General features: G+C 68.0%; 111 protein-coding genes, 2 pseudogenes and 1 riboswitch (1 of these 114 only partly in view). Of the genes and pseudogenes, 73 read left to right on the top strand and 40 right to left on the bottom strand.

Going from position 1 to position 112063, the window contains the following annotated elements:
- Window positions 1-80: 80 nt before the first annotated feature.
- Both FGL98_RS01365 and FGL98_RS01360 read right to left on the bottom strand, forming a co-directional pair.
- Window positions 81-3314: an RHS repeat-associated core domain-containing protein gene (locus FGL98_RS01365; RefSeq protein ID WP_146314844.1), complete on the bottom strand. Its 3234-nt coding sequence runs from the start codon at window positions 3312-3314 to the stop codon at window positions 81-83.
- 589 nt (window positions 3315-3903) lie between these two features.
- Window positions 3904-4218 carry a DUF4235 domain-containing protein gene (locus FGL98_RS01360; protein WP_146314843.1) on the bottom strand — a complete coding sequence of 105 codons (315 nt, stop codon included), beginning with the start codon at window positions 4216-4218 and terminating at the stop codon, window positions 3904-3906.
- An 86-nt stretch (window positions 4219-4304) separates the two neighbouring features.
- A riboswitch (TPP riboswitch) is annotated at window positions 4305-4410 on the top strand.
- A 20-nt stretch (window positions 4411-4430) separates the two neighbouring features.
- Between FGL98_RS01360 and FGL98_RS01355 the strand changes: the two genes are divergently transcribed.
- The 6 genes and pseudogenes from FGL98_RS01355 to FGL98_RS26110 all read left to right on the top strand — a co-directional run.
- Window positions 4431-5513, top strand: a complete 1083-nt coding sequence (locus tag FGL98_RS01355) for a thiamine ABC transporter substrate-binding protein (protein ID WP_146314842.1) — start codon at window positions 4431-4433, stop codon at window positions 5511-5513.
- A 4-nt stretch (window positions 5514-5517) separates the two neighbouring features.
- The gene (locus tag FGL98_RS01350) at window positions 5518-7167 is read left to right on the top strand and encodes an ABC transporter permease (protein WP_146314841.1); all 1650 of its coding nucleotides are present in this window, start codon (window positions 5518-5520) and stop codon (window positions 7165-7167) included.
- A complete protein-coding gene (locus FGL98_RS01345; RefSeq protein ID WP_146314840.1) occupies window positions 7168-8178 on the top strand; it encodes an ABC transporter ATP-binding protein in 1011 nt (336 codons plus the stop codon). It begins immediately after the preceding gene.
- A gap of 138 nt (window positions 8179-8316) precedes the next feature.
- On the top strand, window positions 8317-9084 hold the full coding sequence (locus tag FGL98_RS01340; RefSeq protein ID WP_146314839.1) for a DUF5819 family protein: 768 nt from the start codon (window positions 8317-8319) through the stop codon (window positions 9082-9084).
- Window positions 9085-9155: 71 nt separating this feature from the next.
- Entirely contained in the window at window positions 9156-10082 is a 927-nt protein-coding gene (locus tag FGL98_RS01335; RefSeq protein ID WP_186525903.1) for an HTTM domain-containing protein, read from the top strand.
- A gap of 56 nt (window positions 10083-10138) precedes the next feature.
- A pseudogene (locus FGL98_RS26110) lies at window positions 10139-11071 on the top strand (phosphatase PAP2 family protein); the annotation flags it as partial.
- A 33-nt stretch (window positions 11072-11104) separates the two neighbouring features.
- Here FGL98_RS26110 and FGL98_RS01325 read toward each other — a convergent pair.
- Window positions 11105-11911, bottom strand: coding sequence for a thioesterase family protein (locus FGL98_RS01325; RefSeq protein ID WP_246136306.1), 807 nt, complete (start codon window positions 11909-11911; stop codon window positions 11105-11107).
- 111 nt (window positions 11912-12022) lie between these two features.
- Between FGL98_RS01325 and FGL98_RS25170 the strand changes: the two genes are divergently transcribed.
- A complete protein-coding gene (locus FGL98_RS25170) occupies window positions 12023-12379 on the top strand; it encodes a helix-turn-helix domain-containing protein (RefSeq protein ID WP_246136305.1) in 357 nt (118 codons plus the stop codon).
- Between the two features lie 24 nt (window positions 12380-12403).
- Here the strand turns inward: FGL98_RS25170 and FGL98_RS01315 are convergent, their stop codons facing one another.
- The gene (locus FGL98_RS01315) at window positions 12404-12985 is read right to left on the bottom strand and encodes a TetR family transcriptional regulator (RefSeq protein WP_146314834.1); all 582 of its coding nucleotides are present in this window, start codon (window positions 12983-12985) and stop codon (window positions 12404-12406) included.
- Window positions 12986-13095: 110 nt separating this feature from the next.
- Here FGL98_RS01315 and FGL98_RS01310 point away from each other — a divergent pair, with 110 nt between their 5' ends.
- From FGL98_RS01310 to FGL98_RS01300, 3 genes are all read left to right on the top strand, one after another.
- A complete protein-coding gene (locus FGL98_RS01310; protein WP_146314833.1) occupies window positions 13096-13686 on the top strand; it encodes a biotin transporter BioY in 591 nt (196 codons plus the stop codon).
- A 140-nt stretch (window positions 13687-13826) separates the two neighbouring features.
- Complete coding sequence (locus FGL98_RS01305; protein ID WP_146314832.1) at window positions 13827-14669, top strand: hypothetical protein; 843 nt, start codon at window positions 13827-13829, stop codon at window positions 14667-14669.
- Window positions 14670-14760: 91 nt separating this feature from the next.
- Window positions 14761-17010, top strand: a complete 2250-nt coding sequence (locus FGL98_RS01300; protein ID WP_146314831.1) for a heavy metal translocating P-type ATPase — start codon at window positions 14761-14763, stop codon at window positions 17008-17010.
- Window positions 17011-17022: 12 nt separating this feature from the next.
- Here the strand turns inward: FGL98_RS01300 and FGL98_RS01295 are convergent, their stop codons facing one another.
- Entirely contained in the window at window positions 17023-17373 is a 351-nt protein-coding gene (locus FGL98_RS01295) for a hypothetical protein (protein WP_146314830.1), read from the bottom strand.
- A 53-nt stretch (window positions 17374-17426) separates the two neighbouring features.
- A complete protein-coding gene (locus FGL98_RS01290; protein ID WP_146314829.1) occupies window positions 17427-18938 on the bottom strand; it encodes a fatty acyl-CoA synthetase in 1512 nt (503 codons plus the stop codon).
- Window positions 18939-19918: 980 nt separating this feature from the next.
- Here FGL98_RS01290 and FGL98_RS26995 point away from each other — a divergent pair.
- A complete protein-coding gene (locus FGL98_RS26995) occupies window positions 19919-20551 on the top strand; it encodes an ABC transporter ATP-binding protein (RefSeq protein ID WP_425460969.1) in 633 nt (210 codons plus the stop codon).
- Here the strand turns inward: FGL98_RS26995 and FGL98_RS01275 are convergent.
- A complete protein-coding gene (locus FGL98_RS01275) occupies window positions 20448-20720 on the bottom strand; it encodes a hypothetical protein (protein WP_222431952.1) in 273 nt (90 codons plus the stop codon). The two genes, FGL98_RS26995 and FGL98_RS01275, sit on opposite strands and share 104 nt — an antisense overlap.
- On the opposite strand from FGL98_RS01275, the gene FGL98_RS26655 reads away from it, so the two are divergent.
- On the top strand, window positions 20686-21690 hold the full coding sequence (locus FGL98_RS26655; protein WP_222431947.1) for an efflux RND transporter periplasmic adaptor subunit: 1005 nt from the start codon (window positions 20686-20688) through the stop codon (window positions 21688-21690). The genes FGL98_RS01275 and FGL98_RS26655 overlap by 35 nt on opposite strands.
- Window positions 21691-21708: 18 nt before the next feature.
- Here FGL98_RS26655 and FGL98_RS01265 read toward each other — a convergent pair whose 3' ends face one another.
- Window positions 21709-22479, bottom strand: a complete 771-nt coding sequence (locus FGL98_RS01265) for an SCO family protein (RefSeq protein ID WP_186525900.1) — start codon at window positions 22477-22479, stop codon at window positions 21709-21711.
- An 85-nt stretch (window positions 22480-22564) separates the two neighbouring features.
- Here FGL98_RS01265 and FGL98_RS01260 point away from each other — a divergent pair, with 85 nt between their 5' ends.
- From FGL98_RS01260 to FGL98_RS01245, 4 genes are read left to right on the top strand one after another with little or no spacing between them, the layout of a single operon-like run.
- Entirely contained in the window at window positions 22565-23863 is a 1299-nt protein-coding gene (locus FGL98_RS01260; protein ID WP_342779931.1) for an MFS transporter, read from the top strand.
- An 18-nt stretch (window positions 23864-23881) separates the two neighbouring features.
- On the top strand, window positions 23882-25327 hold the full coding sequence (locus tag FGL98_RS01255) for a phytoene desaturase family protein (RefSeq protein WP_146314824.1): 1446 nt from the start codon (window positions 23882-23884) through the stop codon (window positions 25325-25327).
- Window positions 25324-26151, top strand: coding sequence for an SDR family oxidoreductase (locus FGL98_RS01250; RefSeq protein WP_281289138.1), 828 nt, complete (start codon window positions 25324-25326; stop codon window positions 26149-26151). Before FGL98_RS01255 ends, FGL98_RS01250 begins: the two co-directional genes overlap by 4 nt.
- Window positions 26152-26167: 16 nt before the next feature.
- Window positions 26168-26785, top strand: coding sequence for a HutD/Ves family protein (locus FGL98_RS01245; RefSeq protein WP_186525899.1), 618 nt, complete (start codon window positions 26168-26170; stop codon window positions 26783-26785).
- Here the strand turns inward: FGL98_RS01245 and FGL98_RS01240 are convergent.
- Window positions 26760-29003: an FUSC family protein gene (locus FGL98_RS01240; protein ID WP_146314822.1), complete on the bottom strand. Its 2244-nt coding sequence runs from the start codon at window positions 29001-29003 to the stop codon at window positions 26760-26762. The two genes, FGL98_RS01245 and FGL98_RS01240, sit on opposite strands and share 26 nt — an antisense overlap.
- Before the next feature lie 48 nt (window positions 29004-29051).
- Between FGL98_RS01240 and FGL98_RS01235 the strand changes: the two genes are divergently transcribed.
- The 5 genes from FGL98_RS01235 to FGL98_RS01215 all read left to right on the top strand — a co-directional run bounded on the left by FGL98_RS01235 (window position 29052) and on the right by FGL98_RS01215 (window position 34063).
- Complete coding sequence (locus tag FGL98_RS01235; protein WP_146314821.1) at window positions 29052-29594, top strand: MarR family winged helix-turn-helix transcriptional regulator; 543 nt, start codon at window positions 29052-29054, stop codon at window positions 29592-29594.
- On the top strand, window positions 29591-30157 hold the full coding sequence (locus FGL98_RS01230) for a cysteine hydrolase family protein (RefSeq protein WP_146314820.1): 567 nt from the start codon (window positions 29591-29593) through the stop codon (window positions 30155-30157). Before FGL98_RS01235 ends, FGL98_RS01230 begins: the two co-directional genes overlap by 4 nt.
- A 143-nt stretch (window positions 30158-30300) precedes the next feature.
- On the top strand, window positions 30301-31338 hold the full coding sequence (locus FGL98_RS01225) for an NAD-dependent epimerase/dehydratase family protein (protein WP_146314819.1): 1038 nt from the start codon (window positions 30301-30303) through the stop codon (window positions 31336-31338).
- A 74-nt stretch (window positions 31339-31412) separates the two neighbouring features.
- Window positions 31413-32699 (top strand): NAD(P)/FAD-dependent oxidoreductase, encoded by a 1287-nt coding sequence (locus FGL98_RS01220; protein ID WP_146314818.1) that lies wholly within the window; start codon window positions 31413-31415, stop codon window positions 32697-32699.
- A gap of 80 nt (window positions 32700-32779) precedes the next feature.
- Window positions 32780-34063, top strand: coding sequence for a cytochrome P450 (locus tag FGL98_RS01215; RefSeq protein ID WP_246136304.1), 1284 nt, complete (start codon window positions 32780-32782; stop codon window positions 34061-34063).
- Here FGL98_RS01215 and FGL98_RS01210 read toward each other — a convergent pair.
- From FGL98_RS01210 to FGL98_RS26645, 5 genes are all read right to left on the bottom strand, one after another.
- Window positions 34050-34676: a methylated-DNA--[protein]-cysteine S-methyltransferase gene (locus tag FGL98_RS01210; RefSeq protein WP_146314817.1), complete on the bottom strand. Its 627-nt coding sequence runs from the start codon at window positions 34674-34676 to the stop codon at window positions 34050-34052. The genes FGL98_RS01215 and FGL98_RS01210 overlap by 14 nt on opposite strands.
- Window positions 34673-35173, bottom strand: coding sequence for an RNA polymerase sigma factor (locus FGL98_RS01205; protein WP_146314816.1), 501 nt, complete (start codon window positions 35171-35173; stop codon window positions 34673-34675). The genes FGL98_RS01210 and FGL98_RS01205 overlap by 4 nt, the downstream gene beginning before the upstream one ends.
- A 17-nt stretch (window positions 35174-35190) precedes the next feature.
- Window positions 35191-35739 (bottom strand): methylated-DNA--[protein]-cysteine S-methyltransferase, encoded by a 549-nt coding sequence (locus FGL98_RS01200; RefSeq protein WP_146314815.1) that lies wholly within the window; start codon window positions 35737-35739, stop codon window positions 35191-35193.
- Between the two features lie 182 nt (window positions 35740-35921).
- On the bottom strand, window positions 35922-36239 hold the full coding sequence (locus FGL98_RS26650) for an SDR family oxidoreductase (RefSeq protein WP_222431946.1): 318 nt from the start codon (window positions 36237-36239) through the stop codon (window positions 35922-35924).
- Complete coding sequence (locus FGL98_RS26645) at window positions 36155-36667, bottom strand: SDR family NAD(P)-dependent oxidoreductase (RefSeq protein ID WP_222431945.1); 513 nt, start codon at window positions 36665-36667, stop codon at window positions 36155-36157. The genes FGL98_RS26650 and FGL98_RS26645 overlap by 85 nt, the downstream gene beginning before the upstream one ends.
- A gap of 123 nt (window positions 36668-36790) precedes the next feature.
- Between FGL98_RS26645 and FGL98_RS01190 the strand changes: the two genes are divergently transcribed.
- Window positions 36791-37312, top strand: coding sequence for a gamma carbonic anhydrase family protein (locus tag FGL98_RS01190; RefSeq protein WP_146314814.1), 522 nt, complete (start codon window positions 36791-36793; stop codon window positions 37310-37312).
- A 64-nt stretch (window positions 37313-37376) separates the two neighbouring features.
- Here FGL98_RS01190 and FGL98_RS01185 read toward each other — a convergent pair whose 3' ends face one another.
- The 3 genes from FGL98_RS01185 to FGL98_RS01175 all read right to left on the bottom strand — a co-directional run bounded on the left by FGL98_RS01185 (window position 37377) and on the right by FGL98_RS01175 (window position 39130).
- Window positions 37377-38003 carry a DinB family protein gene (locus FGL98_RS01185; RefSeq protein WP_146314813.1) on the bottom strand — a complete coding sequence of 209 codons (627 nt, stop codon included), beginning with the start codon at window positions 38001-38003 and terminating at the stop codon, window positions 37377-37379.
- A 44-nt stretch (window positions 38004-38047) separates the two neighbouring features.
- On the bottom strand, window positions 38048-38623 hold the full coding sequence (locus FGL98_RS01180) for a DinB family protein (RefSeq protein ID WP_146314812.1): 576 nt from the start codon (window positions 38621-38623) through the stop codon (window positions 38048-38050).
- A 114-nt stretch (window positions 38624-38737) separates the two neighbouring features.
- Window positions 38738-39130: a DUF2237 family protein gene (locus tag FGL98_RS01175; protein ID WP_146314811.1), complete on the bottom strand. Its 393-nt coding sequence runs from the start codon at window positions 39128-39130 to the stop codon at window positions 38738-38740.
- A gap of 372 nt (window positions 39131-39502) precedes the next feature.
- Between FGL98_RS01175 and FGL98_RS26640 the strand changes: the two genes are divergently transcribed.
- The 4 genes from FGL98_RS26640 to FGL98_RS01150 all read left to right on the top strand — a co-directional run bounded on the left by FGL98_RS26640 (window position 39503) and on the right by FGL98_RS01150 (window position 42428).
- Window positions 39503-39796, top strand: coding sequence for an acyl-CoA thioesterase/BAAT N-terminal domain-containing protein (locus FGL98_RS26640; RefSeq protein WP_146314810.1), 294 nt, complete (start codon window positions 39503-39505; stop codon window positions 39794-39796).
- On the top strand, window positions 39793-40248 hold the full coding sequence (locus FGL98_RS01160; protein WP_246136303.1) for an acyl-CoA thioester hydrolase/BAAT C-terminal domain-containing protein: 456 nt from the start codon (window positions 39793-39795) through the stop codon (window positions 40246-40248). The genes FGL98_RS26640 and FGL98_RS01160 overlap by 4 nt, the downstream gene beginning before the upstream one ends.
- A 65-nt stretch (window positions 40249-40313) precedes the next feature.
- Entirely contained in the window at window positions 40314-41852 is a 1539-nt protein-coding gene (locus FGL98_RS01155; protein ID WP_246136302.1) for an MFS transporter, read from the top strand.
- Between the two features lie 27 nt (window positions 41853-41879).
- Window positions 41880-42428, top strand: a complete 549-nt coding sequence (locus tag FGL98_RS01150) for a DUF488 domain-containing protein (RefSeq protein WP_146314808.1) — start codon at window positions 41880-41882, stop codon at window positions 42426-42428.
- Window positions 42429-42493: 65 nt separating this feature from the next.
- On the opposite strand, the gene FGL98_RS01145 is transcribed toward FGL98_RS01150, so the two are convergent.
- Both FGL98_RS01145 and FGL98_RS01140 read right to left on the bottom strand, forming a co-directional pair.
- Window positions 42494-43315, bottom strand: a complete 822-nt coding sequence (locus tag FGL98_RS01145) for an ABC transporter permease (protein ID WP_146314807.1) — start codon at window positions 43313-43315, stop codon at window positions 42494-42496.
- Window positions 43312-44307 (bottom strand): ATP-binding cassette domain-containing protein, encoded by a 996-nt coding sequence (locus FGL98_RS01140; RefSeq protein ID WP_146314806.1) that lies wholly within the window; start codon window positions 44305-44307, stop codon window positions 43312-43314. Before FGL98_RS01140 ends, FGL98_RS01145 begins: the two co-directional genes overlap by 4 nt.
- Window positions 44308-44433: 126 nt before the next feature.
- Between FGL98_RS01140 and FGL98_RS01135 the strand changes: the two genes are divergently transcribed.
- The 11 genes from FGL98_RS01135 to FGL98_RS01085 all read left to right on the top strand — a co-directional run bounded on the left by FGL98_RS01135 (window position 44434) and on the right by FGL98_RS01085 (window position 55058).
- On the top strand, window positions 44434-45117 hold the full coding sequence (locus tag FGL98_RS01135; RefSeq protein WP_146314805.1) for a class I SAM-dependent DNA methyltransferase: 684 nt from the start codon (window positions 44434-44436) through the stop codon (window positions 45115-45117).
- 7 nt (window positions 45118-45124) lie between these two features.
- Window positions 45125-45700, top strand: a complete 576-nt coding sequence (locus FGL98_RS01130) for a GNAT family N-acetyltransferase (RefSeq protein ID WP_146314804.1) — start codon at window positions 45125-45127, stop codon at window positions 45698-45700.
- Between the two features lie 278 nt (window positions 45701-45978).
- On the top strand, window positions 45979-46911 hold the full coding sequence (locus tag FGL98_RS01125) for a transporter substrate-binding domain-containing protein (protein ID WP_146314803.1): 933 nt from the start codon (window positions 45979-45981) through the stop codon (window positions 46909-46911).
- A 27-nt stretch (window positions 46912-46938) separates the two neighbouring features.
- Window positions 46939-47673 carry an amino acid ABC transporter permease gene (locus FGL98_RS01120; RefSeq protein ID WP_246136301.1) on the top strand — a complete coding sequence of 245 codons (735 nt, stop codon included), beginning with the start codon at window positions 46939-46941 and terminating at the stop codon, window positions 47671-47673.
- A complete protein-coding gene (locus FGL98_RS01115; RefSeq protein ID WP_146314802.1) occupies window positions 47673-48359 on the top strand; it encodes an amino acid ABC transporter permease in 687 nt (228 codons plus the stop codon). The genes FGL98_RS01120 and FGL98_RS01115 overlap by 1 nt, the downstream gene beginning before the upstream one ends.
- 1 nt (window position 48360) lies before the next feature.
- Window positions 48361-49188 carry an ectoine/hydroxyectoine ABC transporter ATP-binding protein EhuA gene (gene ehuA, locus FGL98_RS01110; RefSeq protein WP_146314877.1) on the top strand — a complete coding sequence of 276 codons (828 nt, stop codon included), beginning with the start codon at window positions 48361-48363 and terminating at the stop codon, window positions 49186-49188.
- Window positions 49189-49290: 102 nt separating this feature from the next.
- Window positions 49291-50751: an outer membrane protein assembly factor BamB family protein gene (locus tag FGL98_RS01105; protein WP_222431944.1), complete on the top strand. Its 1461-nt coding sequence runs from the start codon at window positions 49291-49293 to the stop codon at window positions 50749-50751.
- A 203-nt stretch (window positions 50752-50954) separates the two neighbouring features.
- A complete protein-coding gene (dnaK, locus tag FGL98_RS01100; protein ID WP_146314800.1) occupies window positions 50955-52856 on the top strand; it encodes a molecular chaperone DnaK in 1902 nt (633 codons plus the stop codon).
- Window positions 52853-53521: a nucleotide exchange factor GrpE gene (locus tag FGL98_RS01095; RefSeq protein ID WP_222431943.1), complete on the top strand. Its 669-nt coding sequence runs from the start codon at window positions 52853-52855 to the stop codon at window positions 53519-53521. Before dnaK ends, FGL98_RS01095 begins: the two co-directional genes overlap by 4 nt.
- A 36-nt stretch (window positions 53522-53557) precedes the next feature.
- Window positions 53558-54568, top strand: a complete 1011-nt coding sequence (locus FGL98_RS01090) for a DnaJ C-terminal domain-containing protein (RefSeq protein WP_146314799.1) — start codon at window positions 53558-53560, stop codon at window positions 54566-54568.
- 49 nt (window positions 54569-54617) lie between these two features.
- Window positions 54618-55058: a heat shock protein transcriptional repressor HspR gene (locus FGL98_RS01085; protein ID WP_146314798.1), complete on the top strand. Its 441-nt coding sequence runs from the start codon at window positions 54618-54620 to the stop codon at window positions 55056-55058.
- A gap of 14 nt (window positions 55059-55072) precedes the next feature.
- Here the strand turns inward: FGL98_RS01085 and FGL98_RS01080 are convergent, their stop codons facing one another.
- A complete protein-coding gene (locus FGL98_RS01080; RefSeq protein ID WP_146314797.1) occupies window positions 55073-55540 on the bottom strand; it encodes an SRPBCC family protein in 468 nt (155 codons plus the stop codon).
- Window positions 55541-55629: 89 nt separating this feature from the next.
- Between FGL98_RS01080 and FGL98_RS01075 the strand changes: the two genes are divergently transcribed.
- The gene (locus FGL98_RS01075) at window positions 55630-55902 is read left to right on the top strand and encodes a hypothetical protein (RefSeq protein WP_146314796.1); all 273 of its coding nucleotides are present in this window, start codon (window positions 55630-55632) and stop codon (window positions 55900-55902) included.
- 29 nt (window positions 55903-55931) lie between these two features.
- On the opposite strand, the gene FGL98_RS01070 is transcribed toward FGL98_RS01075, so the two are convergent.
- The gene (locus FGL98_RS01070; RefSeq protein ID WP_222431942.1) at window positions 55932-56360 is read right to left on the bottom strand and encodes a nitroreductase family deazaflavin-dependent oxidoreductase; all 429 of its coding nucleotides are present in this window, start codon (window positions 56358-56360) and stop codon (window positions 55932-55934) included.
- A gap of 184 nt (window positions 56361-56544) precedes the next feature.
- Here FGL98_RS01070 and clpB point away from each other — a divergent pair, with 184 nt between their 5' ends.
- The gene (gene clpB / locus FGL98_RS01065) at window positions 56545-59112 is read left to right on the top strand and encodes an ATP-dependent chaperone ClpB (RefSeq protein ID WP_146314795.1); all 2568 of its coding nucleotides are present in this window, start codon (window positions 56545-56547) and stop codon (window positions 59110-59112) included.
- Between the two features lie 87 nt (window positions 59113-59199).
- Here the strand turns inward: clpB and FGL98_RS01060 are convergent, their stop codons facing one another.
- Window positions 59200-60111 carry an alpha/beta fold hydrolase gene (locus FGL98_RS01060; protein WP_146314794.1) on the bottom strand — a complete coding sequence of 304 codons (912 nt, stop codon included), beginning with the start codon at window positions 60109-60111 and terminating at the stop codon, window positions 59200-59202.
- 96 nt (window positions 60112-60207) lie between these two features.
- On the opposite strand from FGL98_RS01060, the gene FGL98_RS01055 reads away from it, so the two are divergent.
- From FGL98_RS01055 to FGL98_RS01045, 3 genes are all read left to right on the top strand, one after another.
- Window positions 60208-60867 carry a YdeI/OmpD-associated family protein gene (locus FGL98_RS01055; protein ID WP_146314793.1) on the top strand — a complete coding sequence of 220 codons (660 nt, stop codon included), beginning with the start codon at window positions 60208-60210 and terminating at the stop codon, window positions 60865-60867.
- A gap of 90 nt (window positions 60868-60957) precedes the next feature.
- Window positions 60958-61692, top strand: coding sequence for an LppX_LprAFG lipoprotein (locus tag FGL98_RS01050; RefSeq protein WP_146314792.1), 735 nt, complete (start codon window positions 60958-60960; stop codon window positions 61690-61692).
- A 22-nt stretch (window positions 61693-61714) separates the two neighbouring features.
- A complete protein-coding gene (locus FGL98_RS01045) occupies window positions 61715-63403 on the top strand; it encodes an MFS transporter (RefSeq protein ID WP_186525898.1) in 1689 nt (562 codons plus the stop codon).
- On the opposite strand, the gene FGL98_RS01040 is transcribed toward FGL98_RS01045, so the two are convergent.
- The 3 genes from FGL98_RS01040 to FGL98_RS01030 form a co-directional block, all read right to left on the bottom strand.
- Entirely contained in the window at window positions 63379-64860 is a 1482-nt protein-coding gene (locus tag FGL98_RS01040) for a flavin-containing monooxygenase (RefSeq protein WP_146314791.1), read from the bottom strand. The two genes, FGL98_RS01045 and FGL98_RS01040, sit on opposite strands and share 25 nt — an antisense overlap.
- Window positions 64861-64929: 69 nt before the next feature.
- Entirely contained in the window at window positions 64930-65436 is a 507-nt protein-coding gene (locus FGL98_RS26090) for a superinfection immunity protein (protein WP_246136300.1), read from the bottom strand.
- A 77-nt stretch (window positions 65437-65513) separates the two neighbouring features.
- Entirely contained in the window at window positions 65514-66302 is a 789-nt protein-coding gene (locus FGL98_RS01030; protein WP_146314790.1) for an exodeoxyribonuclease III, read from the bottom strand.
- 58 nt (window positions 66303-66360) lie between these two features.
- Here FGL98_RS01030 and FGL98_RS01025 point away from each other — a divergent pair, with 58 nt between their 5' ends.
- Together FGL98_RS01025 and pyrE are read left to right on the top strand one after the other, a co-directional pair.
- Window positions 66361-67131 (top strand): SDR family NAD(P)-dependent oxidoreductase, encoded by a 771-nt coding sequence (locus FGL98_RS01025; protein ID WP_146314789.1) that lies wholly within the window; start codon window positions 66361-66363, stop codon window positions 67129-67131.
- Window positions 67128-67691: an orotate phosphoribosyltransferase gene (gene pyrE / locus FGL98_RS01020; protein WP_425460967.1), complete on the top strand. Its 564-nt coding sequence runs from the start codon at window positions 67128-67130 to the stop codon at window positions 67689-67691. Before FGL98_RS01025 ends, pyrE begins: the two co-directional genes overlap by 4 nt.
- Window positions 67692-67735: 44 nt before the next feature.
- On the opposite strand, the gene FGL98_RS01015 is transcribed toward pyrE, so the two are convergent.
- From FGL98_RS01015 to FGL98_RS01005, 3 genes are all read right to left on the bottom strand, one after another.
- Complete coding sequence (locus tag FGL98_RS01015) at window positions 67736-68125, bottom strand: peptidoglycan-binding domain-containing protein (protein WP_246136299.1); 390 nt, start codon at window positions 68123-68125, stop codon at window positions 67736-67738.
- A 332-nt stretch (window positions 68126-68457) separates the two neighbouring features.
- Entirely contained in the window at window positions 68458-68841 is a 384-nt protein-coding gene (locus tag FGL98_RS01010) for a peptidoglycan-binding domain-containing protein (RefSeq protein WP_146314786.1), read from the bottom strand.
- A 96-nt stretch (window positions 68842-68937) separates the two neighbouring features.
- On the bottom strand, window positions 68938-69732 hold the full coding sequence (locus tag FGL98_RS01005) for a helix-turn-helix transcriptional regulator (protein ID WP_146314785.1): 795 nt from the start codon (window positions 69730-69732) through the stop codon (window positions 68938-68940).
- 156 nt (window positions 69733-69888) lie between these two features.
- Between FGL98_RS01005 and nirB the strand changes: the two genes are divergently transcribed.
- From nirB to FGL98_RS00990, 3 genes are read left to right on the top strand one after another with little or no spacing between them, the layout of a single operon-like run.
- On the top strand, window positions 69889-72504 hold the full coding sequence (gene nirB, locus FGL98_RS01000; protein ID WP_146314784.1) for a nitrite reductase large subunit NirB: 2616 nt from the start codon (window positions 69889-69891) through the stop codon (window positions 72502-72504).
- Window positions 72501-72905, top strand: a complete 405-nt coding sequence (nirD, locus tag FGL98_RS00995) for a nitrite reductase small subunit NirD (protein ID WP_146314783.1) — start codon at window positions 72501-72503, stop codon at window positions 72903-72905. The genes nirB and nirD overlap by 4 nt, the downstream gene beginning before the upstream one ends.
- On the top strand, window positions 72889-74403 hold the full coding sequence (locus FGL98_RS00990; RefSeq protein ID WP_186525897.1) for a uroporphyrinogen-III synthase: 1515 nt from the start codon (window positions 72889-72891) through the stop codon (window positions 74401-74403). The genes nirD and FGL98_RS00990 overlap by 17 nt, the downstream gene beginning before the upstream one ends.
- Here the strand turns inward: FGL98_RS00990 and FGL98_RS00985 are convergent.
- On the bottom strand, window positions 74391-75323 hold the full coding sequence (locus FGL98_RS00985) for an LLM class F420-dependent oxidoreductase (protein ID WP_146314781.1): 933 nt from the start codon (window positions 75321-75323) through the stop codon (window positions 74391-74393). The two genes, FGL98_RS00990 and FGL98_RS00985, sit on opposite strands and share 13 nt — an antisense overlap.
- Window positions 75324-75352: 29 nt before the next feature.
- Here FGL98_RS00985 and macS point away from each other — a divergent pair, with 29 nt between their 5' ends.
- From macS to FGL98_RS00955, 6 genes are all read left to right on the top strand, one after another.
- A complete protein-coding gene (gene macS / locus FGL98_RS00980; protein ID WP_222431941.1) occupies window positions 75353-76501 on the top strand; it encodes a MacS family sensor histidine kinase in 1149 nt (382 codons plus the stop codon).
- Complete coding sequence (locus FGL98_RS00975; protein WP_146314780.1) at window positions 76498-77208, top strand: aminoglycoside adenylyltransferase domain-containing protein; 711 nt, start codon at window positions 76498-76500, stop codon at window positions 77206-77208. Before macS ends, FGL98_RS00975 begins: the two co-directional genes overlap by 4 nt.
- 68 nt (window positions 77209-77276) lie before the next feature.
- Window positions 77277-77933, top strand: coding sequence for a response regulator (locus tag FGL98_RS00970; protein WP_146314779.1), 657 nt, complete (start codon window positions 77277-77279; stop codon window positions 77931-77933).
- Between the two features lie 122 nt (window positions 77934-78055).
- On the top strand, window positions 78056-79744 hold the full coding sequence (locus FGL98_RS00965) for a DUF2339 domain-containing protein (RefSeq protein WP_146314778.1): 1689 nt from the start codon (window positions 78056-78058) through the stop codon (window positions 79742-79744).
- A gap of 213 nt (window positions 79745-79957) precedes the next feature.
- Complete coding sequence (locus tag FGL98_RS00960) at window positions 79958-80686, top strand: hypothetical protein (RefSeq protein WP_146314777.1); 729 nt, start codon at window positions 79958-79960, stop codon at window positions 80684-80686.
- Window positions 80687-80776: 90 nt separating this feature from the next.
- On the top strand, window positions 80777-81322 hold the full coding sequence (locus FGL98_RS00955; protein WP_146314776.1) for a signal peptidase I: 546 nt from the start codon (window positions 80777-80779) through the stop codon (window positions 81320-81322).
- 35 nt (window positions 81323-81357) lie between these two features.
- Here the strand turns inward: FGL98_RS00955 and FGL98_RS00950 are convergent, their stop codons facing one another.
- Window positions 81358-81987, bottom strand: coding sequence for a DedA family protein (locus FGL98_RS00950; RefSeq protein ID WP_146314871.1), 630 nt, complete (start codon window positions 81985-81987; stop codon window positions 81358-81360).
- A 69-nt stretch (window positions 81988-82056) separates the two neighbouring features.
- Window positions 82057-82665, bottom strand: a complete 609-nt coding sequence (locus tag FGL98_RS00945; RefSeq protein ID WP_146314775.1) for a mycothiol transferase — start codon at window positions 82663-82665, stop codon at window positions 82057-82059.
- A gap of 83 nt (window positions 82666-82748) precedes the next feature.
- Between FGL98_RS00945 and FGL98_RS00940 the strand changes: the two genes are divergently transcribed.
- Window positions 82749-83705, top strand: coding sequence for a helix-turn-helix transcriptional regulator (locus tag FGL98_RS00940; RefSeq protein WP_146314774.1), 957 nt, complete (start codon window positions 82749-82751; stop codon window positions 83703-83705).
- On the opposite strand, the gene FGL98_RS00935 is transcribed toward FGL98_RS00940, so the two are convergent.
- Window positions 83694-84155 carry a hypothetical protein gene (locus FGL98_RS00935; protein WP_146314773.1) on the bottom strand — a complete coding sequence of 154 codons (462 nt, stop codon included), beginning with the start codon at window positions 84153-84155 and terminating at the stop codon, window positions 83694-83696. The genes FGL98_RS00940 and FGL98_RS00935 overlap by 12 nt on opposite strands.
- A gap of 282 nt (window positions 84156-84437) precedes the next feature.
- Here FGL98_RS00935 and FGL98_RS00930 point away from each other — a divergent pair, with 282 nt between their 5' ends.
- From FGL98_RS00930 to FGL98_RS00880, 11 genes and pseudogenes are all read left to right on the top strand, one after another.
- Entirely contained in the window at window positions 84438-85058 is a 621-nt protein-coding gene (locus tag FGL98_RS00930) for a TrmH family RNA methyltransferase (protein ID WP_146314870.1), read from the top strand.
- A gap of 120 nt (window positions 85059-85178) precedes the next feature.
- On the top strand, window positions 85179-85538 hold the full coding sequence (locus tag FGL98_RS00925; RefSeq protein ID WP_146314772.1) for a YciI family protein: 360 nt from the start codon (window positions 85179-85181) through the stop codon (window positions 85536-85538).
- A gap of 5 nt (window positions 85539-85543) precedes the next feature.
- Window positions 85544-85906, top strand: coding sequence for a YciI family protein (locus FGL98_RS00920; protein WP_146314771.1), 363 nt, complete (start codon window positions 85544-85546; stop codon window positions 85904-85906).
- Window positions 85903-86148 (top strand): annotated as a pseudogene (locus FGL98_RS26985) (YciI family protein); the annotation flags it as partial. The gene FGL98_RS00920 and the pseudogene FGL98_RS26985, both read left to right, overlap by 4 nt.
- Before the next feature lie 148 nt (window positions 86149-86296).
- A complete protein-coding gene (locus FGL98_RS00910) occupies window positions 86297-87565 on the top strand; it encodes an RNA polymerase sigma factor (RefSeq protein WP_146314770.1) in 1269 nt (422 codons plus the stop codon).
- A complete protein-coding gene (locus tag FGL98_RS00905) occupies window positions 87552-87929 on the top strand; it encodes a VOC family protein (RefSeq protein ID WP_146314769.1) in 378 nt (125 codons plus the stop codon). The genes FGL98_RS00910 and FGL98_RS00905 overlap by 14 nt, the downstream gene beginning before the upstream one ends.
- Window positions 87930-88023: 94 nt before the next feature.
- Window positions 88024-89046 carry a class II fructose-bisphosphate aldolase gene (gene fbaA / locus FGL98_RS00900; protein WP_146314768.1) on the top strand — a complete coding sequence of 341 codons (1023 nt, stop codon included), beginning with the start codon at window positions 88024-88026 and terminating at the stop codon, window positions 89044-89046.
- On the top strand, window positions 89046-89456 hold the full coding sequence (locus FGL98_RS00895; RefSeq protein ID WP_146314767.1) for a DUF3151 domain-containing protein: 411 nt from the start codon (window positions 89046-89048) through the stop codon (window positions 89454-89456). The genes fbaA and FGL98_RS00895 overlap by 1 nt, the downstream gene beginning before the upstream one ends.
- Window positions 89457-89493: 37 nt before the next feature.
- Window positions 89494-90453, top strand: a complete 960-nt coding sequence (locus tag FGL98_RS00890; RefSeq protein WP_146314766.1) for a helix-turn-helix domain-containing protein — start codon at window positions 89494-89496, stop codon at window positions 90451-90453.
- A gap of 127 nt (window positions 90454-90580) precedes the next feature.
- Window positions 90581-91888, top strand: coding sequence for an adenylosuccinate synthase (locus FGL98_RS00885; RefSeq protein WP_146314765.1), 1308 nt, complete (start codon window positions 90581-90583; stop codon window positions 91886-91888).
- 46 nt (window positions 91889-91934) lie between these two features.
- Window positions 91935-92231, top strand: a complete 297-nt coding sequence (locus FGL98_RS00880) for a hypothetical protein (RefSeq protein WP_146314764.1) — start codon at window positions 91935-91937, stop codon at window positions 92229-92231.
- Between the two features lie 19 nt (window positions 92232-92250).
- Here FGL98_RS00880 and FGL98_RS00875 read toward each other — a convergent pair whose 3' ends face one another.
- Together FGL98_RS00875 and FGL98_RS00870 are read right to left on the bottom strand one after the other, a co-directional pair.
- Window positions 92251-94737 carry a CHAT domain-containing protein gene (locus FGL98_RS00875; protein WP_146314763.1) on the bottom strand — a complete coding sequence of 829 codons (2487 nt, stop codon included), beginning with the start codon at window positions 94735-94737 and terminating at the stop codon, window positions 92251-92253.
- Between the two features lie 7 nt (window positions 94738-94744).
- Entirely contained in the window at window positions 94745-96346 is a 1602-nt protein-coding gene (locus tag FGL98_RS00870) for a S8 family peptidase (protein WP_146314762.1), read from the bottom strand.
- A 403-nt stretch (window positions 96347-96749) separates the two neighbouring features.
- Here FGL98_RS00870 and FGL98_RS00865 point away from each other — a divergent pair, with 403 nt between their 5' ends.
- Complete coding sequence (locus FGL98_RS00865) at window positions 96750-97412, top strand: Type 1 glutamine amidotransferase-like domain-containing protein (protein ID WP_146314761.1); 663 nt, start codon at window positions 96750-96752, stop codon at window positions 97410-97412.
- A 50-nt stretch (window positions 97413-97462) separates the two neighbouring features.
- Entirely contained in the window at window positions 97463-99211 is a 1749-nt protein-coding gene (gene lysS / locus FGL98_RS00860; protein ID WP_146314760.1) for a lysine--tRNA ligase, read from the top strand.
- 26 nt (window positions 99212-99237) lie between these two features.
- Here the strand turns inward: lysS and FGL98_RS00855 are convergent, their stop codons facing one another.
- Window positions 99238-100026 carry a helix-turn-helix domain-containing protein gene (locus FGL98_RS00855; RefSeq protein ID WP_146314759.1) on the bottom strand — a complete coding sequence of 263 codons (789 nt, stop codon included), beginning with the start codon at window positions 100024-100026 and terminating at the stop codon, window positions 99238-99240.
- 17 nt (window positions 100027-100043) lie between these two features.
- Window positions 100044-100463, bottom strand: coding sequence for a VOC family protein (locus FGL98_RS00850; protein ID WP_146314758.1), 420 nt, complete (start codon window positions 100461-100463; stop codon window positions 100044-100046).
- 177 nt (window positions 100464-100640) lie between these two features.
- Between FGL98_RS00850 and FGL98_RS00845 the strand changes: the two genes are divergently transcribed.
- A complete protein-coding gene (locus FGL98_RS00845) occupies window positions 100641-102572 on the top strand; it encodes an acyltransferase family protein (RefSeq protein WP_186525896.1) in 1932 nt (643 codons plus the stop codon).
- Between the two features lie 44 nt (window positions 102573-102616).
- Here FGL98_RS00845 and FGL98_RS00840 read toward each other — a convergent pair whose 3' ends face one another.
- From FGL98_RS00840 to FGL98_RS00830, 3 genes are all read right to left on the bottom strand, one after another.
- Window positions 102617-102958 carry a chorismate mutase gene (locus FGL98_RS00840; RefSeq protein ID WP_146314756.1) on the bottom strand — a complete coding sequence of 114 codons (342 nt, stop codon included), beginning with the start codon at window positions 102956-102958 and terminating at the stop codon, window positions 102617-102619.
- Complete coding sequence (locus tag FGL98_RS00835; RefSeq protein ID WP_246136298.1) at window positions 102955-105189, bottom strand: HelD family protein; 2235 nt, start codon at window positions 105187-105189, stop codon at window positions 102955-102957. The genes FGL98_RS00840 and FGL98_RS00835 overlap by 4 nt, the downstream gene beginning before the upstream one ends.
- Before the next feature lie 169 nt (window positions 105190-105358).
- Entirely contained in the window at window positions 105359-106357 is a 999-nt protein-coding gene (locus tag FGL98_RS00830) for a helix-turn-helix transcriptional regulator (protein ID WP_186525895.1), read from the bottom strand.
- 364 nt (window positions 106358-106721) lie between these two features.
- On the opposite strand from FGL98_RS00830, the gene purD reads away from it, so the two are divergent.
- A complete protein-coding gene (gene purD / locus FGL98_RS00825) occupies window positions 106722-107990 on the top strand; it encodes a phosphoribosylamine--glycine ligase (protein ID WP_146314754.1) in 1269 nt (422 codons plus the stop codon).
- A 54-nt stretch (window positions 107991-108044) separates the two neighbouring features.
- Here the strand turns inward: purD and FGL98_RS00820 are convergent, their stop codons facing one another.
- On the bottom strand, window positions 108045-108962 hold the full coding sequence (locus FGL98_RS00820; RefSeq protein WP_146314753.1) for a PDDEXK family nuclease: 918 nt from the start codon (window positions 108960-108962) through the stop codon (window positions 108045-108047).
- 214 nt (window positions 108963-109176) lie between these two features.
- Here FGL98_RS00820 and FGL98_RS00815 point away from each other — a divergent pair, with 214 nt between their 5' ends.
- The 4 genes from FGL98_RS00815 to purL all read left to right on the top strand — a co-directional run.
- Window positions 109177-110064 (top strand): phosphoribosylaminoimidazolesuccinocarboxamide synthase, encoded by an 888-nt coding sequence (locus tag FGL98_RS00815; protein ID WP_146314752.1) that lies wholly within the window; start codon window positions 109177-109179, stop codon window positions 110062-110064.
- Between the two features lie 187 nt (window positions 110065-110251).
- On the top strand, window positions 110252-110512 hold the full coding sequence (gene purS, locus FGL98_RS00810; protein ID WP_146314751.1) for a phosphoribosylformylglycinamidine synthase subunit PurS: 261 nt from the start codon (window positions 110252-110254) through the stop codon (window positions 110510-110512).
- A complete protein-coding gene (gene purQ, locus FGL98_RS00805; protein ID WP_146314750.1) occupies window positions 110509-111180 on the top strand; it encodes a phosphoribosylformylglycinamidine synthase subunit PurQ in 672 nt (223 codons plus the stop codon). The genes purS and purQ overlap by 4 nt, the downstream gene beginning before the upstream one ends.
- A gap of 19 nt (window positions 111181-111199) precedes the next feature.
- On the top strand, window positions 111200-112063 hold the start of the coding sequence (gene purL, locus FGL98_RS00800) for a phosphoribosylformylglycinamidine synthase subunit PurL (RefSeq protein ID WP_246136297.1). Its footprint extends 1419 nt past the window's final position; 864 of the gene's 2283 nt are visible here — the first part of the coding sequence; the start codon lies at window positions 111200-111202; its stop codon lies off the right edge, out of view.

The following is a 112063-nucleotide window of genomic DNA, read 5'->3' as shown; positions in this document are numbered from 1 at the left end:
CCAGACTTTATTCTGAAAGACTTTCCTCCAGTATTCGTTGGTCATAGAACTGGACACTTATCTTTCACAGTGGGCCTTACTTAGCTACTCGCGCCGTACCCGATTAGGCCCACCCCGAACGCGTTTGCCGAATTAACAACTGGCTGTAAGGCGCCCAACTCGACAGGGACCGCCTCTGGTGCGACCGCGAGGCTGATGCCGATAGCAGCTGTTTCGATTACATCAGCACCGATGACCACGGCTGCTCCGCCCAAAACGGCCCCCCAGTTGAAGAGCCCGGTGGAGTCGAGGATGTTGAGGGGGTTGTCGGCGGCGTATTCGTAGCGGTTGGCGTTGGCGGGGTCGAGGGGGGCGTTGAGGGTGTCTTGTTGGGTCCAGGTGCCGGTGAGGGGGTTGTACCAGCGTTGCCCGAATTTCAGTTCGCCGGTGGAGCGGTCTTGGAGGCCCAGCCCGAAGAGGTAGGGGTTTTCGGTGCTGGCACCGTTGGCGCCGCCGCCGTCGGTGCGGGTGGCCCCGCCGTAGGGGTCGTACCGGATGGCCAGGGAGGTGGTGTGGAAGCTGGTCGATAGCAGGACCGGGTTGCTCATCGGGTCGAGCATGTACAGGCAGGTCACACTGGAGTTGGTTTGCAGCATGATCGGCAGCCCGGACGGGTCGTGGAACACGTACCCGGTACCGGTCCCGACCTTGACGGTGTCGATCTGCGGGACCCCGGTCGCGCTGGGACGGCCGTAGGCGTAGGTGTAGGTGGAGGCGCCGGGGACGGTCTGGGACAGCAGTTCGTTCTGGTTGGTCCCGGCGTAGGCATACGTGCTGGTGCCCTTGCTGGTGGTGGTGGAGGTTTTCTGCCCGGCGGCGTTGAACGCCGCCGTCCGGGTCGGGTTGCTGGTCTGGTCCCCGGCCCCGTCGTACCCGTAGCCGCTGCTGGTGATCTGGTTGCCGGCGTTGAACGTCAGGGCCTGACTGGACGGGGACGACCCGGTCACCGTGGAACTGGTCCGGTTGCCGGCCTGGTCGTACCCGTAGGTGTAGGTGCGCGGGTCGGTCCCGCCGGTGATCGTGTCGCCGGTCAGCCGGCCACTGGTGTCGTAGTGGTAGCTGCTGGTCTCCCCGGATACCGCGTTGCTGACCCATTGGATGTTGCTGCGGTCATTGGCCGGGGCCGTGGAGCAGGACGGGGCGGTCGAGTTCGCGGCGTAGCAGACCGTCTCGTTCAGTACCGTGGTCGGGCTGGCCGCGGGACCGTTCTGCCCGGTCACCCCGGTGATCCGCCCGGTCGCGTCGTAGGTGTAGTGCTCGTGCGCCGACCAGGCGGTGTGGCTGGTGTTGGACTGCAACCACACATCGGTCCGGCGCCCGTTCGCGTCGTTGGCGAACACCGTGGTCAGGGTCGTGCCGCTTTGCGGGTAGGTCATCGAGGTCAGCTGGTGCGCGGCGTCGTACCCGTAGGTCACGGTCCCGGCCCCATCGGTAGCGGTCGCCTGCGCGCCGGCCAGGTCGTAGGTGTAGCTGCTGGTCAGCCTGTTGGCACTGTTCGTCGTGGACAGCAGGTTGCCCAGGTCGTCATACGTGTAGGTGGTGGTCCCGGACCCGTCGACCCGTTTGGTGATTCGCCCGCTGGCGTCGTAGGTGTAGGCCACGTCCGGCGTGCCGTCCGAGTAATGCACCCGGGTGATCCGGTCCAGGTCGTCATAGGTGTAGCTGATCGTGTCCCCGGCCCCGTCGGTCGCGGTGGACAGCCGGCCGAACCCGTCCCAGGTGTAGGCGCGGTTGCCCAGGCTGGTCCCCGCCGGTGGGGTGATCGAGGTCAGGTCCCCAGTGCCGTCATACCCGTAGGAGGTGACGACCCCGGCGGGTGCGCCCGGGGACGCGGATGTGGCGGGGGTGCCGTTGGAGTGGTAGGTGACCGTCGCGCTCGGCCCGGTCGCGCCCTGCTGGGTGCCCAACTGGTTGCCGTTGCCGTCATAGGTGTAGGCCAGGGCGTTGCCGGAGTCGTCGGTACTCGAGGACGGCAAGTACGCACACCCGGGGCCGTTGCCCTGCCCGCAGGCGGAGTACTGCACGCTATCGGTGGCGCCCTGCGGGGAGGCGATCTGGTTCAGTGACTCCCCGGCGTTGGTGTACCCCAGGCTGGTCGTCCCGCCCGCGGCCGGGGTCACCGACAGCACGTTGTCGACCGCGTTATACGTGGCCGCCCGGTGGTGACCGTCCGGGTCAGTCGCCGAGGACACCCGGTCATCGGCGGTCAGGGTGTAGCTGGTGTGCGGCACCGAGGCCACCGGCTGGGACTGGTTGGTGGTCGGGTCGGCGACCAGGGTCTGCGTCGTCGACTGGTAGTACAACCGGGTGGTCGAGGTGCCCGCCCCGTCCGGGTTGGCCTGCGCCACGGAGTTGATGCGCCCGATCGAGTCCAGGCCCAGCGTGGTGGCCTTGCCCTGCGGACTGGTCACGGACAGCACCTGTCCGGTATCGGTGCCCGGGCCGCTGGCGAAATGGGTCACCCCGCCCATCGTGTCGGTCACCGACGCCAGGTGCCCCTTGGCGGAGTACCCGAGACTCACCTGCCGGGACAAGGACCCGTTCGTCTCCGTCAACGTGGTGATGCGTGACCCGGACTCGGTGACCGCCACCGTGGCCCCGGTCCCGCCCCACCGAGACGTGGTGATCGAGGCCGGGTACCCCCCAGCCGTGTACGCGTAGGTCGTGGCGTTGCCGTCCCGGTCCGCGTCACTGGTCAGCCGGCCCGAGGCGTTGAAGCTCAGCGTCTCCTGCGACGCGTGATCGATCAGGGTGTAGCCCGCCGAGGCGGACCCGGTCAGGTCGGCCTGGAACTGTGGTGGGGCGGTGAACCCGCCGGCCCCGTTCGAGGTGAACACTCCGGCCAGCCCGCCCGGCCCATAGAAGGTGACGCTGCCGTCCGGGTTGGTGACGACTCGCTCGTCGAATCCGGTGATGCCCCACCCGGATCCGGTGCCACCGGTCACCGCGGACGGCACGCTACTGCCCTGCGTGGAGGAGTTGTACCACAGCGTGATCGCCGGATTTGAGCGTATCCCGGGCAGGGTCAGCAGCTGGTCGGTGATCAGCATGTTCTTGCTGCCCACATCCACACTCAGCCCGGTCGTGCCCGAGATCGGGAACGACAATCGGGTCGCGTGCTTGCGCGCCCCGGCCACCGGGGCCGGGTTCGATGTGGCCGCGGCCGCGGGCGGGGAGCCGATCCCGACCGCGGCAACCATCGCCGCAACCGTCGCCACCGCCAGGCAGGCCAGGCGGCCGTGCCGCCGGCTCACCACACTCACCGATCCAGACATACGTGCCCTCCCCAGTCCCAACCCTTCACCACGCACCAAACGGTGCGCGGCGCCACCGTAAACGCTCGCGACGAGCGTCTCGGTAACCGCCGGGGCACCCGCGTCGATCGTCACGGGAACAGATGCCTGAGCCAACCACGCCCCACCCGATTTGACAAGAGCACCACCCGCAAGATAATCACGACGGTGCCCCGGGGGATGCGCCGGAAGAGTTCGCGCGATGGCCTCAAACTTCTGCCAGGTAACCCTGCTGCAAGGGCGCTACGTCGAAGGCCAGCGCTCGTACCGGGAGCAGCATCGGCAGATCCGGGTGTCCCGCAGGACGAACCACAAACGGTGAAGCCGCATGTCGAGGGGCGCCCTCGCCCCGGTATTGCGTTGTCCGTTCCGTAGGGGCCGTCCGCCTGGGCGTCCCGGGACACGGGCGTCATACGGATCGCCTTGCGCCGAAGTTCTAGACATTGCGAAACAGGCTTGGCGGCGCAGGATTCATCCAATGGTCGCCACTTGTCGCGGTGGCCAAGCTTGGCTGCACTTCGACAGGACACGACCGACCACTCCTGTGGCGCGATCGGCCGTATCCGGACTGTCAGCTGATGCGCTTCTTGGCCTCGGCCTGGTCCTCCTGGTCGGCTTGCGCCTTGGCGATCTGCGGTGGCACGTGACCGGTGGTCTTGGTGTAGAAGTCGGCCGACTTCTGCTCGATGAAGGTCTTGATCCCGGCGGACACGGCGCCGGAGAAGATCGCAAAGATCGTCAGCTCGGTCGGTGAGGCGTAGGGGTCGAACTTGTTCTTCGGTGGTGCACCGGTTGCGGTCTTCCAGGTCTTGGTGGTGACCTTCGCGGACGTCTTGCGCGCCGCGATACCGCTCGCCAGGTTGATGACCTTCCAACCGACCGCCATTGCATCTCCTCACATCGGGGTCCATTCGTCCTGGACCTGCATACCACGGTGCCGAGCCTGCCACGTCCGGCGTGTAACGTCATCTTTTGAGACGACAGGGGAGCGCACCAGGCGCTGAGAGTGCGGGGCCACCCGCAGACCCTCGAACCTGATCCGGTTAGTACCGGTGGAGGAAGTCGAGCCCCTCTTCGACACGAGGAGGATGTCTCACGATGCGAGCAACTCACCTGATTGCGCTCGGCGCGGTCGCCGCCGTGTCGCTGACGGGCTGCTCACTGAGCAGCACGACCAGCACCAACGACCCCACATCCACCGGGACGGGCAGTGCCACGGCGCCCACGAACAAAACCGTCACCCTGGTGACTCACGACTCCTGGGTGGCACCCAAGTCGCTACTGGCGAAGTTCACCGCACAGACCGGGTATGTCGTGAAGGTGTCGTCGTCGGGCGACGCCGGCCAGGTCGCCAACCAGCTGGTGCTGACCAAGGGCAGCCCCGTCGGAGATGTCACCTTCGGCATCGACAACACCTTCGCCACCCGGGTCACCGATGCCGGGGTGCTCGATGACTACAGCCCGGCGCTGCCCGATGGCGCCTCCGCCTACGCGCTGAAGGGGGCGGCGGCCAAGCAGCTCACCCCGATCGACTTCAGCGACGTGTGCGTCAACGTCGACAACGCCTGGTTCAACAAGCACAAGCTGCAACCGCCCACCAGCCTGGACGACCTGACGAAACCGGCCTACAAGAACCTGTTCGTCACCCCGGGTGCGGCCACCTCATCCCCGGGTATGGCGTTCCTGCTGAGCACGATCAGCAAGTACGGCACCTCCGGGTGGCAGGGCTACTGGAAGAAGCTGATGGCCAACGGCACCAAGGTGACCAGTGGCTGGAGCGACGCCTGGAACGTCGACTACACCGCCGGTGGCGGGAAGGGGGACCGGCCGATCATCCTGTCCTACAACAGCGACCCGACGACTACGGTCAAAGGTGACAAGTCGAGCACGAGTGCGCTGCTCAACACCTGCTTCCAGAGCGTCGAGTATGCCGGCGTCATCAAGGGCGCCAAGAACCCGGCCGGCGCCAAGGCCTTCGTCAGGTTCATGCTCGGCAGCGCCTTCCAGAAGGCGCTGCCGCCCAACATGTATGTGTTCCCGGTCGACAAGCGCGTGCCGCTGCCGGCCGACTGGAAGACCTTCGCGAAGATCCCGGCCAAACCCTGGAGCGTGCCGCCGGCCGAGATCTCCAAGAACCGGGCGACCTGGCTGCAGCAGTGGCAGGACGTGACTGCCGGTTAGTCGTATGCCGTCCCGCTGGCCGCGTCGTGCGGCTCTGACCGCCCTGGCGCTGATCCCGCTGGTGTTTCTGGCCGTCTTCTTCGTGCTGCCGGTCGGTGGCATGGTCCTGCGCGGCCTGCACCCGGACGGCTCCTGGGCGCTCGGGGACACCTGGTCGGTGCTCAGCCGCCCGCCCGAGCGGCAGGCACTGTGGTTCACCCTCTGGATCGCGGTGCTCGGGACCGCACTGACCACCGCGCTCGGGGTCCCGGTGGCCTACGTGCTCTATCGGCTGCGGCTGCCCGGGCGCAGGGTCCTGCGCGGCATCGTGGTGACCCCGTTCGTGCTGCCGACCGTGGTGGTCGGCGTGGCGTTTCGCACTCTGCTGGTGCAGTCGGGCCCGCTGGGGTTCTTGAACATTGACGCGTCATGGGTGGCCATCTTGCTGGCGCTGGTCTTCTTCAACCTGGCCGTCGTGGTGCGCACCGTCGGCGCCGTATGGGAGGGCCTGGACCCTCGCGCGGAGGAGTCGGCCGCAGCGCTCGGCGCCTCGCCGTGGCAGGTCTTTCGCACGGTCACGCTGCCGGCGCTGCGGCCCTCGATCATCTCCGCGGCCAGCGTCGTCTTCCTCTTCTGTGCCACGGCCTTCGGTGTCGTGCTGATCCTCGGCGGCACCCGGTACAGCACGATCGAGACGCAGATCTATCTGCTGACCACCAACCTGCTCGACCTGCGCTCGGCGGCGGTGCTGTCGATCGTGCAGCTGCTGGCGGTCGTCGTGCTGCTCTGGGGAGCCGAGATCGCGCGCAGCCGCAAGCAGCGCACCACCGTGACCGCCGGGCGCGGGGGACTGCGCGCGGTGCGCTTCTCGGATGCCATCCCGCTGGCCCTGACCGGGCTCGTGGTGCTCTTCGTCGTGGCTCCGCTGGCGACGCTGGTGGTCCGCTCGCTGCAGATCGACGGGGTGTGGACCCTCGACAACTATCGGCACCTTGCCTCCGACGGAGCGGACAATGCGCTGCTGGTGCCGGTGTGGCAGGCGCTGGACAACTCCTGGCGGATCGCGATCGACGCGACGGCGATGGCTGTCGTGCTGGGGGTGATCGTCTCGGTGCTGGTGACCCGCCGCGGCTCCACCCGGCATACCCGCGGCCTGCTCACCGCCTTGGACGGGGCGTTCATGCTGCCGCTGGGGATCTCCGCGGTCACGGTCGGGTTCGGCTTCCTCATCACCCTCAACCACCCGCCGCTGGACCTGCGCTCCTCGCCCATCCTGATCCCCATTGCGCAGGCGCTGGTCGCGCTGCCGCTGGTGGTGCGCACGCTCGCGCCGGCGCTGCGATCCACCGACGAGCGGCAGCGACAGGCCGCCGCCGCGCTCGGCGCCTCACCGCTGCGCGCCATGGTCACCGTCGATCTGCCGGTGGTGTGGCGGCCGCTGCTGGCCGCCACCGGGTTCGCGCTGGCGGTCTCGCTGGGGGAGTTCGGCGCGACCAGCTTCCTCGCGCAGCCCGATCACCCCACCCTGCCGGTGGTCATCTACGCGCTCATCGGCCACCCTGGAGCGGTGAACTTCGGTATGGCGCTCGCCGGCTCGGTCGTGCTCGCCGGCATGACCGCCCTGGTCATGGGCCTGGTCGAACGCCTGCACGTCACCTCCATGGGCGCGTTCTAGATGGACGGACTGGTCGTGGCGGGTGTCGGCGTCAGCTTCGACGGGGACCCTGCGGTGCAGGACGTGACCCTGGAGCTGCCGGCCGGGCAGGTCCTGGCCGTCCTCGGGCCGTCGGGCTGCGGCAAGTCGACCTTGCTGCGGGTCATCGCCGGCCTGCAGGTGCCCGACCGCGGCACGGTGAGCTTCGACGGGGCCGACGTGACCGGTATACCGACGCACAAGCGCGGGTTCGCGCTGATGTTCCAGGACGGGCAGCTCTTCGCCCACCTGGACGTGGCGGCCAACGTCGCCTACCCGTTGCGGCGGAAACGTGTCGCCCGCGCAAAGATTGCGCCTCGGGTGACCGAGCTGCTGAACCTGGTCGGTCTGCCGGGGATGGAGGAGCGCGGGCCGGCCAGCCTGTCCGGTGGTCAGCAGCAGCGGGTGGCGCTGGCCCGCGCACTGGCCGCTGAGCCACGGCTGCTGCTGCTCGACGAACCGTTGTCGGCGCTCGACCGGGCGCTGCGAGATCGCCTGGCCACGGACCTGCGCGAGATCCTGGTTTGCACCGGCACCACCGCGCTGCTGGTCACCCACGACCATGACGAGGCACTGACCGCCGCGGACCGGATCGCGGTGATGCGGGACGGCAGGATCGTGCAGCAGGGGCCGGCCGCCGACGTGTGGCAGCACCCGGTGGACGAGCGAGCGGCGCAGTTCCTCGGATTCAGCACGATCCTCGACGGCTCCGGTGCCGACCGGCTGCGCCCGCTGCTGGGCGCCGGCGCGGGTCGACGCATCGCGCTGCGGCCCGGGGCGCTGCGGGTGGATCCACGAGGCGAACTGATCGGGACGGTGCGCTCCGCGGCCACGGTGGCGGACGGCATACGGCTGCGGTGCGAGGTCGAGGCGATCGGCGAGGTCCAGGCGTATGCCGAGACCGGCACCACCCTGGCGCCCGGCGACCGAGTGCAGCTGCGACTGGTCCCCGCAGCGACCGCGGCGCTTCCGGAGGGTCCCGCCGGCAGGTAGCGCCGCAGGCACCCGCAGTGCTCCTCGGCGCATCCGACCAAGACCGACGCGCCGAGTCCTTCTTCGTCCGATTGCCCGGCCGCCATCACCACGGCACCGTGGTGGCGGACGGAAGCGGCAGGCGACGAGGGGGCGCGGATGACGAGTACGACGGTGTCGCAGGGGGAACGCCCGTCGCGGCAGCGGCTGGTAGCGCAACTCGTGATGCTTCTGGTGGCTCTTCACCTGGGCGCGACGGTCGTCTACCTCGCCCGCCCGGCGTCGCTCCCGGCGCCGGTTCGGGCCGGTATCGACCGCTACATGGAGCCGGTCTTCAAGCAGGCGTGGGGTGTCTTCGCGCCCGATCCGGTCAGCTACAGCACCTGGCTGAGGGTGCGGGCCGAGACCGCCGGAGGGGTGACCTCGTGGTTCGACGTGTCGGCCTGCGACATCCACTCCGCCGTGCTGCATCATCTGGTGCCGGATCGTCGCTACCTGACGACGTTCCAGCTGGTCAAGCACTACCGCGGCACCCTGGGACAGCTGCCGAGCTCCGCCCGCGCGATCGCGGCCGACGACGCGGACGGCACCAGCTGGCATGGTATGCAGCGCCACCTGGTCGCCGCCGGTGCGTCTCATACGGGCGCGGCGGACTTCGTCGAGAGCGACCGATCCATGATGGGACTGGTGTCGCAGATCGCCGCCGGGCGGTGGGGGGACAGCCGGCGGGTGCAGATCATGATCGAGGACACCCACTTCGTGCCTTACCCGGCGAGGCGCAGCAACCAGGCCAGCGAGCGGGTGAACCGCTGGACCTCGGGCTGGATGCCGACTCAGTCCTTCCCGCACGCCGGCCGGGAGGTCGTCGGCGGTGTCTACGGGCAGTCGTCCGGCTGCACCAATGAGTCCACCGGCGGTCCACGATGAGCGGGCCAGGGCGTTGCCTGCTTCGCGTCCCTCGGCCGGCGTGCCGGGTAACCGACTGGTTCGCGCTCGATATGCACGCTCAGTACGGGCTGGCCGCGTCGCGCATCATCTACGGCCTCTTCGTGGTTCTCACGGTCGCCGTCAACGCGCCCGATCGGCAGTTCTTGTGGGGCACCGGCTCGGCCTGGGCGCAGCCCTACCGCGCGCACAGCATCTGGGGCTCACCGGTGTTCGGCTACTTCAACGGCGCCGATCCGTCGGGTGTCTTCACCGCGAAGTACCTGGTGCTCGGCATTCTCGGTGTCTGCATGATGATGGGTCTAGCCAGCCGGGTGAGCACGATCGCGGTCTTCTTCATGTTCACCTCATTGATCGCCGCCGGGCCGACGAGCACCGACACGGAGGACGTCGTCGCGCGAATCGTGCTGCTGTGGCTCTGCTTTGCCGACACGTCCCAGCGGCTGTCGCTCGACCGGTGGATTGCTCGCCGGCGGGGGCTCCTGGCCGCCGGCAACGATATGCGAGCGCTTCGCCCCGGGCTCCTGCCGGACAGCGTCCGAGTGCCGATCCACAATGCCGCACTCGTGCTCATCGGCGCCCAGATCATCATCATCTATCTGGTTGCGGGTCTGGCCAAGCTCCGGGGGAGCCTGTGGCGCGATGGCACCGCCATCTACTACCCGCTGCACGCCGGCTACCTGTCGCCCTGGCCGAGCCTGTCGCACTTCGTGGCGAACCAGCCGCTCGCGGTCCACGCGATGTCCTGGGGATCCGTGGTCCTGCAGATCGTTTTTGGCCTGCTGCTGCTTCGGCACCGCACCCGCGTGGTTGCCGTCGTTGCGATGGTGTCACTGCACGCCGGCATCGCACTCTTCCTGGGACTGGGTTTGTTTTCGCTCGCCATGGTCGGTGCCGACTTCGCCTTCATCCAGGATCGCACCGTGGCACGCCTGGCCAGCCGGCTCTACCCTCGGGCGCACCTCGTCGAACACTCGTAGCCGCGCCGGCTCGAGCCATCCTTGACTCCCCAGCACTGCGTCTAGGGTGTTCACTTATGGCGGCGAGTGGGCGAGAGAGCATCGCCGCCCGGGTGGACTGGAAGATCGTTCGGCGGGTGGCCATTGCCTGCTACCTGGTGGTGCTGATCGGCTACGTCGTCGCCGTCGGTGTCCCACTGGACCGCGTCGGCCTGACTCTCTGGATCCTCGTCGGCCTGAGCACGCTCGTGGTTGGCAAGGGCTGGCGAGCCTGGTGGCGCCTGATGCTCGACTGGTTGCCCTTCCAAGGGATCCTGCTCGCCTACGACTACGGCTACGGAATGGCCTCCCACTTCCACGGTAGCCACCTGTCGGGGTACCCGGAGCAGGGCGCCACCAACGGTCTGGGCCTGCCGCTGCACGTGACCTTCCCTGTCGAGTTCGACAAGTTCCTCTTCGGCGGCCACCTGCCGAACCAGTGGATCCAGGAGCACTTCCACGCCACCACGACGGTCCCGTGGATCAGCGTGATCGTCACCCTCTGCTACTGCAGCCACTTCGTGGTGACCCCGCTGGCCGCGACGTACTGGTGGATCGTGGCCCGGGACAAGTTCCGCATCTGGGTCAAGCTGGTCGTCGCGATGGCGATCGCGGGCTTGGCCACCTACTTCCTCTACCCGATGTCGCCGCCGTGGCTCGCGTCCATGCAGGGCTCCATCCCCGGCGCCGACGTGGCGCGGCTGTCCGGGCAGGGCTGGCAGCGGATGGGCTTCCACATCGCGAACCAGGTGCTCGGCGACGGCCAGGCACGCTCGAACCCGGTGGCGGCGATGCCGTCGCTGCACATGGCATACGCCGTGCTCATCGTCGGATTCGTCTGGTGCTGGACGAGGCGCTGGTGGCTGCGGATCGTGCTGGTGATCTATCCGCTGGTGATGGCGTTCAGCCTCGTATATGCCGGTGAGCACTACGTGACCGACGAGATCTTCGGTGTCCTGTATGCCGTGATCATCCTGGGGGTGTGGCAGGGGCTGCGGCGCCGATCAGCCCGTCGGGAGGTCGCGGACGGTGAGGCACTGCTCGGACCGGCCGACGGGGCCGTGGATATCACCCAGAGTGGTGGACGTCAGCCCGATCCCGCTCTCACCAAACGTGACGCAGGTGTCCAGCCCGACCCACTGGGCGTCCGGATTGCGGAACAGGTGGACTGACAGCTCGACGTTCGGATACATCATCTCGTGCGGCCGCACTCGGGTCGCGATGCCGTTCGCCGTGTCGATGAGCATGGCGTAGGAGGCCAGAGGGTCGACGTCGACGCCCTCCACGAGCGTTTTGGTGGACTGCACCCACACGCTGCGACGTCCCGCCCGCCCGCCGGGGACCGCCTTCATACGCAACGAGGCGAGGAAGGCGCCCGGCCACTCCTGCGTCGGGTTGTATGCCGTGCACTCATCGGGTGGGGGCATGCTCGGCAGCTCGACGGCCGCCACCGCCGAGGTGTCCTGACGCGACAGCCGCCAGGCGCGGGCACGGACGATCACCCGCTCGCCGATCGTCAGGGTCGCCTCGAGCAGCTCGATGGTGCGACCCGGTCGAATGGTGGTCACGCTGATGTGCGTGTCCTGCGCGGGGATCAGCCCGAGGATCTCGAAGTTGATGCGGGCCAGCTGCATGTCGGCGCGCGGTTCGTGGCGCATCAGCTCGTGGGCGATGAGTCCGCCGACCGGAGACATGTGCTGCTCGTGGTCGTTCCAGGCGCCCTGCACGTGCAGGGTCGGCAGATAGCGACCGTTGCCCAGCGGGCGGTAGTAGCTGTTGCTGTCAGGATCCAGAATGGTCGGCGTGGTCACCGGATGAGGGTACGGGCCCGCAAGACAGTCCTGCCGGGCGCATTGCGGCGTCGCCCGAGATATCCTGTGTCCCGGGTCATATGCCCGGGCCACCTTTATCGATGGGACCGCATGATTACGAATCTGGCTCCGCTGCGCAGCTTCCTTGCCGTCGTGCGCCACGGCGGTATGTCGCGCGCCGCGCGTCGGCTCAGCTACTCGCGCTCGACGGTCTCGCTGCATGTCCGCCAGCTGGAGAAGCAGCTGCAGGTGCGACTGATCAACCGGTCGAACACCGATGAGCTGCTTACCCGGGAGGGCGCCGCGCTGGTGCCCGAGGTGGAGCGGTCGCAAGAAGCCATCGGCAACCTGGAGGACAAGGCAGCCGAGCTCGCCGCCGAGAACGCCGCCGCCGAGGCGCGGGAGTCCGAGGATGCCGCTTCGGATGACCGGGATCAAGACGACACCGACCCGGAGGTCGTCGCCTGACCAACGGCAGCCCCGGCGGGCGGGTCAGCCGTCCGCTGCGGCCGGTCCGATGCCTCGCACTACCAGACGCACACCACGCAGGAAGTCCTCCGTCCCGAACGGGGTCCGGTCGTGCGGCATACTCTGCGGGTCGAGCGCGCCGAGGTCCGCAGCCTGGCGGTGCTGCTGCTCGTTGGTGGTGTAGCCCAGCACGTAGTGCAGCAGCACGGAGGCAGCGGTCTGCGCTTCCTGCGTCGAGAGCCCGGCCCGGTCCAGCTCGCCCTCGAACCTGCGAATGGCCTCGCCCGCTCCCAGTCGAAAGGCGAACGCCGTCGCCACCAGGTCGGCGCCGTCCTTGTGCTCCAAGAGCTCGGCGCGCAGGTTGCCGCACAGCTCCTCGAGGCGGCTGGGCCAGCCCGTCGAGGTGGGGGCGGCGACGGCGTCGATGATCTGGTCGGCGAGCGCAGCCAGCAGCTCCTGCTTGTTGCGGAAGTGCCAGTAGAGCGCGCTCTGCTGCACGTCCAGCTCGGCGGCGATACGGCGCATCACCAGGGCGGGCAGTCCGCCGCGATCCAGCAGCTCGATCGCGACACGCAGGATGTCCGCGCGCAGGATTCGTCCAGCCATGTCCCCGTCTTCGTGGTTGACGACGTGTGCAGCCTAACCTATCCTGAACGACGTTCAATGAACGCCGTTCAGGAGTGTCCTGCGGCGACCTGCAGGTAGGAGAGACCACCATGAGCACCGCAACTCTGCCGGCTTCGCCGGTGCTGGGCGACCTTCTCCCTGGCACCCGCGTGCGCGATGCCGCGCTCGTGCTGTCCGGGACGGCATTCCTCGCGGTGGCCGCCCAGCTTGCGATTCCGCTGTGGTTCACACCGGTGCCGCTGTCCCTGGCCACCTTCGCCGTCCTGTTGAACGGCGCCGCTCTCGGGCCGGCCCGCGGCGGCCTCAGCGTGCTGCTCTATGCGGTGCTGGGCCTCGTCGGAGTCCCGGTGTTTGCCGACCACGCGACCGGCTGGGCCTTCGCCTCGTTCGGGTACGTGCTCGGCTACCTGCCGGCGGCGCTCACGGTCGGGATGCTCGCTCGGCGTCGGGCCGACCGGTCGTTGGGCGCCACGATCGGCATGGGCTGCGTCGGGGCCGTCATCGTGTATGCCGTGGGCGTGCCGTGGCTGATGGGCTTCGCGCACGTCGACCTGCTGACCGGTCTCAAGCTCGGCGCGTTCCCCTTCCTGGCAGGCGACGCGATCAAGGCGGTTGTGGTCGCGCTGCTGCTGCCGGCCACCTGGAAGGTCATCGACAAGGCCGGCTCCCGTACCTCCTGACTCACCCCACGCCGGTCGAGTTGGAGGGCGCGGGACTCGATCAACCGGACTCACGTCGTTCGCCGGCTCTCGGCCGGCGGGTTGGCGGCTCTCGACTGGCGAGTGCCGGAGTTTCGGTTGCCATGTGCTGGACTGGGCGCATGCTGCGGGCCGACATCACGACCATCCCTGCCACCGCCACCCGACCCAACGAGGATGCCGCCGGGTGTCGGGGCGACGCGATCGTGCTGATGGACGGCGCCGGGATGCCCGCGGCCACGCGGGCAGGTTGCAGTCACTCGGTCGACTGGTTCTCCCACCTCGCGGTGGACCGCTACCTGGGCCACCTGCAAGATCCTGCGGCGACCATGCCGGACGCACTGGCGCAAACCATCGCGGACGTTGCCGGTATGCACTCGGGCACCTGCGACCTCGACGCGGGCTCACCGAGTGCGACCGTCGTCGCGGTCCGGCGCGTAGGCGGTGAGCTGCAGCATCTCGTGCTCGCCGACTCCTCGCTCGGCCTGGTCGGGCCAGACGGTGCGCGGGTGATCACCGACGACCGGCTGGCGAAGGTCCGTCACCCTCTCGGTGCCCAGCTGCGCGACGTGCGTAGCCGACTGGATCCCCGGCAAGACCAGGACGACCCAGACATGCTCGAGGCATGGCGGGCCTATGACCTGGCCATCCGGAACCCTCCGCGCCCGGACGCAGACGGGTTCTGGTGTGCCGGCCACCGACCGGAAGCGGCGGATCATGCACTGACCGGCAGCACCCCCGTCGACGAGGTGGCTGGTGTCGTCCTCGCGTCCGACGGCGCGATGCGCCTGGCCGAGATCTTCGACGAGCTGACACCGGAGGCGCTCGTCACGGCCTACCTGCGCGAGAGTGCAGACCACTGGCTGGCGCGCACCCGGCAGGTCGAGACCGTGCATCGCGAGGAGTCGGTGCGATGCTGGCGCAAGCCGTGTGACGACGCCACGGTCGCCGTCTGGGCGCGCTGAGACCACCTATCGGGAGGCCGTCGGCTCGCAGCTCACTCGTCGGACGGCGCCGGCTTGGAATATACCCATAGGGGGTATCGTTGTGAGCGTCATGACGACCCAGTCAGCACCACAGGCACCCGCCGAGCTCGATCTTGCGATCAGCGGGATGACATGCGCATCCTGCGCGGCGCGGATCGAGAAGAAGCTGGGTCGGCTCGATGGAGTCGAGGCCAGCGTCAACTTCGCGACCGAGCACGCCAGGGTCCGGTATGCCGAGCCGGTGACGATCGATCAGTTGCTGCAAACCGTGGAGGCGGCGGGATACCACGCCAGCCTGCCCGCGCCGCCCGCCAACGGTGCCGTAGACGAGGCGCCTGCGGCGCCCGACGAGGCGGCCCGGCTGCGCACCCGACTGACCGTGACGTGGGCGCTCGCGCTGCCGGTGATCGTGCTGTCGATGGTGCCGGCCATCCAGTTCGACAACTGGCAGTGGCTGGCGCTCGTGCTGGCCTCGCCCGCGGTCGTCTGGGGCGGCCTGCCCTTCCACCGGGCCGCCTGGAGCAACCTGCGACACGGGGCATCGACGATGGACACGCTGGTCTCGATAGGGACGCTCGCGGCCTACGCGTGGTCGCTATGGGCACTCTTCTTCGGCAGCGCGGGCGATCCCGGCATGCGCAGCCACTTCTCCTTGACCGTCGGCGCGGTCGACGGGGCGTCCGTCATCTACCTGGAGGCGGCAGCCGGCGTCACCGCGTTCCTGCTGACCGGGCGCTACCTCGAGGCGCGGTCCAAGCGATCGGCCGGCGCGGCCCTGCGTGCGCTGCTCGAGCTGGGCGCGAAGGACGTCGCGGTGCTGCGCAGTGGCGTCGAGGAGCGGATCCCGGTCGACGACCTGAGGGTCGGTGACCGGTTCCTGGTGCGCCCCGGCGAGAAGATCGCAACCGATGGTGTGGTCGAGGACGGTTCGTCGGCGCTCGACACGTCCATGATGACCGGCGAGCCGGTGCCCCGCGAGGTGCAACCGGGCGGCGAGGTGATCGGCGGCACCGTGAACACCGGCGGGCGACTGGTCGTGCGCGCCACTCGCGTGGGCGCAGACACCGCGCTGGCTCAGATCGGTCGGCTGGTGTCGGATGCCCAGTCCGGGAAGGCCTCCGTGCAGCGGCTCGCCGACCGGGTGGCGGCAGTATTCGTGCCGGTGGTGCTCGGGCTGGCCGCGGTGACGTTCATCGGTTGGCTGATGCTCGACGGATCGGTGCTGCGAGCGTTCACCGCTGCGGTGGCCGTGCTGGTCATCGCCTGCCCGTGTGCGCTCGGGCTCGCCACCCCCACCGCGCTGCTGGTCGGCAGTGGTCGCGGTGCGCAGCTCGGCATCCTCATCAAGGGGCCCGAGGTGCTGGAGCAGACCCGCACCGTCGACACGGTCGTGCTCGACAAGACCGGCACGGTCACCACCGGCCGAATGAGCGTGCAGCACGTGGTCGCGGCCGAGGGGGCGGACGCCGACGAGGTGCTGGCCGTGGCCGGCGCCGTCGAAGATGCCTCGACCCATCCGATCGCCCGCGCGATCGCCGCCCGTGCCGCCGCGCAGGCCGGCCTGTCGACTGTCGAGTCCTTCGCGAGCGTGGACGGATTCGGTGTCACTGGTGTGGTCGACGGTCGCGCAGCCGTCGCCGGGCGTCCGAGGCTGCTCGAGCAGTGGTCGATCAAGCTGCCGGATGACCTGCAGCAGCAGTTCGACCGTATGCAGGTCACCGGGCAGACCGTCGTCGCCGTCGGGTGGGACGGCGTGGCCCGTGGCCTCGTCGCGGTCGCGGACACCGTCAAGCCCAGCTCCCGCGCGGCCGTCGACCGGCTCCGGGCGCTCGGGCTCACTCCGGTGCTGCTGACCGGTGACCACGAGCGCGCGGCACGCGCGGTGGCCGACCAGGTCGGCATCGACGAGGTGATCGCGGGTGTCCTGCCCGCGGGCAAGGCGCAGGTCGTGCAGCGGCTGCAGGCCGAGGGCAAGGTCGTCGCGATGGTCGGCGACGGTGTCAACGACGCCGCCGCTCTCGCCCAGGCCGACCTGGGCATTGCGATGGGCACCGGCACGGATGTGGCGATCGAGGCCGGCGACCTCACGCTCATGCGCGACGACCTGCGCGGAGTGGTCGACGCGATCCGCCTGTCCCGTCGCACGCTCGGGGTGATCAAGGGCAACCTGGCCTGGGCGTTCGCCTACAACGTTGCCGGCATCCCGCTGGCAATGGCCGGCCTGCTGGACCCGATGTTCGCTGGTTTCGCGATGGCGGCGTCCTCGGTGCTGGTGGTCACGAACTCGCTGCGACTGCGGCAGTTCTCCACGAGCAGATAGCCCGCCGAAAGGTCAGCTGCGGCGATCGGCGGCGGCGCTGCGCCGACCGATGATCGTGAGCACCACGCCGACCGCGAGCGCAAGGGTCCAGCAGATCGCCAGCACCGCGAGCGCGACCCAGGCGGGGTGCATGATCGCGGCACTCGGCGCCACGATCAGCGCAACGATGCCGAGCACAACCAGCGCAGGAACCCCGATGAAGGCAACCACGATGCAGGTGGCGGCGATGGCCGACCCCACGGACAGCACGGCGCTGTCGGCCTGCTGCGTGCGCAGCGCAGCCGGCCGGATGCTGATCAGGCCCATCGAGTCCACCGCCTTCCTCGCTCCGATGTAGTGCGCGAAATGCGCACCAACCACCATCGTCGCCGCTCATTCTGACAGGTCGATGTGGATTCTTGGGAAACACTGGGTGGTCAGCTTCGCAGCTCACGTTTGAGGATCTTGCCGGAGGCATTGCGCGGCAGTTCGTTGACGAAGATGACCCTCTTGGGCACCTTGTAGGAAGCGATCTGGCCCCGGGTGTGCTCAATCAGCTCCTGGGCGCTGACCTGGCCTTTGGGCACGACGTACGCCGTGATGGCCTCGATCCACTTGTCGTCCGCCAGCCCGACGACGGCGACCTCCGCGACCTGGGGGTGGGTGTAGAGCGCGTCCTCGACGTCCCGCGACGCCACGAGGACGCCGCCGGTGTTGATGACGTCCTTGATGCGATCGACCACGAAGATGTAGCCCTGCTCGTCCATCCGCACCAGGTCCCCGGAGTGGAACCAGCCACCGTTGAAGGCGGCCTGGGTCTCCTGCGGCTTGTCCCAGTAACCCTCGCACAGCTGCGGCGAGCGGTAGACGATCTCGCCGAGCTCCCCGGTCGACACGTCGTTGCCCTCCCCGTCGACGACCCGTGCCTCGACAAAGAGGGCCGGGCGGCCGGCGCTGTCGGGGCGGTCCGCATGCTCCGCCGGCTTCAGCACGGTGGCCAGTGGTGAGATCTCGGACTGTCCGAAGAGGTTGTAGAAGCCGAGCTCGGGCGCCATCTCCTGCAGCCGCTTGAGCACCGGTACCGGCATGATCGAGGCGCCGTAGTAGGCCTTCCGCAGGCCGCCCAGCCCCTGCTCGAAGTCCGGATGGTTCGCAAGCGCAACCCATAGGGTGGGTGCGGCGAAGAACGCCCGGTGACCGTCCTCGCGGAGGCGGCGCAGGATGTCGCCCGGCTCCGGCGTCTCCACAATGGTGTTTTCGGCGCCGACCATGAGCGCCGGCACGAGCAGCACGTGCATCTGTGCCGAGTGATAGAGAGGCATCACGTGTAGGGGCGCGTCCGCACCGGTCAGCTCGAGGGCCTGTAGACAGCTGACGTACTCGTGAATCAGCGCGCGGTGAGTGATGATCGCGCCCTTGGGTAGCGAGGTGGTCCCAGAGGTATACAGCAGCTGGACGACATCGCCGTCCCCCGGGTCGACCTTGACGTGCGGCGTCTCCGCGTCTGCGGCGTGGGCGATCTCGGCGATGGAGCCGATCTCGTCCCGCAGCGCGATGGCGGTCCCAGGGTGTCGGTCCAGCGCTTCCAGCTGCGGGCGCAGGGCCGGATCCACCAGCACAGCCGTCGAGCCGGACTGCTCGATCAGGTAGTTCAGCTCACGGGCCACCAGGTTGTAGTTGATGGGCACATGGACGAACCCGGCTCGAGAGCAGGCCAGGAAGGCGATCAGGTAGGCGTCGGAGTTCCTGCCGTAGGCGGCGATGCGGGCGCCGGCATCCAGTCCGAGGGTCCGCAGGTGCGCGGCGACGGCATCCACGGCATGGTCCAGTTCGGCATACGTCCAGGTCCGGTCCTGGAATCGGACCGCGACCCGGTCCCGGAAGGACTGCGCGGCGCGGCGGGCGATGTCATCGACGGTGCTGCTGCGCACGGCGGCTGAGGTGGACATGGTGACCTCCTGGAGTGGGGTGGCTCTAGTACTGCTTATCACCGGGGGGCCGCGTGTGAGGCGGCATCGCGGCAACCGGTGGCCGATCAGCGGGTGAATGCCCGCCTCAGGTGGCTTTCAGGTGGTCCATAACCTCGCCACAGGTTGCCGAAAGACCCATGCCAGGTCGCACTCCTAGGTTCTAGAAGTCGTCACCGTTTCGAGGTGACCTGGTCCAGAAGGCGAGAGCAACCAGGATGGCTGGGACTCGAAATCGGCACGGTCGACGATCTGCCGCCGCAGGTGCAACGGTGGTGCTCGTCGCTGCCGCAGGCGGGGCGTGGGGTGGCACGAGCACCGTGACCCGGCGCAGACGACGGCAGCGGCTACGTCGACGAACCAACCGGTGACGCTCGGGACCGTGTCCCAGACCTGAGCACGACGGGGACGTTCGTTCCCGCGCATGAGGCGGATCTGACCTTCGCGAGCGGCGGCACCATCAGTTCGTTGTCGGTGGGTGTCGGGGACAAGGTGAGCGCGGGACAGGACGTCGCGGCGCTCGACCCGACCTCGTTGCAGGCAAGTGTCACGGCTGCTCAGGACACCCTGACCTCGGCGGAGGACAGCGAGACCTCGGCAGCGGGCACGAGCCAGGCATCCGCTGCTGAGAAGCCGGACCCAGATCAATTCTGGTGTCCAGGCCGGCGAGACTGTCGCTGTTGCCAGCCGAAACCCCATCGGCTCCAGAACGAGTAGCAGCTCCGGGAGTGGCCGCAGCAGCTCGGGCCTGTCGGGATTCGGCGGCTCCGGATTCGGTGGGTCCGGCTTCTCCGGCTCAAGGGGCAGCGGCGAATGAGCCTCATACACCTGGCGATTGACGCCGACCGCCAGCCGTTGCTGGTGTTACATGACGTGACCAAGACCTCCACCTCGGCGAGGTGGAGGTCGCCGCACTGCGCGGTATCAACCTGATCGTCCCGGAGGGAGAGTTCCTTGCGATCATGAGGCCCTCGGGTTCGGGCAAGTCGACCTTGATGCACATTCTGGGCTGCCTGGATTTCCCAACCGAAGGCTCGTATGAGCTCGGCGGGGTGGACGTCTCGGGCATGGACGAGGCCGCCCTCGCGAACGTTCGCAACGCAAAGATCGGTTTTTGTCTTCCAACAGTTCAACCTGCTGGCCTCGCTCAGTGCATGGCGCAATGTCGAGCTGCCCCTGATCTCTGCCGGCATCCCCCGGGGGAACGCCGGCAGATGGCCGAAGCGGCCCTGGAACGAGTCGGTCTGGGCGACCGACTGGAGCATCGACCGCTGGAGATGTCCGGCGGGCAGCAGCAGCGAGTCTCCGTCGCCCGCGCGCTCGTGACCGATCCGGACCTCATCCTTGCGGATGAACCCACCGGCAACCTCGACTCGGTCGCGACCCAGGAAGTGCTCAATCTGTTCCGTGACCTTCATGAACAGGGGCGAACGGTACTCATCATCCCCCACGAGCCCGAGGTGGCCGCCGAGGCGGCACGTGTTGTGCACATCAAGGACGGCGAACTCCGAGCCCAACCACGACGACGAGCACCAGCACCCCGGCACCGACCACCAGCGCGCCCACCAGCACCAGCACGCCTCCGCCGACGGTGAGTCCGACGAGCAGCAGAACGCCTCCGCCCACGACGACCTCGCCGCCGACGCCCACCACGAGCCCGACGACCCCGCCAGTCAACTCCGCGGAACTGGCCGCGCGCATCGCCGCCGTGCAGACCGCATCGAGTGCCTTGACGACCGCATCGGCCACCTTGTCGAGCCTCACTTCGCTGGTCGCCTCGGTTTCATCGGGCTCCGGGCACTCGTCATCCGGCGGCGGCCCCGGGGGATCTTCAACCCAGGGCGGATCTCAGCCCACGAAGAGCACCCAGGGTGGGTCCTCCGCCGCACACGGCACGACGGGTTCGCAGAGTGCTGCGGCGCCCACCAGCGACTCCACCACCACCCCCAACGGAACGTCCAGCGGCAAGGGGGCCTCTGCTGGCGGGTCGGCGGCCACCTCTGCGGAGTCCGGCCAGGGTGGCGGGGGGTCAGGAGGTTCAAGTGCGGCTTCCATAGCGCAGGCGCAGCTGGCTGTCACGCAGGCCGAGCAGGCTTCTGCGGGAGCAACTCTGACGACTCCGATCGATGGTGTGGTCGCGGCCGTGGGAATGACGGCCGGACAGGACGCGACCAGCTCCTCATCCATCACCATCGTCGGGCAGGGCGATGCACAGATCACTCTGCAGGCGTCGCTGACGCAGCTGCCATCGCTGTCCGTCGGTCAGACTGCGCAGGTGTCGGCTCCCGGCGCGCTCGGCACCATCGCGGCCTCGGTGACGCAGATCGGCATCCTGCCGTCGTCAACCAGTAGCCCGACCTATCCAGTCACGGTCGTGGTGCCGGATGCACCGCCGCCGCTCGCATCCGGCACATCGGTGCAGGTTGCGGTGGACACCAAGACGGCCACGAACGCGGTTACGGTGCCGGTCTCCGCTTTGGCCATGCTCGGAAACGGTCGGGCATCGGTGCAGGTCGCCAACGGCACGTCGGTGACGACCACGATTGTCGGAGTCGGCGCGATCGGGGACGGACGTGCCCAGGTGACCAACGGGCTCAAGGCCGGCCAGTCCGTCGTGCTGGCGGACCTGACCTCGGTCTTCCCGTCCAACGAGAGCGGTTCGACAAGCAGCCTCACCGGCCGTGGCTTCTCCGGTGGTGGAGGTGGAGGTGGACGATTCGGCGGCTCACGCTGAGCGAGGCGGCGTAGTGGCTCAGACCTGGTTCACCCAGCGGAGAACCTCGCGGGCCTGAGACTCGGTCCAGGCGGTCGTCGCGGGCTTGAGTACGTTCTTGTGGCCACTGGCGCTCATGAAGGTGTACACCGTCTTGGGAATCTCGCTCTCCTTCGTCACGGGAGGTCCCTCCAGGATGAATCGTTCATGACCGTGCTGGTCGAGGAAGAACACCTCGTCGGAGTGGCTGATGTCGTAGGTGAGTGGTTTGCCCGTGCGCCAGTTCTTCGGCGCGGTGCCGCTGTCCGTGGTCTTCTGACGCCACACCCCGAAGAACATCCACAGCGTGTTGACGTTGCTGGTGCTGCCGGTGAGCATCAGCCAGTTGGACGGGGCGGGGGAGTAGAGCTTGCGGTACGCGGCGATCTGTGGAGTGGTGTCGCGCGTCGGGTCCACGGTGATGGACAGGTAGACCACGTTCTTCATGCCGGCCTTGTCCTCGTCGCGGGCCGTCTGCACGACGGTCGCGGTGTCCAAGGGGCAGGTCTCCTGACACAGCGTCATCGTGTCGGAGATGACGATGGTCTTGCCCGCATAGTCACTCAGGTGCACGGTCTTGCCGGTGGAGTCGGTGAACGGCAGGTCCAGGATCGCCTTGGGCAGAGCCTGGTCGGTGCTGGTGCCGATGCTCGCGCCGGGGGTCGAGACGGCATGGGAGGCTCCGCCGCCGCAGCCGGCCAGAACGACCAGACAGCCTGCCGCCGCCGCGACGCTGGTGACAGTGCGTAGTCGACGGGCTGTGCGGTTCACAACTGCACGGTAGGCGAACAACCTGGGTGCGCTCGCATGGCCGTGCCCGAGGTGCCTTAGATTTGCTGCGACTAAAGGAGCTCTCGTGATCTCCCCCAAGCGCGGCGTGCACGATGGTTCCTCCGGCGTCCGCGCCATGTTCGCGGACACCACGCCACTGCGAGTGCCGGCATTTCGCCGCCTCTGGACGGCAAACATCATCACCGTCATCGGCGCACAGCTGACGGTGGTGGCCGTCCCGGCCCAGATCTACGCCATCACGCGCAGCTCGGCATACGTCGGCCTGACCGGTGCCTTCGGGCTGGTGCCGCTCATCTTCTTCGGGCTGTATGGAGGCGCGCTCGCCGATGTGATGGACCGTCGCCGCCTGATGATGATCAGCACCGTCGCGCTGATCGCGACCAGCGCGACGTTCTTCGCGCAGGCGTTGCTCGGCCTCGAGAACGTGTGGTTGCTGCTCACGATCTTTGCCGTGCAGCAGGCGTTCTTTGCGATCAACCAGCCGACGCGCAGTGCGATCCTGCCGCGCATCATTCCCATGAGGCAACTGCCGGCGGCCAACTCGCTGAACATGACCGTGTTGCAGTTCGGTGCGATTGCCGGTCCGATGGTCGGGGGTGCGCTGATCCCGGTGCTTGGCTTCGCAGCGCTCTATCTGGTCGACACGATCTCTCTCTTCGCGACCCTGTGGGCAGTGATCTCGCTGCCGGGCCTGCCACCCGAGGGGCCAGTGCACAAGGCGGGGTTCCGCTCTGTAATGGATGGATTCGCCTATCTACGGCACCACAAGGTGCTGCTGATGTCATTCCTGGTCGACATCATCGCAATGGTCTTCGGGATGCCACGTGCCCTCTTCCCCCAGATCGCCCACCAGAGCTTCGGCGGCCCGGTGGATGGTGGCCTGGCGTTCGCGCTGCTGTTCGCGGGGATACCGGCGGGCGCCGTGGTGGGAGGGGTCTTCTCCGGCTGGGTTTCCCGCACCAGCCGCCAGGGATATGCCGTGATCTGCGCAATCGTGGTCTGGGGACTGGCGATGGCCGGTTTCGGCGTCGCGGTCGGCATGGCGCACGGCTCGATGGGGGTGATGCTGGTCTTCGCGCTGCTGGCGCTGGTGATCGGCGGTGCTGCAGACATGGCATCGGCGGCGTTCCGGTCCACGATGCTGCAGGAGGCGGCCGGCGACGAGGTGCGTGGCCGGCTGCAGGGCGTGTTCACCGTCGTGGTTTCCGGCGGCCCGCGGCTTGCGGATGTGCTGCATGGCACAGTGGGCGGCCTGGTGGGCACCTCGGTCGCGGCTACCGGTGGTGGAGTTCTGGTCGTGGTACTGGTGATAGGTGCGGCGATCACGGCGCCGGCCTTCATCCGGTATCGCGTGCAGCGGTAACCGGCCTAAGGTAGTCCGATGCCTTCTGCAGTGATCGTCGGCTCCGGCCCCAACGGGCTTTCCGCCGCGGTGCACCTGGCGCGCCACGGCGTGGCAGTGCAGGTCCTGGAGGCCGCCGGTCGGATCGGTGGAGGGACGTGTTCCGGCGAGCTGACCGTGCCGGGACTGGTCCACGACTACTGCTCGGCGTTCCATCCGATGGGTGCCGGATCGCCCTACCTGTCGACCCTGGACCTTGCCGCCCGCGGGCTGCAATGGCGCTGGCCACAGATCGACTGCGCCCATCCGCTCGACGACGGTGCTGCCGGGGCGCTGCACCGTTCGCTCGAGGACACCGCCGAGGGGCTCGGCAGGGACCGCGACCGGTGGATGCGGATGTTCGCCAGTCTCAGGGACGGCTTCGACGACCTTTCGGCGGATCTCCTGGGGCCGGTGCTCCGGGTGCCGGACCACCCCATCAGACTCGCGCAGTTCGGCCCCCGAGCGCTGCTGCCGGCAACCGTCTCCGCGCGCTGGTGGCGCACCGACAAGGCGCGCGCCCTGTTTGGCGGAGTTGCGGCACATCACTATGGCCGGCTGGATCGTCCGCTGTCGTCGGCGGTGGGTCTCATGATCATCGCGGCCGGTCACCGGTATGGCTGGCCGGTCGCCGAGGGCGGTTCGCGGGCCATCGCGGACGCGCTCGCGGCCATGCTGCGAGACCACGGGGGATCGATAGAGACCGGGGTCCGGGTCCGCCGGGCGAGCGACATCCCGCCGGCGGACGTCGTGCTGCTCGATGTGGAGCCTGCTGCCGCACTCGACATCTACGGCGACCGGTTGCCGTGGCGCATTCGGCAGTCCTTCCGGCGGTTTCGCCATGGCCCGGCAGCCTTCAAGGTGGACCTCGCCGTGGACGGGCCGATTCCATGGTCGAGCTCCGACTGCGCCCGCGCCGGGACCGTCCACCTCGGTGGTTCATTCGAGGAGATCGCCCGCGCCGAGCAGGAGGTGGCGTGCGGGCGTATGCCGGAGCGTCCCTTCGTGCTGCTGGGCCAGCAGTATCTCGCGGACCCGACCCGTTCACGAGATGGCATCAACCCGGTATACGCCTATGCGCATGTGCCACCCGGCTTCACCGGTGATGCGACCGAGGCGGTCATGGCACAGATCGAGCGGTTTGCACCGGGCTTCCGAGGCCGGGTGGTGCGGAGTGTGTCGACGGGCACGGCGGGGCTGGCCGAGCACGACGCGAACCTGGTGGGCGGCGACATCGTCGGCGGTGCGACCAACCGGCTGCAGGTGGTCTTCCGCCCGCGAATGTCCACCGACCCCTACAGCCTCGGCATTCCCGGAGTGTTCTTGTGCTCCGCATCCACACCGCCGGGTGCCGGTGCGCACGGCATGTGCGGGTACCACGCGGCGCAGTCGGCGTTGCGCCATCTAGGCTCGGCGGTACGACCGGATGAAGGGATGCACCCGTGAGTAAGAGCTTCGAAGGCCGCACCGTGGTGATGTCGGGAGGCAGCCGGGGCATCGGCCTGGCCATCGCGCTCGCCGTCGCCCACCGCGGCGGAAACATCGTGCTCCTGGCGAAGACGGACCAGCCGCATCCGCGGCTGCCGGGCACGATCCACACGGCAGCACAGGAGATCGAGGACGCAGGCGGGCAGGCGGCGGCGATCGTCGGCGACGTGCGCAACGACGCGGACATCGAGCGAGCGGTCCAGACCGCCGTCGACACCTTCGGCGGCGTCGACATAGTCGTCAACAACGCGAGCGTGCTCGACCTCTCGTCCACCGCTGACGTCGCGATGAAGAAGTTCGATCTGATGCAGGCGGTCAACACCCGTGGCACCTTTGCCTTGACCAAGGCGTGTCTGCCCCATCTGATCAAGTCCGACAACGGGCACATCCTTACGCTGTCTCCGCCGCTCAACCTGTCGCCGAACTGGCTCGGTGCGCACCCCGCCTACCTGATGGCGAAGTATGGGATGACCCTGGCAACGCTCGGGTTCGCCGCCGAGTATGCCGAGGTTCCCGTCTCGGCCAACTGCCTCTGGCCACAGAGCACGATCGCCACCGCGGCCGTTGCCAACCTGCTCGGTGGCGACGAGACCGTCTCGCACTCGCGATCTCCGCAGATCGTCGCGGACTGCGCGATCGAGATCCTTTCGACGCCCGCCGGCTCGCTCACGGGGCAGACCTTGATCGATGTGGACGTTCTGCGAGCCGCCGGACACACCGACCTGTCCGGCTACGGCGGGACCGATCCGATCAGTCTCGACATCTTCGTCGACGAGGCCTGAGCGAGGTCCACCAGCCGTGCGCGATCCGGTGAAGTCTGCCCCACACCAGCCCAGTCGGCACACGGTGCTGCGCTGGGCCGACGCCCAGGCGGCTCCGTGGAAGAACGGTGGCGGTCTGACCAGCACGCTGCTGACCGGGCCGGCGGGCTCCCCGTCAGATGCCTTCGACTGGCGCATCAGCATCGCCGGCATCCGCCGGTCAGGTGACTTCTCCGCGTTCGACGGTGTCGAACGGGTCTTCACGTTGGTCGAAGGGGACCCGGTGGCTCTCACCATCGACGGGACCGAGCAGGCCGTGCCACTGCTTGCGCCGTTGACGTTCAGTGGTGCGTCTGACGTCTCATGCGCACTGATGTCCGGACCGGCGCGGGCGCTGAATGTCATGACACGCGAGGGGCGTTGTCGTGCCGAGGTTTCCGTGCTGCTCATCGACGGGCGCAGGCAGCTCACCTGCACGCGCGGGCGCGAGAACCTGCTGCTGCCGCTGCCCAGCGAGGTCGGGGTGACCACGTCCGGTGGGTGCACGCAGTCGCTCGGTAGATTCGATCTCCTGCGGGTCCACGGCGACTGGGCATTGCTCGAACCGCGTGGCGCGCAGAGCATGCTGCTTATCGAGATTGCGCCGATCGGCTGAGGTCGGGCTCGTCGTTCTCGTCGCGGGTCGACACGTCGGTGTTGTCGAAGGGCCCGATCATCTGGCGCAGTGCCGCGTGGAGTCGAACCAGGTCTTGCCGCACTGCCCGTAAATGACCCGCGTTCGCGCGTGCGGCTCCGATCTCACGATCGGCGGCCTCGAGGTCGAGGTGTCCCGGGCCGGGTGGAGGCGCCGCGCCGAGCGGACTGGAAATGGCGGCGAGGGCTGCCGTCGTGCGCGCCAGAGCCGTGACCGCGGCGGCGAGGTGCTCATCCGTGCCGGCCTCTGCCCGCACGGATCGGGTGAGCGCCTGCGCGCGACGGACGGTGTCGGCATACAGCGTCAGGTTATGGCGAGCCCATCGCGGGCTGTTGGCTGCCAGCAGTGGCCGGGTCAGTGGCGCCCCGACCTGCAGCAGGGCACGCAGCCGGGTGTCGAGGTCGCGCAGCGGCCCGTCGAGGTCGGGCGGGTCGGTGGGCTCATTCGGTTGCAGGTGTCCGCGGATCGCGAGCAGGAAGTCGCGCAGGCTCAGCAGGAGGTTGCGGCGCACGGACTCGACGGCATCTCGGGTGCTGACCGGAGTGACCACCAGCCCGACCACGATGCCGATCAGGCCGCCGAGTGCCGTCTCCTTCAGGCGCAGGAAGAGCAGGTCATCGGAGAACTCGTGCAGCACGCTGTAGAGCTGAGCGACCATGATCGTGACGAAGAAGATCATGTAGGCATAGGAGATGCGCACCAGGTAGAAACCGCACGACATGCTCACGACAATGACGGCAAGGGTCCAGACCGTGTGGCCCGTTGTGAGGTGGGCCAGCAGGATGCCCGCAAACAGGCCGACCAGTGTGCCGATGACGCGGTTGGTTGCCTTCAGCGCTGTCTCGGACCTGGTGCCTGTTCCGGCGAAGGCAACGAGTGCCGCGATGACCGCCCAGTAGTAGCGGTGCGGGTCGAGCATCCGGCCGAAGACGATGGCCAGTGCCCCTGCCACGGCGACCTGCACCGCCTGCCGCGTCGTGAAGTCCAGTCGGGACAGGGGGTTCCAGCGTCGACCACGGGCGTCCACGTCGCGTACGACAGCGGGGGACCCGGGTAGGTAGCCGAAGGCAAGGGCAACGGCCGGCGTGAACTGGTCGTCGTCCAGGCCGGTCACGCCCGGTGGCTCACCGATATCTGGTTCGAGCTCGACGTAGTCGAGGACTCCGACGGCCAGATGGCGTGCGGATCGGCGTTCGTCCGCGGTGCCGAGCCGATCGGACTCGGCCAGACCGCGCAGGTGCGCGGCGGCGGTGGCCGCATCCGCGTTGTGCCCGAGGGTCAGGGCCCATAGCGCCTGCACTGCGGCCCGTCGAAGCTCACGGTCGGCACCGACGAGATCCTGAGACGCAGTGGTGAGCTGCCCGAGGCACAGCTGCAGGTCGACCAGGCGGCGGCGGACCGCGCTCGCACTCCAGCCTTGTGGAAGCGCGTCCGAATCGGCCGACCAACCGTCGATCATCAAGGCGGCTTCCGCGAGTCGGCCGCGTTGCGCGCCAACCTTGCGGCGGCGTCGCGCGACCTCGGTGGCGTCGTCGGGGTCTGCCATCACCAGGTATGCCGATGCGCGAGCAAGCCGTCGCGCCCGGGCGTTGAAGCTGCTGCGCACGCGTCGCAGAGTCCGTTTCGGGTTGGTGCGTGTCACGGTGACCGACAGCAGCAGCACCCACGCGGTTCCGAGCACGATCGCCAGCATCAGGTGGGGGACCGTGCTCACCGTCGCGTGCAGGAACGAGGAGAAGAAATACCCCATCCACAGCATGAAGCCGTAGAAGAAGAAGTCCATGCCGAAGCGCCGGACGTAGACCGCCACGAACATCACGGCCACGAAGGTCATCAGCATCACGTCGATATGTGTTCCAACGGCTACGCCCAGACCGATACCCAGGCCCATTGCGACCGGAAAGAAAGCGGCGGTGCGCACCTTGGACCATCCGCCCGTGCCACCCAGGGCGTTGGAACCGATCATCGCGACCATGGCGCCAAGCAGCATGGCCACGACCGTCGACATCTGGTTTGCGTGTGTGAGCAGGCACAGCGCGAGCTCAACCGCCAGCGCGCCGGCCATGGCGAGCGCGGCAAAGAGGGCCTGCCGCAGACGGGTCAGTCCGGGGTCGGAACCGACGACCGCATCCCAGGTGTGCCGCATCCAGCCGCGCGCCCGGGACTGTAATATCTGCATTATGCCGATAATAACAGGTATGATACCGATGATTGGAGGCACGACTGTATGACGGGTGAGACAGCACCGGTCGCCGCGCGCGATGAGGCCGACCCGGTGGCCGTGATCGAGGTGCAGGCTGCGGTCCTGACACGCAACTTCGAGCTGCTGCGGCGCCGGTCCGGCTTCGACTCCCAGCTGGACCGGGCCGGTTACCTGCTGCTCCTCGCGCTCGACTCGCTCGGGCCGTCCGACATCGGCACGCTGGCGGCGGCTCTCGGCCTTGACCCGTCGACGGTGGGGCGGCAGGTTGCGGCCGCAGAGGGCAAGGGCCTGGTCACCCGGAACCCGGACCCGCAGGACCGGCGGCGCTCGGTGGTGACGGCATCCCCGGACGGACTGGCGCGGATGGCGGAGCTGAGCGTGGCACGTCAACGGCGCACCACGAAGATGCTCGCGGGTTGGTCGGTCGAAGATCTGGCTCAGCTCGCGCGCATGTTCACCCGCTACAACGAGGAAGTTGCCCACCACTACTTCACCGGTATCGACCAGGTCGGGTGTGCCGCACCGCACGACCAGCCGAAACATTCCACTGCAGAGGACGACTCATGACGGGCTCCACCGGCACCGCACTGCTCGTGATGGACGTTCAGCTCGGCATCACCCAGCGGTTTGCCGAGGGCACCGACTACCTGCCTCGGCTCGCCGGCACCATAGACGTGGCCCGGGCGCACGGCATACCGGTCGTCTATGTGGTGATCGGCTTCCGCGAGGGGCACCCTGACGTCAGCCGAAGCAACAAGTCCTTCGCCGTGATGGCCGGCTCCGGCAGGTTCATCCCCGGCGATCCGGGAGCGCAGGTGCACCCCGATGTGGCTCCACACGACGGTGACGTCATCGTGACCAAGCGCAGGGTCAGTGCGTTCGCCGGCAGCGACCTCGACCTGGTGCTGCGGTCCATGGAGATTCGCCACCTTGTCCTAGCGGGGATCGCCACCAGCGGCGTTGTCCTTTCCACGCTGCGGCAGGCGGCCGACCTCGACTTCGGGCTGACGGTCATCTCCGATGGCTGCCTCGACCTCGATGACGAGGTGCACCGCGTCCTGACGCAGAAGGTGTTTCCCCGTCAGGCGCAGGTCGTGACCGGTCGGGAGTGGCGCGACCAGCTGGCCTGACGCAGCTCGCCCACCGGGGCGGCAGGGTGCCTCACGCAAGCGATGGCACGCAGCGTCACGCAGGCGGACGGGGCGTCGCGGATCGGGTTCTGCTGTGAGCAGAGAGTCTGGCGAGGCAAACGCAATGATGATCGAATCAGGTTGTGAAGCTTCTGATTCTGGGTGGGACCGCCTTCTTGGGTCATGCCGTCGCGACCGAGGCAGTGAGCCGCGGGCACGACGTCACCTGCGTGGCGAGAGGTGAGTCCGGCCAGGTGCCGGCTGGCGCTGGACTGGTCGTGGCCGATCGTGACCGCGACGATGCACTGGCGAATGTGGCCGAGCAGCACTGGGATGCGGCGGTCGACGTTGCCCGCCAGCCTGGTCACGTCCGTCGAGCCGGGCGAGATCTGTCGCGCGCGGCGGAGCACCTGGTCTTCGTCTCGACGGGCAATGTGTATGCCGACACGAAAACCCCTGGGCTCGACGAGTCGGCTGCGCTGCTGGATCCGCTCGCTGACGACTCCTACACCGACATGCAGGCGTACGGACCGGGCAAGGTCGCCTGCGAACAGGCGGTGCTCGAGGCGTTCGGCCCGAAGCGGTGCACGATTGCGCGCGCGGGTCTCATCGGCGGGCCGGGGGACACGTCAGGCCGGTCCGGCTACTGGCCGTGGCGGTTCGCCCATCCGAGCACGCCCGGTGGGCAGATCCTCATCCCGGCCGCGAGCGAGATACCCGCGCAGGTCATCGACGTGCGTGATCTGGCGAGGTGGCTGGTGGACTGTGCAGAGCAGCGGCTCGACGGAGCGTTCAACGCGGCGGGTGAGCGCACCACGCTGACGCAGGTGCTCGAGGTGGCCCGCCGGGTAGCGGGATTCGCCGCAGAGGTGGTGGCCGCAGAGAACGACTGGCTGTTGTCCGAGGGCGTTAGCGAGTGGGCCGGTCCGAAGTCGTTGCCCCTGTGGCTGACCGATCCGGACTGGCGGGGCTTCTGCGATCGGAACATCTCGGCGGCGCAGGCGGGCGGTCTGAGGCTCCGCCCGATCGAGGACACGATGCGGGGCGCGCTGGCCTACGAGGAGAGTCGTGCCAAGAGCCACCCACGGGCGGCGGGCCTCAGCGACGCGGACGAGCGGAACCTGCTCGAGGCCTACGCCGCCAACGTGATCCGCGCCACACAGCAACGGCGCGATGATTGACGGAATCGCAGGACGCAACTCACTAAGTGGACCAGGCCGGTGCCCGCGAGGGGGTGGCAACCTAGGCTGAGGACATGTCCACGACGACTCACGGCACAGGTCAGCGCCCGCACGTAGTAGTCATCGGCGGTGGTTTCGGGGGACTGGCGGCAGTGCACGCCCTGCGACACGCCGATGTCGACATCACTCTCGTAGACCAGCACCCCTACAACACCTTCCAGCCGCTCCTCTACCAGGTGGCGACCGCGACGCTGAACCCCGGCGACGTCACCTGGTTCCTGCGGTCGGTGCGGAGCCGACAGCGCAACGTGTGGTTTGTGCAGGGTGCGGTGAAGTCGATGGATCACCACACCAGGATGGTCTCACTCGACAACGACACCGACCTGACCTACGACTACCTGGTCCTCGCGAACGGTGTTACGGCCAACTTCTTCGGCATCCAGGGAGCCGCCGAGAACGCCATGCCGCTCTACACCCGCACCCATGCGCTCAAGCTGCGCGACACCATCTTCGCCAGCCTCGAGGATGCCGCGCTCAACCACCCCGGTCAGGACGTCCGCGTGGTCATCGTCGGTGGTGGTGCGACCGGTGTGGAGACAGCCGGCGCACTCGCCGAGATGCGCAACAAGGACCTGCCGGTGCTGTATCCCGAGTTGGACCCGAAGCATGTGCACGTCACGCTCGTCGAGATGGCCGACCACCCGTTGGCGGCATTCTCGAAGGGCAGCCAGGATTATGCGCGGGAGGCACTGGGGCGCCGCGGCGTCGACCTCAAGCTGGACACGAAGGTGCGGGAGGTGCGCCGTGACGGTGTTGTCGTCGGCGACGACGCGGAGTTCCTCCCTGCCGGTGTGGTCATCTGGGCCAGCGGCATCACCGTCGACGACTCCGTGTCGCAGTGGGGCCTGCCGCAGGGCAAGGGCGGGCGCATCAAGGTCGACGACCAGCTGCGGGTCGAGGGTATGCAGCGTGTCTATGCGGTCGGTGACGTCGCCATCGGCGAGGGTGATCTGGCTCTCCCTCAGCTGGCTCAGCCGGCGTTGCAGGGGGGCAAGCACGCCGGCAAGGCCATTGCCGCCGACCTCGAGGGTGCGTCGATCAAGCCCTTCACCTACCTCGACAAGGGGATCCTCGCAACGATCGGGCGCAGCTCCGCGGTGGCCGAGGTCGCGCACTTCCCGCGGCTCCAGGGTTTTCCGGCGTGGGTCATCTGGAACGCCGTGCACATCACGACGCTGCTGGGCAACCGCAACCGGGCTGCCGCTATGGTCAACCTCGGTGCGAAGTACCTTGCATGGGGTCGGTCCCACAACGCCATCGTGGGAGACACGCCGAAGGCCATCGCCCAGCGCGTCAAGTGAGTGCAGCCGGACGATATTGTGTAGGGATACTCGACTCTCCGGCGAGAAGACCGCGCGCGCCCAGGCTCACGAATTAGGATTTGTCAATCGAACGTCTACGCAGCCATCTCGCGCGCCGTGCACTCATCAGAGCACAGCGTAATAACTTCGACCTCGCTTCCCTGCCGACCTCCATCTTTCCGAAGGCAAGCCTGTTTCCGTTGCAGCGGAACGGGCTGGACCCGGTGCCGATGCTCGACGCGCGGCGGGTCGCAGCGCCGATCAGCCGCGTCAAGCTGCCGTTCAAGTTCCGCGTCTGGCTCGTCATGGGGCATGAGGAGGCACGCGCCGTCCTGGCCGACGCGACCGGGTACAGCACCGACATACGCCACCTCATGGGGACCAGTGGCCCCGCAACCGCGGGCGACATCGGCGGCCTGGGGTTCACCGACCCACCGGACCACACCCGGCTCCGGCACCTGCTCACGCCGGAGTTCACCCGCCGCAGGCTTGCCCGCCTGCAGCCACGGATCACCGAGATCGTCGATGATCGGCTCGGGATGGTGCAGGCGCTCGGCCCGCGCGTCGATCTGACCGAGCACTTCTGTCACACCGTGCCGTTCATGGTCATCTGCGAGCTGCTCGGGGTGTCCTACGACAGCGGCGACTTCCAGGCGCTGGGCAAGGCTCGCTTCGACGTGACCAAGGGCGGGCCAGGATCACTCGGCGCCGTCTCGCGATCTCGGGACCGCCTGTTGGAGGAGGTCCGCCGGCAGCGCGTCGAGCCTGGGGACGGTCTCATCGGCCAGATCATTCGCGAGCACGGCGACGAGATCTCCGACCATGAGCTCAGCGGGCTGGCCGACGGGGTGCTCACCGGCGGCTTCGAGACCACCGCGTCCATGCTTGCGCTCGGGATGGTGCTGCTGCTGCGCAGCGACGAGCACCTGCGACTGCTGCGGGACGAACCGGCCGCGGTCGACGGAGTCGTGGAGGAGATGCTCCGCTACCTCACGGTGGTGCAGATGGCCTTTCCCCGGTTCGCCAAGGAGGACCACGACCTCTTCGGGATGCACATTCGCGAGGGAGACGTGCTGCTGGTCTCGCTCAGCGCGGCCAACCGCGACTCGCGGCTCGGTGCGGGCATGGACACCTTCGACCCGCATCGTGCTCCGACCCCGCATCTCGCATTCGGGCACGGATTTCACCGGTGTGTCGGTGCCGAGCTGGCTCGCATGGAGCTGCGGACCGCCCTGCCGGCGATGGCGCGGCGCTTCCCGCAGATGCGGCTCGCGGTCCCTGAAGACGAGCTGAACTTCCATCGTCTCGCCCTGGTCTATGGGCTGGACGAGCTTCCGGTGATGCTCGGACCTACCTCCCGGTAGTCGTCCGTTCCATCGCGAGCAGAACGCTTTTCGCTTCGGCCCCGCCCGCGTAGCGGCCCACCGAGCCGCTCGCGGGCAGCACCCGGTGACACGGCACCACCAGTGGCAACGGGTTCGTCGCGCAGGCGGACCCCACGGCGCGCACTGCCTTGGGATTGCCGACCTCCGCCGCAACCCGTGTGTACGAGTACGTCTGCCCATAGCCGATCGTCGGCAGAAACCGCTGCACCGTCTGCCGGAACCCGTGCGACAGCGCGAAGTCCAGCGGCAGGTCAAAGGTCCGGCGACCGCCTGCCAGGTACTCCTCGATCTCCCGCGCGGCGTCATCGAGCCGACCGGGTGCCTCCAGGATCCGTGGACTGACGGCGGCGGCGAGTGCCTCGAGGGCCGCCTCATGGCCCTGCACCGCGTAGGCGATGCGCACCAGGCCCGTGGGGGTGGCGGCCAGCAGTAGCGAGCCGACGGCCGTGTCGAGCGTGCGGTAGGCCACGTCGAGCATGCCGTCGCGCTCCGCGCCGCTCTCCAGCCTCCGATGCAGGGCGGCCATCGACTCGGCTGAGGGTGACGTGCGGTCCTGCAGCTCGTGCACCACCTGGTCTTCGGTGGGTCTCATGACCCGTCTCCTCTCGCGAATCCGGCTGTGTGCTGTGCGCGCAGCCGGTTGACTCCATCCGCCGCGGCCCGTCGAGCCGCGGCAGCGCTGCCACCGATGATGTCGGCGACCTGCGCGTAGGGCAGCCCGGCCAGGTAGTGATAGGCGACGGACTGCCGCTGCTTGGTGGGCAGTGCGCGCACCTCGCGCCACAGGTCGGTGTCCACGCTGCCCGGCAAGGCGGTCTGTTCGGCCCGCTCCGGCACCTCGGCGACCGGCACGGGGTGTCGGCGATGCGCCCGGACCACGTCGATCGCCTTGCGGTGCGCGATCGTGACCAGCCAGGCCTCGACATTCGCGTCCGCCGGCAGGTCCGGCCAGGCGCGCAGTGCCGCCAGAAAGGTCTCCGACCATGCGTCCTCGGCGTCGGCGTGCGATCCCAGAACGGCACGGCATACGCGCAGCACCGTCGGACCGTGGTCGGTGACGACGGTCTCGAAGGGAGCTTTGGGGGGCATCGAGTGGTCAGCAGGTCCTAGAAGAGCCTGGCGGCTCGCGCCTCGTCGGGCTCCTCGAGGCCGAGCAGGAAGCGCTTGCGGTCCAGCCCGCCCGCGTACCCGGTGAGACTGCCGTCGCTGCCCACGACGCGGTGGCAGGGGATGACCACCGACAACGGGTTGTGGCCGACGCACTGGCCGACTCGCTGGGCGAGCGCCTTGTTGCCCAGCCGCTCGGCGAGCGCGCCGTAGGTGGTCGTCGCGCCGTAGGGGATCTCCATCAGCAGCTTCCACACCTGGTGCTGGAAGGCATCGCCGTGTGGGTCGATCGGCAGGTCGAATGCTGTGCGCCCACCGGTGAGGTACTCGTCCAATTGGCGACCCGCTCGGTCCAGCAGTGGGTCGCTGGACGCGTCCACTCGTGGGCCGAAGTCGTCGGTCGACGGGTTCGTCCAGTGCTGGGGGAAGTAGATACCGATCAGGGAGTCGTGGTCAGCGACGACGGTGAGCTCGCCGAGGGCGCCGTCGATGACGCAGTGTCGGGCGGTCGTGCGGCTGGTCGGTGCGGTGCGGTGTGGCGCGGTCACGGGTGGTCCTTTCCGGTGATGTCAGGTTCTCATGCAGTAGACGCGCGGCAGACCCAAAACGTGAGGTCCGACCAACAGGCTCCTCCCCGAGAGGTCACGAATTGCACCCGAGAAGTCATAAATTGCACCCGAGAGGTCACGAATTGCACCCCAGGGTCCACCCTTGCGCAGATCCAATGACCTCAGCGCCCGCCACCGATGTCGAGACTGGTTCCGGTGATGTAGGAGGCTTCGGCGGACGCGAGCCACGCAATGGCGTCGGCAACCTCCTCAGGAGTGCCGGGCCGTCCGAGCGGTGGTGTGCTGCCGAGGCGTTCGAGCCGGCCGGGCGCATGAATGTCGGTGTGGATCAGGCCCGGTCGGACGCCGACGACGCGGATCCCCTCGGTGGCCACTTCTGCAGCCAGCCCCACCGTCAGTGCGTCGATAGCGGCCTTGCTCGCGGCGTAGTCGACGTACTCGCCCGCGCCCCCCGAGCACCGCTGCCCGTGACGACACATTGACGATGACGCCTCCCGCGCCGCCATGGGCGGTTGATGCGGCGCACCGCCTCAGCCGCAGCAAGGAACACGCCCCGCACGTTGATCGTGAGCACCCGGTCCAGCCGTGCCGCGTCATACTCGTCCACTCGTGCTGCCGGGGACACCACCCCGGCGTTGTTGACGAGCGCCGAAACCGCGCCGAGCTGCGACTGTGCTTCGTCGAACATGGTCACGATGTCGGCCGGGCGCGCCACATCCGCTCGTATGCTGATCGCTCGCCGCCCCAGCGCGCGGCAGGCGGCCGCGACCTGTTCGGCCGAATCGAGCTGGTCGCGAAAGGTGATTGCCACATCCCATCCGCAGCGTGCGAGGGCGATTGCGGATGCGGCGCCGATGCCGCGACTGCCACCGGTCACCAGCGCCGTGCCTACACAGTCGTCTGACACAGCGCATCACCTTTTCGGTCCGACAGATGTCTGGTTCCTAGTCTGCCAGTGGCGCCAAGCCACGAGACGACGGTCATCCCGTTAGGCTCGACACGGCATACCGTCCCGATGAAGGAGCGTCCGATGATCTTGCAGCTGGGGCAGCGAGTGCCCGATGTCGCATCCACCGCGTGGGTTGCGGACAGCGCGACCGTGGTCGGCAGCGTGCGCCTTGGTGAGCAGGTGGGCGTCTTCTACGGCGCGGTGTTGCGGGCGGACATGGAGACCATCACGATCGGCGACCGGTCCAACCTGCAGGATGGCGTTGCGCTGCACACGGATCCCGGGTTCTCACTGACTCTCGGCAAAGGCGTGTCAGTGGGACACAACGCGGTGTTGCACGGCTGTACCGTCGAAGACAACGTGCTGGTGGGCATGGGCGCAACCGTGCTCAATGGCGCACACATTGGCGCCGGCAGCCTGATCGCGGCGAATGCGCTTGTGCCAGAGGGAGCCCAGATCCCACCGGGCTCGCTGGTGGCGGGAGTGCCGGGGAAGGTGCGGCGTGAGCTGTCCGCCGAGGAGCGGGCAGGGATCACCCTCAATGCGGACGTCTACGTCGATCTCACGCAGCAGCACGCTCGCGACGCTCGCCCTGTCGAGTAACCACCACGCTGAAGTGCAGTGGATTCGTTGGTAATTGCCAACGGATCCACTGCACTTCGGGCGGTCAGCGCACCGACGAGTCCCAGCGCCAGTCGATGCCGCGGGTCTCGGCCGTGCGGCCCGTTGCAGCGAGCAGGTCGTGCCACGGATCATCAGACCGGCTGGCGTCGGAGAAGATCCGGTCTAGCACCCGAGCTGCGATGCCGAGGTCGAGGCGGTAGGCGATCCGGTGCGCCAGTAGGACGTCGAACGCGTGCAGAGCGGCCTCCGCGATGCCCATGGCGGCCAGCCCGGTGGCGTCCGGGTCGCCGTAGGGATGCCATCCGATCCGATCCGCCGGTGCGGTCGCCACGACCGCCACGAGCAGGCCGCCGACGGCATCCAGGCACTCGCAGATCGCACGAGTCCCGCCGCCCTCTTCCGGCCAGAAGAGAAACGTCGGCCCGTCCGGTCGCGGCAGCTTGGGCTCCTCGAGCGGGGTGTATGCCGTGCCGTGTCCACGCTCGCCCGAGAGCTGCATGGCATACCCGCCCAGGTCGTCGAGGACGTGCGAGATGGTCTCGCGGCACGACCAGTCCAGCCGGGCGGCCGGGATGGACCACCCGTCGTCGGGGATCTGGGAGATGTGATCGATGACGTCCTGCACGGTGTTGCGGACATCGAGGGCGTGGAGCGGAAGTTCGACGGACATGTGGGCGACGCTAGCAACGAGCGGACGAATCAAGCGAGCGAGTTTCAGCCCATCGACTTCTGGCCGTCGATGGTTTCGCGGATGATGTCGGCATGGCCGGCGTGCTGGGCGGTCTCGCCGATCAGGTGCAGCAGGACATCACGGGCTGACCTGGTTGCACCGGGCTCGTTCCAGGGTGCCGGTGGGAGGTCGTGCCGCACGTCGAGCGAGTCCAGCCCGGCAACAACGGCTTCGGTGCGCCGGGCAGCCTCCGCATAGCGATGCACGACGTGGGCCAGGGTCTCGTCCTCGTGCATCACGAACTGGTCCATCCGCTCGAGCACGAAGTCTGGCACGGTGCTGGGATCGGCGACGTCGATGCTGGCGAAGTCCACCGAGGTCCAGTCGGCATCGCCGAAGGCCGCGGTGCCATCAGTGATGAATCGGGCCCAGGTATCTTCTGCGGACGCCACGTGCTTGATGATCCCGCCGATGCACAGCTCGCTGGCGGTTGGCTTGCTTCGGGCCTGCTCCTCGGTTAAATCACGGCTGGTCAGGATGAGGAACTGGCGCCGATCGGCCAGGGTCGCGAGCAGCGAGACCTTTTCCGACGTCATAGCAGGCTTTGTGGTGGTGGTCATGGGAAGTCCTTTCTCGGTGGTGCCCTCAGTCGACCACCAGAAGAGGACACAGACTGTCCTGAATCAACGGTCGGTGCCACCTTGGACCGGAGAAGGGCAGGGCGTATTCAGCGCTTACAGCAGAAGTGAGCCGGGGTCGTCGGGGACGTCGACGGCGTGTTTCCGCAGTGCCTCCAGCGGGACGATCGTGAGCACCGCCTCATGAGTAGAGGCCAGCACGACGGGTGCCGCCACGCCGTCGCGGTAGGCGCGCGCCCAGTTCGTGGCGGTCACGCACCACCGGTCACCCGGTGTCAGACCGGGGAAGCCGTAGGCCGGCATGGGCGTGGACAAGTCGTTGCCGATACCGCGCTGGTGCGCGAGGAACTCGGCGGTCACGACCGCGCAGATCGTATGGCTGCCGCGGTCCTCTGGGCCGGTGTTGCAACAGCCGTCGCGGTAGAAGCCGGTGAGTGGATCCGTGCCGCATAGCTGAAGCTCGCCACCAAGGACGTTGCGTTCTGTCACCACACCAGGATGCACCCTCACTTAGGAAAGTGGCTGGTCGTTGACCAACGTCGGCGGCGCCACCCGCCGACAGATGAGCGCTATCGTTGCGCCTCGTGGGAGGTCTCAACAGGGTGCTTGGAGGGGCGGTTGCCGTCTTCATCGCGGTAGCGGGTGTGGCCGGTTGCTCGGACTCCTCGACGGATGTGCGTGCCACGATGCGTGTTTCGCCGGCGGTAGCGGTGGCCGATGTGCCCGTGTCGACGACCATCACGGGGCTTTCCGCGGGGTCGAAGGTCACGGTGACGTCGAGTGCCACCGACACAGGGGGCGTGCACTGGAAGGGCTCGGCCACGTTCCGGGCGCCCTCGGACGGGATGGTCTCTCTGGGGGATGAAGTCCACGAGCGGCAGTTATACGGGGGCCAATCCGATGGGACTCTTCGAGTTCATGAAGCCGGCCAAGGGGTCCGATGCGGAGTTCTTCAGTTCGATCTCCAAGATGAAGCCGTTCACCGTCACCCTCGCGGCGACCGTCGATGGGCACACGGTGGCGACCGCGGTCGCCCGTCGCCTGCCGATGGCGAAGGGCGTGACGCGAAAGTCGCTGCGGCCGGGCAAGGACGGGGTGTATGCGGACCTGTTCCTGCCGCCGCGCAGCACGACCCGGACTATCCGCAACTGGTGAATGGTGTCATCGCCGGGGTGCCGAGCTCGGTCGTCAACCTGAGCTTCCCGCCCAGCGGTGCTTCAGCGTGGACCTGGCACGGCAAGCCCCTGGCCCACGCGTCGAGCGGTGAGTGGGGCGACCCCGATCCGCCTACTGCTCAGAGTGCAGTGATTCCGGTGGAGAAGATCCACGGCCCGCTGCTCCTGGTCTGCGGGAAGATGGATGCCGTCTGGCCCTCGTGCGCCTACACCACGGCGATCCAGGCTCGGCAGCAGGCTCATCACTTTCGGTATCCGGTGACCGCGCTCAAGCTGCCGAACGCCGGGCACTACGCCGGAAGTATGGAGGCCTACTACAGCGCCACCGCGTCCTTCTACAGCAACGCAGCGGGCGGAACTCTCACCGGCAACAAGCAGGGCGAGGTCAAAGCACACGACGCGCTGTTGAAGTTCCTCCAGGCCCAGCGCTGAGAGCCAGGGTGCACCGCACGCAACCCGACAAGGCAGAGCAGCGCGGCGTGTGGTGAAGTTTGCTGGTGAACGATCCCGCGCCGAGCCGTGCGGGCACCCGTGAGTGGCTAGGGCTTGCCCTCCTCTGCCTGGCAGTGCTGCTGATTGCCGTCGACTCGACGGTGCTGGACATCGCGCTGCCGTTCATCAGCGAGAGCCTGCGTCCCTCGGGCACGCAACTGCTGTGGATCGTCGACGTCTACTCCTTCGTCATCTCCGGCCTGCTCGTCACGATGGGAAGCGTTGGCGACCGGATCGGCCGGAGGCGACTGCTGATGATGGGCGCCGCCGGATTCGGCCTGGCATCGGTACTCGCCGCGTTCTCCACCGACCCGCTGGTGCTGATCGGCGCGCGCATCCTGCAGGGCGTCACCGGTGCCACCCTGATGCCCTCGACGCTGGGCCTGATCCGGTCGAACTTCCAGGACGCGCGGCAGCGGGGAACGGCCATCGGCGTATGGGGCGCCATGTGGGGAGGTGGGTCCGCGGCCGGACCCGTCCTCGGCGGCTGGCTGCTGGAGCACTTCTGGTGGGGATCGGTGTTCTTGATCAACGTCCCCATCATGATCGTGCTGGTCGCCTTGGCGCCGAAGGTGATCCGCGAGTCCCGTGACCCCAACCCGGCACGATTCGACCTGATCAGCGCCGGCCTGTCGATGGCCGCCGTCATACCCGTGGTCTTCGCGATCAAGGAGGCGGCCGTCCATGGGATCTCCTGGCCGCTGGTGGTTGTCGCGGTCGTCGGGGTGCTGGCCGGTTGGGCGTTTGTGCGGCGGCAGAACTCATCGCCCGACCCCCTGCTCGATCTACAGCTCTTCCATAGGCCGGTCTTCGCGACGGCGATCGCGACCAACCTGCTGTCCGTGCTGGCCCTCGCCGGCGTGCTGTTCTTCGGTGCGCAGTATCTCCAGCTCGTGCTCGGATTCTCTCCGCTGCCGGCCGGCCTGCTGATGCTGCCCGGCACGCTGGCAAGCATGATCGGATCGCTCCTGTCGGCGCCGCTCGCTCGCCGATGGGGCCCAAGGCTCGCGCTCGCGGTGCCGCTGACGGTCGCCGGGGTCGGGGCGGCGATGCTGATCGCCGTCGGCACGGGGGGCGGGGCGGTGGTCTACCTCGTCGGCTTCATGCTGATGGGGCTCGGCACGGGAACGGCACTCACCGTGACCTCCAGCGTGGTGGTCGAGGCGGTGAACCCGGCGCGGGCCGCATCGGCGTCGGCGCTCTCCGAGACGGCCATGGAGTTCGGTGCCGCCACGGGAGTCGCGCTGCTCGGCAGCGCCGGCATGGCGGTCTACCGCCATGGGCTGGAGACAAGCGGACTGAGCGGAGCGCAGGCACAGACCGCGCAGGCCAGCATCGGCGGTGCCGCGGAGGTTGCTCGAGTGCTGGGCGCTCGCGCGGATCAGCTGCTGGGGTCGGCACATCAGGCGTTCGTAGACGGTCTTCACCTGGCGGCAGCGCTGACCGCGATCCTGCTACTCGTCACGACCGTCCTTGTGTGGGCCACACTCCACCCTCGCCGTCTCCACTCCGACGAGACGCCGGCCGGCCCCCGGAAGACGTGACGGACGCCCGTCGCAGAGACTGGACGGATGGGTGACATCTGGACCATCGGGCACTGGACCTGCTCGCAGGAGAGCTTCATCGGGCTGCTGGATGCCGAGCACCTTGAGGTGCTCGTCGACGTTCGGGCGCATCCCGGGTCCCGTCGCAGCCCGCAGTTCGGGCGTGACGTGATGCCCGAATGGCTGGACCGGGCGGGGATCAGGTATGTCCACCTGCCAGATCTGGGTGGTCGGCGCCGCAAGCAGGACGTCGAAGCGCACCTCAACGGTGGATGGCGGAATGCGAGCTTCAAGAACTACGCCGACTACACGTTGACGCCGGCGTACGAGGCAGGGATCGGCAAGCTGGCGGAGCTCGCGACCGATCATCGCGCTGTCGTGATGTGCGCTGAGCCGGTGCCGTGGCGATGCCACCGGCTGCTGATCTCCAACACGCTCACCGCTCGCGGGTGGACCGTGCGGCACATCGTCGGCGCTGCCGAGGTCCGTATCCATCGGTTGGGTCAGTGGGGTGCGATGCCTACCAGCGGCGCGGCTGGGCAGCTGATCTATCCGGCCCAGCGCTGTCGTGGCTGAAGCTGTGCACCACGAAGTGAGCCTACTGACGACGATCGTGGCTCCTCGCCCGGTGAGGTCGCCGGTCAGCGGCTGGTGGAGCGCTTGTACTGCGCGTTGGCGAGCGGGATGAAGATCGCGAGGATCACGGCGGACCAGAGCAAGGTGTAGAGCTCGGGATTCTGCAGCGCCCACGAAGGTGTCTGCAGGCCTCCGCCGGCCGGGATGTTGCCGAAGAGCTCCCGGGCGGCCTGCGTGACCGTCGAGATGGGATTCCACTCGGCGACGAAACGCAACGGCCCGGGCAGACTCGTCAGTGGCACAAAGGTGTTCGCGATGAACGTCATCGGGAAGATCACAACGAACGAGGCATTGTTGACCACCTCTGGGCTGGGCACGATCAGTCCGATCCAGGCCATGATCCAGCTGATGGCGTAGGCGAAGACCAGCAGCAGCAGGTAGCCGAGCACGGCGTGCAGGAACCCTTCGCGGATCCGCCAGCCCACGATGAGTCCGGTCACCGACATCACGACCAGCACGATGACGTTGTTCATCACATCGGACAGGGTCCGACCCGCCAGCACCGCCGAGGGCGACATCGGCAGCGTGCGGAAGCGGTCGACGATGCCCTTCTGGACATCTTCGGCGATCCCGGCCCCGGTGATGGTGGAGCCGAATACGACGGTCTGGGCGAAGATTCCGGCGATGAGGAACTCCCGGTAGGCGCTGGCGTTGCCGCCCGGCGTCACGGATCCCCCAATGGCGCCGCCGAATACGAACGCAAAGAGCAGCACGAACATGATCGGTGAGAGCGTGGTGAAGACCAGCAGGTCCGGGACCCGCTTGACCTTGATCAGGTTGCGCCTGGCGACGACGAGGCTGTCGGCAAGGGGGGTGAACAGGCTCATGGTGCGCTCTCCTGCTTCGCGGCGGCGTGGCCGGTGGTCGGCGCGTCCTTGTCCTCGGCCGCGTGGCCGGTGAGGGTGAGGAATACATCATCGAGGGTCGGTCGTCGCAGGCCGACGTCGTCGACGGCGATCGACTCCGCATCGAGCCGACGCAACGCGTCGGCGAGCTGCGACGCTCCACCGTCGACAGGCACCAGTAGGCCGCGACGATCGTCTTCGCGCACCACGGCCCCCACCGCCAATGGCGTCAGCAGCTCCTCCGCACGACGGAGCTGGGTGCCGTCGCTGACGGTGATCTCCAGACGCTCACCGCCCACCTGGCTCTTGAGCTGGTCGGCGGTGCCTTCGGCGATGAGCCTGCCATGGTCGATGACCACGATGTTGTCGGCGAGCCGATCCGCCTCTTCGAGATACTGCGTGGTGAGCAGGAGCGAGGTGCCGTCGGCGACCAGATCGCGAATTACCTGCCACATGCCGGTGCGGCTGCGCGGGTCGAGCCCGGTGGTGGGCTCATCGAGGAAGAGCACCGGCGGATGGGCCACCAGCGCACCGGCAAGGTCGAGGCGGCGTCGCATGCCACCGGAGTAGGTCTTGGCCATCCGGTTTGCCGCGTCGGCGAGGTCGAACTGCTCCAACAGGTCTCGTGCTCGCTGCCGTGCCTGCTTCGCGCCCAGGTGGTAGAGGCGACCCACCATGTCGAGATTCTCGTAACCGGTGAGGTATTCGTCGACGGCGGCATACTGTCCGGACACGCCAATTGTCCTGCGCACCGCTCGCGGGGAGGCGATCACGTCGACCCCTGCCACGCTCGCGGTCCCCGAGTCGGGGCGGATCAAGGTGGTGAGGATCTTGACGGCTGTGGTCTTGCCGGCCCCGTTCGGGCCGAGCACCGCAAGCACCGTGCCTTCGGGCACGCGCAGGTCTAGCCCGTCGAGGGCGCGCACCTCGCCATACGTCTTGACCAGTCCTTCGGCCACCACCGCGTCTGCCATGAGTGGAAGTCTTTCAGAGTCCACCGACGGGCGTGGTGCGCCGGAGCCAAGGCCCCGGATCTCGGACCCGCGATCACCACCGGGTGCGGCCTCGCCAAGCAGACGGACAGGAACGACACTTGAGGCATGAGCCTTGACGAGACGACGACTCCAGCAACACGCCCGGCGGAGAGCCGAGTGCGGGCGTCGTATGACGCAGTGGCCACGGAGTACGGCGCAGCCCTCGAGCACGAGCTCGACGGAAAGCCGCTCGACCGCGCACTGCTGGCCGCGCTGGTCGAGATGAGCGGTGACGGCACGATCGCCGACCTGGGCTGCGGTCCTGGTCACGTGACCCGCCACCTGGCGGGTTTGCGCACCGACGTCGTGGGCATTGACATCTCGCCGCGGATGATTGAGATCGCACGGGAGGCAGCGCCCGGGGTGCGGTTCGAGGTCGCGTCGATGATCGACCTACCCGTCGAGGACGGCGCGTGGTCCGGTGCGGCGCTGCTCTACTCGATCATTCATCTGCGCGAGACGCAGCGGATGCAGGCGTTCAGCGAGCTGCGACGGGCACTGGCACCCGGGGGCGTCGCGTTGATCTCGTTTCACATTCGCAGCGAGGAGCACCCACCGGGAGACTTCGCGCACCTCGACCAGTGGTTCGAGCAGGACGTCGACCTCGACCGCTACTTCCTGGATCCGGAGCAGGTGATCGCCGAGGTGAGCACCGCTGGTTTCGACCTGGTCTCGGTGACCACCCGGCTGCCGAACAGCTCCGAGAGGCCGACCGAGCGCGCATACCTGCTTGTGCGCAAGCCGGCGTGATCCGATCATGACGGAGAACGTCGTGGGTGCGAATGAGACTGTCGGCGCGGACATTTTGTGGCCTTTGTCTGCCGGACGGTTGGTCATCCGGCCCGCCACCATGGCGGATGCTGATGCATTCTTCGAGTACCAACGGCGCGCAGAGGGCCAGGCGTACGTCTCGCGCATCGTGAACACGATTCAGCAGGGCCGCGACCTGCTCGCCGACCGGATCTCGAATCCCGATGGGCTGATGTGTGCGCTGGTGGTCGACGGTCGGGTCGTCGGGGACATCGGTGGACGTCGCTACCGGCCGGACTCGCTCGGCCCTGAGCCCGTTGTGTGGGACTTCCGACTGGGTTACTCGGTGCACCCGGGTTGGTGGCGTCGTGGCATCGCGAGTGCCGCGGTCGGCCTGCTCACGCCAGAACTTCACCAACGAGCGAAAATTCGCCGGGTGGTCGCCAAGGTGTTCGCCCGCAACGAGGCGTCGATCCGGGTCCTGCTCAATAACGGGTTCGAGCTGGAGGGGACCGAGCGGGCGGTGGTCCTCGGCAGGGATGGCGGCTGGTTGGACGACTGCACGCTGGCCCACCTGCCGTAGGGACCGCGGACAGGGTGTCTCAAAAGCGCACCCCAACATCTCAAACTGATAACGAAGATCCCGCGCCTCGCGCGCTCGTAGGATTGTTAACAAAGTAGTCATTTTTGTGTTTTCGCAGGTCAGCGCGTTGCCGGAAGGGGATTTATTGGTCACGAGGGCTTCCATTCGGCCAATTTCTCGCTATTGAAGAAGTGGGTGGTGCCGCATAGCCTCCAAAGGTCCGGTTCCTGGTGGGCTTGCGTTCGGCGTGGCTCCCCGTCTGTCGAAAGGGCTCAATCATGACGCTGCGTTCACGCCGTGCAACAACCCTCGCTGCTGTGCTGACAGTTGGTGCGCTCTCGCTCGCCGGGTGCGGGTCGAGTTCGACGGGCAGTTCGGGCAGCTCGGGGGGCGCCAGTGGTGGTGGAGGTGGGGGCACCCTGGCCAAGCTGCAGAAGGCCGGCACGATCACGGTGGGGATCAACGGTGAGAACCCCTACAGCTACATGGACAAGAGTGGCAAGCTGACCGGTGCCACCATCGCGCTCGACCGGGCGGTCTACAAGCAGCTCGGCATCAAGACGGTCACGGGCAAGCAGGTCGACTGGAACTCCCTGATCCCTGGGCTCACAGCGGGCCAGTTCGACGAGGTCAGCGCCGGCATGTCGGCCCTGCCGAAGCGGTGTGCGCAGGCTGCTTTCAGCTATCCGGAGATCGTCTACAAGACGGCGCTGCTGGTGCCCAAGGGCAACCCGAAGCACTTGCACACGATGGCGGACATCAAAAAGTCCGGGGCCAACCTGGTGACCGAAACCGGCGCGATCGAGCAGGGCTATGCCCAGGACATGGGCATCCAGACGCAGACAGTCGGCACGCCGGAGGCCGGTCTGCAGGCCGTCGAAAGTGGCCGCGCCGACGTCTTTGCGCTGACTGCCATCTCGCTGCGCACACTGGTCAAGACACAGAATGCGGGCAGCAAGGTCGAGGTGACACCAGCGTTCACCGCCGTTGTCAAGGGCAAGGAGCAGATCGGTGCGGGAGCCGCCGTATTCCGCAAGGGCGACACCAAACTGCTCAACGCCTACAACAAGGAGCTGAAGAAGATCATCGACAACCCGAAGGAGTTCCTCAAGATCGTCGGCAAGTTCGGGTTCACCGAGGCGGAGCGTCCGCAGGGAAAGACCGCGGACACGGCGTACCTTTGCTCCGGCAAGCTTCCGGACGCGAAGTAGTGTCCCGCGCAGCCGAGCACGCCCATCGTGGCTGAGCTTTTCACGGTGCCCGCGGGCGTGATCAGCACCGTGCAGGCCAACTGGCAGCAGCTGCTGGGCGGTCTGAAGATCACGGTCGAGTTGTCGGTGTTCGGCGGCGCGCTGGCCTTCGTCATCGCCGTCGTGCTCGGCTTGGCCGCGATGACGCGATTCGCGGTGCTGCGGATGATCTCCCGCATCATCGTCGAGTTCTTCCGGGGAACGTCGCTCGTCGTCCAGCTGTTCTTCCTGGTCTTTGTCACGCCGGTGGTGTTCGGCTGGGGGTCCCACCCGCTGGTCTTCGCGTTCGTCGCGCTCGGCCTCAACTACGGTGCCTACGGCTCTGAAGTCGTCCGTGGCGCGCTCACCGCCGTTCCCAAGGAGCAGTGGGAGTGCACCACGGCGCTGTCCATGCCGTGGGTCACCAAGATTCGCCGGATCATCTGGCCGCAAGCGTGGGCGCTGATGCTGCCAGGGCTGAACAGCCTGATGGTCATGCTGGTCAAGGGCACGGCCATCGCGCTCTTCATCGGGTTGCTCGACCTGACCTCCGTCAGCGACAACCTGCAGAAGCAGGGCGCGGAACGCTTTACGGTCTACGGGATCTCCTTCGTACTCTATTACCTCCTGGCGATGGCCTTCTCGGCGTTCCTGCGACGGATTGAGGTGCGCGCGCAGCGCCGCCTGGGCCTCAAGCCCACCAAGACGGATACGAATCGAGCGACGGCGGGAGCGTTGGCCTGATGCACTGGGATTGGAGTATCGCCCGGGATGCCCTCCCGGTCATGCTCAAGGCATTCTTCGAGGTGACCCTGGTCGTCACCGTGGTCGCCTCGATCCTGTCGGCGCTGCTCGGGCTCATCTGGGCCATTGGGCTGCGTGAGATGCCCGGCGCGCTCAGCAAGGTGCTCGCGTTCGTACTCAGTCTGCTGCGGAACACGCCAATCCCACTGCAGTTGCTGATCGCCGCCTATGCCATCGTCCAGCCGACGGGCTGGCTGTCGCACACGAGCAGCCTCGCTCAGTACCAGCATCGACTGATCATCATCGGCATCGTGGTGTTCGCACTTCAGTACTCCACCTACATGGCCGAGTCCTACCGTGGTGGCATCGAGTCGATTCGTAGTGGTCAGTGGGAGGCGGCCACGGCGCTCTCGCTGCCGCGCAGGCGCACCTGGCAGGCGGTCATCGTCCCGCAGGCGATGCGTGCGGCCTTGCCATCGCTGGGCAACTGGGCGATCGCGATGTTCAAGGACACCCCGTACCTGATTGCGATCTCCGTGCCGGAGATGGTGTCTCAGGCCCAGGACATCGGTGGCAACAACTTCAGCTACATCGAGGTAATGACCATTGCCGGCCTGATCTTCCTGGTGGCGAGCTATCCCACCGCCATCCTCATGCGCACATTGGAGAAGAAGCTTGTCTACTGACATGAGCGGCGCCATGTCGTCACCGGACCTGTCCAAGTTTGCTGCAACGTCCGGCACGAGTGGCACGCCACGGATCGTCTTCGAGGACGTGGAGAAGCGATTCGGGAAGAACGTCGTCCTCAACGGACTGGGCTTCGAGGTCGCCAAGGGAGAGCGGGTGACCCTCATCGGGCCGAGCGGCTCGGGCAAGACCACGATCCTGCGCCTCCTGATGACCCTGGAAGAGCTGAGCGGAGGTTACATCTATGTCGACGGGGAACCGCTGACGCACAAGAAGGCAGACAATGGCAAACGGACCGCGCTGCGCCCGAAGGAGGTCGCGCTGATCCGCCGTCGGATCGGGATGGTCTTCCAGCAGTTCAACCTCTTTCCGAACATGTCGGTCATCGAGAACATCATCGAAGCGCCGGTTCACGTCCTCGGGCAGTCCAAGGAGGAGGCTCGAAGCAAGGCACAGAGCCTGCTCGATCAGGTGGGTCTCGGCGACAGGGGTGACGAGCACCCGACTCGACTCTCGGGTGGGCAGCAGCAGCGGGTAGCTATCGCCCGTGCTCTGGCGATGGAGCCGGAGATCCTGCTGCTGGACGAGGTCACCTCGGCGCTGGATCCCGAGCTGGTTGGCGATGTGCTCGGTGTCCTGCGCGACGTAGCGAACACTACCGACATCACGATGCTGCTGGTGACACACGAGATGCAGTTCGCGCGGGATGTGTCTCACCGCGTGATGATGTTCGATGAAGGTCACATCATCGAGGAGTCCGCTCCCGATGCGATGTTCTCCAACCCGCAGCACGAGCGGACCAAGAAGTTCCTGCAGGCGATTCTGTAGATCTCGCTTCCAGGCGCGGAGATCAACCTGCGCAAAGATGGACCCATGAGTATGCCGTGCGCTCTGCTGTGGCCTCGCCCGCCCAGAGCAGCGCGGCGCTCGATGACCAGGCGCGGTGCGCTCGCGGCTCTGACGGTCTGCTGCGGAGGGCTCCTCGCCGGGTGCGGCCCGTCGGGCAGCGCATCCTCCGGAGCAGACAGCAGTCCGCCCAGCGTGTCTGCGGCGCATTCGCCCAGCGCACGACCGGCTCCGGCATCGACTACACCGGGCACAGCGGGCGGCCAGACGGGCAGCGAGGCCGACTGGCCCGCATACCACCGCGACCGGGCCCGCACCGGCGCCGTCGCCGACGGGCCGGCGCTCGATCCGCCGAGGCGGGCATGGACCACGAGTCTGGGAGCCGCCGTCCGCGGGCAGCCGGTGGTCGCGGGCGGCCGCATCATCGCCGCGACTGAGCGCAACCGAGTCGTCGCGCTCGACCCGGCCACCGGCCGCGTGCTGTGGTCGCGGGCCCTCGGCGCGCCGCTCACTGACGTCGCGCAGGTGGTCGGCTGCGGCAACATCGATCCGCTGGGCATCACCAGCACGCCGGTCATCGACACCGTCCACGGGATCGTCTATGTGGTCGCGGAGATCGGCAGCGGCGGCACGGTCCACCATCAGCTGGTGGGGTTTGACGTGCGCACCGGTCGGCAGCGCTCCAGCACCCGCGTAGACCCGCCGCTGCCCGCCGGCGAGTCGTCGACGACCCTGCTCCAGCGCGCTGGCCTCGCGTTCAGCGGCGGGCGGGTCTACGTGGCCTACACCGGCAACTTCGGTGACTGCGGTCGCTACCACGGGTGGGTGGTCGGGGTTGATCCCACCGGCGCCCGCCCGCAGGTGTCGTTCGAAGTCGCACCGGACGGAGAGGGCGGCGCGATCTGGCAGTCCGGCGGCGCACCGGCGGTCGACGCCGCCGGTAACCTCTACGTGAGTACGGGCAACGCGAATCCCGATCCACCGCAAGGTGGCCCGGATCCCAAGAAATACACCGAGAGCGTGGTGCGGCTCAGTCCCGACCTGCGCGTGCTGGCATCCTTCAAGGACCGGGTCGCCGGCGGTGACGAGGACCTGAGTGCGGGAAATCCGGTGCTGCTGCCCGGCGGTGAGGTGTTTGCCGTGGGCAAGACCGACGTGGGCTACCTGCTGCGGTCGAGCGATCTGCACCAGATCGCGCGGATCCCGAATGTCTGCGGTAGCGACCCCGACGGTGGGCCCGCTTTCGACCGGGCTACCGGGAGCCTCTTCGTGCCGTGCCGCGGTGGCGGTATCCAGGTGATCGACGTGACCCATCGCAGGCTGGGCCCGCTGTTGCAGGGGGCGGACAGCGCCCCGATCGTGGTCGGGCAGCGGCTCTGGGCCCTCGACCACAGCACGGCCGAGCTGGTCGGGTATGCCGTGAAGACCGGTGCCGTGCAAGCGCGTGTCGGGGTGGGCGTCTCCACACCGATCTTCACCTCACCCAGCGTGGGCGCCGGCCTGCTGCTCGTCGCGACGACCGATGGCGTGGTGGCGTTCCACTGACCCGCCGGGTGACAACCGATGGCGGTTGACCCGCACGGTGCGCCGGGTCACTCCGCTATAGTTGAGTGAGATTGACGCAACTTTGCGGAGTCTCGATTTGACAATGGAAGCCGAGAAGAGTTGAGTCAGCCGTAGTCAACCCGCTGGGTAGCGAGACGATCCGCTGATGGCCCGGCATTCGCAGACATAAGGAGAAGCACCACATGGCACGTGCGGTAGGCATCGACCTGGGCACCACGAACTCTGCCGTTGCCGTCCTGGAGGGCAACGACCCCACGATCATCGCCAACGCCGAGGGCGGTCGCACGACCCCCTCCGTGGTGGCGTTCGCAAAGAACAACGACGTCCTCGTCGGTGAGATTGCCAAGCGTCAGGCGGTCACCAACGTGGACCGCACGATTCGCTCGGTCAAGCGTCACATCGGCACCGACTGGCACACGGAGGAGATCGACGGCAAGAAGTACACCCCTCAGGAGATCTCGGCCCGCATCCTGCAGAAGCTGAAGCGCGACGCCGAGTCCTACCTCGGCGAGAACGTGACCGACGCGGTCATCACCGTCCCAGCCTACTTCGACGACGCCGAGCGTCAGGCCACCAAGGAGGCCGGCGAGATCGCGGGACTCAACGTGCTGCGCATCATCAACGAGCCGACCGCGGCGGCCCTGGCCTACGGCCTCGACAAGGGCAAGGAGGACGAGCTCATCCTCGTCTTCGACCTGGGCGGTGGCACGTTCGACGTGTCCCTGCTCGAGGTCGGCAAGGACCCCGAGGACGGCTTCTCCACCATTCAGGTGCGCGCCACCAGCGGCGACAACAAGCTCGGTGGCGACGACTGGGACAACCGGATCGTCGAGCACCTGCTGACGGTGGTCAAGAACACCACGGGCGTCGACCTGGCCAAGGACAAGATCGCGATGCAGCGACTGCGCGACGCCGCGGAGCAGGCCAAGAAGGAGCTGTCCAGCTCGACCTCCACCAACGTGTCGCTGCAGTACCTCTCGATGGGCGAGAACGGCCCGATCCACCTCGATGAGAGCATCACTCGCGCCCAGTTCGAGCAGATGAGCAAGGACCTCCTCGAGCGCACCAAGGCGCCGTTCCACCAGGTGATCAAGGATGCCGGCATCTCGGTCGGCGACATCGACCACGTGGTCCTGGTCGGCGGATCGACCCGTATGCCGTGTGTCGCGGAGGTCGTCAAGGAGCTGACCGGCGGCAAGGAGCCCAACAAGAGCGTCAACCCCGACGAGGTCGTCGCGGTGGGTGCCGCTCTGCAGGCCGGCGTGTTGAAGGGCGAGCGCAAGGACGTGCTGCTGATCGACGTGACCCCGCTGTCGCTGGGCATCGAGACCAAGGGTGGCCTGTTCACCAAGCTGATCGAGCGCAACACCGCGATCCCGACCAAGCGTTCCGAGGTCTTCAGCACCGCCGAGGACAACCAGCCGTCGGTGGAGATCCAGGTCTTCCAGGGTGAGCGCGAGATCGCCAAGGCCAACAAGCCGCTCGGCAACTTCGAGCTCAATGGCATCGCGCCCGCGCCGCGTGGTGTGCCGCAGGTCGAGGTCACCTTCGATATCGACGCCAATGGCATCGTGCACGTGTCTGCAAAGGACCGCGGCACCAACAAGGAGCAGTCGATGACGATCTCCGGTGGTTCCGCGTTGCCGAAGGACGATATCGAGCGCATGGTCAAGGAGGCCGAGGAGCACGCGGCCGAGGACAAGAAGCGTCGCGAGGAGACCGAGGCCCGCAACACGGCCGAGCAGCTGGTCTACTCCACCGAGAAGTTCCTCGCGGACAACGCCGACAAGATCCCGGCCGAGACCAAGACCGAGGTCGAAGAGGCGAACAACGACCTCAAGGCGGCGCTGAAGGACGAGAACACCCCCGCCGAGGACATCTCCGCGAAGACCTCGAAGGTCAACGAGGTCTCCCAGAAGATGGGCGCCGCGATGTATGCCGCGAGTCAGGCCGAGGGCGCCGACGCCGCCGACCAGGCCGGTGCCGAGGGCGCCACCCCGGGCCCGGACGCTGACACGACATCCAGCGACGACGACGTGGTCGACGCCGAGGTCGTGGACGACGACGAAAAGGACACCAAGTGACGGACGAGTCTGTGAGCAACCGGAAGGACTCCGCCGACGAGGCGGAGCCCACCGGGCCGATTATCCGCGACAAGCGGCGCATCGACCCGGAGACGGGCGCGCGCCGCGACTCGCCGGAAGCACAAGGCGACTCGAAGCCGTCGACCCAACAGGCCGACGCTTCGGCGGACGCCGAGCCCACCGCCGCGGCGGCCGGCTCGGCGCCCGCCGGGGGCGAGCAGGCCGACCTCCACCCCGACACCGCCTTGGCGTCGGAGCGGCTGGCGGATCTGCAGCGCCTTCAGGCCGAGTACATCAACTACAAGAAGCGCGTCGATCGCGACCGGGAGAAGCAGCGTGAATTCGTCGTGGGATCCGTCGTGGAGTCACTGCTTCCGGTGTTGGACGACATCCAGCTGGCCAAGCAGCACGGCGATCTGGAGGGCACGCCCTTCGAGAAGATCGCCGACAAGCTGCAGGGTGCGCTCGGCAAGCACGGGCTGGAGAGCTTCGGCGCGGTCGGCGACCCGTTCGACCCGAACCACCACGAGGCTCTGATGCACATCGAGGCCGAGGTTCCCGAGGGTGCGGAGTCGACGACGGTCGTGCAGGTCATGCAGTCCGGATACCGTTTGGGTGAGCGGATGCTCCGCCCCGCGCGGGTGGCCGTCGCGGACCCGAAGTAGGCAGCATCATCAATCCCACGAGGACAGGAGGCGCACGTGGCTAGTCAGGACTGGCTGGACAAGGATTTCTACACGATCCTCGGCGTCCCCGAAGATGCCTCTGACGCGGACATCAAGAAGGCCTACCGCAAGCTCGCCCGCAAGTGGCACCCGGATCAGAACCCGGGCGACGACGCGGCCGAGCGGAAGTTCAAGGACATCGGCGAGGCCAATGCGGTCCTCTCCGACCCTGAGCAGCGACAGCAGTACGACTCGGTCCGCCAGATGACCCGCGGTGGAGCACGATTCACCGCGGGTGGACCGGGCGGCGCTGCCGGCGGTGCCGGGTTCGAGGACCTCTTCGGGTCGATGTTCGGCGGTGGTGGACAGGGCTCGCGCTTCTCTACCGGCGGCCAAGGTGGCGCCCAGGGCATCAATCTGGAGGACATTCTCGGCAGCTTCGGTGGTGCGGGTTCTCCGTTCGACCAGGGCTATTCGGGTTATGGCAGCACTCGCGGCCCGCGCCGCGGCGCCGATGTGGAGGCCCGCACCTCGCTGACGTTCCGGCAGGCCGCGGACGGTGAGACCGTGTCGCTGCAGATGGGCGACGGCCGCACCGTGAAGACCCGGATCCCCGCCGGGGTGAAGGACGGTCAGACGATCCGGGTCCGCGGCAAGGGACAGCCGGGACCGGCCGGCGCGGGTGACCTGATGCTGCACATCACGGTGCTGCCGCACCCGGTCTTCGGTCGGGACGGTAATAACCTGACCATCGACCTGCCGGTGACGTTCGCCGAGGCCGCCCTCGGTGCAACCGTGGCGGTGCCGACCCTCGATGGCAGCACGGTGAAGGTGAAGGTGAAGTCCGGCACGCCGTCGGGCAGGGTGCTGCGCGTCAAGGGGCGCGGCATCAAGGCCAAGTCCGGGGCCGGCGACCTGCTGGCGAAGGTGCAGGTCGTAGTGCCTCAGCGGCTCACCAAGGAGGCCAAGGCGGCGGTTGAAGCTCTCGCGGAGCAGGAGAACGGCCTCGATCCGCGGGAGGAGCTCTACACAAAGGCAGCCAAATGACCACCCCACAAAGTTCTCCGCTTCGCTCCGATACTTTGCGGGGACCCCGATGAATACCGCGCAGATGGGCCCGTCCATGGATGCCCCCGTCTACGTCATCTCGGTGGCGGCACAACTGGCTGGCATGCATGCCCAGACCCTGCGGCAGTACGACCGCCTCGGGCTCGTGACACCGTCACGAACCCGAGGCGGCGGCCGTCGCTACTCGGTGCGCGACGTCGAGATGCTCCGTCAGGTGCAGCGGCTGTCCCAGGAGGACGGCATCAGCCTGGCGGGGATCCAGCGGATCCTCGAGCTCGAGAACGAGGTGAGCGCTCTGCGGGCTCGCATGGCCGAGCTCTCCAGCGAGCTCGAGCGCACCCGGATGGAGCAGGGCACCCGAGTCTTCGCCGCAGGTCCGGACGGTCAGATCGTCACCCTGCGACCGGGCCAGCGGCCGCATCGCTCGGTCGGCACCTCGCTGGTGATCTGGCGGCCGAGCAGCCGCTGAGTCCGCGAGCCAGCTCAGGCGTCCGAGACGGCCTCTGCCAGGTGCGCCAGCGACTGCTCCAGCTGCTCCTGCGAAACCAGCGGGAAGAGCCCCATGTCCAAGAACTTCTTGTCGGTGACCTTGCTCCAGTCGTAGGTGTGGGTCACTGCGGTCTGGTCTGGCCCTATCGGCTTCAGTTCCCAAACCCATTCCCACCCGGGCGGCTTCGTGCCCGCCGGCGCGGTCTGCCAGGCGACGAGCTTGTCCTTGTCGTAGCCGACCACGTGGTTGTCGCTCTGATACTCACCGCCCATGTGATCGCCTTCCATGTTCATCGTGAAGACGTCGCCGACGCCCTGGATGCGCTGGGCCTTCTCGTCGCTCCGGATGAATCCCGAACCGTCGAGGGCGGCGTGGCGCTGCGGGTTGGTCAGGACATCGAAGATGTCCTTCGCGGGAGCATCGATGGTCCGTTGCACGGTGATCTTCTTTTCATCAGCCATACGTTCAACGTACTCCTGCCAATTCGACACAGTCTGCCCCGGCGGCGTGCCATGGGCCGACACCCCGTCTGTCGTGGCACGCTGATCTCATGACCCAGTACCTGATGATCTTCTCGGACCGCGCCGACGCCGAAGAGGTGGCGCAGGAGTTGTCCGAGGAAGAGTTCACCGAGGTGCATGTGGTGCGCGAAGTACTTGCGGGAGAAGATGACTCGGAGGATCGCGACTGGGCCGTCCACGTCGTCGAGGACACCATCGACGACGAGTCGGGCGCGGTCGCCAAGGCCCTACGTGCGCGCTTCACCGACGCCGCCGAGCGGCGGGGTGGCCGGCTACAGGACGGACCCGGCGCACCGGCCTGACCCGCCAGCGCGCGCCCCGCCGAGTGCTGCTAGGCGTCCTGCGACCACACGGTTTGCAGAGCCAGGAAGTGATCCACCCGCAGTAGTCCGAGCACTGTCTTCTCCACCGGCCGGATGTGGTGCCGCTTGCGATCGACATACACCTCCGGGTGCGCGCACCGCACCGACCGGCCTCTCGTGAGCAACGTGCAACCGCCCTCGGCGAGCACGTTCTTCACCCAGTCGGTCTCTGGCCCATACGCCAGCGCAATGACATAACCGGTGTCGGTGCGGAACACGTTGACCGGCGTGCGGTACTCCGCGCCGGAGCGCCGACCGTGATGAACGACCAGCCCGAAGCCGGGGATCACCGGCACGAGGTGACGGGTGACCCGGTTGGGTCCGACCTTGTTGATGCGCCCCATACCCCTGGGAACTGGCATCGCATCCTCCTGGTCGGCCGACGGTGATGCGTCCATCTTCGTCGTCCTGCTGCCCTGGCGCTAGCCAGGTGGCACGTCTGCGCCACGGAAACGTGGGTTGAGCGGAATACACTCAACTTTGCCTTCGTTGACCATCTCAGAGCGTATGCCGTGCGCCGGGCTGGAAGGCTGGGCGCACGGCATGCCTGAGCATCGTTCCCGCAAGATCAGGAGACATCACGTGGCACTACAGCTGACCACCAAGGCGCAAGAGGCACTGGCGGACGCCGCATCGCGAGCGAGCACAGCCGGCAACCCGCAGGTCGAACCGGTCCATCTGCTGCTGGCGCTGGTCGATCAGACCGAGACCACGACCGCACCGCTGCTCGAGGCGAGCGGCGGCTCGCTGCAGGGTGTTCGCACCGCAGCGGAGGCGGCCACCCGAGCCCTGCCGGCCGCCAGTGGCGCATCGGTCGCCCAGCCGGCGATCTCGCGCACGCTGGCCAATGTGCTGGAGCAGGCGCGGCAGAGCATGGAGGCGATGGGGGACACGTTCGTGTCCACCGACCACCTGCTGCTGGCCGTCGCGCACTCCGGCGACTTCGGTCTGGATGCGGATGCGATCGAGAAGGCGATCCCGGCGACTCGCGGTGGCCGCAAGGTCAGCAGCGCCGACCCGGAGAGCACGTTCGACGCACTGGAGAAGTACGGCACCGACCTGACCGCCGTCGCCCGCGAGGGCCGGCTGGACCCCGTCATCGGCCGTGACTCGGAGATCCGGCGCGTCGTGCAGGTGCTGTCCCGGCGCACCAAGAACAACCCGGTCCTGATCGGTGATCCCGGGGTCGGCAAGACCGCCGTGGTCGAGGGGCTGGCGCAGCGCATCGTGGCCGGGGACGTGCCGGAATCGTTGCGGGACAAGCGTCTTATCAGCCTCGATCTGGGCGCCATGATTGCCGGCGCGAAGTATCGCGGTGAGTTCGAGGAGCGGCTGAAGGCCGTGCTGGAGGAGATCAAGGGCTCCGACGGCGAGGTTGTCACGTTCATCGACGAGCTGCATACGGTCGTGGGGGCCGGCGCGACCGGCGAGGGTGCGATGGACGCCGGCAACATGCTCAAGCCGATGCTGGCTCGTGGTGAGCTGCGGCTCGTCGGCGCGACGACGCTGGACGAATATCGGGAGCACATCGAGAAGGACGCGGCGCTCGAGCGCCGGTTCCAGCAGATCTTCGTCGGCGAGCCGTCGGTCGAGGACACCATCGCGATCCTTCGCGGCCTCAAGGAGCGCTATGAGGCGCACCACAAGGTGGCCATCGCGGATTCCGCTCTCGTCGCGGCGGCTTCGTTGTCCGACCGCTACATCACGGCGCGGCAGCTGCCCGACAAGGCGATCGACCTGATCGACGAAGCGGCGTCCCGACTGCGCATGGAGATCGACTCGTCACCGGTGGAGATCGACGAGCTGCGGCGCGGCGTCGACCGGCTCAAGATGGAAGAGTTGCACCTGGCCAGCGAGACCGATGACGCCTCCAAGGAGCGGCTGGAACGGCTGCGCGCCGACCTCGCCGACAAGCAGGAGCAGTTGGCCGCGCTCACCGCACGGTGGGAGTCGGAGAAGGCCGGCCTCAACAAGGTTGGTGATCTGAAGGCGCAGATCGACGAGCTCCGCACGCGCGCCGAACGGCTCGAGCGCGAAGGCGACTACGCCGCTGCGTCCAAGATCCTGTATGGCGACCTGCCCGCCCTCGAGCAGCAGCTCGAGCAGGCGCAGGCCGCCGAGGGCACCGCCTCGACCGCCGGTGGAGTGGGGCCGATGGTCAAGGACGAGGTTGGCGCGGACGACATCGCGGAGGTCATCTCTGCTTGGACCGGCATACCGGCCGGGCGCCTGCTGGAAGGTGAGACCGAGAAGCTGCTGCACATGGAGGAGGTCCTCGGCAGGCGCCTGATCGGCCAGGCCTCGGCGGTTGCGGCGGTGTCCGATGCGGTGCGGCGCTCGCGGGCCGGTGTCGCCGATCCCGATCGTCCGACCGGGTCGTTCCTCTTCCTCGGACCGACCGGCGTCGGCAAGACCGAGCTGGCCAAGTCGCTGGCCGACTTCCTCTTCGACGACGAGCGGGCAATGGTGCGCATCGACATGTCGGAGTACTCCGAGCGGCACGCGGTGGCTCGGCTGATCGGTTCGCCCCCTGGGTATGTCGGGTACGAGGAGGGCGGTCAGCTCACCGAGGCGGTGCGGCGGCGTCCATACAGCGTGGTCCTGCTGGACGAGGTGGAGAAGGCTCACCCGGAGACATTCGACATTCTCCTGCAGGTGCTGGACGACGGGCGGCTGACCGACGGTCAGGGGCGCACCGTCGACTTCCGCAACGTGATCCTGGTGATGACCTCCAACCTCGGCTCGCAGTTCCTCGTCGACCCTACGCTGGGCGATGAGCAGAAACGCAACTCGGTGATGAGCACGGTGCGGCAGGCGTTCAAGCCGGAGTTCTTGAACCGGCTCGACGAGGTGGTCATCTTCGATCCGCTGTCCGAACAGGAGCTGGCACGCATCGTCGACCTGCAGGTGGAGGCGCTCGCGGCCCGGCTCGCGGACCGGCGCATCACGCTGGAGGTGACCGACGCGGCTCGTGCCTGGTTGGCACACACCGGGTTCGACCCCGCCTACGGTGCACGGCCGCTGCGCAGGCTGGTGCAGAAGGAGGTCGGCGACCGGCTGGCCAAGGCACTGCTCGGCGGTGACGTGCGCGACGGGCAGAACGTCGTGGTCGACAAGGACGCAGCGGGAGACACCCTCACCCTGCGCTAGCCATCCCGCCCATCCCGCCGAGTGGAGCACTTATCGCTTGAGTGGAGTACTTGTTTGTGCTCCACTCGGCGGGAGGGGGCGGCGGGGTCAGGAGGCGTGCTGAGCGAAGGGGTGTTCGATCTCTGTCTCGTGGCCGAGCGCGCAACCCTGCAACGCGGCGGCGATCGCGGCGACCACCGTGTCGACGTCCTCGTAGGGCAGCATGTGCCCGCGCTCGGGCAGCTCGGTCAGCCTGCTGTGCGGCAGGTTGTCCACGAGGGACTGCGCGTAGCGCAGGGGCGACAGGGTGTCCTTGCTGCCCACCAGCACGGACACCGGGACGGCGTCCAGGGCCTGCAGCGAACCGGTCTCGTTGTGGTCCATCAGCGCAAAGTAAAAGGTGCCGATCGTCGACAGGCGGGTGCCCGCGAGCTGGGTGCGGGCGTGCTCCAGGTCCGCCTGACGGGGGTTTCGGCCGAAGCCGCCGCGCATCATCCCCGCGGTGACAACCCAGCCCAGGCGCAGCGGAATCTTGCTGAGGACCTTCATCGCCAGGCGTTCGCCGGGTATGCCGGGTCCGCGCAGGCCGTCGGAGGCCGTCGAGGCGAGCACGACCCCGCGCACCCGGCGCAGCAGGAATTCCGGTTGCTGTCCCGCATACGCCATGATCGTCATGCCGCCCATGGAGTGCCCGGCCAGGACAATGGGTGATTCGGTCGGCACGAGCGCCTCGATGATCGCCGCGAGGTCCTCGCCGAGCTGACGGATGGATTCGCGCCCGGTCCGCATCCGGCCGGCACGCAGCGTCGAGCGGCCATGGCCGCGCTGGTCCCACAACACCACCCGCAGGTTGTCCGGCAGCTCGTCGATGACCCGTGACCAGCTGCGATGATCGAGAGTCCAGCCGTGCGCCAGCACCACAGTGGGAGTGAGTGGCGTCGCGTTCGGCGGGCTCGTGACGTAGGCCGCGAGGCGGGCTCCGTCCTCGGTGATCACTGTCTGCTGCTGCGCACTGGGCATGGTCGGTAGCCAACCACGTTTCGTTACTGTTTGGTGGATATGTGGTCGACTCGATTTCGATCGGATGGCACCGTTCAGATGAGACTCTGAACACCTATGACCACTCCCGGAAGCGTCGGCGGTGCGGCCGACCGGCCCGTCGTCTTTTTCGAGGATGCGGCGCAGTGGCGTGCGTGGCTGCAGGCCCACCACGATCGTGAGACCTCGATCTGGATGGGGCTGCACAAGAAGCACGTCCAGCCGCGAGGGCTCCAGTGGACGGATGCGGTCAAGGAGGCGCTGTGCTTTGGCTGGATCGACAGCCAGGTTCAGCGCATCGACGACGACACCGTGCGACAGCGCTGGACGCCGCGCAAGCCGGGGAGTATCTGGAGCAACGTCAATGTCGAGCTGGTGGAGGCACTGATCTCCGAGGGCCGGATGACACCGGCCGGCCGCGCCGCCTACGCAGCTCGCTCTGCCGAGCGGACCGGTGTCTACTCGCATGAAGGCGCTCATGGTGACTCCCTTCCCGACGACTTCGCTGCGCGGCTTGCGGGCAATGAGCTCGCGAGCATCTGGTGGGAGCAGATGCCACCTAGCTGGCGACGTAAGTACGTCAGCTGGGTCGTGTCCGCGAAACGTCCGCAGACCAGGGATCTGCGGGTGCGGCAGCTCGTCGAGGACAGCGCCGCCGGTCGGCTGGTCAAACCCTTTCGGTATGGCGCCGCGCCCGGTTGGGTCTCCCGGGCGCGCCGTGCGATGGACCTGGACTGACCTCTGCAAAGGTGGAACCGCGACAGCGTCCGGCACGTCCCATTGCCCCTGGCACCGTCCTCGCCCGATCCCTGCAGATAGGTTGACCGCATGCACGCCCGATCGACGAACCTGGTGACCGGCACGCTCGTTGTCGCGGCCGCCGTGGCCCTCACTGGATGCAGCAGCACCAGCGGCAAGACCAACGGCGACCGGAGGAGCAGCGCGGCGACCGCCAAGGTCGTCACGCCGATGGACACGCTGACCGCGACGAAACGCACGATGGACCGGTCCAGCGGTATGCACCTGGTGCTCAGCTCCATGAACGTCCCGCAGGGTGTGTCCGCTGTGCTCAGCGGTGAGGGCGATGGTTCGCACGCTCCCTCGTTCACGGGCACGCTGAAGGCTCAGATCGCCTCGATCTCCGCCGACGTGCCGGTGCGCGCCGTTGGCGGCAAGGTCTACGCCAAGCTGCCGATCTGGCCGAATATGCGGGCGATCAAGCCCAGTGACTACGGCGCCCCCGACCCGGCGGCACTCTTCTCGACGAACAAGGGAATCTCGTCCCTGCTTCCGCAGACGACGGACGCGAAGTTCGGTGCGAAGAAGCGCGACGGCCACGACATCGTGCAGGTGATCACCGGCAAGCTGCCCGGCTCGGCGGTCGTGCCGGTGCTGGCAATCGGCAAGTCGGCGGCGACGTACAACGTGACCTACGAGATCACCAGCGACCACCAGTTGCGGGATGCCGTGATCACGGGCGATTTCTTCTCGAAGGCCGGCAACTCGTCCTATGAGCTCGCGCTGACGAAGTACGGCGAGAAGGTTGACGTCAAGGCCCCCTAGGCGGGGCGGCGCAGCTCCCGAGGTGGCTTTGCGGGGTGGCTCCAAGGCGCTGCTCGCGACGGCTTCGATCGCGGTGGCGCTCGCCGCCGCCGACACGTATGTCGTGGTGTTGGCCCTGCAGGACATGATGAACGGCGTCGGCATCGGCGTCGATGCGCTGCAGCAGGCGGCGCCGATCATCTCGGGCTTTCTGCTGGGGTATGTCGCGGTGCTGCCGCTGATCGGTCGTCTTGCGGACCTCGTCGCGCGCCAGCGGATCCTGCTGTGGTGCCTGGCCATCTTCGTCGTCGGGTCCGCGGTGACGGCGATCGCGGTCGAGCTGCCGGTGCTGGTCGCGGGTCGGGTGGTCCAAGGCATCGGTGGCGGGGGCCTCGTGCCGGCGACTCTGGCGCTCGTGGCGGACCTGTGGCCGCGGGGTCGCCGAGGCACGGCGCTCGGTGTGGTCAGTGCCGTGCAGGAGCTGGGCAGCGTGCTCGGCCCGCTGTTCGGCGCACTGATCCTGGCCCTCTGGGACTGGCGAGTGATCTTCTGGGTGAACGCCGCGGCCGGTGTGCTGCTGGCGGCCGGGATCCGGGTGATCGGCGGAGGCACCGATCCGACCACAGCCTCCCGACCTACCCGTCCTGCCTGGTGGTGGGGGGCACTGACGCTGCTGGCGACGGCGGCCACGATCGTGCTGCTCGGGCTGGCGCTGCTGGCGCCGACTGGGCTCACCAGCTCGATCCGGTGGGGCGCGCCCTTCGTGCCGTATGCCGGGCACACCGATCGGCTCGCCACGCCCATCGGCGTGTGGGGCCTTGTCGCCCTCGCGGTCGCCGGGCTGCTCTCGGCGCGGTACTGGTGGCCGGTGCTGCGCCGGGCCGACCTGATGGGCGCCGTGCTCATCGCGGTGGCGCTCGGGTCCGTCATCTTGACCTTTGCCTCCGCCAATCCGGAGAAGCAGGTGGTCGGGCCGCTCGGACTGTGGCTGCTGCCGGTCGCGGCGCTGGCCGTGGTGCTCTACGTCTGGCGGCACCACACCGCGGCGGCCCCGCTGATCTCGCGCGGGGTGCTCACGGGTCGGGTGCGCCCCGCGATGATCTGCTCACTGTGCGTGGGCACGGCCCTGGTCGCCATCGTCGTGGACGTGCCGCTGCTCGCCCGGCTGACCGTGACCGACTCCGAGACGACGGCGGCGCTCATCCTGGTGCGGTTCCTGGTCGCGGTGCCGGTCGGTGCGCTTCTCGGCGGCTGGTTGCTGCGACGGGCCGCGCCAGGACTGGTCGCCGCACCCGGACTCGCGGTCACCGCGCTCGGCCTCGCGCTGATGGCGACCTGGTCGGGGGACGCCCTCAACGCCGTGACGAGCACCATTGAGCTCGTCGTCGTCGGACTGGGCATCGGGCTGGCCATCGCACCGGTCAATGATGCCGCGCTGCATGACGCGCCGGATGCCGATCACGGGGTGGCCGCCGCACTGGTCGTGGTGGCACGGATGATCGGCATGGTCGTCGGTCTCGCGCTGCTCACGGCGATCGGGCTGCACCGCTTCTATGTCCACATCCTGTCGCTGCCCAACCCGACCGCCGCCCAGGTGGAGGCGGCTGGGGTGGTGCAGGTGCAGACGGTTTTCCTCGGCGCGGCGATTGCGGCCGCCGTGGCGGCACTGCTGGCGACGACGCTGGGCGTGCGGCGTACCACGACCGATCAGATGGCGCCGCTGAACTCGTAGTCCACCATCTCCGGATGCCGCACCCGGTGCTCGTATTCGATGACCGTGGCGGGCCACAGGACGCGGTTGCTGCCGTCCTCATCGAGATACCAGCTGTTGCACCCGCCGGCTTTCCACACCGTCTTGGCGCTGCGTCGAGCCACCTCGGCGGTGAAACCCGGCACGACCGAAGGACGTACTGTCACCACGGACGTGCCGCGCCGATCTCGCTCGTCGAGCAGCTGGGTGATCAGGTCGACCTGCGCCTCGATCATCAGCAGGACCGAGGTGTGCCCGAGCCCGGTGTTGGGGCCGAGCAGCACGAACAGGTTGGGATAGTGCGGCACAGTGACGCCGAGGTAGGACTCGATCCCGGCGTCCCAGTCGGCGGTCAGATCGTGGCCGTGCGCACCGTGGATGTTCAGGTGCCGGTAGGACCCGGCAACGTCGAACCCGGTGGCCAGGACCAGCACGTCGAGGTCGTGATGGACGCCATCCGCCGTCGTCAGGCCGGTCGCGTCGCCCTCGACGATCGCATCGGTGGCGACGGTGACGTCCTCGCGCGCGAGCGCGGGAAAGTAGGTGTTGGACATCGTGATCCGCTTACAGCCCATGGTGTACTCCGGCGTGAGCTTGTCGCGCAGCTCCGGGTCCTTCACGGCCCGGCGCAGGTGCTGCAGCGCGAGGCGGGATGCGAGCTTGAGCATCACCGGCTGCTGGGTGAACGCCACGGCGCGCAGCTCGTTCGCGACCTTGATCTTCGCCCGGTGCGCCTTCATCAGCGCGGGGTGCTTCTCGTAGGCGTCGACCAGCGGGTCGGGGTACTCCGGGTCGATCTTCGGCAGCACCCACACCGGCGTGCGTTGGAAGACGGTCAGATGGGCCGCGTCCTCCGCGAGCGGTGGGATGACCTGCACACCGCTGCAGCCGGTGCCGATCACGCCGACGCGTTTGCCGAAGACCGTCGCGGCGGGATCCCAGGAGGCTGTGTGCATGAGCTCGCCCCGGAAGTGCTCGAGGCCGGGGATGTCGGGCAGGACCGGGTCGTGCAGTGCGCCGACGCCGAGCACGACCGAGCCGGCGGTGATGGTGCGCATTGTGCCGTCCGAGCTGCCGACGGCCAGGTGCCAGATGCCCAGCCCCTCGTCATACCGGGCCTCCTGCACGGCGGTGTCGAACTGCACCCTGTCCCGCAGCTGGTACTTCTCGACGCAGTAGAGCAGGTAGTCCTGGATCTCGTCGGCGGTGGCGTAGGCACGTGACCAGTAGGGGTTCGGCTCGAACGAGAAGGAGTAGAGGTGGCTGGGCACGTCGCAGGCACAACCCGGATAACGGTTGTCCCGCCAGGTACCGCCGATCTCCTGCGCCTTCTCGAGGATGACGAAGTCCCGGCGCGCACGGCGCAGGGCGATGCCCATGCCGATCCCGGAGAACCCGCTGCCGATGATGACGATCTCGTGATCGACCTGTCTGGTCATGCTGGCGATGCTAACGCGGGCCGGAGCTGCTGCCTTGGACGTCCGTAGGCGGTTCGGAAGGCGGGGTAATCAGCGTCCGGGATACGGGTAACCAGGGCCCTGATAGTTGTTGACGACCACCGTGGACTGCGGCTCAGAGCCGCAGGCCATCACCAGCGACACCACCCAGCCGATGAACGACCAGCCGAGCAGGAGGTTGACCAGGCCGATTGCGGCCATGTTCGACCGGTTCCGGGTCACCGCAACGGCCCACGGCAACATGTAGAGCAGGGTGATCGCGGCGACGATCCAGGCGAGGACGGCAACGGCGGTCGACACCGGCGGGCGCGCCATCACCTGGGTCATGACCGGCGGGCCGTAGGGGCCTGGGTACCCGCCCTGTGGGTATGCCGGAGGTGCCGGTGGCCAGGCCGGCGGCAACTGCGGAGGTAGCGGCGCCTGCGAGTATGACGTCGGCGCCTGCGGGTATGGCTCGAGGTTGTGGTGGGGAGCCGGGGTCTGAAGGGGGACCGGCGAGGTCGGCGGAGCGCTGGGTCGTGGGAACTGGTCGTGGCTGTCGGACTGCTGCTCGGTCATCGTGCGCCCCCATCTTCGCGTCGTACGTTCCACGGTAGTCGTACCGTCCGGCTCCCGGTAGCAGTTTCGCTGACGATTCAGTCGAGGGTGACCACCAGCGGTGCATGGTCGGAGGCGCCCTTGCCCTTGCGCTCCTCGCGGTCGATCATCGCGTCGGTGACCCGAGCGGCCAGCGCGGGCGAGGCGAGTGCGAAGTCGATGCGCATGCCCTGCTTCTTGGGGAAGCGCAGCTGCTGGTAGTCCCAGTAGGTGTAGACCTTCGGCCCGGGGGCGTAGGGGCGCACGACGTCGGCGTAGCCGGCATCGATCATGGCTTGAAAGGCGGCCCGCTCGGGCGCGGTGACGTGGGTTTTGCCCTCGAAGAACGCCATGTCCCATACGTCGTCGTCCTGCGGCGCGACGTTCCAGTCGCCGGCCATGACCACCTGCGCCTGCGCATCCTGCTCGAGCCAGCCGGCAGCGTTGTCACGCAGCCGGGCCAGCCAGTCGAGCTTGTAGTGGTAGTGCGCGTGGTCGACTTCGCGCCCGTTGGGCACGTAGAGCGACCACACCTGCACCCCGCCGCAGCTCGCGCCCAGGGCACGGGCCTCCGCGACGGGCGGCTCGCCATACTCCGGCATCTGCGGGAAGCCCCGCTGCACGTCCTTGAGTCCGACCCGCGAGATGATGGCGACGCCGTTCCACTGGTTCAGGCCGTGCGTGGCGACCTCGTAGCCGAGCTCCACCAAGGGCATCGTCGGGAACTGGTCGTCGCGGCACTTGGTCTCCTGCAGCAGCAGGACATCCAGCCCACGGCGCTCCAGCAGGGCGGCCACCCGGTCGATCCGGGCGCGGACAGAGTTCACATTCCAGGTCGCGATACGCACAGGTGCACACTACGGGGCCGCGCCGACAACCCGGGAGGCTCGCCTACACTCAGGCGCCATGGCCACCGCACTCGTGACCGGCGCCAGCGCCGGCATCGGCAAGACCTTCTGTGAGCAGCTCGCCCAACGCGGGGAAGACCTAGTCGTCGTCGCGCGCAACGTGGAGCGGCTGGAGGCGCTGAAGACCGACCTGGAGTCCCGATTCGGCGTGACGGTAGAGGTGCTGGTGGCGGACCTCTCCGAGCGAGACCAGGTGCAGGTCGTTGCAGACCGCCTCGCCGACGCCGACCGGCCGGTCGACCTGCTGGTCAACAACGCCGGATACGGCTTGAAACGCCCGTTCCTGCGCAACCCGGTCGAGGACGAGGAGACGATGCTCACCGTCCTGGTGCGTACCGTCATGGTGCTGTCGCACGCGGCCGCGCTCGCGATGCGGGAGCGCGGACACGGTGCGATCGTCAACGTATCCTCGGTGGCCGGATTCATGGCATCGGGCACCTACTCCGCGGCGAAGTCATGGGTGACGGTGTTCTCCGAAGGCCTGGCCGGCGACCTCAAGGGGACCGGCGTGACGGTGACGGCGCTGTGCCCGGGGTTCACCCGCACCGAGTTCCACGAGCGGGCGAGCATCAGGCACGACGGCATGCCCGGATTCATGTGGCTCGATGCCGACCACCTGGTGCGGGACTGCCTCGCGGACGTCGAGAAGGGCAAGGTCATCTCCGTGCCCGGGCGGCAGTACAAGCTGATTTCCACCGCGCTACGGTCGGTGCCGCGCCCGCTCGTCCGCCAGGGCAAGCTGGCCAAGACCCATCGACCACAGAAATGACGGACATGACCAGTGCTGCCCTCGACCGCGACCAGTTGCTTGCGCTGATCAAGGACCACGCCATCGTGCATGGCCGGGTCACTCTGTCCTCCGGCAAGGAGGCCGACTACTACGTCGATCTGAGACGGGTCACCCTGTCCGGGCAGGCGGGACCATTGGTCGGCCGGGTGATGCGCGAGCTCACCAAGGACCTGGCGTATGCCGCGGTCGGTGGCCTCACGATGGGCGCCGACCCAGTCGCCACCTCGATGCTGCACGCCGCCGCCGCTGCCGGTGAGCAGCTGGATGCCTTCGTCGTGCGCAAGGCCGGAAAGGCGCATGGGCTGCAGCAGCGGATCGAAGGCCCGGCAATCAAGGGTCGCGACGTCGTGGTGGTCGAAGACACCTCGACGACCGGCGGTTCGGCCCTCGAGGCCGTGCAGGCGGCGCGCGAGGAGGGTGCTCGGGTCGTCGCGGTGGCCGTCATCGCCGACCGCGACACCGGCGCCCGGGAGCGAGTCGAGGCCGAAGGCGTGCCCTATCTCTCGGCATACTCCCTGGCGGACCTCGGCCTCGTCTGACACCCCGCTACCAGGCGCGGGGTGTCAGACCAGCCTCGAGGCCGTCAGTAACCGAGATAGCGCCAGGTGTTCGGCCCGACGATGCCGTCCGCGTACAGTCCGACCGCGCGCTGGAACCGCACGACCGCGGTGTAGGTGTTCTTCCCGAAGATGCCGTCGACGCCGGTGTACCCGATCGAGTACCCGTACGCCAACAGCCTGCACTGGACCTGTTTGACGGCACTTCCGTAGGTCACGTAGTGATAGCCGACCCGCGGGTATGTGCTGGTGAAGTAGCAGACACCGTTGCCCCAGGCGGGCTTGATGGTGGCCGACGTGACGGCGGCTTGACTGGTGGTCGCTGCATGGGCGCCTGGGGCAACGGCGACCGCGCCCCCTCCCATCGTGGCTAGGGCGGCGGCGCACACCGCGGCTCGCTTGGCGATCATCTTCATCTGAAGCTCCCTGACTGAATCGTCGAACATGTGCGTAAGCCATCCAACGCGATCGCGCGCGGCATCAGCACATTCGTGCCGGAACCGGCCATCCGCTCAGCAGCCCGCCGGCCTGTCGCTACCGGCCACCCCCGACCTCACAGCGCGACTGGACGATGAAGTGCCCGGGTTGCAACGGCGCATCGAGGTCGATCGCATTCCGTACCTGGCGACGTACTCCCTGGGAGACCGGCCTGGCCCGACACCCCGCCACCAGGCGGGGTGTCGGGCCAGGCTCGAGGCGGGGTGTCAGGCCAGGCTCGAGGCGGGGTGTCAGGCCAGGCTCGAGGCCGTCACCAACCCAGGGCGCGCCACGTGTTCGCGCCGACGATACCGTCCGCATACAGACCGTTCGCGTGCTGGAACCGCACGACCGCGGTGTAGGTGTTCGTCCCGAAGATGCCGTCGATGCCGGTGTACCCGATCGAGTAGCCGAAGAGCTTCAGTTTGCACTGGACTTCCTTGACCGCATTTCCGCTGGTCACGTAGTGATAGCCCACCCATGGCCACGACTGGGTATATCCGCACGGATTGTCCCCTACTGGATGGTTAGCCGGGGCGATGGCGACGTGTGTGGCCGGGGCGGCATTGGCGCCCGGCGCGATAGCGAGCGCACCGCCCGCCATCGTCGCGAGTGCGGCCGCGCACACCGCGGCCTGCTTGCCGATCATTTTCATCTGGAGCTCCTTGACTGAAGTGTCGAACACGTGCGTAACCGATCGAACGCAATCGAGCGCTACATCACCACATTCGTGCCGGAACCGGCCATCCGCTCAGCAGCCCGCGAGCCAGGTGCTATAGGCCACCCCCAGCTCGAAGCGCGACTGGACGTTGAACATCGCATACAGCCCGGAGACCTCGCGGCGAACGAGTCGATCGCTCAGGCCAAGTTTCGAGCCGGTTGCCGTGTCCGTCTCGCCCGAGGCCAGCAGCCGCAGGATGCGCAGCTGGCGCACCGTTGGTGCAATACGGGGGTCGCGCCAGGTGGGCTGCACCGGTCGCCCCATGCTGGTGGCGGTCTCGCAGTACCGAATGCACGCCCCCACGAAGCGTCGCTGCGTGGAGATCACCAGACCGCTTCGGCCATCGCTTCGTGACACCAGAGCGATGCGGCCGTCCGCGACGTCCACTCTGAGCGCAGCGGAGGGGAAGACCACGAAGGTGTCACGCTCGGTGTTGGTCGGGTCCCGGAGCAGGGCGGACCCGATGCGGGGTGCGACCAGATGGTTGGCCACGCCACGCTCGATGGCTGCTCGGCCGATGCGGTCCGACGTTGCCGACGGCCCGAGCGCCGGTCGCGATCTCGTTCCTCGAAAGGTCCGGTAGGTCACCTGGGCGACCCTGGTCATCACCTCACACGCCGAGGCGTACCCGACCGCGTGCAGGTCCACGCCGGGTGCGTCGGCGACTGTCGGCTCCCAGACCCACGGCTCGAAGTCGACCGACCCCGGCGTGTATGCCGCGTCGTCGGCCAACAGGCGTCGGGTGGCGTCCACCAGGGTGGAGGTGATCGAGTCGATCGGGTTCTGCGAACGTATCCACTCATCCGAAAGCGGTCGTGACTGCATTATCCGTGCGTCCTCCCCAGTTGCAACTGTCGACCGCCCGATTGTGCCATCCGACGAGTTCTGCTGGGTGAGCACAGTGTTTCATTCCCGAAACATGAGGCGTCCGCACTCGAAACATTGCCTCCGTACGTTCGGCAACGACGAAGGGAGATCCAGATGCCGGTGCAGCGGGTGGATCCCACGCGAATTGTCGTGGTGGGAGCCGGAATGGTGGCGCAGCGGCTGGTCGAGGCGCTGCACCAGCGGGAGCAGGACCGTCGCCTCCAGGTCACGGTGATCGGCGACGAGCCACGACACCCATATGACCGGGTGGCCTTGACCAGCTATTTCACCGGGCGCGACCCAGAGCAGCTTCGGCTCGGTGACGCCGGCTTATGGGACGAGCCGACAGTGCTGCTGCGCAAAGGTGTTCGGGTTGTGCAAGTTGACAGAGAGGCGCAGGAGGTCGAGCTGGGCAACGGCGAGCGGGTCGCCTACGACCAGCTCGTGCTGGCCACCGGATCGGTGGCAGCAGTGCCTCCCGTGCGTGGCGCCGATCTGCGCGGCTGCTTCGTCTACCGGACCATCGACGATGTCGCGGACCTTCGGGGATACGTCGAGCAGCTGCGCACCAGGCGGGCGGCGATCCGCGGCGTGGTGGTCGGTGGCGGCCTGCTCGGGCTCGAGGCGGCCGGCGCCCTCCGGGCCCTCGACGTGGAAAGCACGGTGGTCGAGTTCGCCCCGCGACTGATGCCGATGCAGGTCGACGAGGGCGGCGGCGAGCAGCTGCGCCGGCTGGTCGAAGAGCTCGGAGTGCGGGTGCGAACGGGAACGGCCACGGAGGAGGTTCGCGGAGCACGCGAAGGTCGGGTCACCGGAATGCGATTCGCCGACGGCGAGGGCATCGATGCCGACGTGGTGATCTTCGCGACCGGAGTTCGGCCACGGGACGAGCTCGCTCGGGCGGCGGGCCTGGCGATCGGCGAGCGCGGCGGTGTGGTTGTCGACTCCTCGTGCCGGACCGAGGACCCCAGCATCCACGCGATCGGGGAGGTCGCCTGCATAGACGGCGTCGTCTGGGGGCTCGTTGCGCCCGGGTATGCGATGGCCGAGGTGGTCGCCGACCGTCTGCTCGGCGGCTCGGCGACCTTCCCGGGGGCGGACTCCTCGACGAAGCTCAAGCTGCTCGAGGTGGACGTCGCATCCTTCGGGGACGCCCACGCCACCGAGCCCGGCTGCCTCGAGGTCGTGTATGCGGACCCGGTCGCCGGGACCTACCAGAAGCTGGTCGTCTCCGACGATGCTCGGGTTCTGCGCGGCGGGGTCCTCGTAGGTGACACGGCCGGCTATCCGAGTCTGCGGGCGATGCTCGGGCGCCGCCTCGACGAGGACCCTTCCGCATACATCGCTCCGCAGGGGCGCGGTGGTGCGAAGTCACTTGACCTCGCCGACGATGCGCCGGTCTGTTCGTGCAACAACGTGACCGCAGGCACGATCCGAGCGGCAGTGTCGGACGGCGGATGTCAGTCGCTGGGGGACGTCAAGCGCCGCACCAGAGCAGGAACCAGTTGCGGATCCTGTCTTCCACTGGTCAAGAAGCTCGTTGAGACCGAGCAGCAGAAGGCCGGGGTCACCGTCAGCAAGGAGCTGTGTGAGCACTTCCGCATGAGCCGAGCACAGCTGTTCGACGCGGTCCGGGTCACCGGGACGACGACGTTCAGCGAGATCATCTCCAGGCACGGCCGCGGCCGCGGGTGCGACCTGTGCAAGCCGGTCGTGGCGTCCATCCTGGCCAGTCTGGGCAACGGGCACATCCTGGACGGTGAGCAGGGCGCGCTGCAGGACACCAACGACCACATGCTGGCGAACCTGCAGAAGGACGGGACGTATTCGGTCGTGCCGCGTATCCCGGGAGGAGAGATCACCCCCGAGGGGCTGATTGCCATAGGCGAGATCGCCCGGGACTTCGACCTCTATACGAAGATCACCGGTGGTCAGCGAATCGACCTATTGGGTGCGACGATCGATCAGCTACCGCTCATCTGGCGTCGCCTCGTCGATGCGGGATTCGAGTCCGGCCATGCCTACGGCAAGTCGCTGCGCACGGTGAAGTCCTGCGTCGGCGCAGCATGGTGTCGGTATGGCGTGCAGGACTCCACCGGCCTCGCGATCCGCCTGGAGCTGCGCTACCGGGGGCTGCGGTCCCCGCACAAGCTGAAGCTTGGCGTCTCCGGCTGCGCCCGGGAGTGTGCGGAGGCGCGGAGCAAGGACGTCGGTCTGATTGCCACAGAGGATGGCTGGAACGTCTACGTCGGTGGCAACGGCGGCTTCACCCCGAGGCATGCGCAGCTGTTCGCGGAGAGCCTCAGCGAGGAAGAGGTCGTTCGCACGATCGACCGGTTCTTCATGTACTACATCCGCACCGCCGACCGCTTGCAGCGCACCGCCGCGTGGCTGGACGACGTGGAGGGAGGGCTCGACCACGTCAAGGACGTGGTGCTGCGCGACTCTCTCGGCCTTGCCGCCGACCTGGACGCAGCGATGGAACGGCACGTGGCGGACTACGGCGACGAGTGGAGCGAGGTGCTCGCGGACCCCGAGCGGCTCTCCCGTTTCACGACATTCGTCAACGACGGATCCGCCACCGACCACAGCCAGGTGTATGTCGTGGAGCGGGGCCAGCGGCGCCCGGCATCCGCGCATGAACGGGTGGGCACTCACGCCGCCGAGCTCTTCGACGCCGCGCGTCGCCCGGTGCTCGTTGCGGGTCCAGAGCTGCAGGTGCGGTCGTGAAGGGCACCGACGGGTGGGTGACGGTGTGCCTCCTTGAGCAGTTGCCGGTGGAGCGCGCCGTCGTTGCCCTCGTCGGAGACATCCAGGTCGCCGTCGTCCGGCTCACCGGAGACGAGGTGCGGGCCGTCGGGCACTACGACCCGGTGAGCCGGTCGCATGTGATGGCGCGCGGAATCGTCGGCAGTCGTGAGGTCGGTGGTCGGCAGCTGCCGACGCTGACCTCTCCACTGCTGAAGCAGGTCTACGACCTGGACAGCGGGGCGTGCCTCGACGACTACGACCTGACCCTGGGATGCTGGGCGGTGCGGGTTCGTGACGGCAGCGTGGAAATCCAACCTCACGCCGCGCCCGATGTGCCGACAGGCAGCGGCGAGAGGAGATCGGATGGCGGAGCTGGGTGACTTGAGCGGTCGCCGCATCGTGCTGACCGCTCAGCGGAGTGCGACCGAGATGGCTGCGGCACTGGAGCGGCGCGGCGCGCGGGTCGTGCACGCGCAGACGATGTCGATGATCTCGCACGCCGACGACGCGGACCTGGCGGAACGCACGGATCAGCTGATCGCCCGCCCGCCGGATGTGCTCGTGGCAACCACGGGAATAGGCCTGCGCGGCTGGTTCGAGGCCGCCGATGCCAGGGGTGCCGGAACCGCGCTGTATGAGGCGCTGTCAGGGGCATACGTGATCGCCCGCGGTGCGAAGGCCCAGGGGGCTCTGCAGGCACGCGGCATCACACCGGACTGGGTGGCCCCTTCGGAGACGATGGACGAGATTCGCACCCGGCTGCTCTCGGAAGGTGTCGAGGGCAAGTGGGTGGCGGTCCAGCACCACGGCATCAGATCGGACGACTTCGACGCAGCCCTCCGCGACGGTGGTGCGCAGGTGTGCGCGGTGACCGTCTACCGATCCGGGCCTGCACCGGATCCTGAGGCGGTGCGCTCCGCTGCTCATCTCGTGGCCCGGCGGGAGTGCGACGCCGTGCTCTTCACCGCTGCTCCCGGCGTGGTCGCCTTCCTCGACGTATGCCGTGCGGAAGGCGTCCTGGCGGAGGTGACCGCCGCGTTCACCGCACCGGATGGCGTGCTGGCGGCCGCGGTGGGCGACACCGCTGCTGCGCCGCTGCGCGCCGGTGGGATTGCCCCACTGGTGCCGAAGAGATTTCGCAGTGGTGCCCTGATCCGCGCCGTCGTCGAGGAGCTCAGCGAGCATCGCCGTCCACGCTCCAAGGCGGCTCCCGTGCTGGTGGTGTGCGCGCACGGCACCGCCGACGCGGACGGCCGCCGGACGGTCCTCGACATCGCAGCGGCCGTGCGGCGGGCCCGCCCGGGCCTGCAGGTCGAGGTGGCCTACGTCGACGTCCAGGATCCTGCCGTTGCGCCGCTCGTGGACCGGCTGGTCGGCGAGGGCAACCCAGTCGTCGTGGTGCCGTTGCTGCTGAGCACGGGGTACCACACACAGGTCGACGTCGCGCGGGCCGTGGAGTCCCGCGTGCGCGCCACCGCGGCACGACCACTCGGACCCGCGCCCGAGCTCGCGGAGGTGCTGCGGGATCGGCTGCTGGAGTCCGGTGCGGGCCGGCGGACGCCTGTTGTGCTGGCCGCCGCCGGCTCCAGCCGCACCGAGGCGGCCGACGACGTCGACGCCCAGGCGGAGCACCTGCGAGAGCTCTGGGATGGCGAGGTGCGCGTCGGCTATCTGGCTGGTGAACCGTCGGTGGCCGACGTTGTCAAGGCGCACCCGGGTGCCGCCGTCGCGACCTACCTGATCGGCCGAGGGTTCTTCCAGACCCGGCTCGAGCGGGTCGACGCGACACCTATCGCCGAGCCGCTCGGCGCGCACCCGCGCCTGATCGACCTGGTGCTCAGGCGGTTCGACGAGGTGACCGTGACTCAGCCCAGCTGAGGCAGCACCTCCGAGGCGACGAGCTCGAGGTGGTCGAGGTCGCTGAGGTCGAGCAGCTGCAGGTAGGCGCGTGACGCACCGATGTCGGCGAACCGGCCCAGCTGCTCGACGACTTCGGCCGGTGATCCGGCAAAACCCCCGGAGCGCAGGTCATCGACGTCTCGGCCGATCGCGTCCGCGCGTCGCCGCAGGTCGGCCTCGGTGGACCCGACGCACAGCACCTGGGCGGTGGAGAAGGTCATCGAGTCGGCGGCCCGGCCAAGGACGCGCATAGCCGCTCGGGTGCGCTCGAACGCTGCCTCCGAGTCGCCGACCGAGGTGAATCCCGCGTTGAACTCGCTCGCATACCGCGCCGCGAGTGCGGGTGTGCGACGTTTGCCGTGACCGCCGATGATCAACGGAATGCCTTCTGGTTGCAGCGGCTTCGGTAGTGCCGGCGAGTCCTGCACGCGCACGTGAGCCCCGGCATACGAGAACGTCGCACCGACCGGGGTCGACCAGAGTCCGGTGATCACGGCAAGGTGTTCCTCGAAGCGATCGAAGCGTTCCTTCACCGACGGGAAGTCCAGGCCGTATGCCGTGTGCTCCTGCTCGTACCAACCCGCGCCGTATCCGAGCTCGATGCGACCGCCGCTCATCTGGTCGACCTGTGCCACGGAGATCGCCAGCGGACCCGGATTGCGGAACGTCGCCGAGGTCACCAGGGTCCCGAGCCGAAGGTGGGCCGTCTCGCGGGCCAGGCCGGCCAGGGTCACCCACGCGTCCGTCGGACCCGGCAGACCGGACACGTCCCCCATCTTGAGGTAGTGGTCCGATCGGAAGAATCCGTCGAACCCCGCTGCCTGCGTCGCCTGCGCGACGCGGAGCAGCTCGTCATAGGTCGCGCCTTGCTGGGGTTCGGTGAAGATACGCAGGTCCACAACGGCCATCGTGCCCTACGGTCGATGACGTGACCACTGCGACCATCGAGCACGACACCTCGGGGCGGCTGCCGATCTGGCGTGCCGCCCAGGTGTTTCGGCTGGCCACCGTGGTTTACGCGGTCGCCGTGCAGATCATGTCCGACGGCCACTACGACCGGCCGGCGCTCAGCTGGATGTTCATTGCGCTGCTGATGATCTGGTCCGGGGTCGCGGGCAGCCTGCTCGCCTTCGGTTATCGCAGTCGCGTCAAGATCGTCGTCGCCGAGCAGGTGATCACGATGGTGCTGATGTGGAGCACCAGGCTATGTGTTCCACCGGACTTCTACCACGCCCACCAGACGCTTCCCACCACGATCTGGGTGGCGAACGCCGTCGCGTCGGCGGCCCTGCTGTGGGGCCCGTGGGTCGGGATGACCAGCGGGTTGGTGATGGGTCTGGGATCGATGGTGGTCAGGGGCGGTCTGACCCATATTGCAGACGTTCCGACGGTGCCGGTGCTGATGACGGTCGGGCTCGCGGTCGGCGCGGTGTCGACGACCGTGCGGCACGCTCGTGATCAGATCGACGCAGCGGTCCGCATGCAGGCCGCAACCGCCGAGCGAGAGCGGTTGGCTCGGGAGGTCCATGACGGGGTGCTGCAGGTGCTGGCTTTCGTGCAGCGTCGCGGCAACGAGATCGGCGGTGAGACGGCCGAGCTCGCTCGCCTTGCAGGAGAGCAGGAGCGCGAGCTGCGGACGCTGGTGAGTCGACAGGCGGTGACGCCGCGTCGAGGGGACGGCGCTCAGGTCGACCTGCAGCAACAGTTGCGCGCACGCATACCCAGCGAGGTCGAGCTCTCTGCGCCCGGCGATCCGGTGCTTCTGCCCGGTGCGAGCGTCGACGAGCTCACGTCGGTGGTGCTCACGGTGCTCGACAATGCGGCGCGGCACGCCGGGCCGGGTGCCAGGGTGTTCATCCTGATCGAGGATCTCGGCGGCGAGGTGGTGCTGACGGTCAGGGATGACGGGATCGGCATACCCGAGGGTCGGCTTGCCGAGGCGGAGGCCGAGGGGCGCATGGGTGTCTCCGAGTCGATCCGCGGCCGAGTGGAGACGCTGGGCGGCACCGCCGCTCTGCGCACCGGGCCGGGGGAGGGCACCGAGTGGGAGCTGCAGATCCCGCGTGGCATGCCATGACTCGCCTGAGCGAGGAGTCGGCTGGTCTTGGGCGGGCGCTGCGCCAGGCACTCGGCCCCGGGACAGTCGGCGTGTATCTGCACGGTTCGGCGGCGCTCGGGGGCTGGCTCGCCGGGACGAGCGACCTCGACGTCCTGGTGGTGACCGAGTCCAAGGCCTGTGACGGCCAACGCGTGCTCGCGGCCTGTCACAGCGTGCACTCGCCCGTCGAGCTCTCGGTGGTCACGATGGATGCGGCGGCCCGGCCTGCCGCTCCGTGGCCGTTCCTCCTGCACGCCACGACCGGTCCGGACAAGCTGATGGTTGATGATGGTGGTGGTGATCCCGACCTACTCATGCACATTGCGGTGACTCGCGCGCACGGCCGCTCGTTGCTCGGCCCGGGCCCGGCGGAGGTGTTCGGGGTGGTTTCGGACTGTGACATTTCCGGCTACCTGCGTTCGGAGCTGCAGTGGGGCGTTGACCACGGGTGCGAGGCGCATGCCGTGCTGAACGCGTGCCGTGCCCTGTGTTGGTCTCGCACCGGCTGGCTGGTGTCCAAGATCGACGGCGGGACGTGGGCTGTTGCACGTGTGCCGGACCACGCCGGGCTGATCGAGCGGGCGCTGGCAGACCAGCGGATCGGCCGTCGGTGCATCGGGGCGCGGGTGGGTGCGGCTGAGCTGGTCGCCGCGGTGTCCGCGGAGCTGGCGGCCTCGGCACGGTGAGCAGTGACGCGGGCGGCGCCGCCACTGCATACGCTGGTCGCAGGATCCGGGCTGTGCAGGAGGATGAGATGGCAACGAGTGAGACCACCACGGTGATGGTGGTGGATGACCACCCGATGTGGCGAGACGGTGTCAGCCGCGACCTCGAGGCCGCCGGTTTCGAGGTCGTAGCGACTGCGGGCGACGTTGCAAGTGCGAGGAATCGGGCAGGTGCTACCTTGCCGAAGGTGGTGCTCATGGACATGCAGCTGCCGGATGGCAACGGCGCGGATGCAACGGCCGCCGTGCTGGCCGCATCCCCGGGCTCGAACGTGCTGGTCCTGTCGGCCTCGTCGGAGCGCGACGACGTGCTGGAGGCCGTAAAGGCCGGTGCCTGTGGCTATCTCGTCAAGAGCGCCTCGGCGGCCGAGCTGATTCAGGCGGTCAGCGCCACGGCGCAGGGACAAACGGTGTTCACGCCGGGTCTCGCGGGCCTGGTGCTCGGGGAATACCGCCGGATGTCGTCGGCGCCCGCGAACAGCACGACGGTGATCCCGCGGCTGACCGAGCGTGAGACGGAGGTGCTGCGACTGGTGGCAAAGGGGCTGAGCGCCAAGCAGATTGCGCGTCGGCTCGATGTGAGCCACCGCACCGTGGAGAACCACGTGCAGGCCACGTTCCGCAAGCTCGCGCTGACCAACCGCGTCGAGCTCACCCGATACGCCATCGAGCAGGGCCTCGACTGAACCGCCCACAACTCGCGGGGTATGAGGGGCGGGTGGTTCCCGGTCGTAGAGGTCGGAAACCCTCAGGCCCGCTGAGTATCGCCACTCATGTCGCCGGTGCCTCCGTCTCCGAGGCTGTAGGCATGTCTAACAACCAGCTGCCAGACCGGCCCACGCAGCCGAGCTTCGACCCGTATGCGGTGCCGGGCCAGAACGCCCCCTCGTCCTGGGCGCCGAGTCGCCCGGGCAACGGCCCGATCCCACCGCAGGGGCCGCCCCTAGGCACGCCGCTGCCACCACCGATGGTGCCGTGCTGGCAGCGCGATGGAATGGTCAGCCGGGTGCTCGTCGTCGCCGGCGTCGCGGTCACGTTGATCGGAGTCGTCATGCTGCTCGTGCTCGCGGCTCGCGCCGGACTGCTCGGTCCGCAGGTGCGCGTTGCAGGAGGTGCCGCACTGTGTGCTGCGCTGGTCGCGGCCGGCTGGCGGGCGTTCGACCGCACCGGTGGTCGCGTCGGCGGGATCGCGCTCGCCGGCACCGGTATCGCCGGGTTCTTCATGGTCGCGGTGGCGATGACCAGCATCTACCACTGGCTGCCGTCGTCGGCCGGACTGGCATTGGCCGGAGTCGTCGCGGCCGGCTCGGTCGCACTCGCCATGCGGTGGAACTCGCAGATGCTGGCGGTGCTCGTCACGGCATCGGTCGCGGCGCTGTCGCCGGTGCTCACCTCCGGCCTCACCGTGACGCTGATCGGTTTCCTGCTCCTGCTGCAGGCCGCCGGCGTGGTGCCCGAGAGCCTCCGCACCTGGCCGGTCCTGTGTGCCGTCCGCACGGTGCCGGTGGTGCTCGCGATCCTGCTCACCCGTGTCGACCCCCACCATTTCTCGTTCCGCCTCACCCTGACGGCGGCCGTGGCGGTCGCCCTGATCGGCATGGTGTCAGGTCTGCTGGCAAGTCATCGTGCGCTCGAGGAGCTCACTGGCGCGATGTACCTCACCGCGTTCGTGCCCGTGTTTGCCATAGTGCCTGCAACAGATCGGCCGGCCGGTGTGCTGCTCGCGTCCGTGCTTGCCGGAGGCACCGTGATCGGTGCCATCGTCACTCGCCCGCTTGGCCCCGTGACGAGTGGGATGACGGCGATCATCGCGGCGGTACTGGTGTTCGAGGCGGCCTTCGCAGTCACCACGGGCGGTTGGCTGCCGGTGATCCTCCTTGCTCTTGCCATGACGGTGGGAGTTGCTGTGCACCAGTCTCATTCGCTGGTCGCAACCTGGGCGGCATTCAGTTTCTTTGCCGTCGGCGTGTGCTACTTCGGATACCTCGTGCAGCCAGCGTCGCTGACCGTTGCAGATCAGGCAGTCAAGCAGCTGAGCATCGCCTCCGCAGTGGCCGGTCTGCTGGTCGTAGTGGGTGCCGGACTTTATGCGGTGACGTTCAATCGGGTCGTGCCGAGCCTGCCGTCCGGGGTCCTGATCGGTCTGGCCGGGCTGGTCGGTGGCTATGGCCTGACCGCGGCGATCATCGCGGCTGGTGCGACCGCCGGTGGTGACGAGGGCTTCCGGGCCGGCCACTTCCTCGTCACCATGACCTGGATGTCGATCGCCATGACCATGCTGGCCCTCGGCCTCAAGCATCGGCAGCACGCCAAGGCTGCGCTGAGCACGGGCCTGGCCGTCGTGGCGATCTCGCTCGCCAAGCTGTTCGTCTTCGACCTGGCCACCCTGAGCGGGATGAGCCGGGCCGGCGCCTTCATCGTCGTCGGGCTGCTGTTGCTCTTCGCGGGCTCGCGTTACGCACAGGCCACGGCGTCGCGGCAGCACGGACATGCCTGAACGACAGAGTTCGGGCCTCTCGGGTGGCAGGCGGCCCACGCCTGCCACCCTTACCACGTCGGCGGCCTCTCGCGGTGGCTTTTGTGAAAGTTGTCTTGCAACAAACATTGCCCGATTGGCTTCAGTCGGACGGTGCTTCGGCCCTACGTTGTCGATTGCCCAGCGACATCAAGGCCGCCGGAGAAGCAGTATTTCAGCACGAGGAGACATGAGATGAACAGAGGAAAGAGTTTCCGCCTGGCCGGATTTGTCGGCGCGGTGGGACTGTCCGCGGTGCTGGTCGCGGCGGCGTCGTCGGGCACCGGTGCGTACTTCACGGACAGCTCAAGTAACACCATCCACGGCACCTCCGGAAGCCTGGCACTCTCGTCCGCCGCACCAAGCATCAACTTCGCCGGGCTGAACCCCGGCGTCGACCAGTCCCAAGTGGTCCCCTTCGGCGTGAAGGCGTCCTCGACGACCAATGCCGACATCTGGATGGTGTTCGATCCGACCACCGCGGGATACGGCGAGTTCACCGGGAGCAACGGTGTGTCGTACGGGGGCTACACCGGTGGCGGCTTGGGTGGGTACGGGCACTTCGAGGTGGCCGGGCCAGCGGGTACGTTCAACTCGTACAACCTGCAATTGCCCACCGCGGCGGCTGTCTCGGGTGGCTACAACTCATCCGGGGCGCACAACACCTGCACCGTGAACGCGAACGGTCTCGGCGGTAGCAGCGTCCAGCACACTGTCGGCGCAGGCAACGACATCGCCGAGTGTGGGGTGCCGGAGGCCATTCTGCTCGCGAGCAACATGGCGCCGGGGGCGACCTCCAGCGCCACCGTGACCTTCGGTCTGACCGGCAAGCAGACCCAGCAGAACCAGGCCAACGACCCGAACGTCGGTTACAAGATCGTCGCGACCCAGCCCGGTATCTCCCCGATCGGGTCCAGCTGGTGATCAATGGCGCGATCGACTGATCGCGCGGCACAGCAGTAGTAGACCGCGGGTTGGTGGGCGGGCTCGTTCCGCTCCACCAACCCGCCCGACGTGAGGAAAGTACCCGTGCTCACCCGCCGCCGCATTGCCTGGAGCATCGCCGTGATCCTGTTCGCGGCGGCGCTCGCCGTCGGGTTCGGCGCCTGGAAGGGCGGGTATCGCGCCTACATCATCCACACCGGATCCATGAGACAGACGCTTGTGCCCGGCGATCTGGTCATCGACCGGCCGGTCGACGACGGTGGCTACCACACCGGTGACATCATCACCTTCCGGCACTCCGCCGGGCCGGATCTGGTGACGCACCGGATCCGGACGGTCACCGCCCAGGGCATCCACACCAAGGGCGACGCCAACCCGACCGCCGACGTGTGGACCATCGCCCCGAGCATGGTGCGCGGAGTCGTGCAGTTCAAGGTGCCATACCTGGGGTATGCTGCGGTGTTCTTCAAGCAGCGCACCGGTGTCGCGGCGGCGGTGACGATCACGATCGGCCTCGTGCTGGCGTGGGGGCTGTTCTTCCCGCCGACCGATCCGGACCCGCGGCCCACCGAGACCGAGCAGGACGTCGACGAGCACAACGATGTGCTGGTCTGAGTTCCTCGGAACGCGAGGGGCCGGGCGCGGAGTGCTCAGACCGTGGTGCGCGCCCGGCGGTGCTTGCGGTACTCGAAGTACATCGGGATCAGCGACAGGATGACGATGACGAGGATCGCGTAGTCGATGTTCTTGCCGAGCGAGGGGAACGCCTTGCCGAGGATGTGCCCGGCGATCGTGACGATCAGCACCCACAGGACGGCGCCCACGGCACTCCAGGTGAAGAATCGGCGGCGCTCCATCTTGCCGGCGCCGGCGACCAGCGTGATGAAGGTCCGCACGATCGGCACGAACCGGCCCAGGACGAGCGCACGGTTGCCGTACTTGTCGAAGAACGTGTGGGTCTGCTCGAAATACCGGCGTTTGAGAATGCGCCCGTCGCGCCGGGAGAGCGGTCCGCCGACGGCCCTGCCCAGCTCGTAACCACACACGTTGCCGAGGAACGCGGCGATCATCAGCAGGGGCAGCGCCACCCACAGGGACATGTGGATCTTGTCCGTCGCGATGAACAGCCCGATGGCGAACAGCAGCGAGTCTCCGGGCAGGAACGGGAAGAGCAGCCCGCACTCGATGAAGACGAAGACCATCGAGATCACGAAGAAGGTCCCACCGAACTGGGCGAGCAGATAGTTGGGGTCCATGAAACCTGGACCGAGCGTGTGCATCACGCGGCCAGGCTACGCGAGTGCACCTGAGGACCATCTGAGCCGGATGCGGGCGGCGGCTCTGGCGTGTCAGGCTCGCGCCGTCGCCTCCGCACCGGGCGGCCAGGGCTTGATCCATCCGTCGGCCGGCCAGCTCTCGACGGCGGCCGTCAGTCGGGCGGCGTTGGCACCGTCCAAGGACTCGCGGATGATGTCGCCGTGGCCGGCGTGACGGGCCAGCTCCTCGATCCAGTGCAGCAGGTCCCAGCGGACCGGCCAGGAGCCGACGCCCTGGGGCCACCAGGGTGCGTTGGCCGGCACCGGCACGCGGGCGTCCAGGTCGAGCGTCGGCAGCACCGTCCGCACCCGCTCGGTGACTGCGTCCAGCTCGGCCAGCAGTGCCGCGATCGGCTCATGTGGGTCGAACTGGTCGACGTAGGCGGCGGTGGCCTCCGCCATCGACAGACCCGGGTCCGGCAGCGGCTGCGGTGCGGCCTGCACCCGGTCGAGTGCGTCGCCGATGCAGCGGGCACTGTGCTTGACGATGCCGGCGAGGGACAGTGTGCTCGCGGTGGTGGTGCGCCGCAGGTCGTCGTCGGACAGGCCGAACGTCGCGTTCCGGATCGCATCCAGCTGATGTGTGACGTAGCCCGTGAGAAGGGTGCGCTCGTCGTCGTGAAGTGGTGCGTGTAGTGGCATGTCAGGTCCTTTCGTGGGTGACAGTCACACGATGGCGATAAAATAGGACAGTTTCGGTCCTCAGCATGCGGGAGACTGTCGCCATGGCTGAGACGACCGCTCGACTACTTCGGCTGCTCGGGCTGCTGCAGGCTCGCAGTGTCTGGACCGGCGACGAGCTCGCGCAGCGGCTCGGAGTCACCCAGCGCAGCGTGCGCCGGGACGTCGACCGGCTACGTGAGCTGGGGTATCCGGTGCAGGCCAGCCGGGGGATCGGCGGCGGTTATCAGCTCGGTGCCGGACGTGCATTGCCGCCGTTGCTGCTCGACCAGGACGAGGCCGTTGCTGTCGCAGTGTGCCTGCGGCTCGCGGCCGGCGGGACCGTAGCCGGCGTGGGCGAGGCGGCGGTTCGCACGATGGCCAAGCTGGACCAGGTGCTTCCGGCGGCCCTGCGCGCACAGGTCGCGGCGGTCCAGGAGGCCACCGTGACCATCGACTACCGCCCGTCACCCGTCGATCCCGCGCATCTGCTGGAGCTGGCCTCAGCCATCCGTCGCTCGGTTCAGGCTCGTTTCGAGTATGTCGCCGCGGATGGCGCCGAGACGTCGCGCAGGTTGGAGCCCTACCGCCTGGTCGCCACAGGCCGCCGGTGGTATCTCTTCGGGTTCGACCTGGACCGCGACGACTGGCGGATCTTCCGGCTGGACCGGATGAGCGAGGTGCGGGCCGGCACCTTCCGGTTCACCGTGCGTGAGGCACCCGGCGCGGAGACCTACCTGCGACGCTCGCGACACGGCGAATGGCGTTACACCGCCCGACTGCGCGTGCACGCATCGGCCGAGGAGACCGCCACGCACGTCGGCAGCTGGGCGACCGTCGAGGAATTTGACGCCTCGACCTGCCTGGTCACGCTCGGCGGGGACGACATCGACCGAATGGCCTGGTGGTTGGCTCGCCTTGCGCTCGACTTCGAGGTGGTCGATCCGACCGAGCTCCGCGACGCGTTCCACCGATTGGCGGACCGCGCCGCGGACCTGGCCGGGCGTGGCTCAGCCCTGTGAGGCCAGGCTCTGGTCTGTCAGCTCCTTGATGTTGAGGCCGTGCTGGTTGCCCGACTTAAGGATGCCGGACAGCGCGCTCTCCGTCGACGTGAGCGAGGTCAGCGAGCCAGAGGTGATGTCCTTCTTCAACCCGTCGAGAGCCTTGGCGGCACTGTCGATCGGCGTGTAGAGCGTCTTGCACAACGTCGGGTTCGCCTGCACATTCTTCTTGGCGTTGTCCATCAGCTTGAGGTCCAGCGCCGCGGCGGCGACACCCTTGATGACGGCCTTGATGCGGCCATGGGCGCCGTGCTTGAAGGTGCCGGCCTTGTAGGGCTTCCAGATCCAGTGATGGAAGGTGCCGACCGCGAGGCCGACATCGGTGGCGAACCGGGTCTTGGCGAAGGACCGAGTGTTCGACGTCGGGCAGTTTGCGGCAGCGTTCGCGGCCGAGCTGGATGGCGTAGCCATGGCACTGCCCGTGGTCGTGGTTGCCGCGGAACCGCTCGCGCCGGCACTGGCAGACGATCCTGCAGACGTGCCGCTCTGGCAGCCGGCGACCAGTCCCACACTGAGGAGGGCAGGTACGACAGCAACTTTCGTCATTCGCATCTTGGTGTTTCCCTTTGGTCGAGTCGACGTGCACCGGTGCGCACACCTCGTGGCGGATGGACAGTAGGGCGTACTGCTGAGTACATCCTGACAGCCGCCACATAGAAACATGCCATTGCGACCTGTCAGAGTTGGCCTGTGATGAACGAGGTAGGCGTGGGTCCCTGGGATGGGCCCTGGCCGATGCTGCCGGACGGCGACCCGGACCGCAGGTATGACGAGCAGCTCCTCCGCGAGGGCGACCGCCGCAACGTGGTCGACCACTATCGGTACTGGACGCAGGAGGCGATCATTGCCGACTTGGACCGGTCGCGGCACGAGTTTCATGTCGCCGTCGAGAACTGGGGTCACGACTTCAACATCGGCTCGGTGATCCGCACGGCGAACGCCTTCAACGCGGGCGCCTTCCACATCGTGGGGCGTCGGAGGTGGAATCGCCGGGGTGCGATGGTGACCGATCGTTATCAGCACGAGCACCACCATCCGACGGTGGCCGACCTGGTGACCTGGGCACACGGCATACCGCTGATCGGCATCGACAACCTGCCCGGCTCCGTGCCGCTGGAGACCTTTGACCTGCCCCGATCCTGCATTCTGGTCTTCGGTCAGGAGGGCCCAGGGTTGAGCGAGGAGATGCGGGCGGCATGCCAGGTCGTGCTGCACATCGGGCAGTTCGGCTCGACGCGGTCCATCAACGCCGGCGCCGCCGCGGCCATCGCCATGCACGTGTGGCTGCTTCGTCACGTGCACGGCCGGCACTGATCGAGCCGGACACCACCGGCCGATCCGGCGTCGACCGCGAACTTTTCGCGGCGATGTGTCGATTCGACGCCCGCTCATCCGTCATGGTGGTGTCAGAGGTCATCGAGCAAGGGAATTCTCATGGAGACCAAGCGATATCTGGTGCTGCTTCCGGCGCCGGAAGCGGAATGGGCCAAGCTGCCGCCGGAGGTGCACGAAGCGGGGATGCGGGCACACGCCCGGTTCAATCGGGAGCTCGCCCAGGGTGGACACAAGGTGGTGGCCGCCGGCCCGCTCACGCCATCGGCGCAGGCCGTGTCAATGCGACCGGACGGGTCGGGCGGCACGCTGGTCGTCGACGGTCCCTTCACCGAGTCGGTGGAGCAGATCGTCGGGTTCTACCTCATTGAGACGACGGACCGGGCCGGGCTGGACGCGTGCTGCCGACAGCTTGCCAGCACCGGAGACCTCATCGAGCTGCGCGAGATGGCGGGGGAGTGATCGAGATGAGCGAATACATGGTCATCATCGTCGGTGACGCCGACCGGTGGTGGACGCGGATGAGCGCGGAGGAGCGCAGGCAGGGGTATGCCGAGTACGGCCGGTTCTCGCAGACACTCACGGAGCGCGGGCACAAGATCGTCGGCGGCGCCGAGCTGCATCAGACCGCAACTGCGAAGCACATCGCACCCGGCGGGACCACGGTGACCGACGGACCGTTCGCCGAGGGCGCCGAGCAGGTCGGGGGCTTCTTTCTCGTCGAGTCGGACGACCTCGACAGCCTGCTCGACTGCTGCACGATCCTCACCGCGATCGGCGAAGGCATCGAGGTCCGCCCCACCGTCGGCCCGGATGAGCGTGCGTCGTGAAGAAGTATCTGATCCTCATCGCGTATGAGCCGGGCGGGTGGGACGACGCATCACCGCAGGTGCAGGAGCGCACCCATCGCGAGCACCTCACGTTTCATCGGGAGGTGGGTGCGAACCTCCTCGCGGGCGAAGCGCTGTCGGATCAGGAGTCGGCGACGACCGTGCGGCGTGACGGTGATCGCACCATGCTGTCCGACGGCCCGTTCGCGGAGACCGCAGAGATGATCGGCGGGTTCTATCTGGTGCGGGCCGCACGACCTGGACCAGGTCGTGCGCTGGTGCGAGCTGCTGCCGGCGTCCTACACGCTGGAGATTCGGCCCTGTGTGCAGATCGACGGATTCGACTGATCGTCGGTGCGATCTGGACGACAAGAGCGCACGCACGATGCGATGGCGCGGGTCTGGCGCGACGAATGGGGCCGCCTCCTGGCTCTGCTCGTCGCCCAGACCCGGCGGCTCGACCTCGCGGAGGACGCGCTGGCCGAGGCCTTCGAACAGGCGACGCATCGATGGCCGGCCGACGGTGTGCCGGAGGCACCCGCAGGCTGGCTCCTCACGACGGCGCGACGACGCGTGATCGACCGCTTGCGGGCGGAGGCCATGCATGCGCGCAAGGAACCGCTGATCGCGATGGACGAACGGCACCGGCTGGCCGACAATGAGTCTCCAGGGGCTCCAGGCGACGAGGTGCTGCGGCTGGTCCTGCTTGCAGCGCATCCCGCGCTGTCGCCGGAGGCAGGTGCCGCACTGACGCTGCGGCTGGTGCTCGGCGTGAGCACCGCCGACATCGCCCGCCTGTTCCTGGTGAGCGAGCCGACCATGGCGGCGCGGCTGACCCGCGCGCGAAAGAAGGTGGTCGCCGCCGGAATCCCGTTGGCGATCCCTGACCCCGATGTGCTGTCGGAGAGGCTGGACACCGTCGCCCAGGTGGCGTACCTGGCCTTCACCGCTGGCTATGCGCCGGGCAGCGGCCCGGAGGTGCTGCGCGTCGACCTGGCGGGTGAGGCCATCCGACTGGTCCGGCTGGTGAGTGCTCAGACCACCCAGGCGGCGGAGAGCCCCAGCCTCATGGCGCTGCTCGCCCTGATGCTGCTGCAGCACTCACGCCGCGACGCGCGGGTTGACCCGGGAGGATCGCTGGTCCTGCTGCCCAACCAGGACCGCACGGTGTGGCGGCAGGGCGAGATCGCCGAGGGCCTGGACCTGTTGCGGCGACTCACCGCCGGTGCCGATCGAGTCGCCGTCACGAGCCTGATTGCGGCGTCTTACGTGCTGCAGGCACTCATCGCCGCCGAGCACGCGCGCGCCCGGACGGCAGGTGAGACGGACTGGGTGGCGATCGCGGACCTCTACCGGCAGCTCGACGAGCTCACCGGCTCGCCGGTCGTGCGTCTCAACCGCGCGGTCGCGGTGGCCGAGGCCGGTGACGTCCCGGCTGCGCTGGCGCTGACGGACGGCGTCGAGAGGGAACTGCCGCACTCGCATCGTGCGGCAGCGGTGCGTGCCGACCTGCTCGCCCGGCAGGGGCGAGTCGCGGAGTCGGCCACGGCCTACGACCGGGCCATCGAGCTGTGCGGCAACGACGCAGAGCGCGCGGTGCTGCAACGGGCCAAGCGGAAGCACACACGGGATACGGGGCGAAGCAATGGGATTCCATGAGGCACAGGTGAACCTGTATGTCGAGCAGGTGTCGACATCGCGAGCGTTCTATACGCGGTTCGGGTTCGTCGAGTCGTTTCGCACGCCCAGAGAAGGCGAGCCCGAGCACCTGGAGATGAGGCTGGGCGGGTTGATCCTGGGCCTGACCAGTCGGGCGGCGGTGCGGGAGAACGACGGGCCGACACTCGGCGCACACCAGCGCGTCGCGGAGGTCGTGGTGTGGTGCGACGATGTCGACCGGCTGACCGATGAGGCGGTGACCGACGGCATCCGCCTGGCCAGCGACACGCGAAGCCATCGTGGGCGTCGGATCGCGTGGCTGCTGGACCCGGACGACAACCCCGTCAAGCTCGTCCAGGAGTGATCGCGTCGGCGGCGGTGTGTGACGGATCGGGCGGCACGCGTGCGGTCGGACGTGGCAAACTTCCCTCAAGCCGTCATCAACCAAGGAGTCACCCATGCCCATTGCGACCCCTGAGGTCTACGCCGACATGCTCGACCGGGCCAAGGCGTCCGGGTTTGCGTATCCCGCGATCAACGTCTCGAGCAGCCAGACGCTCAATGCGGCGATCCGCGGGTTCGCGGAGGCCGGCAGCGACGGGATCATCCAGGTCTCGACCGGAGGTGCGGACTACTTCTCCGGTGTCAAGAACATGGTCACCGGTTCCCTGGCGATGGCCGCCTTCGCGCACGAGGTGGCCAAGAAGTACGACGTGAACATCGCGCTGCACACGGACCACTGCCCGAAGGACAAGCTGGACGGGTTCGTCCGACCGCTGCTCGCGGAGTCGCAGAAGCGTGTCGATGAAGGCGAGCTGCCCTACTTTCAGTCACACATGTGGGACGGTTCCGCAGTGCCGCTGCACGAGAACCTGACCCTCGCCAAGGAGCTGCTGCAGAAGGCAGCCAAGGCGCACATCATCCTGGAGATCGAGGTCGGGGTGGTCGGCGGTGAAGAGGACGGCGTCGAGGGCAACATCGACGACAAGCTCTACTCCAGCCCGCAGGACGCGATCGACACGATCAAGGCGCTCGGGGACGGCGCCGAAGGTCGCTATCTGACCGCGCTCACGTTCGGCAACGTGCACGGCGTCTACAAGCCGGGCAACGTCAAGCTGCGTCCGGAGATCCTGCAGAAGGCCCAGCAGGCCGCGGCCGGCGAGCTCGGTCTCGGCGCCGATGCGCGGCCATTCGACCTGGTCTTCCACGGTGGATCGGGATCGACCGCCGACGAGATCAAGGAGGCCGTCTCCTACGGCGTCGTGAAGATGAACGTCGACACCGACACGCAGTATGCGTTCACCCGTCCGATTGCCGACTGGATGCTTGCCAACTATGACGGGGTGCTGAAGGTCGACGGCGAGGTCGGCAACAAGAAGAAGTACGACCCGCGCGCGTGGGGCAAGGCCGCGCAGGACGGCATGTCGGCCCGCGTCGTCGAGGCGTGCGAAAACCTCGGTTCCGCTGGGACGCACAAGTAATGGCGGCCGGGGACAACCTGCTGGGAATCCCGCCGACGGAGCTGCCGATGGACCCGGCGGCCGGGCCACTGACCGAGGGAGTCGACCCGCGAGATGTCGCGCGCTCCTACCCGGCGTCGTCGCTCGTGTGGGCGACGCTCGCCGAGGATGCGCTGGCGGACGGTGACGCGGTCGAGGGCTATGCCTTCGCCCGCACCGGCTACCACCGTGGCCTGGACTCGCTGCGACGCTCCGGCTGGCGCGGCCAGGGGCCGGTGCCGTGGGAGCACGAGCCGAACCGTGGCTTCCTACGGGCCCTCGGAGCGCTGGCGAAGGCTGCCGGCGAGATCGGCGAGAGCGACGAGCACAAGCGGTGCAGCGACCTGCTGCGGGACTCCTCACTCACGGCCGCCCGCCAACTGGGTCTCTGAGCGGCAGACCTTACCGGAGACGGGCGGGAGGCCCTGCATGAACGGTCGGCTGGCAGTCCTGGGCATCGGCCCCGAGGGCGAGGACCTCTATCGGCACATTCTGCGGATGCCGGGTCTCACCCTTGCGGCGCACGTCTCGCGGCTCGGGTGGACCGACTACGAGGCCGAGCACGCGCTGGAGCAGCTGCGAGCGCGGCGACTCGTGCGGGTGTCGGACCTGAGCGAGCTGGTGGCCGACCACCCGCGGGCGGCCCTCGAACGCGTCGTGAGCGCCGAGGAGGCGCGCCTCGCGACCCGGCGGCAGGACCTGGCCCGGGTGCGAGACGCGATCGACCAGTTCGCCGCGGATCACCGCATGGGGCAGGAGGACATCTCGACCGCGCAGCCTTCGCGGGAAAGAGTGGACCGGGCAGTGCTGGTCGCCGTTCACGAGCACCTGATGGCCTCGACCGTCGGCACGGTGCGACGGGCGGTGCGAACCGTGCCGGCCCGATCGATCGACGATCTGCCGACGGTGCGACAGCAGCTGGCCGGCGGCCGAGAGCAGCGCGCGCTCTACCCGCCGGATGCGGTCGATGCCGACTCGTCCTGGTTGACCGACTGGGCCGAGGCGGGCGAGCAGCAACGGGTGACGGCTCACCTGCCGTCGGAGTTCATCTGTTTCGGGGACGACGTTGCACTCGGCAGCACCGAATGGGGACGTCAGGACGGCGACTACGTCGTCCTGCGTGATCCGATGGTGGTGGGTGCGTTCATCGAGCTCTTCGACCGGTTGTGGTCTACCGCGGCGCCGCTGGACGAGGCCCCGGGAGGGTCGGACGGGCTCCTCGACCTGATGCGGCAGGGCCTGAAGGACGAGTCGATCGCCCGGGTCATGGGAGTGTCGCTGCGGACCGTTCGCCGCAGGATCGCCGTGCTGATGGACGAGCACGACGTGGACACCCGGTTCCAGCTGGCGCTGCGGCTCGCGGCCCGCGGGCACCTCCGAGACGAGTGAGCGCCGCGACGCGCCGCGCCGCCGTTGAACGCCGCCAGGTAGCCTGTGGGCTGCCGTGAGAGACGCCCGGACATGCGGGCGTTCTCCTGCACCATCACCGCAAAATTGAGGAAGAGGCGGCCGCCAGATGCCAGCAATCGTGCTCGTCGGTGCCCAGTGGGGCGACGAAGGCAAGGGGAAGGCCACCGACCTGCTCGGCAGCCGGATCGACTACGTCGTGAAGTTCAATGGCGGCAACAACGCGGGTCACACGGTGGTCATCGAGCAGCCGGACGGCAGTCGGGAGAAGTACGCGCTGCACCTGTTGCCCAGCGGCATCCTCACCGAGGGCGTCGTCCCCGTGATCGCCAATGGCGTCGTGATCGACCTCGGCGTGCTCTTCGAGGAGATCGACGCGCTGAATGCTCGCGGCATCGACACCTCGCGGCTGGTGGTCAGCGGCAACGCCCACGTGATCGCGTCCTACAACCGCACGCTCGACAAGGTGACCGAGCGGTTCCTCGGATCGCGCCGGATCGGGACCACCGGTCGCGGCATCGGCCCGACCTACGCCGACAAGATGAGCCGGGTCGGCATCCGCGTGCAGGACCTCTTCGACGAGTCGATCCTGCGGCAGAAGGTCGAGGCGGCGCTCGAGGTCAAGAACCAGGTGTTCGTCAAGGTCTACAACCGGCGCGCTTCCGACGTCGACGAGGTCGTCGAGGACCTGCTGCAGTATGTCGAGCGGTTGCGCCCCATGGTCGCCGACACCTCACTGCTGCTCGAGAAGGCATTGAACGACGACCAGGCGGTGCTCTGCGAGGCCGGCCAGGCGACCTTGCTGGATGTCGACCACGGCACCTACCCCTACGTCACCTCCTCCAACGCGATCTCCGCGGGCGCCTGCACCGGAGCCGGTATCCCGCCGACGCGGATCGACCGGGTCATCGCCGTCCTGAAGGCCTACACCACCCGTGTCGGGGAAGGCCCCTTCCCGACGGAGCTGCTCGACGACAAGGGCGAGTTCCTGCGCAAGCAAGGCGCCGAGTTCGGTGTCACGACGGGCCGTCCGCGCCGCTGCGGCTGGATGGACACGGTGATCGGGCGCTACGCGAACAGGGTCAACGGGGTCACGGACTTCGTGCTGACCAAGTTGGACATTCTCGGCGGCCTGGACACCGTGCCGGTCTGCGTCGCCTACGAGATCGACGGCGTGCGATACGACGAGATGCCGATGAGCCAGAGCGACTTCCACCACGCCACGCCCATCTATGAGGAGCTGCCCGGCTGGTTCGAGGACATCGGCACCTGCCGGACGTATGGCGAGCTGCCGGCCAACTGCCGGGCCTACGTCGAGTTCGTCGAGCAGCGCATCGGCGCACGCGTCTCGGTCATCGGCGTCGGGCCGGGCCGCGAGGAGGTCATCGTGCGTCACGACCTGCTCTCGGACAAGTGACCTCCAGCCCTTACGGTTGCTCGGCGAGCAGCCGCGCGGACCGCGCATGAAGAGCCTTGGCCTGCGCCCCGACTACGCCGCCGGGCTGGCGGCGCGGACCGTGTCCGGCAACCCACCGCCTACGGCGTTCCTCATCACCTTGTGGGCGCTGACGGTGATCCTGCTGGGAGGCGTGGTCGCGGCGCTGCTCGGCGCCTACCGGCTGCGGCAGAAGACGCGCGACATGCCGGAGGGTCAGCAGCGATCCGGCAAGCGGGGGCAGGCCGGCTGCCTGCTGATTGCCGCCATTCCCGCAACGTTGTTCGGGCTCTTTCTGCTCACCTGGGCCATCGGCATCAGCTGACCGCCGGCCGGCGGGAGCGTCACCAGCCGGCGCCGAAGCACATGAAGGTGCTCGGCACCTGCATGCCGATCCGCGTGGTTGCCTCGGCGAGGGCATCCGACGGCAGGACCCCTCGGGCGAGCAGCTGGTGAGTCGAGGAGAGCACCTCGCAGGCCACGTCGTCATCCACGCTGGCGGGCGAGGCGATCACGACTCGGGACCCGGCGTGCAACCAGGCAGCCGGCATGCCGATGGCCTCCTCGCCCCAACGGACCGCCGAGCGACCCACCTCGCATGCGGACAGCAGCACGATGTCCGGCACGTGGCCCAGCCGGTCGATGTCGTAGCCGAACCAGAGTCCGTCGTGCAGCTCCAGCCCCGAAAAGAGTGGGTTGTCCGCGGAGTGCCTCCCGTGAGCCGCAACATGCAGCACGTCCGCCCGTGCCGCGACGCCGGCGACGCGCTCCGTGCTCGCCTCGGAGCCGGTGAGAACCGTCGCATCCTGCCACGCGGCAGCACTGCGCACGACCTCCTCCTCGGCGCGCGCCACGAGGGGCCCGGAGACCAGAGCGGCATGTCGGGGCCGCGTTGCAGTGTCTGCGTGTTCGAGCCAGAGCGTCGCGGATCGAGGAAGGGTCACCGGAGTGCCCTGCAGTCCGCGCAGCAGTGTCCACGGCACGCCGGCGAGGGAACCCGAGGGAACCAAGACGATCGGTCGATCCTTGAGGAGGTCGGCAACCGGTGCTATCAGCCGATCGGCCATGGCCGACAGACGGTGATCGAGGCTGCCGATGACAACGGCTCGCAGCTGCTCGGGCAGGTGTGCGGCGGACACGTCAAGATCAGCCTGGAGCCCGCGCAGCAGGTGCCGAACGTCATCGAAGCGCCCGAGATCGAGGACCCGGGCATCCGTGCGCGTTACGACGAGGGCGTGCATACGGCCATCCATCACGACATGCGCGAGTAGTACGCCGTCCCGGTCCTCAAGGCGAGCCTGGAGCTGAGCCAGGCTCGCGGGCTCGGTGATCACGCCGGATCCTTCGTCGTGCCAGGCTTCTTCGCGAATCTTCCGGCGGAGCTCGCGCGTCTCACTCGCGAGTGACGGCGCGGGCTGCCCGGTCGTCGCAGCCTTGTCGAGCTCAAGGGTCAGCTTGCGAAGCCGGCGCAGCTGCTCGGCATGCTGCGAGCCGACGGTAGGACGGACGGGGGCGACACGCGTGGCCAGCGCACGGGCGCGTTCCGCCCACTCGAAGACCACCTGAGGAGTGCCGTCCTGCACTGCAGTGCGTAGGCCGTGCATCGCCAGGTCGCGACCATGCCCGACGAGCGAGCTCTGCAGATCGAGACTGCCGAAGGCCGACTGCCATGCGTGCAGCTCGGTGAGGCCGTGTCGAGCGCTATCGAGCGCCGCTTCGACGTCCCCGGCTGCACGCGCACTTTCGGCCCGAACCTGGCTCGCCAGTATGCGGTTCGACAGTGGCGCATCCTCGCTTTCTTCGATCCGAGCGAGTCGCTCGAGTGCCGCCTCGGGGTCGCCCGCGCGGATGGCAAGGCGCACGGACTGCAACTCCAGAGCCGTCGCGTCATGCACCAGCCCCTGCTCACGCAGGAGCGCCGCCACCTCTGCCGACTCCTGGCTGAGTGCGGTCCGGCGCCTGCCGGTCAGCACCTCCGCCTCCAACGCGACGGCGCGGGCCCGCACCGCCCACACCTGGCTGCCGTTGCCGGTGAAGAGGCGCATCGCCTGGCGGGCCACGCGGCGTGCCTCCCTCGGGTCTTCGCGCAGGAGCAGGCGGGCGAGCACGAGCAGCGCCTCGGCCTGGCGCTTGCGCATGCGACGACGCGCGAACGCACTGGCCGCGGCGCGGAGTGCATCGGCGGCGTCATGCGGCATACCTGCGGCCACGAGTGCCTCCGCACGGTCCTGACTGCCCACGGCCTCGTAGACCGGTCCGAGCTCCTGGAACGTCGGACGCGCCTGGTCCATGAGCTGGATGGCGCGGACCACGTCACCGGCCAGCAGGTAGGCGTAGCCCAGATTGTGCAGTGCCTTGTCCGACTGATGCGTGAGGTGCACTGCGACGTAGTGCTCGCTCGAGGCCTCGAAGGATGCGATCGCCGCGTCCGGGGCGCTCCGTTGCAGATGGATGTTGCCGAGGGTCAGATAGAGGTTGCCGAGCGCGCGATGAGCTTCCGGGTCGATCAGTGGCGCGGCGCGCTCCAGGTCCGCCAGTGCCGTGGCGCCGTCCCCGGCACGCATGTGCAGCAGCCCGAGCTGGGACCAGATGAGGCCGCGAACCAGATCGGGCACATCGGGCAGGTCGAGGGCGCGTCCGCAGCGCGCGAGCCCGTCATCGATCGTGCCCAGCTCAGCCTCGGTGTAGGCCAGGCTGAGCTCGATCCGGGCGCGCGTCTCATTGTTCTCGGCGCGAGAAAGGGCCTGTTGGAATGCCTTTCGAGCCGTGGCGTGACGCCCGGCATTGCTCGCCTCGAGACCTCGTTGGTGAAGTTCTACTGCGCTGAGCACCCGTTCATCATGACGTACGGCGGTCGTCCGCGGTAACCGCGCTCACGGCGGCACGCGAACGTGCGACGGCATCGGGGATGGTGTCTTTCTTCGGCAGCCCATCCACGAGTTGCTGCGCGATGCGGCCGGCCACAACCGGCGCGGCGAAGGAGGTTCCGCTCCACAGAGCGAAGCCACCGCGGAAGTCGTCCGGGTCGATCGTCGCGCGAAGGTGGCCGTGGGCTCGCGTGCGCATCGTCGGCTGAGCCCCTCCCTGAAATGCGGGCATGGTGCTGAGCACCGAGGCGCCGGGCGCATAGGTGCGAACCCAGGGGCCGGTGTTGCTGAACATCGCGACGCTGCGCTGCGAGGGGTTCAGGGCACCCACGGACACCACGGGCACGAGGTCCCTGCTGTCCTCGGTGGCAAATGCTGCCGGATAGAACGGGCGTGCGGTTGCGTCGTTGCCGGCCGAGCACACGACGGTGGTTCCGCTGCCACTGAGCACCTGAAGGACCCCACGCAGGGTCGGGTCGAAGAGCACGTCGTCCGGGGTCTCGTGGTAGTAGCCCATCGACAGGTTCAGGACGTCGATCGGGTGTCCGCCGGGCTGACCCACAGCATGTCGGCGGGCGAGCTCCGCGATCTGGGTGATCGAGTCGAGCCAGTCGGACTCGACGATGCGGCCGCTGGACGAGACCGCGCGCCAGGCGAGGATGTCGGCGTCCGGGCAGCCCTGGTGCACGAGCCCGGCGATGAAGGTACCGTGGCCGGCCTCTGGATCGATGCTGCCGTCGAGCGGGCCCTCATGGTCGCCGCCGACCTCCGGGTCGGTGATCGGGTTCGTGTCACCGATGGGGTGGCCGTCCAGCGTGACGTCCGTGCGAACGACGCCGTCGAGCCATGGATGACGTCCGCAGCCGGTGTCGAGGATCGCGACCACGGGTCGCCGTCCGCGGATCGCGTCGTCCGCCCTGCGGGTCGGGCGAGCTCCCGCATACGTCACGGGTTCTCTGCCGCCGGAGCCGAGCCGCGCGTAGGACATGACGCCGGCGCTCCGGTGCGAGGCGGACTGGGGGCTGCCGACCGGGTTGGAGTTCTCGACCGGGTTGGAGTTCTCGACCGGGTTGGAGTTCTCCACGGGGTTGGAGTTCTCCACGGGGTTGGAGTTCTCGACCGGGTTGGAGTTCTCCACGGGGTTGGACTCCAGCGCCGTCACCGTCATCACGTGGTCCAGAGCCACCGCAGTCAGCGCGTCGGCCCCGAACTCGGCCCGCGCGTGCTGCAACAGCAACCATCCGTCCGGCGCCGGCGCAGCGGTCCGAGCCTTCACCCCGAGCCGCAGCCGGGTGATGCCAAGCGGACCGTCCGGTCCCTGGCAGCGCGACCCCGAGCACGTGCACTCGTCCTGGGGCGAGTGACGGTCGTCATGGTCGAAACCTACGGTCCACCCGAGGCGGTCGGCCACCACCTCGAGCTGCTGCATGAGCTCGTCCGCCTTGCCGTGGGTCGACAGCAGGAGTCGCGGCCCCAGATACGTCGTGCTGCCCGGGCTGACCCCAGCAACGGTGATGGTGTTCGCCGGGTCGAGTGCGCGGCTCGCGGCGTTGGCGCTGTTGTTCCTGCTCACGGACTCATCCATTCGACGTATGGGGTTGTGGACGACGATGGGGGCGGCGACCACGGACGAAGTCGCCGCTCCCACCATCTCATCGAGTAGTGCAGTTTCCCCCTGTAACTGCACAAAACACGGCGCCCGGATTGTGACAACGCCCCAGTCCGCGTCCATCTCGATCCTGAGGACTCCCCGTGTGCCCTCAATCGTCAAGGAGCGCGGTCTCACAGCGGTGATACATGACACATCCAACTTTCTTGGTGCCGCCGATGGGGACGTACAGTCAGCGAACAGCTCGACAGGCGTTCAGGAATGCGGCAGACTCGCCGCACGGTGTCAACGGGCCTCGGCGCCGGCCGCTCGTTGGGTTTGAGCAACCGTGCCCTCCGCGTTCGCCCATGACCAAAGGGATCAGGCAATGAAGCTGCTTCTCACCTCTGGCGGCGTCACGAACACCAGCATCCGCGTCGCCCTGACCGACCTGTTGGGCAAGCCGATCGCCGAGTCGCACGCCCTGGTCGTGCCGACCGCGCAGTGGGGTCACCCGTCGTGCGGACCGGCATCGGTGAGGGGGCTGGTCGCCGCCGAGCCGACCTGGGAGCGCCTGTCCGGCTTGGGCTGGGCGTCGCTCGGTGTCCTCGAGCTCACTGCGCTACCCACCATCGGGGTGGACCGCTGGGTCCCGTGGGTGCGGGAGGCCGACGTGCTGCTGGTCGACGGTGGGGATGCGACGTACCTGTGTCACTGGATGCGGGAGTCGGGGCTGGCCGATCTGTTGCCGTCCCTGCCCGAGACCGTCTGGGTGGGTGTAAGCGCCGGAAGCATGGTGATGACTCCCCGCATCGGGGAGTCTTTTGTCAACTGGCCGTCCGCGCCCGACGACCGCACGCTGGGGGTGGTCGACTTCTCGATCTTCCCGCACCTGGACCTGTTCCCGACCAACACCCTCGGCGACGCTGAGCGGTGGGCCGCCGACATCGGCGTCCCCTGCTATGCCATCGACGAGCAGACGGCCATCGTGGTCGTCGATGGCTGCGTCGAGGTGGTATCTGAAGGACAATGGACGAAATTCGGGTCGTAGCGCCCCGCCACAGGGTGCTGCACTCCGCCCCATCAGTAAACTAGCGCCTCGTGACCGATCAGCAGCTGGATGACTGGGTGTCCCGACTCGCCGACGACGTGATCGCGGAGGCGCACAAGCAGGGCGCCAAGGTCGTCTGCGCCTCCGGCCTGTCACCCTCCGGCCCGATCCACCTGGGCAACCTTCGCGAGGTGATGATGCCACACCTGGTGGCGGACGAGGTGAAGCGTCGCGGGGTCGACTGCGAGCACATCATCAGCTGGGACGACTTCGACCGGTTCCGCAAGGTGCCGAATGTCGAGGGTGTGGACGCCGGCTGGGAGCAGCACATCGGCAAGCCGCTGACCTCCGTGCCGCCGCCGACCGGATCGGCGCACGCCTCCTGGGCGGCGCACTTTCGAGCGCAGTGCGAGGAGGGACTGGCAGCGCTCGGTATCGACTACCGCGGCATCAGCCAGACTGAGCAGTACACGGCCGGTGCCTACACCGAGCAGGTCCTCTTCGCGATGGCGCACCGCGAGGAGATCGACGAGGTCCTGGAGCGGTATCGCACGCTGCCCAAGGCGGCGGGCAAGGGTGGCAAGCAGCAGAAGCTGGATGCCGATCAGGCCGCGGCCGCCGCCGACGCGGCGGAAGGCTCCGGCGCCGCAGCGGAGTCCGACGGTGCCGGCTCGAGCGGCTACTACCCCTATCGGCCGTACTGCTCGGTGTGTGACAAGGACTCCACCACGGTCACTGGCTACGACGACGAGACGAAGCAGCTCTCCTACATGTGCGAGTGCGGACACAGCGAGACCGTCTCCCTTCGCGAGCACCGCCGCGGCAAGCTGGCCTGGAAGGTCGACTGGCCGATGCGCTGGGCCTACGAGAAGGTGATCTTCGAACCGTCCGGTGTCGACCACCAGTCGCCCGGTTCGTCGTTCGTGGTCGGCAAGGACGTCGCGCCGATCTTCGGCTGGCGCAGGCCGATCGGGCCGATGTACGCGTTCGTCGGCATCCGCGGCATGGCCAAGATGTCGTCGTCCAAGGGCGGTGTGCCGGTCGCGACCGAGGCGCTGCGCTATATGGAGCCCCCGCTGCTGCGGTGGTTGTACGCCCGCAAGAAGCCGAACCAGGCATTCGACATCGCGCTCGACACCGAGATCCAGCGCATGTATGACGAGTGGGACTCCCTGACGCGCAAGGTCGGGTCGGGCAAGGCGCAGCCCGGCGACATCGCGGCCTACGCCCGGGCCGTGCGGACGGCGAAGGGTCAGCTCGCGCTGACACCGCACGTGCTGCCCTACCGGTCGATCGCCTCTGTGGTCGACATCACCACGGGCGACGACGCGCAGACGCAGCGCATCCTGGCCGCGCTCGACCCCGAGCGGCCGATCGCCTCCCTCGACGAGTTGCAGCCGCGACTCGGCTGCGCCGGCCGGTGGGTTGCCGAGCGGATGGATCCGGACGAGCGCACCGTCGTGCGCGCGGAGCCGGACGCCGCGGTGCTCGCGGAGCTGAGCGACGAGCAGCGCGACGGGCTGCGCCTGCTGCTGGACGGTAGGCAGGGTCAGCTGGCCGCGATCGAGGACGGCTGGTCGCTGGAGGCGCTGACCCACCAGGTCTACGGCGTGCCGAAGGTGCAGCGGGGCCTGGCCGCCGACCAGATCGTCAAGGGAGACAAGGAGCTCGGCGCTGCGCAGCGGAAGTTCTTCACGCTGCTCTACACGCTGCTGATCGGCAAGGACACCGGCCCGCGGCTGCCGACGCTGCTGCTCGCCGTCGGGCCGCAGCAGGTCCGTGCACTGCTGACGCCCTGACCACCGGGAACGTCGAGGGTCGAGCGCTACTCAGCGGGTGCGAACCCGCCGCGTACCAGCCAGCGCGATGGAGCGACCCCGGCGAACTCTCGCCATTCACGGGCCAGGTGTGCCTGATCGGCATACCCGGTCAGGTACGCCGCGCGGGAGAGGGTCGTGCAGCCGCGAACGGCCTCGACCGATCGCTCGAACCTCATGAGGCGACAGACGGTCTTCGGGGCGACGCCGAACTCTGTGGTGAATCTGGAGCGCAGGTAGCGGACGGACCAGCCGGACTCGTCGGCCAGCGACCGCACCGAGACCAGGCCGTCGGCGCGGGCCAACCGACGCCATACCTGCCCGGCGACGTCATCGCTCGGCTGCTCGGGGAGTCGCGCCAGGAGGATCTGGCACAGCACGTCCAGGCAGCTCCATCCGGGAGCACGGCGGACCCGTTCGGTCAGATCGGTGCCCAGGTGACCGAGCAGATCGGTCAGATCGACCGCACTTCCCACGAGCTCGGCCGCAGGGATCCCAAACAGCTCGTGCAGGCCCGGCGGAGTGAGATAGAGCATGATGCCGTGCTGGGATCCGTCGTGGTGGATCGTCGCGGGGCTGGTGTGCAGCCCGGAGAACGAGGCCTGGAAGTGATGCATTCCGCTCAGGCCGAGCCCGCTGAGGTCGAGACCCGCGCCGAGGTCGAAGACGCACGTGACGTCGGCGGACGGCAGCCCGATGTGTGTCCCCGGCGCACAGCCGGTGATGCGGTATCCCTGGATACCGCGCACGTAGGGCGTCAGCGCTGCCGGGAGCGGATGTTCGAGGTGCTCGTGCACAAGGCCAGCGTAGGCCGCTAACCGGCGTAGGTGCCGAAGCTCCAACGGTTGCCCTCGCCGTCCTTGATGCTGAAACCTCGCGACCCGTAGTCCTCATCGCGCATCTCGCGAACCACCTGTGCCCCCAGTCTCTGGGCACGTTGCCACACGGCGTCGGGGTCGTCCGTCACGACGTAGGACGATGCCGCACCGGGGTTGACGCTGAAGTCCGACTCGGTGGTGTCACGACTGCTGAGCATGACCCGGCCGCCTTCCGGCCAAAGCATCTCGCTGTGCTGGATTCCGCGGTTCTCGGCCTTCACCACGATGCCCTCCGTGAATCCGAGGTCACGCAACCATCCGCGGGCAGTGGGCACATCGGCATAGGTCAATCCGGTCCAGATGTTGTGATCCGGCCGGGTGGTCGATGGTTCGGTCGCCTTGTCGTCGGTGTTCATGGCATCAGCCTGACGGATGCGTGGCATCACTGCATTGAACGAATCGGCACGGTGGGCCGCCGGCCTCCTGCCGGCAGCGATCGAATCTTGACCATGCCGGTGCGTCGCGCGGTTCTGCGCGCTGTGTCCACATACGCTCGAAGCGGATGTGGGAGTTGTAGCGGTAGGGAAGAGATGATGCCGGAAAGGAAGGACGGGTCGCGTCCGGCCCGTCGCATCGAGGGGCTCGACGGCCTTCGCGCCCTGGCTGTCGTTGCCGTGGTGCTGTTTCATCTGCGCTCGCAGAGCTTGCCCGGCGGCTTCGTCGGGGTCGATGTGTTCTTCGTCCTCAGCGGCTTCCTGATCACCACCTTGCTGCTGCGTGAGGTGCGCACGAACGGGCACCTCGACCTGCCGGCATTCTGGTTGCGGCGGGCCCGTCGCCTGCTGCCGGCGATTCTCCTGGTCCTGCTGGTGACCGTCCCCGCCGCCTGGCTGGTCGGCGGTGACCTGCTGGTCCATGTTCGGCGTCAGGTCCTCGGGGCACTGACGTTCAGCAACAACTGGCTCGAGATCTCAGCCGGATCCAGCTACTTCGCGCAGACCTCCCCAGAACTGTTCGTCAACTTCTGGTCGCTGGCGGTCGAAGAGCAGTTCTACCTGGTGTGGCCGGTCGCCTTCGCGGTCCTCCTGGCGCTGGTGACCAGGGCCCGTTATCGGATCGGGCTCATCCTGGTCGTAGCCGGTGCCTCGGCCCTGCTCATGGGCGTGCTCGTCACCCCGGGACAGGACGCGACCCGTGCCTACTACGGCACCGACTCGCACCTCTTCGGCCTCATGATCGGGGTCGCTCTGGCCCTCTTCTGGGCTGCACCGCGGGGTCGGATGCTGCAGGATCGCCGGTGGGCGTCGTGGCGCACGCCGGTCGTGGCAGCCGGGTTGGCCGGTCTGCTGGCGCTCATGCTGCTCCTCGGTGAGTCCGAGGTGGTGACGTTCCGGGGCGGGCTTCTGGCGGCCGGCCTGCTCACTGCGGTGCTGATCGCAGCGCTGCTCGCGGGACCGAGCCTCGCCCGTACCATCCTGACCTGGTCGACCCTCGAATGGATCGGGGAGCGGTCCTACGGCATCTACCTCTGGCACTGGCCGATCATTCTCGTTGTGGATGCAGCCCTGCCGGCTACGGTGCCGGACTCCGGGCTCGACTGGTTCGGCAGGGCACTGGCGGTGCTGCTCACCCTGGCCATCTCGGCCGCCTCCTACCGATGGGTGGAGCTTCCGGTCCGCCGGCTCGGTTTCCGGCAGGCGGTCGCCGAATTCATCGCGGACCTGCGACGGTCCTGGCCGACCGCCCCCGCGACGAAGGTGGCCGCCGCCTCGGGTGTGCTCCTGCTGTCGGCCTGCAGCGTGGCCGTCGTGGGCGCGCCGGACAAGTCTGCAGTGCAACGACAGGTCGAGGCGAATGAGCACATCGTCGCAGAGTCGTCCGACCATGTGACTGCCACACCGACGCCGACAAGGCTTCCCGACACGACCACGGCGAGCGGGCCGACCACGCCTTCGGAGACGCCTTCCGCAGCGAAGGAGCCTGCCCAGACCAAGAAGCCGACCAAACCCGATCACGGCCCGTTCGAGATGCCGACCGGCGAGGACATCACGGCATTCGGAGACTCTCTGATCGTCACCAGCGCGACCGGCCTCGCGGACCGGTTTCCGGGCATCATGATGGATGCCAAGTCGAATCGGCGGTGGTCGGACGGCATCGCAGCGGTGCACCGGCGTCTCGCCGAGGGGACGGTCCGCCGAGCGGTCGTGATCGACTTCGGCACCAACGGTGGCATTCCGCATTGGCAGACCGTGCGAGACGCGCTCGATGCCCTTGGTCCGGACCGGATGATCGTGCTGGTCAACCTCTATGGCGTCAGCGACTGGATCCCTGACGCCAACCAGGCCCTCGCCAGGATCGCCGGTGACTACCCGAATGTCACTGTCGCCGACTGGCACTCGACGATCTCGGCGCACCCCGACATGCTGCAGGCCGACGGCGTCCACCCGAATATCCCGGGCGCCAACCTCTACGCCGACATGGTCAAGAGCGCATTCCGTCGCCTCGCCGAGCAGTCGACAGACTGAGGCGCACTCCTGCGCACGTGTCGGCCCTTGCGGTCGCTCGTGACTCAGCGCTCGTCGCGGAGCCGCTCGTGGTGGTGGATCACCTCGTCGATGACGAACCGCAGGAACTTCTCGCTGAACTCAGGGTCCAGGTGGGACGCGGTGGCCAGCGCCCGAAGCCGTCCGATCTGGCGCTCCTCGCGGCTTGGGTCGGCCGGCGGCAGGTCGTGCTCGGCCTTGTACTGACCCACGGCCTGGGTGATCTTGAAGCGCTCCGCCAGCAGGTGGATCAGTGCGGCGTCGATGTTGTCGATCGATTCGCGGTATGACGTGAGGACGGCGTCCGTCGCGACGTCGGGTGTCTCGGTGCTCGCCGCGAGGTGGGCGTCCGGCTCTGGGGCATTCACGATTTCTGTACCTCCACGACGGTCATGCGGTGTGCCGCCCGGGTCAGCGCGACATAGAGCACTCGGATCCCACCGGGGGACTCACGGATGATCTCGGCGGGGTCGACGATGACGGTGCCGTCGTACTCCAGACCCTTGGTCGACATCGGGTCGATGACCAGCGCCCGACCTGGGTCCAGGTCGGTAACCTGACGGACCACGTGGTGGTGCGCTGCGGGCACGACAACGGCCACCGCGCCCTCGACCTCGTCGAGGATTCGCTTGGTCGCATCGACAACGGCATCGGCCAGGCCGGGCCCCGCCACCTCACGCACGATCGGCTCGACACCGGTCTCGCGCACGGCATTCGGGATGTCGGCGTCGGGCACCTCGCGGCGCACAATCTGTGCGGCATAGTCGAAGATCTCGCGCGCGTTGCGGTAGTTGGTGTCCATGTGGAAACGCTGCCGTGCCTTGGCGCCGAAGGCCTCCTCGCGTGCCTTGATCGCCTGTGTCGCGTCCGTCCATGAGCTCTGCGCGGCGTCGCCGACGACGGTCCATGAGGCGCTGCGGCCGCGCCGTCCGATCATCCGCCACTGCATGGGGGAGAGGTCCTGGGCCTCGTCGACGAGGACGTGGGCGTAGTCCCGCCCGCGGTCGATCCGACCCTGCATCAGCAGGTCGAGCGGGTCTCCCGTGACCCGTTCATACAACGGCTCATGCGCCTGCGCTCGTGACCCGGTCACTTGGACCTCGTTGACGCCGTACTCGCTGAGGCTGTCCATCTCCTCGATCTCATAGAAGCCGCGCTCGGCGGGCTCCTCGTCCTGGACGACGCCGAGGCGGCCGGTCAGATCGTCCACAAGGGCGACATCGGCGACCGACCAGCTGCCCTGCTGGAGGGCGCACTGCATGGAGGCATGCAGAACGGCGGCGTCCTGCTCGGGCAACAGCGAGCGGCAGTATCCCGCGCAGCGGTCGGCGTCGGCGAGCCAGATCAGCACCTCACGCGGGTCGATCGGACGCCACCAGTCGCGCAGGAAGTCCCGCACGGCCAGGTGCTCATCCAAGGTCTCTAAGAACTCGGACTTCTCGCCCGAGCGCACCTGCGCCCAGGCGGCCTCCCCGACCGCGGCCCGGGCCGCCTCGAATGCCGAGTTGTGCTGATGGTTGCGCAATACCTGCCGGCGAATCTGCGTCAGCTGGGCGGCATCCAGGCGCACCGGGTGGCCCGCGACCATGACCCGCAGCTGCTGGGTCACCTCAGGGGCGACATCGCGGGCCGCGCGGGCAAGCACCGGGCGGATCGACAGCGACCCCTTGACCCGGGCGGCCTCGGGGTCATCGAGCCGTTCACTCGTCATACCGTCGACCACGTCACCCAGGGACCGCAGGATCACGCTCTCCTCGCCGAGCGATGGCAGGACGCGTTCGATGTAGGCCGTGTAGGAGGCGGATGGGCCGACCACCAGGATGCCCCCGGACTCGAAACGGCGCCGGTCGGAGTAGAGCAGGTAGGCCGCGCGGTGCAGTGCCACCACCGTCTTGCCGGTGCCGGGGCCGCCGGTGATCTCGGTAATGCCGCGGGCGCCGGCGCGGATCGCCTCGTCCTGGTGGCGCTGGATCGTCGCGACGATGTCGCGCATCCGGGTGCCGCGCGTGCGGGTCAGGGCAGCCATCAGCGCACCGTCGCCGACGACCACCATGCCGTCCGGTGCCTCGGGCACCATCAGGTCGTCCTCGACCCCGATGACCCGAGCGTCGCGGCTGCGCAGGACCCGGCGACGCACGACGCCCTCGGGGGAGACCGGGGTGGCGCGGTAGAACGGTGAGGCGGCAGGGGCGCGCCAGTCGACGACCAGTGGTTCGTAGTCGTCGTCCCGCACGCCGATGCGGCCGACGTACCGGACTTCACCGACCTCGCCCTCCCCGTCCTCGTCGACGCCGCGGTCCTGCTCGGAGGCCATGTCGAGTCGGCCGAAGACCAGCCCCTCCCACTGAGTCTCCAGGACCCGGCGTCGGCGACTCGCATTGAAGACCAACGCATCGCGTTCGAAGAGGCCCGTGACCTCCTCGTCGCGGGCGACGCCGGTGCGATCGGTGCGTCCGCGGGACAGTCCCTCGGCCTCGACCATGGCGGCGCGCTGACCGGCCTTGACCAGCTCGGCATACACCCGGTCGACATGCGCCTGCTCATGGGCGATCTCGGCCCGGATCTGCGGCGACTGGTCCGTCGGCGTGTCGATGCTCACGTATCCCCCAGATGGTGGGTCGGCAACGCCTCCTGTATGAGGCGAACGACAAAGTGTAGTCGGGGTTCCCGCGAAGTATCGGAGTGAGGTGCGAACGGTCAATTTCGCGGGGTGGCCCTGGTTGGGGTGGCTCTGCTGGGACGGCTCTCGCCGGCCGACCGGTCGCGGTTCAGAGCAGTCCGTTCCGGGCCGCGAGGACGCCGGCCTGAAAGCGGTTCACGGCATTCAGTCGGTCCAGGATGATGCGGACCCGGCGCTCCACGGTGCGCTGCGAGACGCCCAGTTGGCGGGCGACCGTGGAGTCAGATGAACCAGCCGCGATCAGTCGCAGGATCTCGCGGTCACGCTTGTCGAACGAGTCGTTTTCGCCGGTCGGGGGATCGCCGGCATGCCAGGTCACCCCGAGCTGCCAGGCCCACCGAATGGCGCGAAGGATCGCGGCCGAGCCGGCTCCTGGGGTGAGCGCCAGGCCGATCGACCTGCCGGTGTTGTCCTCGAGGTCGAGGACCGCCATCCCGTTGTCGTTGGCATAGGCGGAGAACGGCAGCGAGCGGGTGAACCGCTGCTCGTCGCCCGCGGCGGCGCGGCGGTCGAGGATGCTGCCCAGCCGGTCGTCCGTCAGGAGCGCGGTGTCGAAGGTCACTTCGACGCGAAGCGGCCGCCCCAGGCTGCTCAGCAGCTGGCGACCGTGACGTTCCGGTGTGGTGGTGAGCAGCATCCGCAGGTAGGGCGAGTTGCTGTGCATCATGTGGACTGATGCGGTCGCACCGGCGATCATCTGTTGCACCGCCGAGTCCACTGCAACGACCGATGTCAGCGCGGTCACGCCGCTGAGTGGCATGGCTGCCGTGGCCTGGCTCTCGGTGTAGATCCGGGCCAGTCCGGGGGCGGAGCTGCGCAGCGACCGCGCGCGCTCCTCCAGGCGGGCGGCCAGCGAGGTCAGGGCAACCTCGGGCGGGATGACCTGCCAGTGTTCGTCGCTGACCGGGTTGACCAGCCCACGCTTGGTGAACTGCTCGAGGGCCGCGCTGACCTCGGCGGCGGAGAAGCCGACCGACTCCAGGTCGTCAGGGGAGATGACGGAGTGACGTAGTGCGGCAAGGTAGATGTCGACGCTCCCGTCGTCCGGGTTTGACCCGATGGCTGAGCTCCCCGGGCGCTCGCGCATCACGGATGCGCGGGAGCGCCGGGTGCGCGGCGCATGACGGGATCGAGGTCTTCCACGGGACGAGCCGGTCCCTGACGAGTGGGTCATCATGCCCCTTTCTGGCGGGTTTCCGACATTGACGGTACCCCGACAGATACCGCGCGACCAATCCCCGGTGGGCATGTCATAGTTGATTCAACGACCTTCGGGTCGTGCGAGTGATGGAAGTGTCGCCGAGTCCCCCCTCCGGCTGACCCCAGAAGCTCGTGGTGGGGCTTCTCCCGGAAGACCTCCCCCCTGACTTTCGGGAGGGCCTCACCGTCTACGTCACCCCACAAAGTTCTCTGCTCCTTCATCGCTTCGACACCCGTTAGGCTCGGGCCCTGTGAAAGCACTCGTGATCGGCTCCGGCGCCCGTGAGCATGCCCTTGTCCGCGGACTTCTCGATGATCCCGAGGTGGAGTCCGTGACCGCCGCACCAGGCAACCCGGGGATCGCCGCTACGGCCCGATGCATACCGCTGCCCAACCAGTCCGACGGCGACGCCATTGCCGCCATTGCCGCATCGGAGGCTGCCGATCTCGTCGTCATCGGACCGGAGGCTCCGTTGGTGGCCGGCGTTGCAGATGTGCTGCGAGACAAGGGCTTCGCGGTCTTCGGGCCGTCTGCTGAAGCCGCGCGACTCGAGGGCAGCAAGGCTTTCGCGAAGGAGATCATGGCGGCCGCCGACGTGCCGACCGCACGCTGCTACGTCTGCACCGATGAGGGCGAGGTGCGGGCAGCGCTGGAGGCGACAGGAGCGCCATACGTCGTAAAGGACGATGGTCTCGCCGCCGGCAAGGGCGTGGTCGTCACACAGGATCCCGATTCCGCGATGGAGCATGCGCAGACGTGCTTCGATGCGGGCAGCGCGGTGGTCGTTGAGGAGTTTCTCGATGGTCCGGAGGTGTCGCTCTTTTGCATCACCGACGGCCACACCGTCGTGCCGCTGGCGCCCGCGCAGGACTTCAAGCGAGTGGGCGACGGAGACGTCGGGCCGAACACGGGAGGCATGGGGGCCTACTCGCCACTGGACTGGGCGCCCAAGGGTCTGGTCGAGGACGTCGTCGGGCGCGTCGCCCAACCGACGATCGACGAGATGGCGCGGCGGGGTCAGCCGTTCTCCGGGGTGCTTTACATCGGTCTCGCCCTGACCTCGAGCGGTCCGCGGGTTATCGAGTTCAACGCCCGGTTCGGCGATCCCGAGACGCAGGTGGTGCTGGCGCGACTGCGCACACCGCTCGGATCGCTGCTGAAGGCTGCAGCCCAAGAGCGGCTGGACGAGGTGGCGCCGTTGCGCTGGCGGCCGGACGCGGCGGTGACCGTGGTCGTGGCAAGTGCTGGATACCCTGCCAAACCGCTGACCGGGGCACCGATCGGCGGACTCGACGGTCCGGACCCGGCATACGTCCTGCACGCCGGCACTGCGGTCGACGCAGATGGCGTGCTGGTGTCGTCTGGCGGGCGAGTGCTGTCCGTCGTGGCGCTCGGGCCCGATCTGGACGCGGCGCGCGCGCGCGCCTACGCCGCCGTCGACGGCATCACGCTGGAGGGGTCGCACCACCGCCGGGACATCGCCTTGAAGGCACAGCGCGGCGAGGTCACCGTCCCCTGACGTCCGCGGGCGGGCCGGGTGTACGGATCGGGAGGACTCGGTGCCGATCGTTCGTCAGGTTCGGCGGTATCCCGGGGATGACACTGACCGCGCACTCATCGAGTCCTCCCGATTCGTACGCTGCTGCACCATCTCCCGGATCCGTTCGCGGACCCAGTCGGGTCGGTACATCACCTGCGTCCAGGTGAAGCGCAGCACGATGACGCCGGCGCAGAGCAGATTGACGTAGCGCTCGCAGTCCCGGTCGAACCCCTTGCGGGTGCCATGGTGCTCGAAGCCTTCCGCTTTGAGCACCAGCCCCAGGCCCTGGTCGGCGAGGTCCACGCGGGCGAACCACTCGTCGCCACGGAACCCCCCCTGCGGCTCGAGATGGAGCGCGACCACATCGACGGCGATGGCGCGCAGCACGGACTCGAGCGGGTTCGCGGCGCGGGAGTCGGCAAGTTGCAGCACCCGTCGCGCGGACCGGCAGTTGCGCCCGCTCACGGTGGCCCGCCGGAGCTCGCCTGGGTCGATGTCGCCGCATCGCAGCGCGGAGTCGGCGATGGCGAGGGCCTCGTCCAGGTGGAGGCTGAGCGCGCAGTCCACGACGGTCCGTTGCGGGCCTGTCACGCCATCGATGACCTCCGCCGGGTCGAGATCCCGCCACGAGACCGCGACACCGCGCTGTTGTATCCAGCTGAGGTGCCGTCCGGCGCGGACTGTCAGCGACGGTTTCTTCGGTTGGTGCTTCGCCGACCAGCCGTAGCGGGCGACTGCGCTCTGATGGCTGACAACACCGCCGAGGGCAAAGGCCGCCTGCAAGTGCTCGACGAGCGATGGAGTCACGTACCGATGCGCCACCCGGACAATGACGCCGTCACGCACCGCGGCGGCCAACCCCCTGCGTCCGGCTGCCGCCTCGAGCTCGGACGCGGTCGCGGCGCCTCCACGTTCGGCCATTGGGGCCCGCAGTCGAAGGTGATCGGCCATGTGCAGCAGCCTGCCCGATCTGGCCGCGCGGCCTCGGAGGTTTTGCACAGGTGTACGGATCGGGAGGACTCGACGGGCGGTCGTTCGACCGGTGCCGCGGCACTCCGGGGTTTCCGAGATCGCGGATTCATCGGGTCCTCCTTGATTCGTACGTTTCACCGAGCTGCGTGGAGCCTGCGAGCAACCGGTGGCAGGGGGCTGCAACAATCTGCCCATGACCTTGGACCTGCCCGGACATGCCCACACCTACTCAGGCAAGGTGCGCGACCTGTATGCGCCGCTCGGTGCCGATGGCCGCCCGCGCAAGGACCAGGTTCTGCTGGTCGCATCCGACCGCATCTCGGCCTACGACTTCATCCTGAACACGCCGATCCCGGACAAGGGCAAGGTGCTCACCCAGCTGTCGTTGTGGTGGTTCGAGCAGCTCGCCGACCTGGCTCCGAACCACATCGTCTCGACCGATGTGCCCGATGCCGTGGCCGGGCGAGCCGTGCTGGTGGAGCGGCTCGCCATGGTCGAGGTGGAGTGCGTGGCCCGTGCCTACCTCACCGGCGGTGGCCTCTCCGAGTACCGCAAGAGCGGCACGGTGAGCGGCGTCGCGCTGCCCGGGGGTCTGGTGGATGCATCGCGGCTCGATCCGGCGATCTTCACCCCGAGCACCAAGGCGCCGTTCGGCCAGCACGACCAGCCGATGCCGTATGCCGATGTGGTCGCCATGGTGGGCGAGGAGAGGGCCGCGCAACTGCGCGACCTGACGGTGCAGATCCTGGCGAAGGGCAACGAGATCGCGGCCGCGCGCGGCATCCTGATCGCGGACACCAAGGTGGAGTTCGGCGTTCGCGAGTCCGGTGAGCTGGTGCTCGCCGACGAGGTGCTGACACCGGACTCCTCCCGTTTCTGGCCGGCGGCGGACTGGGAGCCGGGGCGCACCCAGCAGTCCTACGACAAGCAGTTCGTGCGCGACTGGCTCACCTCGCCGGCCAGTGGCTGGGACCGCACCTCGGGCGAGGAACCGCCCGCCCTGCCCGATGACGTGGTGGAGCAGACGCGCGCCAAGTACGTCGAGGCCTACGAGACCCTCACCGGCCGCACCTTCGCCTAATGCCGAGAGGCATACGTTTACGCCGAGGGGTCCACTTAAGAGGTATGCCGCTCGGGCAGTTGGTATGCCTCTCGGCGCGGAGTGTGCGCCCCCGTAGTCCGCAAGATGGTGGGGCGTTGGAGCACCATGTCGGCGCCGGTAGACTGACGCCGACTCCCGCCGCTCGATCCCCCTTGGAGATGCACTGATGGGACACGTCGTCATCGACGTCATGCCGAAGACCGAGATTCTCGACCCCCAAGGGCAGGCCATCGCCGGTGCGCTGCCCCGCCTGGGCATCGACCAGTTTGCCGATGTCCGTCAGGGCAAGCGGTTCGTGCTCGCGGTCGACGGCGACGTCACGCAGGAGCATCTCGCACAGGCTCGCGCAGCAGCCGAGAAGATGCTCTCCAACCCCGTCATCGAGGACGTCGTCAGCGTCCGTGTCCTGGAGGCGGACGGCCGGTGAAGATCGGCGTCATCACCTTTCCGGGATCCCTGGACGACCACGACGCGATGCGCGCGATCCGCGTCGCCGGCGGTGACGCCGTCTCTCTGTGGCACGGCGACGCCGACCTGCACGGCGTCGACGCCGTCGTTGTCCCAGGGGGCTTCTCCTACGGCGACTATCTGCGCTGCGGTGCCATCGCCAGGTTTGCGCCGGTCATGGACAGGCTCATCCCTGCGGCACAGGGCGGCCTTCCGGTGCTGGGGATCTGCAACGGTTTCCAGGTTTTGTGCGAGTCTCATCTGCTGCCCGGGGCGCTCACCCCTCGCACGGACCAGCGCTTCTACTGCAACGACCAGGTGCTGAAGGTGGAGAGCACCTCGACCGCCTGGACCTCGGCCTACGACGAGGGCGCCGAGATCACCGTCGTCCACAAGAACGGCGAGGGCCGCTTCGTCGCCGACGAGCACACGCTCGACGAGCTCGAGGGGGAGGGCCGTGTCGTCTTCCGCTATGTCGGAGGCAACCCGAACGGCTCCTACCGCGACATCGCCGGAGTGACCAACGAGCGCGGCAATGTGGTCGGCCTCATGCCGCACCCCGAGCACTGTGTGGAGGAGGGCTACGGCCCGAGTCTGGACGGGCTCGCCTTCTTCACCTCTGTCCTGACCGCTGCAGCCGGCGTCTGAAACGAGAGCACCGAAACCGATGAGTGACGACCAGGCCACCATGACCACCGTGCTCGACACCGTTGATGTCGCGCAGACCTCACCCGACGCCGAGCAGCCCTGGCAGGAGCTCGGTCTCAAGCAGGATGAGTACAAGCGCATCCGCGAGATCCTCGAGCGCCGCCCGACAAGCGCCGAGCTGGCCATGTATTCGGTGATGTGGTCGGAGCACTGCTCCTACAAGTCGTCGAAGGTGCACCTGCGCCGATTCGGGGACCTGCCCCAGGAGACGCCACGCGGCAAGCAGCTGGCCGGGATCGGGGAGAACGCCGGTGTCATCGACATCGGTCAGGGCTGGGCGGTGACCTTCAAGATCGAGTCACACAACCACCCGTCCTACATCGAGCCCTATCAGGGTGCGGCAACCGGGGTCGGCGGAATTGTGCGCGACATCATGGCGATGGGCGCCCGTCCGATCGCGATCATGGACCCGTTGCGTTTCGGCCGGATCGACCACCCGGACACTGCCCGTGTGCTGCCGGGGATCGTCGCCGGCGTCGGCGGCTACGGCAACTGCCTCGGTCTGCCCAATATTGGCGGAGAGCTCGTATTCGACGAGTGCTACCAGGGCAATCCGCTGGTCAATGCCCTGTGCGTGGGATCACTACGCCACGAAGACCTGCACCTGGCCAACGCTTCGGGCGTCGGTAACAAGATCGTGCTCTTCGGCGCGAAGACCGGCGGCGACGGCATCGGCGGGGTGTCCGTGCTTGCCTCGGAGACGTTCGACGCCGATGGCCCCACGAAACGGCCGGCTGTGCAAGTGGGAGACCCCTTCGCCGAGAAGGTGCTGATCGAGTGCTGCCTCGACCTCTACCATGCCGGCGTGGTCGAAGGGATCCAG

Origin of the sequence: Leekyejoonella antrihumi (genome assembly GCF_007845645.1) — a bacterium.
Taxonomy (GTDB): domain Bacteria; phylum Actinomycetota; class Actinomycetes; order Actinomycetales; family Dermatophilaceae; genus Leekyejoonella; species Leekyejoonella antrihumi.
This window is presented reverse-complemented; position numbering and strand designations above follow the sequence as displayed.

Excerpts from the sequence above, each read along its gene's own strand:
- FGL98_RS01365 (WP_146314844.1), bottom strand. The coding sequence starts at position 3,314 with ATGTCTGGATCGGTGAGTGTGGTGAGCCGGCGGCACGGCCGCCTGGCC.
- FGL98_RS01360 (WP_146314843.1), bottom strand. The coding sequence starts at position 4,218 with ATGGCGGTCGGTTGGAAGGTCATCAACCTGGCGAGCGGTATCGCGGCG.
- FGL98_RS01355 (WP_146314842.1), top strand. The coding sequence starts at position 4,431 with ATGCGAGCAACTCACCTGATTGCGCTCGGCGCGGTCGCCGCCGTGTCG.
- FGL98_RS01350 (WP_146314841.1), top strand. The coding sequence starts at position 5,518 with ATGCCGTCCCGCTGGCCGCGTCGTGCGGCTCTGACCGCCCTGGCGCTG.
- FGL98_RS01345 (WP_146314840.1), top strand. The coding sequence starts at position 7,168 with ATGGACGGACTGGTCGTGGCGGGTGTCGGCGTCAGCTTCGACGGGGAC.
- FGL98_RS01340 (WP_146314839.1), top strand. The coding sequence starts at position 8,317 with ATGACGAGTACGACGGTGTCGCAGGGGGAACGCCCGTCGCGGCAGCGG.
- FGL98_RS01335 (WP_186525903.1), top strand. The coding sequence starts at position 9,156 with ATGCACGCTCAGTACGGGCTGGCCGCGTCGCGCATCATCTACGGCCTC.
- FGL98_RS25170 (WP_246136305.1), top strand. The coding sequence starts at position 12,023 with ATGATTACGAATCTGGCTCCGCTGCGCAGCTTCCTTGCCGTCGTGCGC.
- FGL98_RS01315 (WP_146314834.1), bottom strand. The coding sequence starts at position 12,985 with ATGGCTGGACGAATCCTGCGCGCGGACATCCTGCGTGTCGCGATCGAG.
- FGL98_RS01310 (WP_146314833.1), top strand. The coding sequence starts at position 13,096 with ATGAGCACCGCAACTCTGCCGGCTTCGCCGGTGCTGGGCGACCTTCTC.
- FGL98_RS01305 (WP_146314832.1), top strand. The coding sequence starts at position 13,827 with ATGCTGCGGGCCGACATCACGACCATCCCTGCCACCGCCACCCGACCC.
- FGL98_RS01300 (WP_146314831.1), top strand. The coding sequence starts at position 14,761 with ATGACGACCCAGTCAGCACCACAGGCACCCGCCGAGCTCGATCTTGCG.
- FGL98_RS01295 (WP_146314830.1), bottom strand. The coding sequence starts at position 17,373 with ATGGTGGTTGGTGCGCATTTCGCGCACTACATCGGAGCGAGGAAGGCG.
- FGL98_RS01290 (WP_146314829.1), bottom strand. The coding sequence starts at position 18,938 with ATGTCCACCTCAGCCGCCGTGCGCAGCAGCACCGTCGATGACATCGCC.
- FGL98_RS26995 (WP_425460969.1), top strand. The coding sequence starts at position 19,919 with ATGAGGCCCTCGGGTTCGGGCAAGTCGACCTTGATGCACATTCTGGGC.
- FGL98_RS01255 (WP_146314824.1), top strand. The coding sequence starts at position 23,882 with ATGCCTTCTGCAGTGATCGTCGGCTCCGGCCCCAACGGGCTTTCCGCC.
- FGL98_RS01240 (WP_146314822.1), bottom strand. The coding sequence starts at position 29,003 with ATGCAGATATTACAGTCCCGGGCGCGCGGCTGGATGCGGCACACCTGG.
- FGL98_RS01235 (WP_146314821.1), top strand. The coding sequence starts at position 29,052 with ATGACGGGTGAGACAGCACCGGTCGCCGCGCGCGATGAGGCCGACCCG.
- FGL98_RS01230 (WP_146314820.1), top strand. The coding sequence starts at position 29,591 with ATGACGGGCTCCACCGGCACCGCACTGCTCGTGATGGACGTTCAGCTC.
- FGL98_RS01220 (WP_146314818.1), top strand. The coding sequence starts at position 31,413 with ATGTCCACGACGACTCACGGCACAGGTCAGCGCCCGCACGTAGTAGTC.
- FGL98_RS01210 (WP_146314817.1), bottom strand. The coding sequence starts at position 34,676 with ATGAGACCCACCGAAGACCAGGTGGTGCACGAGCTGCAGGACCGCACG.
- FGL98_RS01205 (WP_146314816.1), bottom strand. The coding sequence starts at position 35,173 with ATGCCCCCCAAAGCTCCCTTCGAGACCGTCGTCACCGACCACGGTCCG.
- FGL98_RS26650 (WP_222431946.1), bottom strand. The coding sequence starts at position 36,239 with ATGTGTCGTCACGGGCAGCGGTGCTCGGGGGGCGCGGGCGAGTACGTC.
- FGL98_RS01190 (WP_146314814.1), top strand. The coding sequence starts at position 36,791 with ATGATCTTGCAGCTGGGGCAGCGAGTGCCCGATGTCGCATCCACCGCG.
- FGL98_RS01185 (WP_146314813.1), bottom strand. The coding sequence starts at position 38,003 with ATGTCCGTCGAACTTCCGCTCCACGCCCTCGATGTCCGCAACACCGTG.
- FGL98_RS01180 (WP_146314812.1), bottom strand. The coding sequence starts at position 38,623 with ATGACCACCACCACAAAGCCTGCTATGACGTCGGAAAAGGTCTCGCTG.
- FGL98_RS26640 (WP_146314810.1), top strand. The coding sequence starts at position 39,503 with ATGAAGTCCACGAGCGGCAGTTATACGGGGGCCAATCCGATGGGACTC.
- FGL98_RS01150 (WP_146314808.1), top strand. The coding sequence starts at position 41,880 with ATGGGTGACATCTGGACCATCGGGCACTGGACCTGCTCGCAGGAGAGC.
- FGL98_RS01145 (WP_146314807.1), bottom strand. The coding sequence starts at position 43,315 with ATGAGCCTGTTCACCCCCCTTGCCGACAGCCTCGTCGTCGCCAGGCGC.
- FGL98_RS01140 (WP_146314806.1), bottom strand. The coding sequence starts at position 44,307 with ATGGCAGACGCGGTGGTGGCCGAAGGACTGGTCAAGACGTATGGCGAG.
- FGL98_RS01135 (WP_146314805.1), top strand. The coding sequence starts at position 44,434 with ATGAGCCTTGACGAGACGACGACTCCAGCAACACGCCCGGCGGAGAGC.
- FGL98_RS01130 (WP_146314804.1), top strand. The coding sequence starts at position 45,125 with ATGACGGAGAACGTCGTGGGTGCGAATGAGACTGTCGGCGCGGACATT.
- FGL98_RS01125 (WP_146314803.1), top strand. The coding sequence starts at position 45,979 with ATGACGCTGCGTTCACGCCGTGCAACAACCCTCGCTGCTGTGCTGACA.
- FGL98_RS01115 (WP_146314802.1), top strand. The coding sequence starts at position 47,673 with ATGCACTGGGATTGGAGTATCGCCCGGGATGCCCTCCCGGTCATGCTC.
- ehuA (WP_146314877.1), top strand. The coding sequence starts at position 48,361 with ATGAGCGGCGCCATGTCGTCACCGGACCTGTCCAAGTTTGCTGCAACG.
- FGL98_RS01105 (WP_222431944.1), top strand. The coding sequence starts at position 49,291 with ATGACCAGGCGCGGTGCGCTCGCGGCTCTGACGGTCTGCTGCGGAGGG.
- dnaK (WP_146314800.1), top strand. The coding sequence starts at position 50,955 with ATGGCACGTGCGGTAGGCATCGACCTGGGCACCACGAACTCTGCCGTT.
- FGL98_RS01085 (WP_146314798.1), top strand. The coding sequence starts at position 54,618 with ATGAATACCGCGCAGATGGGCCCGTCCATGGATGCCCCCGTCTACGTC.
- FGL98_RS01080 (WP_146314797.1), bottom strand. The coding sequence starts at position 55,540 with ATGGCTGATGAAAAGAAGATCACCGTGCAACGGACCATCGATGCTCCC.
- FGL98_RS01075 (WP_146314796.1), top strand. The coding sequence starts at position 55,630 with ATGACCCAGTACCTGATGATCTTCTCGGACCGCGCCGACGCCGAAGAG.
- FGL98_RS01070 (WP_222431942.1), bottom strand. The coding sequence starts at position 56,360 with ATGGACGCATCACCGTCGGCCGACCAGGAGGATGCGATGCCAGTTCCC.
- FGL98_RS01060 (WP_146314794.1), bottom strand. The coding sequence starts at position 60,111 with ATGCCCAGTGCGCAGCAGCAGACAGTGATCACCGAGGACGGAGCCCGC.
- FGL98_RS01055 (WP_146314793.1), top strand. The coding sequence starts at position 60,208 with ATGACCACTCCCGGAAGCGTCGGCGGTGCGGCCGACCGGCCCGTCGTC.
- FGL98_RS01050 (WP_146314792.1), top strand. The coding sequence starts at position 60,958 with ATGCACGCCCGATCGACGAACCTGGTGACCGGCACGCTCGTTGTCGCG.
- FGL98_RS01040 (WP_146314791.1), bottom strand. The coding sequence starts at position 64,860 with ATGACCAGACAGGTCGATCACGAGATCGTCATCATCGGCAGCGGGTTC.
- FGL98_RS26090 (WP_246136300.1), bottom strand. The coding sequence starts at position 65,436 with ATGACCGAGCAGCAGTCCGACAGCCACGACCAGTTCCCACGACCCAGC.
- FGL98_RS01025 (WP_146314789.1), top strand. The coding sequence starts at position 66,361 with ATGGCCACCGCACTCGTGACCGGCGCCAGCGCCGGCATCGGCAAGACC.
- pyrE (WP_425460967.1), top strand. The coding sequence starts at position 67,128 with ATGACGGACATGACCAGTGCTGCCCTCGACCGCGACCAGTTGCTTGCG.
- FGL98_RS01015 (WP_246136299.1), bottom strand. The coding sequence starts at position 68,125 with ATGAAGATGATCGCCAAGCGAGCCGCGGTGTGCGCCGCCGCCCTAGCC.
- FGL98_RS01010 (WP_146314786.1), bottom strand. The coding sequence starts at position 68,841 with ATGAAAATGATCGGCAAGCAGGCCGCGGTGTGCGCGGCCGCACTCGCG.
- FGL98_RS01005 (WP_146314785.1), bottom strand. The coding sequence starts at position 69,732 with ATGCAGTCACGACCGCTTTCGGATGAGTGGATACGTTCGCAGAACCCG.
- nirB (WP_146314784.1), top strand. The coding sequence starts at position 69,889 with ATGCCGGTGCAGCGGGTGGATCCCACGCGAATTGTCGTGGTGGGAGCC.
- FGL98_RS00990 (WP_186525897.1), top strand. The coding sequence starts at position 72,889 with ATGGCGGAGCTGGGTGACTTGAGCGGTCGCCGCATCGTGCTGACCGCT.
- FGL98_RS00975 (WP_146314780.1), top strand. The coding sequence starts at position 76,498 with ATGACTCGCCTGAGCGAGGAGTCGGCTGGTCTTGGGCGGGCGCTGCGC.
- FGL98_RS00970 (WP_146314779.1), top strand. The coding sequence starts at position 77,277 with ATGGCAACGAGTGAGACCACCACGGTGATGGTGGTGGATGACCACCCG.
- FGL98_RS00965 (WP_146314778.1), top strand. The coding sequence starts at position 78,056 with ATGTCTAACAACCAGCTGCCAGACCGGCCCACGCAGCCGAGCTTCGAC.
- FGL98_RS00960 (WP_146314777.1), top strand. The coding sequence starts at position 79,958 with ATGAACAGAGGAAAGAGTTTCCGCCTGGCCGGATTTGTCGGCGCGGTG.
- FGL98_RS00950 (WP_146314871.1), bottom strand. The coding sequence starts at position 81,987 with ATGCACACGCTCGGTCCAGGTTTCATGGACCCCAACTATCTGCTCGCC.
- FGL98_RS00945 (WP_146314775.1), bottom strand. The coding sequence starts at position 82,665 with ATGCCACTACACGCACCACTTCACGACGACGAGCGCACCCTTCTCACG.
- FGL98_RS00940 (WP_146314774.1), top strand. The coding sequence starts at position 82,749 with ATGGCTGAGACGACCGCTCGACTACTTCGGCTGCTCGGGCTGCTGCAG.
- FGL98_RS00935 (WP_146314773.1), bottom strand. The coding sequence starts at position 84,155 with ATGGCTACGCCATCCAGCTCGGCCGCGAACGCTGCCGCAAACTGCCCG.
- FGL98_RS00930 (WP_146314870.1), top strand. The coding sequence starts at position 84,438 with ATGAACGAGGTAGGCGTGGGTCCCTGGGATGGGCCCTGGCCGATGCTG.
- FGL98_RS00925 (WP_146314772.1), top strand. The coding sequence starts at position 85,179 with ATGGAGACCAAGCGATATCTGGTGCTGCTTCCGGCGCCGGAAGCGGAA.
- FGL98_RS00920 (WP_146314771.1), top strand. The coding sequence starts at position 85,544 with ATGAGCGAATACATGGTCATCATCGTCGGTGACGCCGACCGGTGGTGG.
- FGL98_RS00910 (WP_146314770.1), top strand. The coding sequence starts at position 86,297 with ATGGCGCGGGTCTGGCGCGACGAATGGGGCCGCCTCCTGGCTCTGCTC.
- FGL98_RS00905 (WP_146314769.1), top strand. The coding sequence starts at position 87,552 with ATGGGATTCCATGAGGCACAGGTGAACCTGTATGTCGAGCAGGTGTCG.
- fbaA (WP_146314768.1), top strand. The coding sequence starts at position 88,024 with ATGCCCATTGCGACCCCTGAGGTCTACGCCGACATGCTCGACCGGGCC.
- FGL98_RS00895 (WP_146314767.1), top strand. The coding sequence starts at position 89,046 with ATGGCGGCCGGGGACAACCTGCTGGGAATCCCGCCGACGGAGCTGCCG.
- FGL98_RS00890 (WP_146314766.1), top strand. The coding sequence starts at position 89,494 with ATGAACGGTCGGCTGGCAGTCCTGGGCATCGGCCCCGAGGGCGAGGAC.
- FGL98_RS00885 (WP_146314765.1), top strand. The coding sequence starts at position 90,581 with ATGCCAGCAATCGTGCTCGTCGGTGCCCAGTGGGGCGACGAAGGCAAG.
- FGL98_RS00880 (WP_146314764.1), top strand. The coding sequence starts at position 91,935 with ATGAAGAGCCTTGGCCTGCGCCCCGACTACGCCGCCGGGCTGGCGGCG.
- FGL98_RS00865 (WP_146314761.1), top strand. The coding sequence starts at position 96,750 with ATGAAGCTGCTTCTCACCTCTGGCGGCGTCACGAACACCAGCATCCGC.
- FGL98_RS00850 (WP_146314758.1), bottom strand. The coding sequence starts at position 100,463 with ATGAACACCGACGACAAGGCGACCGAACCATCGACCACCCGGCCGGAT.
- FGL98_RS00845 (WP_186525896.1), top strand. The coding sequence starts at position 100,641 with ATGCCGGAAAGGAAGGACGGGTCGCGTCCGGCCCGTCGCATCGAGGGG.
- FGL98_RS00830 (WP_186525895.1), bottom strand. The coding sequence starts at position 106,357 with ATGCGCGAGCGCCCGGGGAGCTCAGCCATCGGGTCAAACCCGGACGAC.
- FGL98_RS00820 (WP_146314753.1), bottom strand. The coding sequence starts at position 108,962 with ATGGCCGATCACCTTCGACTGCGGGCCCCAATGGCCGAACGTGGAGGC.
- FGL98_RS00815 (WP_146314752.1), top strand. The coding sequence starts at position 109,177 with ATGACCTTGGACCTGCCCGGACATGCCCACACCTACTCAGGCAAGGTG.
- purS (WP_146314751.1), top strand. The coding sequence starts at position 110,252 with ATGGGACACGTCGTCATCGACGTCATGCCGAAGACCGAGATTCTCGAC.